This is a genomic window from Halodesulfovibrio spirochaetisodalis (assembly GCF_001672295.1).
GTDB lineage: Bacteria > Desulfobacterota > Desulfovibrionia > Desulfovibrionales > Desulfovibrionaceae > Halodesulfovibrio > Halodesulfovibrio spirochaetisodalis.
In genome coordinates, this window is the sequence record NZ_JXMS01000009.1 from 61,157 (window position 1) to 174,772 (window position 113,616).

At 46.7% G+C, this 113,616-nt stretch carries 112 protein-coding genes and 6 tRNA genes (1 of these 118 running past the window's edge); 68 read left to right on the forward strand and 50 right to left on the reverse strand.

Annotated features, from left to right (window positions below):
* Positions 1–359: 359 nt before the first annotated feature.
* Positions 360–758 (forward strand): MucR family transcriptional regulator, encoded by a 399-nt coding sequence (locus SP90_RS06620; protein WP_066853833.1) that lies wholly within the window; start codon positions 360–362, stop codon positions 756–758.
* 175 nt (positions 759–933) lie between these two features.
* On the opposite strand, the gene SP90_RS06625 is transcribed toward SP90_RS06620, so the two are convergent.
* The 4 genes from SP90_RS06625 to rplM form a co-directional block, all read right to left on the reverse strand.
* Positions 934–1,545 carry a hypothetical protein gene (locus SP90_RS06625; protein WP_066853835.1) on the reverse strand — a complete coding sequence of 204 codons (612 nt, stop codon included), beginning with the start codon at positions 1,543–1,545 and terminating at the stop codon, positions 934–936.
* A gap of 1 nt (position 1,546) precedes the next feature.
* On the reverse strand, positions 1,547–2,065 hold the full coding sequence (thrB, locus tag SP90_RS06630) for a homoserine kinase (RefSeq protein ID WP_066854065.1): 519 nt from the start codon (positions 2,063–2,065) through the stop codon (positions 1,547–1,549).
* Positions 2,066–2,356: 291 nt separating this feature from the next.
* Complete coding sequence (rpsI, locus tag SP90_RS06635; protein WP_066853837.1) at positions 2,357–2,749, reverse strand: 30S ribosomal protein S9; 393 nt, start codon at positions 2,747–2,749, stop codon at positions 2,357–2,359.
* A 20-nt stretch (positions 2,750–2,769) separates the two neighbouring features.
* Entirely contained in the window at positions 2,770–3,204 is a 435-nt protein-coding gene (rplM, locus tag SP90_RS06640; RefSeq protein ID WP_066853839.1) for a 50S ribosomal protein L13, read from the reverse strand.
* 228 nt (positions 3,205–3,432) lie between these two features.
* On the opposite strand from rplM, the gene SP90_RS06645 reads away from it, so the two are divergent.
* The 7 genes from SP90_RS06645 (at position 3,433) to SP90_RS06675 (ending at position 8,045) form a co-directional block, all read left to right on the forward strand.
* Positions 3,433–4,674, forward strand: a complete 1,242-nt coding sequence (locus SP90_RS06645) for an HD domain-containing protein (protein ID WP_066853841.1) — start codon at positions 3,433–3,435, stop codon at positions 4,672–4,674.
* A gap of 196 nt (positions 4,675–4,870) precedes the next feature.
* A complete protein-coding gene (locus SP90_RS06650; protein WP_157471210.1) occupies positions 4,871–5,263 on the forward strand; it encodes a V-type ATP synthase subunit I in 393 nt (130 codons plus the stop codon).
* Positions 5,264–5,275: 12 nt separating this feature from the next.
* The gene (locus tag SP90_RS06655) at positions 5,276–5,863 is read left to right on the forward strand and encodes an RNA polymerase sigma factor (RefSeq protein ID WP_066853845.1); all 588 of its coding nucleotides are present in this window, start codon (positions 5,276–5,278) and stop codon (positions 5,861–5,863) included.
* A 100-nt stretch (positions 5,864–5,963) separates the two neighbouring features.
* Entirely contained in the window at positions 5,964–6,161 is a 198-nt protein-coding gene (locus tag SP90_RS06660) for a hypothetical protein (protein ID WP_157471211.1), read from the forward strand.
* A gap of 9 nt (positions 6,162–6,170) precedes the next feature.
* Complete coding sequence (locus tag SP90_RS06665) at positions 6,171–6,575, forward strand: hypothetical protein (RefSeq protein WP_066853850.1); 405 nt, start codon at positions 6,171–6,173, stop codon at positions 6,573–6,575.
* Between the two features lie 88 nt (positions 6,576–6,663).
* Positions 6,664–7,092, forward strand: a complete 429-nt coding sequence (locus tag SP90_RS06670) for a hypothetical protein (protein ID WP_066853852.1) — start codon at positions 6,664–6,666, stop codon at positions 7,090–7,092.
* Positions 7,093–7,565: 473 nt separating this feature from the next.
* On the forward strand, positions 7,566–8,045 hold the full coding sequence (locus SP90_RS06675) for a CBS domain-containing protein (RefSeq protein ID WP_066853854.1): 480 nt from the start codon (positions 7,566–7,568) through the stop codon (positions 8,043–8,045).
* Between the two features lie 70 nt (positions 8,046–8,115).
* On the opposite strand, the gene SP90_RS06680 is transcribed toward SP90_RS06675, so the two are convergent.
* On the reverse strand, positions 8,116–9,018 hold the full coding sequence (locus tag SP90_RS06680; protein WP_066853856.1) for a hypothetical protein: 903 nt from the start codon (positions 9,016–9,018) through the stop codon (positions 8,116–8,118).
* Positions 9,019–9,409: 391 nt separating this feature from the next.
* Between SP90_RS06680 and SP90_RS06685 the strand changes: the two genes are divergently transcribed.
* Positions 9,410–9,922 (forward strand): hypothetical protein, encoded by a 513-nt coding sequence (locus SP90_RS06685; protein ID WP_066853858.1) that lies wholly within the window; start codon positions 9,410–9,412, stop codon positions 9,920–9,922.
* Between the two features lie 120 nt (positions 9,923–10,042).
* Here the strand turns inward: SP90_RS06685 and SP90_RS16600 are convergent, their stop codons facing one another.
* The 3 genes from SP90_RS16600 to SP90_RS16605 are packed head-to-tail and all read right to left on the reverse strand — an operon-like array spanning position 10,043 to position 11,120.
* Complete coding sequence (locus SP90_RS16600) at positions 10,043–10,342, reverse strand: hypothetical protein (protein WP_157471212.1); 300 nt, start codon at positions 10,340–10,342, stop codon at positions 10,043–10,045.
* Positions 10,343–10,377: 35 nt separating this feature from the next.
* Positions 10,378–10,824 (reverse strand): hypothetical protein, encoded by a 447-nt coding sequence (locus SP90_RS06695; protein ID WP_066853868.1) that lies wholly within the window; start codon positions 10,822–10,824, stop codon positions 10,378–10,380.
* Positions 10,815–11,120 carry a hypothetical protein gene (locus tag SP90_RS16605; protein WP_157471213.1) on the reverse strand — a complete coding sequence of 102 codons (306 nt, stop codon included), beginning with the start codon at positions 11,118–11,120 and terminating at the stop codon, positions 10,815–10,817. The genes SP90_RS06695 and SP90_RS16605 overlap by 10 nt, the downstream gene beginning before the upstream one ends.
* A gap of 181 nt (positions 11,121–11,301) precedes the next feature.
* Between SP90_RS16605 and SP90_RS06700 the strand changes: the two genes are divergently transcribed.
* The 3 genes from SP90_RS06700 to SP90_RS06710 all read left to right on the forward strand — a co-directional run bounded on the left by SP90_RS06700 (position 11,302) and on the right by SP90_RS06710 (position 14,555).
* Positions 11,302–12,084 (forward strand): XRE family transcriptional regulator, encoded by a 783-nt coding sequence (locus SP90_RS06700; RefSeq protein WP_066854067.1) that lies wholly within the window; start codon positions 11,302–11,304, stop codon positions 12,082–12,084.
* A 394-nt stretch (positions 12,085–12,478) separates the two neighbouring features.
* Positions 12,479–12,970, forward strand: a complete 492-nt coding sequence (locus SP90_RS06705) for a hypothetical protein (protein ID WP_066853871.1) — start codon at positions 12,479–12,481, stop codon at positions 12,968–12,970.
* A gap of 82 nt (positions 12,971–13,052) precedes the next feature.
* Entirely contained in the window at positions 13,053–14,555 is a 1,503-nt protein-coding gene (locus SP90_RS06710) for an SH3 domain-containing protein (RefSeq protein WP_066853873.1), read from the forward strand.
* Between the two features lie 168 nt (positions 14,556–14,723).
* On the opposite strand, the gene SP90_RS06715 is transcribed toward SP90_RS06710, so the two are convergent.
* Positions 14,724–15,368, reverse strand: coding sequence for a class I SAM-dependent methyltransferase (locus SP90_RS06715; RefSeq protein WP_157471214.1), 645 nt, complete (start codon positions 15,366–15,368; stop codon positions 14,724–14,726).
* A 581-nt stretch (positions 15,369–15,949) separates the two neighbouring features.
* On the opposite strand from SP90_RS06715, the gene mtaB reads away from it, so the two are divergent.
* From mtaB to recJ, 7 genes are all read left to right on the forward strand, one after another.
* Positions 15,950–17,248: a tRNA (N(6)-L-threonylcarbamoyladenosine(37)-C(2))-methylthiotransferase MtaB gene (mtaB, locus tag SP90_RS06725; protein ID WP_066853879.1), complete on the forward strand. Its 1,299-nt coding sequence runs from the start codon at positions 15,950–15,952 to the stop codon at positions 17,246–17,248.
* 261 nt (positions 17,249–17,509) lie between these two features.
* Positions 17,510–18,391, forward strand: coding sequence for a YicC/YloC family endoribonuclease (locus tag SP90_RS06730; protein ID WP_066853881.1), 882 nt, complete (start codon positions 17,510–17,512; stop codon positions 18,389–18,391).
* Between the two features lie 3 nt (positions 18,392–18,394).
* Positions 18,395–18,649, forward strand: a complete 255-nt coding sequence (locus tag SP90_RS06735; RefSeq protein ID WP_019999788.1) for a DUF370 domain-containing protein — start codon at positions 18,395–18,397, stop codon at positions 18,647–18,649.
* The gene (gene gmk, locus SP90_RS06740; protein ID WP_066853883.1) at positions 18,649–19,308 is read left to right on the forward strand and encodes a guanylate kinase; all 660 of its coding nucleotides are present in this window, start codon (positions 18,649–18,651) and stop codon (positions 19,306–19,308) included. The genes SP90_RS06735 and gmk overlap by 1 nt, the downstream gene beginning before the upstream one ends.
* A gap of 2 nt (positions 19,309–19,310) precedes the next feature.
* Positions 19,311–20,006, forward strand: coding sequence for an orotidine-5'-phosphate decarboxylase (pyrF, locus tag SP90_RS06745; RefSeq protein WP_066853885.1), 696 nt, complete (start codon positions 19,311–19,313; stop codon positions 20,004–20,006).
* Between the two features lie 33 nt (positions 20,007–20,039).
* Positions 20,040–21,011, forward strand: coding sequence for a tetratricopeptide repeat protein (locus SP90_RS06750; protein ID WP_066853887.1), 972 nt, complete (start codon positions 20,040–20,042; stop codon positions 21,009–21,011).
* Between the two features lie 111 nt (positions 21,012–21,122).
* Positions 21,123–22,832, forward strand: a complete 1,710-nt coding sequence (gene recJ, locus SP90_RS06755; RefSeq protein ID WP_066853889.1) for a single-stranded-DNA-specific exonuclease RecJ — start codon at positions 21,123–21,125, stop codon at positions 22,830–22,832.
* Positions 22,833–22,925: 93 nt separating this feature from the next.
* Here the strand turns inward: recJ and SP90_RS06760 are convergent, their stop codons facing one another.
* Positions 22,926–23,225 (reverse strand): TIGR03905 family TSCPD domain-containing protein, encoded by a 300-nt coding sequence (locus tag SP90_RS06760; RefSeq protein WP_066853891.1) that lies wholly within the window; start codon positions 23,223–23,225, stop codon positions 22,926–22,928.
* Between the two features lie 109 nt (positions 23,226–23,334).
* Here SP90_RS06760 and SP90_RS06765 point away from each other — a divergent pair, with 109 nt between their 5' ends.
* On the forward strand, positions 23,335–24,258 hold the full coding sequence (locus SP90_RS06765; RefSeq protein ID WP_231895539.1) for a Smr/MutS family protein: 924 nt from the start codon (positions 23,335–23,337) through the stop codon (positions 24,256–24,258).
* A gap of 278 nt (positions 24,259–24,536) precedes the next feature.
* On the opposite strand, the gene SP90_RS06770 is transcribed toward SP90_RS06765, so the two are convergent.
* Positions 24,537–25,004, reverse strand: coding sequence for a hypothetical protein (locus SP90_RS06770; protein WP_066853895.1), 468 nt, complete (start codon positions 25,002–25,004; stop codon positions 24,537–24,539).
* Between the two features lie 117 nt (positions 25,005–25,121).
* Here SP90_RS06770 and SP90_RS06775 point away from each other — a divergent pair, with 117 nt between their 5' ends.
* From SP90_RS06775 to SP90_RS06815, 9 genes are all read left to right on the forward strand, one after another.
* The gene (locus tag SP90_RS06775; RefSeq protein ID WP_066853896.1) at positions 25,122–25,703 is read left to right on the forward strand and encodes a tetratricopeptide repeat protein; all 582 of its coding nucleotides are present in this window, start codon (positions 25,122–25,124) and stop codon (positions 25,701–25,703) included.
* Positions 25,704–25,897: 194 nt separating this feature from the next.
* On the forward strand, positions 25,898–26,428 hold the full coding sequence (locus tag SP90_RS06780) for a hypothetical protein (RefSeq protein ID WP_066853898.1): 531 nt from the start codon (positions 25,898–25,900) through the stop codon (positions 26,426–26,428).
* The gene (locus SP90_RS06785; protein WP_066853900.1) at positions 26,418–26,702 is read left to right on the forward strand and encodes a hypothetical protein; all 285 of its coding nucleotides are present in this window, start codon (positions 26,418–26,420) and stop codon (positions 26,700–26,702) included. The genes SP90_RS06780 and SP90_RS06785 overlap by 11 nt, the downstream gene beginning before the upstream one ends.
* Before the next feature lie 7 nt (positions 26,703–26,709).
* The gene (locus tag SP90_RS06790; protein WP_197498772.1) at positions 26,710–27,357 is read left to right on the forward strand and encodes a terminase small subunit; all 648 of its coding nucleotides are present in this window, start codon (positions 26,710–26,712) and stop codon (positions 27,355–27,357) included.
* 952 nt (positions 27,358–28,309) lie between these two features.
* Positions 28,310–29,434: a branched-chain amino acid ABC transporter substrate-binding protein gene (locus SP90_RS06795; protein ID WP_066853905.1), complete on the forward strand. Its 1,125-nt coding sequence runs from the start codon at positions 28,310–28,312 to the stop codon at positions 29,432–29,434.
* Positions 29,435–29,519: 85 nt separating this feature from the next.
* Entirely contained in the window at positions 29,520–30,425 is a 906-nt protein-coding gene (locus tag SP90_RS06800; RefSeq protein ID WP_066853907.1) for a branched-chain amino acid ABC transporter permease, read from the forward strand.
* Positions 30,422–31,387 (forward strand): branched-chain amino acid ABC transporter permease, encoded by a 966-nt coding sequence (locus tag SP90_RS06805; protein WP_066853908.1) that lies wholly within the window; start codon positions 30,422–30,424, stop codon positions 31,385–31,387. The genes SP90_RS06800 and SP90_RS06805 overlap by 4 nt, the downstream gene beginning before the upstream one ends.
* On the forward strand, positions 31,384–32,154 hold the full coding sequence (locus SP90_RS06810) for an ABC transporter ATP-binding protein (RefSeq protein ID WP_066853910.1): 771 nt from the start codon (positions 31,384–31,386) through the stop codon (positions 32,152–32,154). Before SP90_RS06805 ends, SP90_RS06810 begins: the two co-directional genes overlap by 4 nt.
* Before the next feature lie 14 nt (positions 32,155–32,168).
* Positions 32,169–32,885 carry an ABC transporter ATP-binding protein gene (locus SP90_RS06815; protein WP_066853911.1) on the forward strand — a complete coding sequence of 239 codons (717 nt, stop codon included), beginning with the start codon at positions 32,169–32,171 and terminating at the stop codon, positions 32,883–32,885.
* Positions 32,886–33,023: 138 nt separating this feature from the next.
* Here SP90_RS06815 and SP90_RS06820 read toward each other — a convergent pair whose 3' ends face one another.
* Together SP90_RS06820 and SP90_RS06825 are read right to left on the reverse strand one after the other, a co-directional pair.
* Positions 33,024–33,248 carry a SlyX family protein gene (locus tag SP90_RS06820; RefSeq protein WP_066853913.1) on the reverse strand — a complete coding sequence of 75 codons (225 nt, stop codon included), beginning with the start codon at positions 33,246–33,248 and terminating at the stop codon, positions 33,024–33,026.
* Entirely contained in the window at positions 33,245–33,715 is a 471-nt protein-coding gene (locus tag SP90_RS06825; protein ID WP_066853915.1) for an EVE domain-containing protein, read from the reverse strand. Before SP90_RS06825 ends, SP90_RS06820 begins: the two co-directional genes overlap by 4 nt.
* A gap of 370 nt (positions 33,716–34,085) precedes the next feature.
* Between SP90_RS06825 and SP90_RS06830 the strand changes: the two genes are divergently transcribed.
* A complete protein-coding gene (locus tag SP90_RS06830) occupies positions 34,086–34,556 on the forward strand; it encodes a DUF3124 domain-containing protein (protein ID WP_066853917.1) in 471 nt (156 codons plus the stop codon).
* Between the two features lie 3 nt (positions 34,557–34,559).
* Here SP90_RS06830 and SP90_RS06835 read toward each other — a convergent pair whose 3' ends face one another.
* Positions 34,560–35,945 carry a DNA integrity scanning protein DisA nucleotide-binding domain protein gene (locus SP90_RS06835; RefSeq protein ID WP_231895540.1) on the reverse strand — a complete coding sequence of 462 codons (1,386 nt, stop codon included), beginning with the start codon at positions 35,943–35,945 and terminating at the stop codon, positions 34,560–34,562.
* Positions 35,946–36,368: 423 nt separating this feature from the next.
* Between SP90_RS06835 and SP90_RS06840 the strand changes: the two genes are divergently transcribed.
* Positions 36,369–38,405, forward strand: a complete 2,037-nt coding sequence (locus tag SP90_RS06840) for a hypothetical protein (RefSeq protein ID WP_066853921.1) — start codon at positions 36,369–36,371, stop codon at positions 38,403–38,405.
* Between the two features lie 163 nt (positions 38,406–38,568).
* Here the strand turns inward: SP90_RS06840 and SP90_RS06845 are convergent, their stop codons facing one another.
* The 10 genes from SP90_RS06845 to SP90_RS06890 form a co-directional block, all read right to left on the reverse strand.
* Positions 38,569–40,542: a YgiQ family radical SAM protein gene (locus tag SP90_RS06845; RefSeq protein WP_066853923.1), complete on the reverse strand. Its 1,974-nt coding sequence runs from the start codon at positions 40,540–40,542 to the stop codon at positions 38,569–38,571.
* A gap of 87 nt (positions 40,543–40,629) precedes the next feature.
* Positions 40,630–41,274, reverse strand: a complete 645-nt coding sequence (locus SP90_RS06850; RefSeq protein ID WP_066853925.1) for a LysE family translocator — start codon at positions 41,272–41,274, stop codon at positions 40,630–40,632.
* Positions 41,275–41,438: 164 nt separating this feature from the next.
* Positions 41,439–41,783 carry an EF-hand domain-containing protein gene (locus SP90_RS06855; RefSeq protein WP_066853927.1) on the reverse strand — a complete coding sequence of 115 codons (345 nt, stop codon included), beginning with the start codon at positions 41,781–41,783 and terminating at the stop codon, positions 41,439–41,441.
* Between the two features lie 290 nt (positions 41,784–42,073).
* Positions 42,074–42,149, reverse strand: a tRNA-Asn gene (locus SP90_RS06860).
* 187 nt (positions 42,150–42,336) lie between these two features.
* Positions 42,337–42,975, reverse strand: a complete 639-nt coding sequence (locus SP90_RS06865; protein ID WP_066853929.1) for a hypothetical protein — start codon at positions 42,973–42,975, stop codon at positions 42,337–42,339.
* A gap of 190 nt (positions 42,976–43,165) precedes the next feature.
* Positions 43,166–43,241 (reverse strand) — tRNA-Asn (locus tag SP90_RS06870).
* Positions 43,242–43,493: 252 nt separating this feature from the next.
* Positions 43,494–43,569, reverse strand: a tRNA-Asn gene (locus SP90_RS06875).
* A gap of 252 nt (positions 43,570–43,821) precedes the next feature.
* Positions 43,822–43,897 (reverse strand) — tRNA-Asn (locus SP90_RS06880).
* Between the two features lie 307 nt (positions 43,898–44,204).
* Positions 44,205–44,280: transfer RNA gene (locus SP90_RS06885), tRNA-Asn, on the reverse strand.
* A gap of 307 nt (positions 44,281–44,587) precedes the next feature.
* Positions 44,588–44,663 (reverse strand) — tRNA-Asn (locus tag SP90_RS06890).
* A gap of 284 nt (positions 44,664–44,947) precedes the next feature.
* On the opposite strand from SP90_RS06890, the gene lysS reads away from it, so the two are divergent.
* The 13 genes from lysS (at position 44,948) to SP90_RS06955 (ending at position 59,008) form a co-directional block, all read left to right on the forward strand.
* Positions 44,948–46,453, forward strand: a complete 1,506-nt coding sequence (gene lysS / locus SP90_RS06895; protein WP_066854069.1) for a lysine--tRNA ligase — start codon at positions 44,948–44,950, stop codon at positions 46,451–46,453.
* A 9-nt stretch (positions 46,454–46,462) separates the two neighbouring features.
* On the forward strand, positions 46,463–47,689 hold the full coding sequence (locus SP90_RS06900) for a lipoprotein-releasing ABC transporter permease subunit (RefSeq protein WP_066853931.1): 1,227 nt from the start codon (positions 46,463–46,465) through the stop codon (positions 47,687–47,689).
* Positions 47,689–48,378 (forward strand): ABC transporter ATP-binding protein, encoded by a 690-nt coding sequence (locus SP90_RS06905; RefSeq protein ID WP_066853933.1) that lies wholly within the window; start codon positions 47,689–47,691, stop codon positions 48,376–48,378. Before SP90_RS06900 ends, SP90_RS06905 begins: the two co-directional genes overlap by 1 nt.
* Positions 48,362–51,049 (forward strand): outer membrane protein assembly factor BamA, encoded by a 2,688-nt coding sequence (gene bamA, locus SP90_RS06910; RefSeq protein ID WP_066853935.1) that lies wholly within the window; start codon positions 48,362–48,364, stop codon positions 51,047–51,049. Before SP90_RS06905 ends, bamA begins: the two co-directional genes overlap by 17 nt.
* Before the next feature lie 274 nt (positions 51,050–51,323).
* Entirely contained in the window at positions 51,324–52,976 is a 1,653-nt protein-coding gene (locus tag SP90_RS06915; protein ID WP_231895541.1) for an N-acetylmuramoyl-L-alanine amidase, read from the forward strand.
* Between the two features lie 298 nt (positions 52,977–53,274).
* Positions 53,275–53,838, forward strand: coding sequence for an OmpH family outer membrane protein (locus SP90_RS06920; protein WP_066853939.1), 564 nt, complete (start codon positions 53,275–53,277; stop codon positions 53,836–53,838).
* Between the two features lie 15 nt (positions 53,839–53,853).
* Complete coding sequence (lpxD, locus tag SP90_RS06925) at positions 53,854–54,864, forward strand: UDP-3-O-(3-hydroxymyristoyl)glucosamine N-acyltransferase (RefSeq protein ID WP_066853941.1); 1,011 nt, start codon at positions 53,854–53,856, stop codon at positions 54,862–54,864.
* Positions 54,865–54,875: 11 nt separating this feature from the next.
* On the forward strand, positions 54,876–55,340 hold the full coding sequence (fabZ, locus tag SP90_RS06930; protein ID WP_066853943.1) for a 3-hydroxyacyl-ACP dehydratase FabZ: 465 nt from the start codon (positions 54,876–54,878) through the stop codon (positions 55,338–55,340).
* Position 55,341: 1 nt separating this feature from the next.
* The gene (lpxA, locus tag SP90_RS06935; protein ID WP_066853952.1) at positions 55,342–56,133 is read left to right on the forward strand and encodes an acyl-ACP--UDP-N-acetylglucosamine O-acyltransferase; all 792 of its coding nucleotides are present in this window, start codon (positions 55,342–55,344) and stop codon (positions 56,131–56,133) included.
* 81 nt (positions 56,134–56,214) lie between these two features.
* The gene (locus SP90_RS06940) at positions 56,215–57,051 is read left to right on the forward strand and encodes an LpxI family protein (RefSeq protein WP_066853953.1); all 837 of its coding nucleotides are present in this window, start codon (positions 56,215–56,217) and stop codon (positions 57,049–57,051) included.
* A gap of 165 nt (positions 57,052–57,216) precedes the next feature.
* Positions 57,217–58,020: a hydroxyethylthiazole kinase gene (gene thiM, locus SP90_RS06945; protein WP_066853955.1), complete on the forward strand. Its 804-nt coding sequence runs from the start codon at positions 57,217–57,219 to the stop codon at positions 58,018–58,020.
* Positions 58,020–58,649 (forward strand): thiamine phosphate synthase, encoded by a 630-nt coding sequence (gene thiE / locus SP90_RS06950; RefSeq protein WP_066853957.1) that lies wholly within the window; start codon positions 58,020–58,022, stop codon positions 58,647–58,649. Before thiM ends, thiE begins: the two co-directional genes overlap by 1 nt.
* A 44-nt stretch (positions 58,650–58,693) precedes the next feature.
* Complete coding sequence (locus SP90_RS06955) at positions 58,694–59,008, forward strand: NifB/NifX family molybdenum-iron cluster-binding protein (RefSeq protein ID WP_066853959.1); 315 nt, start codon at positions 58,694–58,696, stop codon at positions 59,006–59,008.
* Between the two features lie 97 nt (positions 59,009–59,105).
* Here SP90_RS06955 and SP90_RS06960 read toward each other — a convergent pair whose 3' ends face one another.
* Together SP90_RS06960 and SP90_RS06965 are read right to left on the reverse strand one after the other, a co-directional pair.
* Positions 59,106–60,968 (reverse strand): sigma-54 interaction domain-containing protein, encoded by a 1,863-nt coding sequence (locus tag SP90_RS06960; protein ID WP_157471215.1) that lies wholly within the window; start codon positions 60,966–60,968, stop codon positions 59,106–59,108.
* A gap of 300 nt (positions 60,969–61,268) precedes the next feature.
* Entirely contained in the window at positions 61,269–62,393 is a 1,125-nt protein-coding gene (locus SP90_RS06965) for a pyridoxal phosphate-dependent aminotransferase (protein ID WP_066853961.1), read from the reverse strand.
* 202 nt (positions 62,394–62,595) lie between these two features.
* Between SP90_RS06965 and SP90_RS06970 the strand changes: the two genes are divergently transcribed.
* From SP90_RS06970 to SP90_RS06985, 4 genes are all read left to right on the forward strand, one after another.
* On the forward strand, positions 62,596–64,029 hold the full coding sequence (locus tag SP90_RS06970; RefSeq protein WP_066853963.1) for a sigma-54-dependent transcriptional regulator: 1,434 nt from the start codon (positions 62,596–62,598) through the stop codon (positions 64,027–64,029).
* 160 nt (positions 64,030–64,189) lie between these two features.
* Positions 64,190–66,121: an aconitate hydratase gene (locus tag SP90_RS06975; protein WP_066853964.1), complete on the forward strand. Its 1,932-nt coding sequence runs from the start codon at positions 64,190–64,192 to the stop codon at positions 66,119–66,121.
* A 44-nt stretch (positions 66,122–66,165) separates the two neighbouring features.
* A complete protein-coding gene (locus tag SP90_RS06980) occupies positions 66,166–68,052 on the forward strand; it encodes a peptidylprolyl isomerase (protein ID WP_066853965.1) in 1,887 nt (628 codons plus the stop codon).
* 126 nt (positions 68,053–68,178) lie between these two features.
* Entirely contained in the window at positions 68,179–68,445 is a 267-nt protein-coding gene (locus tag SP90_RS06985; protein WP_066853966.1) for a DUF2188 domain-containing protein, read from the forward strand.
* 453 nt (positions 68,446–68,898) lie between these two features.
* Here the strand turns inward: SP90_RS06985 and SP90_RS06995 are convergent, their stop codons facing one another.
* From SP90_RS06995 to SP90_RS07005, 3 genes are all read right to left on the reverse strand, one after another.
* Complete coding sequence (locus SP90_RS06995) at positions 68,899–70,011, reverse strand: NAD(P)/FAD-dependent oxidoreductase (protein ID WP_066853969.1); 1,113 nt, start codon at positions 70,009–70,011, stop codon at positions 68,899–68,901.
* A gap of 12 nt (positions 70,012–70,023) precedes the next feature.
* Complete coding sequence (locus tag SP90_RS07000) at positions 70,024–70,851, reverse strand: rhodanese-like domain-containing protein (RefSeq protein WP_066853971.1); 828 nt, start codon at positions 70,849–70,851, stop codon at positions 70,024–70,026.
* A gap of 278 nt (positions 70,852–71,129) precedes the next feature.
* Positions 71,130–71,780 carry a peroxiredoxin gene (locus tag SP90_RS07005; protein ID WP_066853973.1) on the reverse strand — a complete coding sequence of 217 codons (651 nt, stop codon included), beginning with the start codon at positions 71,778–71,780 and terminating at the stop codon, positions 71,130–71,132.
* Between the two features lie 167 nt (positions 71,781–71,947).
* Here SP90_RS07005 and SP90_RS07010 point away from each other — a divergent pair, with 167 nt between their 5' ends.
* The 3 genes from SP90_RS07010 to SP90_RS07020 all read left to right on the forward strand — a co-directional run bounded on the left by SP90_RS07010 (position 71,948) and on the right by SP90_RS07020 (position 74,021).
* The gene (locus SP90_RS07010) at positions 71,948–72,844 is read left to right on the forward strand and encodes a sensor domain-containing diguanylate cyclase (RefSeq protein WP_066853975.1); all 897 of its coding nucleotides are present in this window, start codon (positions 71,948–71,950) and stop codon (positions 72,842–72,844) included.
* 223 nt (positions 72,845–73,067) lie between these two features.
* Complete coding sequence (locus SP90_RS07015) at positions 73,068–73,631, forward strand: DJ-1/PfpI family protein (RefSeq protein ID WP_066853977.1); 564 nt, start codon at positions 73,068–73,070, stop codon at positions 73,629–73,631.
* A gap of 108 nt (positions 73,632–73,739) precedes the next feature.
* Positions 73,740–74,021, forward strand: a complete 282-nt coding sequence (locus SP90_RS07020) for a ribbon-helix-helix domain-containing protein (protein WP_066853979.1) — start codon at positions 73,740–73,742, stop codon at positions 74,019–74,021.
* A 74-nt stretch (positions 74,022–74,095) separates the two neighbouring features.
* On the opposite strand, the gene phnN is transcribed toward SP90_RS07020, so the two are convergent.
* The 9 genes from phnN to phnG form a co-directional block, all read right to left on the reverse strand.
* Positions 74,096–74,677 carry a phosphonate metabolism protein/1,5-bisphosphokinase (PRPP-forming) PhnN gene (gene phnN / locus SP90_RS07025; RefSeq protein ID WP_066853981.1) on the reverse strand — a complete coding sequence of 194 codons (582 nt, stop codon included), beginning with the start codon at positions 74,675–74,677 and terminating at the stop codon, positions 74,096–74,098.
* A gap of 1 nt (position 74,678) precedes the next feature.
* Positions 74,679–75,383 carry a DUF1045 domain-containing protein gene (locus tag SP90_RS07030; RefSeq protein ID WP_066853984.1) on the reverse strand — a complete coding sequence of 235 codons (705 nt, stop codon included), beginning with the start codon at positions 75,381–75,383 and terminating at the stop codon, positions 74,679–74,681.
* Positions 75,384–75,448: 65 nt separating this feature from the next.
* The gene (locus SP90_RS07035; RefSeq protein ID WP_066853986.1) at positions 75,449–76,615 is read right to left on the reverse strand and encodes an alpha-D-ribose 1-methylphosphonate 5-triphosphate diphosphatase; all 1,167 of its coding nucleotides are present in this window, start codon (positions 76,613–76,615) and stop codon (positions 75,449–75,451) included.
* A complete protein-coding gene (phnL, locus tag SP90_RS07040; RefSeq protein WP_231895542.1) occupies positions 76,612–77,310 on the reverse strand; it encodes a phosphonate C-P lyase system protein PhnL in 699 nt (232 codons plus the stop codon). Before phnL ends, SP90_RS07035 begins: the two co-directional genes overlap by 4 nt.
* A 60-nt stretch (positions 77,311–77,370) precedes the next feature.
* Positions 77,371–78,237: a phosphonate C-P lyase system protein PhnK gene (gene phnK, locus SP90_RS07045; RefSeq protein WP_082936332.1), complete on the reverse strand. Its 867-nt coding sequence runs from the start codon at positions 78,235–78,237 to the stop codon at positions 77,371–77,373.
* Complete coding sequence (locus tag SP90_RS07050) at positions 78,230–79,189, reverse strand: alpha-D-ribose 1-methylphosphonate 5-phosphate C-P-lyase PhnJ (RefSeq protein WP_082936333.1); 960 nt, start codon at positions 79,187–79,189, stop codon at positions 78,230–78,232. The genes phnK and SP90_RS07050 overlap by 8 nt, the downstream gene beginning before the upstream one ends.
* On the reverse strand, positions 79,189–80,358 hold the full coding sequence (locus tag SP90_RS07055) for a carbon-phosphorus lyase complex subunit PhnI (protein ID WP_066853988.1): 1,170 nt from the start codon (positions 80,356–80,358) through the stop codon (positions 79,189–79,191). The genes SP90_RS07050 and SP90_RS07055 overlap by 1 nt, the downstream gene beginning before the upstream one ends.
* A complete protein-coding gene (phnH, locus tag SP90_RS07060) occupies positions 80,349–80,960 on the reverse strand; it encodes a phosphonate C-P lyase system protein PhnH (protein ID WP_066853990.1) in 612 nt (203 codons plus the stop codon). Before phnH ends, SP90_RS07055 begins: the two co-directional genes overlap by 10 nt.
* 1 nt (position 80,961) lies before the next feature.
* Positions 80,962–81,411, reverse strand: coding sequence for a phosphonate C-P lyase system protein PhnG (gene phnG, locus SP90_RS07065; protein WP_066853992.1), 450 nt, complete (start codon positions 81,409–81,411; stop codon positions 80,962–80,964).
* Between the two features lie 128 nt (positions 81,412–81,539).
* Here phnG and phnF point away from each other — a divergent pair, with 128 nt between their 5' ends.
* Complete coding sequence (gene phnF / locus SP90_RS07070; protein WP_231895543.1) at positions 81,540–82,298, forward strand: phosphonate metabolism transcriptional regulator PhnF; 759 nt, start codon at positions 81,540–81,542, stop codon at positions 82,296–82,298.
* Positions 82,299–82,333: 35 nt separating this feature from the next.
* Here phnF and phnE read toward each other — a convergent pair whose 3' ends face one another.
* Genes phnE through phnC form a run of 3 tightly spaced genes read right to left on the reverse strand, consistent with a single transcriptional unit; the run spans position 82,334 to position 85,220 of the window.
* On the reverse strand, positions 82,334–83,431 hold the full coding sequence (phnE, locus tag SP90_RS07075; protein ID WP_066853994.1) for a phosphonate ABC transporter, permease protein PhnE: 1,098 nt from the start codon (positions 83,429–83,431) through the stop codon (positions 82,334–82,336).
* Between the two features lie 25 nt (positions 83,432–83,456).
* Positions 83,457–84,338: a phosphonate ABC transporter substrate-binding protein gene (gene phnD, locus SP90_RS07080; RefSeq protein ID WP_066853996.1), complete on the reverse strand. Its 882-nt coding sequence runs from the start codon at positions 84,336–84,338 to the stop codon at positions 83,457–83,459.
* A 54-nt stretch (positions 84,339–84,392) separates the two neighbouring features.
* The gene (gene phnC, locus SP90_RS07085; protein WP_066853998.1) at positions 84,393–85,220 is read right to left on the reverse strand and encodes a phosphonate ABC transporter ATP-binding protein; all 828 of its coding nucleotides are present in this window, start codon (positions 85,218–85,220) and stop codon (positions 84,393–84,395) included.
* A 390-nt stretch (positions 85,221–85,610) separates the two neighbouring features.
* On the opposite strand from phnC, the gene SP90_RS07090 reads away from it, so the two are divergent.
* Positions 85,611–87,038: an esterase-like activity of phytase family protein gene (locus tag SP90_RS07090; RefSeq protein WP_197498774.1), complete on the forward strand. Its 1,428-nt coding sequence runs from the start codon at positions 85,611–85,613 to the stop codon at positions 87,036–87,038.
* A 203-nt stretch (positions 87,039–87,241) separates the two neighbouring features.
* Here the strand turns inward: SP90_RS07090 and SP90_RS07095 are convergent, their stop codons facing one another.
* The 6 genes from SP90_RS07095 to SP90_RS07120 form a co-directional block, all read right to left on the reverse strand.
* Complete coding sequence (locus tag SP90_RS07095; RefSeq protein ID WP_066854000.1) at positions 87,242–88,954, reverse strand: tetratricopeptide repeat protein; 1,713 nt, start codon at positions 88,952–88,954, stop codon at positions 87,242–87,244.
* Between the two features lie 103 nt (positions 88,955–89,057).
* Positions 89,058–89,288 (reverse strand): hypothetical protein, encoded by a 231-nt coding sequence (locus tag SP90_RS07100; RefSeq protein ID WP_066854002.1) that lies wholly within the window; start codon positions 89,286–89,288, stop codon positions 89,058–89,060.
* Positions 89,289–89,409: 121 nt separating this feature from the next.
* Positions 89,410–90,396: a helix-turn-helix domain-containing protein gene (locus SP90_RS07105; RefSeq protein ID WP_066854004.1), complete on the reverse strand. Its 987-nt coding sequence runs from the start codon at positions 90,394–90,396 to the stop codon at positions 89,410–89,412.
* Positions 90,397–90,650: 254 nt separating this feature from the next.
* A complete protein-coding gene (locus SP90_RS07110) occupies positions 90,651–91,634 on the reverse strand; it encodes a helix-turn-helix domain-containing protein (RefSeq protein ID WP_197498775.1) in 984 nt (327 codons plus the stop codon).
* 281 nt (positions 91,635–91,915) lie between these two features.
* The gene (locus SP90_RS07115) at positions 91,916–93,031 is read right to left on the reverse strand and encodes a twin-arginine translocation signal domain-containing protein (RefSeq protein ID WP_066854009.1); all 1,116 of its coding nucleotides are present in this window, start codon (positions 93,029–93,031) and stop codon (positions 91,916–91,918) included.
* A gap of 163 nt (positions 93,032–93,194) precedes the next feature.
* Positions 93,195–95,843 (reverse strand): cation-translocating P-type ATPase, encoded by a 2,649-nt coding sequence (locus tag SP90_RS07120; RefSeq protein ID WP_066854011.1) that lies wholly within the window; start codon positions 95,841–95,843, stop codon positions 93,195–93,197.
* A 217-nt stretch (positions 95,844–96,060) separates the two neighbouring features.
* Between SP90_RS07120 and SP90_RS07125 the strand changes: the two genes are divergently transcribed.
* From SP90_RS07125 to SP90_RS07135, 3 genes are all read left to right on the forward strand, one after another.
* On the forward strand, positions 96,061–97,587 hold the full coding sequence (locus tag SP90_RS07125; protein WP_066854013.1) for a phage terminase large subunit family protein: 1,527 nt from the start codon (positions 96,061–96,063) through the stop codon (positions 97,585–97,587).
* The gene (locus SP90_RS07130) at positions 97,580–98,146 is read left to right on the forward strand and encodes a hypothetical protein (protein ID WP_066854015.1); all 567 of its coding nucleotides are present in this window, start codon (positions 97,580–97,582) and stop codon (positions 98,144–98,146) included. The genes SP90_RS07125 and SP90_RS07130 overlap by 8 nt, the downstream gene beginning before the upstream one ends.
* Positions 98,147–98,593: 447 nt before the next feature.
* The gene (locus tag SP90_RS07135) at positions 98,594–99,964 is read left to right on the forward strand and encodes an alanine/glycine:cation symporter family protein (RefSeq protein WP_066854020.1); all 1,371 of its coding nucleotides are present in this window, start codon (positions 98,594–98,596) and stop codon (positions 99,962–99,964) included.
* 451 nt (positions 99,965–100,415) lie between these two features.
* Here SP90_RS07135 and SP90_RS07145 read toward each other — a convergent pair whose 3' ends face one another.
* On the reverse strand, positions 100,416–101,780 hold the full coding sequence (locus tag SP90_RS07145; protein ID WP_066854024.1) for a M23 family metallopeptidase: 1,365 nt from the start codon (positions 101,778–101,780) through the stop codon (positions 100,416–100,418).
* Between the two features lie 430 nt (positions 101,781–102,210).
* Between SP90_RS07145 and SP90_RS07150 the strand changes: the two genes are divergently transcribed.
* The 12 genes from SP90_RS07150 to SP90_RS07205 all read left to right on the forward strand — a co-directional run bounded on the left by SP90_RS07150 (position 102,211) and on the right by SP90_RS07205 (position 112,488).
* Positions 102,211–102,438, forward strand: a complete 228-nt coding sequence (locus SP90_RS07150; RefSeq protein WP_066854026.1) for a hypothetical protein — start codon at positions 102,211–102,213, stop codon at positions 102,436–102,438.
* Positions 102,439–102,489: 51 nt separating this feature from the next.
* Complete coding sequence (locus tag SP90_RS07155) at positions 102,490–104,211, forward strand: portal protein (RefSeq protein ID WP_066854028.1); 1,722 nt, start codon at positions 102,490–102,492, stop codon at positions 104,209–104,211.
* A gap of 14 nt (positions 104,212–104,225) precedes the next feature.
* The gene (locus SP90_RS07160; RefSeq protein WP_066854030.1) at positions 104,226–104,591 is read left to right on the forward strand and encodes a hypothetical protein; all 366 of its coding nucleotides are present in this window, start codon (positions 104,226–104,228) and stop codon (positions 104,589–104,591) included.
* Positions 104,592–104,667: 76 nt separating this feature from the next.
* Positions 104,668–105,363 (forward strand): hypothetical protein, encoded by a 696-nt coding sequence (locus SP90_RS07165; protein WP_066854036.1) that lies wholly within the window; start codon positions 104,668–104,670, stop codon positions 105,361–105,363.
* Positions 105,364–105,377: 14 nt separating this feature from the next.
* Positions 105,378–106,292, forward strand: coding sequence for a major capsid protein (locus SP90_RS07170; RefSeq protein WP_066854038.1), 915 nt, complete (start codon positions 105,378–105,380; stop codon positions 106,290–106,292).
* Positions 106,293–106,311: 19 nt separating this feature from the next.
* Positions 106,312–106,713, forward strand: a complete 402-nt coding sequence (locus tag SP90_RS07175; RefSeq protein WP_066854040.1) for a hypothetical protein — start codon at positions 106,312–106,314, stop codon at positions 106,711–106,713.
* Between the two features lie 91 nt (positions 106,714–106,804).
* A complete protein-coding gene (locus tag SP90_RS07180) occupies positions 106,805–107,365 on the forward strand; it encodes a hypothetical protein (RefSeq protein ID WP_066854042.1) in 561 nt (186 codons plus the stop codon).
* Positions 107,366–107,406: 41 nt separating this feature from the next.
* The gene (locus SP90_RS07185) at positions 107,407–109,464 is read left to right on the forward strand and encodes a hypothetical protein (protein WP_066854044.1); all 2,058 of its coding nucleotides are present in this window, start codon (positions 107,407–107,409) and stop codon (positions 109,462–109,464) included.
* Positions 109,465–109,481: 17 nt separating this feature from the next.
* On the forward strand, positions 109,482–109,931 hold the full coding sequence (locus SP90_RS07190) for a hypothetical protein (RefSeq protein WP_082936336.1): 450 nt from the start codon (positions 109,482–109,484) through the stop codon (positions 109,929–109,931).
* Positions 109,919–110,416: a hypothetical protein gene (locus tag SP90_RS07195; RefSeq protein ID WP_066854048.1), complete on the forward strand. Its 498-nt coding sequence runs from the start codon at positions 109,919–109,921 to the stop codon at positions 110,414–110,416. Before SP90_RS07190 ends, SP90_RS07195 begins: the two co-directional genes overlap by 13 nt.
* A 2-nt stretch (positions 110,417–110,418) precedes the next feature.
* The gene (locus SP90_RS07200; protein ID WP_066854050.1) at positions 110,419–111,783 is read left to right on the forward strand and encodes a hypothetical protein; all 1,365 of its coding nucleotides are present in this window, start codon (positions 110,419–110,421) and stop codon (positions 111,781–111,783) included.
* A 276-nt stretch (positions 111,784–112,059) separates the two neighbouring features.
* The gene (locus SP90_RS07205; RefSeq protein WP_066854052.1) at positions 112,060–112,488 is read left to right on the forward strand and encodes an FCD domain-containing protein; all 429 of its coding nucleotides are present in this window, start codon (positions 112,060–112,062) and stop codon (positions 112,486–112,488) included.
* 98 nt (positions 112,489–112,586) lie between these two features.
* On the opposite strand, the gene SP90_RS07210 is transcribed toward SP90_RS07205, so the two are convergent.
* Entirely contained in the window at positions 112,587–113,165 is a 579-nt protein-coding gene (locus SP90_RS07210; RefSeq protein ID WP_066854054.1) for a TetR/AcrR family transcriptional regulator, read from the reverse strand.
* 180 nt (positions 113,166–113,345) lie between these two features.
* Positions 113,346–113,616, reverse strand: partial view of a 7TM-DISM domain-containing protein gene (locus SP90_RS07215; protein ID WP_066854056.1) — the final stretch only. The gene runs 2,486 nt beyond the window's last position; the window shows 271 of its 2,757 coding nt (coding positions 2,487–2,757); the start codon falls outside the window, past its right edge; the stop codon is at positions 113,346–113,348.

A 113,616-nucleotide genomic window follows, 5' to 3' on the forward strand; every position in this document is an offset into this window, starting at 1 on the left:
TTTTGTTAAATTGAAAAGAGTGACGAGAAGAGCTGTAAGCAATGCAATATGATAGATAGTAAATGAAAAATGATTGTACTATTGTGAATACAACATGCAGTGCAAAAAAATAAAAAAAATATATGAAAGAAACATGGTGATTATTTCTTTATTATAAACCGAATATTAATCAATTAAGAATTATCTTTCTCTCCTGTATCAGTATGGGAATGTGTTGTCGTAAAATATGTATTAAAAATAAAAAGTGCTTTATTTGACGAGGGTTAAAAGAACCTGTATTCAGGTCGTGAATAGCATTTACATAACGCAAAAGAGTTGTGCCTGGTCGTTGAGCAATAGTATTTCATGAGGTGCATTAAATGGAAGACTACTTAAAAGAAGCGTTGGAAATTGTTAAGGCGCAAGCTAGTGTGCGGACCATGACAGAGGAAGAAATTACCTCGATGGTGAAAACACTTGCGTCTGGTATCAGAGTTATCAGTGAAGATGACGCGCTTGCTGAAGAAACACAAGAAGCAGCAGTAGATCCTAAAAAGTCTATTAAAGAAAAGACAGTTACTTGTCTTGAATGCGGTAAGACTTTTAAGATTCTTACAAAGCGTCACTTGGCATTACATGATCTCGATGCGATTTCGTACCGTGAGAAATGGGGCTTGAAAAAGAATACGCCGCTGGTTTGTAAAGCATTACAACGTGAGCGTCGTAAAAAGATGAATAACATGAAATTGTGGGAAAGAAGACGTAAGAACGAAGGATAGAGAAGACTTCGTTTTTGTGTAGACGTACCCGTACTGTATTTCTACACGATTAGTTCTTTTCCTATAGTTTTGCAGACGCAGATACTTCGGTTACGCAAAGTATCTAAGAACATAACGGGATAGTTAGTAACACACGAAAAAAAACGCCTCATAGAGGCGTTTTTTTTGTTCTTTGTTATATGAGTTCCGGCGGGCCCTGAACAATCATTTCTGCAAGTGTCAGGTTAACGCGAGGAGCAGTTTTAAGTGCACTGCCAGCGTACTTCATTTCCAGTTGAGCCAGCTCCTGATAAAAAGGAGTACGGTTAAGCATCGGGATCATGAATTCTTCCATATCCTCAACTTGCTCACGGAACCTGTAGCAGCCCTGAAAGTATCGCTGCTCACCGTTTGGCAGTATCATTAAATTCTTAGTGCCGTGCATACGGCAGATCATCAGGCGATGTTCATACAGTCCGCACAGTCCTTCTTCATTTAAAGGGCACATAACGTGCGGGCGTTCGTTTTGAGCGAGAGCGTCGTTGTATTGTTTGACCACATCTTCTGCGCGCTGAATGAAGTATTCACGCTTTTCAGCCGGAAGAGCGTTTAACCCCTTCCACATATATGCCCATTCTATGTAGGTGTGATGCTGAAAGTAGCTGTAGCAACAGTTGTCAGCACAATCAGCACAGGACAGTCCGGCCTGTGCGGCTGTTTTTGAATAGGCGTCCGCCATGTTTTTATAGAGCGTTGCAAGTTTTCCGAAAGTGCCGACCGTTGCGGTGCGTTTAGCTTTCTTTTTCATACTATGCTCCCAGAGCCGCCAATAGGGCTGTGACACATTCTCCGGGAGTTTTGTTGTCACATTCTATACTGACGTCTGCAAATTTTCTGTAAAGTGCTGCGCGCTCATTGTAGAGGTCTTCAATGGTCTCTCCCGGTGCAATGGCAAGGCCGCGGTCAGGTTTTGCGCTGATACGTTTAACGATGGTCGGTAGTTCGACATTCAGGTGGCAGACTGGCCCAAGCGTGCGCAAGTGTTCCATTGCTGCTTCTCTGTACACAACGCTGCCTCCAGTGGCGATGACGCATCGCTTGGCACGTACAGCGCTGACAACAGCACATTCCACATCAAGAAATTCTTCTTTCGTCATGGAGTCTGTTACAGCTTGCAGGTTGGTGCCGTACTGGCCTTCGATGAGATGGTCGGTGTCTATAAATACCCAGCCAAGCTCGTGTGCTAACATTTTGCCAAGCGTGGATTTTCCGGCACTGGCCATGCCGATAAGGGTAATGCAATCAGTTTCGTTCGGGTAATCTGCCATGAATATGTCCTTGCTAATCTGGTTATCGCCCTTTGTTCTGCCTGTAGAGGCTGATGCTGTCAATGCTGCAAGGGGAGGAGGCTTCAGGTTGATAGCAATACAGCGCATTGTGGCGGTAGTGCGGAAAAGTCATTGTATATCTGGGCGTTGCCTCAGGTGTTTTTTCATTCCATGCGCTGCACAGATTTGTCTCGATCTGACACGTAAGGAGTCTCATTTGCACTGGATATAAAAAAAGGCAGGTTCGTAAGAACCTGCCTTGAAGATCGAGCAGTAAACTCGAAGCGAAGATTAACGCTTTGAGTACTGGAAGCGAGCACGAGCGCCACGCTGACCGTATTTTTTACGCTCTTTCTTACGAGCGTCACGAGTCAGGAAGCCTGCTTTTTTGAGTGTTGGGCGCATGTCAGCGTCAACTTCGAGCAGAGCACGGGAGATACCGTGACGTACTGCAAGAGCCTGACCGGACATACCGCCACCAGCTACGTTTACTTTAACGTCAAATTTTTCGAGCATTTTAACGAGCTCGAGAGGCTGACGAATGATCATCTGGAGAGTCTTGCGTGGGAAGTACTCATCGTAAGGACGACCATTAACAGTGATCTGACCGCTACCAGCGTAGAGGCGGGTACGAGCAGTAGCGTTCTTTCTTCTGCCTGTGCCGTAATCAAATTCGTTGGACATAGTAATCTCCTACCTCTAATCTAGTACTTGAGCTCAAGTGGCTGAGGGTTCTGAGCAGCGTGTGGGTGCTCGGTACCAACATAAATTTTGAGCTTCTTCATGATAGCGCGACCAAGACGGTTCTTAGGAAGCATGCCCTGAACAGCTTTACGGATAACGTCTTCAGGCTTCTTCTCAAGCATTGTCTCAAGGTTGGCTTCTTTGAGGCCACCTGGGAAACCGGTGTGACGGTAGTACATTTTGTCTTCCATCTTCTTACCGGTAACTTTGATTTTTTCACAATTCACGACTACGATGAAATCACCGTTGTCAACGTGAGGTGCGAATTCTGGCTTATGTTTGCCACGAAGGCGGTGTGCGATCTGGGTAGCGAGACGACCGAGGATCTGATCCTCTGCATCAACTACAAACCACTCGCGAGTGATATCTTCAGGCTTAGGGCTGAAAGTTTTCATCTATATTACTCCTAGTGTCGAAACACGTTGGCTCTTATGGAGTTCTTGTTTCCATGTCAATAAAACAATAAGATCGGTCAGCCCAAAGCCGGCGGTTGTAAACGGGGGGATCCGGATTCTGTTAGAAATCCTGGAAAATGACCTCCGGCTTCGTGCGGAAACACCGTTCTTATACCATGACCGATTCGTTGCCAAGTGATTTTTGTGAAAATATGAGGATTTTTTGCTATGTCAAGTATTCGTAAGGGATTGTTACAGACGGTTTTCTCAGGTGCGTATATGAAACGCTGGAATGATAAGCTGCGACCGGCAGAGCTCTACGAGGTCGATAAACAGGCGCACAAAATGATTATTGCATGGTTGCTGCTGCAGGAGAATACTCGTGCAATGGAAGCCGATGCACGACGTGTGCTTGGTGATAGAATTGTGGAGTGGGGGATCTTTGATTATTTATTTCGCCTTGTCATTACGGATATAAAACCGCCTGTCTATTACCGCATAAAGGAAAACCCTGAACATCACCGTCAGCTGGTGGAGTGGGTGCAGGGCGAATTGGAGCCTGTATTAAGTACGCTCGGAACAGAATTCTGGGAGCGGTTTATTGCGTATTTTGATCCGCACAGAGAGCCAGAACTTGCGGACACTATTCTCGCAGCAGCGCATTTTTATGCCAGCAGCTGGGAATTCAAGCTCATCGAAGGGTTGAACGCATTTGATGATGAATTGGATGAGATCAGAGAGTCATTCAGAGAGCAGCAGGAATCGTTTCAGGGACTTAAAGGGTTCAGAGAATTGCTGAGTCCTAAAACACATGCCCTTGGTAAACTCGCGAACTTATGTGGACAGCTTCGGTTCCAGAAACGCTGGTCACAGATGCCGAGAATTCCGGAAACATCTGTAATGGGGCATATGTTCCTTGTAGGTTGTTATAGCTACTTTTTCTCTGTGGTTCAGGAAGCCTGCCCAGCCCGCCGCCAGAATAACTTCTTTTGCGGATTGTTCCACGATCTGCCGGAAATGCTGACACGGGATATTATATCTCCGGTGAAAAAGTCTGTTAAGGAACTGGATGCACTTATCAAGGCGTATGAAGATGAAGAACTGGAGCGTCGAGTTTTTCAACCACTACGTGATGAGGGATATACCGACATTGCTGATCGTCTTGGGTATTTTCTTGGAACGGAAACCGGTTCTGAGTTTCATGATTGTATAGAACGTAACGGTGTCGTGGAGCGGGTAACGTTTGAGCAGCTTCAATCACTATATAATGATAACTCGTATAACCCCAAAGATGGCGAGATGCTTAAGGTGTGTGACGAGCTTGCAGCATATATTGAAGCGTATACAGCTGTTAAAAACGGTATATCCATCAACGAACTGAATCAGGCCATGTGGCGGTTGCGAGATAAGTACCGCAAGAAATCTATAGGAAGAATTCACGTGGGTGCATTGATGTCGGATTTTGATTGATATCAAAATATTGGAAAACTCCTCTTGTCTGAAAAGAGGAGTTTTTTTGTCTCTAAAAAATAAAAATAAAAAAAGTTGTAACCGATGGCCGGTGTGAAACGATGTAATATATAGGAGGATGCAGCCTTTTTGTATCCAAAACAGGATATATCTTTAACCATTGATGTATGCGCATCATGCAAACAAGGTTGGTAGTATGAATCGTTTTAAAACTTTTTGTATAGTATCCGGCATTCTCCTGAGCTTTGTTTCACTGTCCTTTGCACAAGGATATTGTCCATGCGGACTGTATGCAACGGTGCAAAAAGAGATCTCAGAACGGTTGAAACTTACAGATACACAACATGCAGAAGTTACGCGAATTTTACGTAAAGCTCGCAAAGACCGCGATGCACTTCTGACGCGGCTCCATGAGCCTTCCAAAACTAAAGAAGAAATTCAGGAAGTTCGTAACGAGATACAAAAACTGGAAGAGGCTGTCCGTGCCGAGATAGCATCTGTTCTGGATGAGCCGCAGATGCAGGAGTTCGATAAAATTGTCAGTGAGGTGCGGGAAAAATTGGATAAAACCATGGAACAAACCAACTAAGCTGGAACGTTCATGACCTCGGTTCTTGACGATTGGATAATTATCAGTGCTGTGCTGGAAGGGGACACAGCTGCGTATGCCCAGATTATTGACCGGCATACACAGCATGTTTCCACCTTGGTGGGAAAGCATGTTCCCTTCCAGCATGTTGCTGAGGTATCACACGAAACTTTTGTGCGGGCATACCGGTCACTCGGTTCGTATACTCCAGAAAAGCCCTTCAAGCGTTGGCTTTCCGCAATAGCAATTCGTAGCAGTACAGATTTTTGGCGTGCTCATTATCGTAAAAAAGAGACTCCGCTCAGTGAGTTTACGGATGATTCAGCACAATGGCTTGATGCGGTCTGTCTGGCGGATTCTGAAAATGAATTCGACCGGCTGAGTAAAGCGCAGGAAGCAAAAGAAGTGCTGGAGATGGTTCTTGGATCGCTGCGTCCTCTGGATAGAATGGCGCTGGTAATGACACAGCTGGAAGGATATTCCGGCAAAGAAACAGCAGAGTTGCTCGGTATCAGCTCTGCCAGTGTTAAGGTTCGTGTTTTCAGAGCTAAGCATGGTTTAAAAACGCTCCTGAAAAAACACGGTATAGAAAGGGCATAGCATGAATAACAATACGCTCAGCAGAATATTTACAGTCTTCAGAAAAACATACGCTATGCCATCAGAAAGATGGCTTCCCCCGGCATGGAAAAACGGGGTTATGCAGGAAATATACGCAATGCCTCCCGTGCGGACAGTTTCATTGTTTGAACGTGTTTCGCCGCAAGTAGCTGCTGTGGCAGGCGTGCTTCTGGTTTTAATTACCATTCCGTGCATTCAGACAGCACAGAATGCGTTGACGCTTTTAGATACTCAACTTGTTGATGCTGCTTTGGATTCAGCACAGTTCTTTTTGTAGGAGCAAATAATGAAAAGCTGGAAAGTCTGGACTGCTTTTATTCTTGTGTTTGTGCTGGGGGTAGCCTGTGGTGTCTTCGGAAGCGGGTATGCAGTTAAGCACCGGCTCAAAACGTTTAAAGGTCTCAAAGGGGGAGCCTTTGGCGGTAAACGTTTTCTTGAACGTATTGAGCGGCAGGTGCAGCCGGATTCACAAACCATGGAGCAAATTACAGTCATCGTGCATCAGCATCAAAAAAAGCTGCGTGCTGTTCGAGATAGAGCGTTACAGGAACGAATGACAATTTTTAATGATACAAAAAAACAAATTATACCGTTGCTGACACCTGATGAAAAAGTCAGGTTTGAGCGGGTGGTGGAACGAATTCATAAGCGCTTTCAGCGGGTAAAGCTGATGCGCTCGCTGCAGCAGTAATGACTTCGGGGGGAGTTTACGCTGTAAAAGTGTAAAGGGAAGGATTCTGTATGGCATGCATGAGCATGCACAGCAAAAAGGATGAGAAATGAACACACTGCAAAAGGTACTGACAGTACTGGTAATGGTATGTGCGCTTGTGACAGTCGCACTGGGGGGCAATGCCGAAGCATCTCACCGCAAAAATGTTTACGAAACCAAAAGGGTAAGTAAGGTATATCCTGATTTACGAACCCTTGAGCGGTATGCCTATGTTGCAGCGTATAAGCCGCATAAGGCTAAGCGTTTTATGCATCGCAACCACATTTATAAGCTGGGAAAAGGAACGCGCGTCGTGAAGTTGCGCTCCATCAAACTTCACGGAGTTGATGCTGTGGCGTATGAGGTGCGTATCCCAAGCAGAAATGAGTATGGATATGTCCTTTCCCACAATGTGAAGAAGGTTAAACATAAACGTCCGCACCATCCTAAGGTTCAAGTTTATTTTCCGTCACCTGTGCTGATTATTGACTTGTAGGGACGGTTCTATGAAATATGCCATCGTAGGATTATTGTTGGCTGGAGTTGTTTTTTCGTCTGCAGGGTGTTGGCATCACCACCATCGTCCTCATTATCGACCGCATAGATACCGTCCAAAAATTGTGATCATTGGTGAATATTCAGCACCGTTGGAACAGGTGCAGATTATATAGATAAAAAGACAAGGAAGCCCGGTTGTACGGGCTTCTTTTGTATTTATAATGAGCAGTAATTTGCCTGCGATATAGCATAAAGTTACTGTTTGTTAATTTTTTCACAAAAACTTGGCAATTAACCTTTACGTCTTGCCCGCAAATGTTTACCGTTACTCTAACGTAATGCAGTCATAACCGCATGAATTGCAGCTGATTAAATGTATACTGTGAGAGCGGCAACAATGTATCGCAGCAGGCCGGAATTATCGGCTGCGTGAGAGACTAACCGTACTCTGAAATATGAGGAGTTTCGATTATGTTATTACGAAGACGTGCGTGGGATATTGTTCGTGACGAGTATCCTGTTGTGAAAATGGACGACCCCCTTGCAGAGGCGATTCGGAAACTGAACGCATGTGCTTTTGAAGGTTGCTTGTGTGCCTTGGTTGAAGACCATAACGGGCGTGTTAAGGGAGCTGTTTCCATCTGGGATACAATGCGTTTTATGGAAGACACGCTGTTGCATGGCGATGGCATGAAGTGTCTTGATGAAAATCGCTATGAACAGATGTTTACGAATGCGTGTAAAGTGTCCGGTTCCATCAGTGTAAAAGATGTGATGGATAAAGATATGACAATTGTCCGACCTGATGAGCCATTACTGCTTGTGCTTGAGGATTTTGTAAAAAAAGGCCGAAGCTACGCTGTGGTAAAGGAAGGCGGGCAGGTTATCGGTGTGATAATGATCAACGATATCTATAGAGAAATCAGCGACCAGATTCTGGCCAGAGGCTGATTGTAATAGGCAAAAAGAAGCCCTCTGTTTCTGACGAGACAGAGGGCTTTTTCTGTATAGTGGAGAAAGCTTAGTCGAGAGGGACAATTTCACACTGCAGAGATTGTGCACCGTCTACAAAACGGATGCCGAAGTTTGCCCAGAATGCTTCCATGATGTCGACGCCGTCTGACAGGTCAGGGCTGCCTTCGTCATATTTGAGACGGAAGTATTCGAGCAGTACTCTTGTGTTATTGTCCAGCATTGGTGCTTCGCTGATAAGCTGTTCTTTTTCACGCAGGTACTCGTAATGATCCATTGTTGCGTACGCAAAGATAATGGAGAACGAGAGCTGGGAGATTTTTCCCTGAATCTGGGACAGGAACTGGGAAATATTTTTATGCGTTGTGAACTCCTGCTGCTGGAATTTAATCCAGTCATGGTATTCTGCCTTATTGTTGATAAGTGACAGGTTACCCATAAGGGAGGTCTCAAGGTCGTTTCGTGCGGTTTCAGAAAGCTCTGTCTCAAGCGCGTTTTTTACAATAGCATCGCGGAATTCAAAAGACTTGCGCGCTGCATCGTACTGGTCAAACAACTGGTACAGGTTCATGAAATAGTTCGCATAGCGATCCAGTTTATGGCGGGTAAGAACAGGGAAACGCCCTTTGTTTACGATAAGGGTGAATTCGTGCCAGTAGATGGAGAAACGAACCTGATTATCGTAGTGCTTTGTGAACAGGTTGGGATGGAAGAGCAGGTAGTAGCCTTTCTCGTGGAAGATGCTTCGTGCAACAGGCTCTGCGCCAGGGATAGATCTAAAGTCGTTTGTACCCTGAAGCTCGTTCACTTTTGCGTCAAAATTTTCAGGAACAATAATTTCCTGAATGCGAAAGGCCATAGTGGCATGCTGTGCCGCTTCGCCGATGATTCCAAGTTCATCAACAATATCTTTACGTTGGTTGCTGTTTCCAATCTCAACAGTAATTTTCATGGATGCTCCGTTATAACAAAATAGTTTGTGCGCACATGCCTACCCTGACAAGCGTTTCCCTGCAAGTATGAATTATAGAGCAGGGGAAATAGAAGTGGATTATTTGTAAAAACAGGTACTGCGTTAACTGGAGCGTGCAGTTTGTGCTAATATATTAGAAAATTGTCTGTGTGTGATATTTTTTTGCGAAGTACTTGGTACTACTGGCTGCGCAGGGAGCAGGGGTGTAAAACTTCATTAAGTTCGGTCTCAGTCCTTGCCATCAGATAGGCAAAGCTGTATGGTGCGCACCTTCCTATGGGCAGAAAACACGCCGCAGGCACAGTCCTGTGGCTTTTTTCTTCCTGAATTATAAGATTAGATATAACGTTGCAATAAATAGAGATTGGATATGAGCAAAACAGGCAGCCTCACTGCAGGTGATCGTATTGATACTAAATGCACGCGCTGTAGCGATATTACAGGGCATGTGATTGTGGCAATGGTTGGTAGCGAAATTATTAAAGTGGAATGTCAGGCTTGCGGTAGTGTGCACAAATACCGCGAAACACGTGCTCCGAAAAGTAAGGCACAGGTTTCCACAGTTAAGAAAGTCCGCAATGGCGATTCCCGTAAGGAAGCAATTTCTGCTGCCCGTTCAGCTGCTGCAAAAAAAGCTGCTCAGACTCGTGCTGCCCAGCGTGCAAAACAGGAAGCTGAAGCTGTTATGATCGCTTGGAAAACCGCCATGGTAGCCAAAGGCTCTGACGGAGCTCGCACATACAACATGAACGAAACATTCACTAAAGGTGATGTTGTACAGCACCCGACCTTCGGAATGGGTGAAGTACAGACCGTTACCAAGCCGAATAAAATGGAAGTGTTGTTTGAAGACGGTGTAAAAGTATTACGCTGTCGCGTATAGGTTGATTTTTCGTAAAAACGGGGATGACTGGTATCAGTCATCCCCGTTTTTTTATGTCTGGAGAGTAGGAGGGAGAAAGCTCAGGAGGTTTTGCAAGCATCATGTCATGTCCGCAACATGCTATTTGCTGTCCGTACGCGGTGCTGCAAACCAGTCCCGAACTGACTCAGGTGATGCTCTGTATATTCCGTCGGAGCATTTGCGTACCGGAAAGTTTTCTTCCTTCATCCATTTCTTTATCGTACCCGGTCCTGCACCTACCGCACGGCAAATGGCTGTGAGGCCGACCAGAATTATCGGGCCGCTAGGAGAAGAAGATCCTGAGTTATTATGGAATCCTGCAACAGGATGAAACCCTTGCGGGTAGTCATTGATAGCCGGGGGATAGCTTGTGCCTTCATCGTATCCGTATCTATTCATGCATTTCCTTCGTAATCACGTCTCAGGATGAAAAGTTAGAATCCAAGCCCGATATCAGGCATACGGAACAGGTCTCTGGCGTATCTGTCCGGCGGAATTTCACCGGTTGCCCACGGATCTTCAAACAGGGAATACCCACCGGCATTATTTCCGTTTCTATGCCGCGCAAGACATGCGTTGCTACAAATTTTACTGCTGACTCCGGTTGTGAATTTCTTTTCGCAGACAATGCAGTGACGTTCGTCAGAGCCATGTCTCTCATGAGCAGCATGGTTTGCTGAAGCTGCACATGAACGGGAGCAATAGATCTGCCCTGCGCGTTTCACAAAATGTCTTCCGCACCACGGGCAGCTTACTGTCTGCTTGATGCGTTTTGCTTCAGCTGCACACTTACGGGAACAATATTTTCCTTTTCCGGCATTGTGACGTGCCGGACGGACATAAAAGTCGGTTCCGCATTGCTTACAAGGTACTACTGGCATAACCGTCCTCCATTGTAGAACGTGTTGCATCGTTCAATTGCCCGCAACACTGCGTGGCCAGAATGATTTGTCGGTGAAGCGTGATGATTGAACTCAGCGTAGTACAATTGCAGTAAACGCTGATGCTCTCCTACTTCAATCTGCACCATTGGCTGGTAACCGCTGCCTGTTCGGGGCTGATTGCACTCAGGGCAGATAGCGATTCCTACGCACGCCATTCTCCAAGGTCGGGAAAAATTTCGACCACACACTGTGCAGCGGGTGCGTTCCGGGGCGTGAAAAGAATAAGTGGACATATAACGTGTTCCTCCGAAGATACCTCAGAAAGCGGTAATAGGGCTTTCTGATTAGAAAAAGTGACCATGAAGTGGCGAAGTGAGCATATTGTTCACAAAATGCACACCAACGTCAACCCTGTTTGTACATTTTGTGCAAAAAGCTGTTTTATTTTTTCAAACAATGTGGTATTTCATACCTATGAACAACGACTACAGCGAAGAAGAATGGCAGCTTCAGGAATTCATTACCGAGACCATCGGACTTGTGGGCAGCGTGGCAAAGCTTGCAGAAATTGCAGGGGTAAGCGCGCGCACTGTGTACGCATGGAAAAAAGGTGAGCGGCATCCGAACAGGCAGAATCTGAGAAGGCTCCGGAGCTATTTAGATACAGTAGCTGAACAGACAGAGTCTTCGACGGAACTGTATTTTCCGCACTATTCGGGTGCTGAACGTCGCGGTACACATGAATTGTCAGGCAGGCATGACACCGTGGAAGTCCAGCTGGACAGCAATGGTTCAACCTTTCTTGCGCCGCCCAGCGGGCCGGAAGGGCATCAGGATGAATTTATTTTTGTGGATAAAGCAGAGGCAAGACCAAGTGCCGGTGGCGGCTCGTTAGCCACCAGTGACTCGTCTGACGGTCGCTATGCGTTTCGTCTGGATTGGATTCTGCACAAAACACAGGATGCAAACAGCCTGAAGATTATGGAAGTTATGGGACGTTCCATGGAAAGCACGTTGCACAACGGTGATCTTTGTCTGGTAAATCAGTCGGATAAAAACCTTGTTGAAGACAGGGTGTACGTAGTGCGACTTGATGATGAGATTTATGTGAAGCGTTTTTCCCGTATTCCGGGGAAATATTTATTCCGAGGTGATAACCGCGAATTGGCGTATCAGGATATTGAAATTGACCCGCGTGATGAGTCCCGAAGCTGGGAAGTCATTGGTCGAGTTATCTGGGCTGGCAAGGATTTATAGTTTGTGCACATAATGTGCAAAACGTAGTGTGTTGTTCATGCACTCCATATTTGAGCTTCAAAGCGTTCTCACGAAACAGGTGAGGACGCTTTTTTTTATGTGCGACTTTGTCTGTATCTAGAAAAAGTAAAGATAAGTATAAGCATAACAGGGTGATAAAATAATTAGGGCGTCTTCCTTTTTTTTCTTCATGTGATATTCTCAAATCAACCTGTTCAGTGTAACCATATAGTAACTGACAAAGAATATACGGTATTACTCCGTACTGTGTGGCAAGAGTCACAGGCATGGGGTGTATCACGAATTCAGCAAGCTTGAATCACGAATGCCAGCGAGAACAACGGCTGCGCTATATTTGTTAGAAATTGATTAGAAGGGAGTACAAGGAGGGGTTATGAATTATCAGAAAGCAGAAAGCATGACAGATTTATTTTGGCGAAAAACGCGTAATCCACTGACCTTTTGGCCTCGCATTATCCTTACCCTACTTATTTTTATTGCGTTCTGGTCTCAGGCGGTGTGGTGGATCATCTTCCTGTTTTTTGTTGAGGCAGGCATTATGTTCTTTTCACCGCCAGCAATGCAGTACGATCATTGGCTGACACGAGCCACGGACGGCTTCAGAATCTGGAGCGTTGTGCGTTCGGTTGCAGAGCGCAACACCATGCTGCTGATGTTTCTCTTCCCTGTTGTTGCATTTTTCTCAGCCATCTGGATGCATGAATGGTTCTGGATTTTCTTTTTTGGCGTACAACTTATTATTGGTAAATTGCTCTTGATTCGGCGTTTTATGGCAATGGCCAACGCTATCGAATACGATGTCCAGACTGGTCTGACGGATGAAGATCTTCAGTTTATTATCAGTCGTTGTAATTTGACGAATTAATACTGACAGTTTGTACCTGCATGAATGGTACTAATCTTTAAGAGGGGTGAATGAGGTTGGCTGAGTGACTGGATATGTGGGGATGACGCAGCGGTTTCCTTTTATAAAACGATTGGTGCTTTGTATTTTACTTCTGGGGATGAGTCTTAGTGTCTGTGCGTGTGGATATCGTGCAAAAGACCCTGTTGCTGCGTATCTGGAGGATCAACGTGTTGCGGATTTAAAACTGATTTCACAGAATCCGGCTAACCATCTTCCTTTGCAGGCTGATTCACCGCAGATGACCTGCGCAGAACAGGCTGTACAGTTTGCAGCGTTTAAAGAATTTCATTTTGCTCCGTGGCAACAGACGGAGACTTCCCACTCTAAAGAAGATGCCTTCTGGGGCACAACAGCATTCCCGCATACAAAAGGCTATGCAGAAAATTTGCTACCGTGGTCGCAGGAAGCGATGGCTCAGCTTGTTGCGCGACAAAATATGGACGCATACCCGAGCATGGCACGGCATGCCATTACTGTCCGTAACTCTTCCTTGCGTGTTCTTCCTACCGTTAAACCATACTTCTTGAGCCCCGTACTCCCCGGGGAAGGTTTTCCCTTTGACTATTTTCAGAACTCCAGCGTGCACGTAGGTACTCCGCTGTTTGTTTCGCACAAATCTGTTTCCGGTAAATGGCTTCATGTTGAAACGGCTTATGCAACCGGATGGATTCCGGCAAGTGATGTAGCCTATGTTACTGATGAACAGAAAGCGTTGTTCATGAGCGGGACATTGTATGCGTTGATGCATGATGATCTGGCATTGAAAACAATGTCTGGCGAGTATCTCTCTACAGGCTTTGTGGGGGCAGTGTTTCCGCTGTCTGCCACTCCGGTGCCGACTGGTGCATTGAAAAAATCCGACTCAAAACATGCTGAGAATCAACAGCCAGCATGTGCTGAATGTATGCAACAGTGCGTAAGTCCATGCGTGGGGCAGCTTGACGTTTCGAACGTGCAATTGTGGGTTCCTGCCCGAACCATAACAGGCGCTGCTGAGTTTTTCTCGGTGCCTCTGGTATACGCAGATGTGGCGCAGATGCCTGTAACCTTCACTCCGCGAGCCTTGGCAAATCTTGCAAAGGATATTGTAGGTCAGCGATACGGTTGGGGCGGGCTTTTTTTGAACAGGGATTGCTCTTCATCTGTACGAGATCTTTTTACGCCTTTCGGGGTCTGGTTACCGAGAAATTCGGGTGCGCAGGCTGCAAAGGGTGAGGAGGCTGTTCCTCTTGAAGGGCTTACAGCGGAGGAAAAGCAGGAGATTATTATTACCAAAGGTATCCCGTTTTTCTCACTCATAGGAATGAAAGGGCATATCGGAATTTATTTGGGATATGAGCCGAAAACAAAGACGCCGCTGATGCTGCACGATATATGGGGAGTCCGTACCGTAGATGGTGATACGGTGGGCAGAGCCATTATCGGGCGGTTAAGCATAACGACTTTGCGTCCCGGTGAAGAACGGCGGGATGTGGAGAAAGGCGATTTTTACAGTAAGGTTTTGAAGTTGCAGATAAAGCCCGGAACATGGGCTTTGGAATAATTGCCCCTCGCACGTAGCGGTGCCTTTTTAATAATGTCAGATTATGTCTGTCTTTTCCCCAGACCGTTTTGCATTTCTTGCACTGTGTGGATTTGATTCAAACTGGCAGTAGAGTTTGGTTAGCAATTTTAAGCCCCTGAGTGAACACAGACTCAGGGGCTTTTTGTATCAACAGTTATATTTCGATCGGTGCGACGAAGGAATTCCTGCTGATTTGACGAAGACTGGAACAGGTTTCCGGCACTGGTAGAGAAAAGCGGGCGGGAAGTTGTTCCAGACAATCCTGGAGGTATCTACAGTACAGAAGGATTCTGTCAGTTGTTTTCGAAAGGCTGCAAAAGAGGGAAGCAGCGCGCCACAGACATATGCATAGGTGATGAATATGCCATCGGGCTTAAGGCTGGCTCTGATTGCATGTGTAATCTGGTGTTGCAGGGTGGTTGAAAATGATGCCCACGGCAGGGAGGAGATAATGACATCTGCCTTTGTGACAGAATGTTGCTGCAATATTGCGGGAAGATTTTCAGCAGCGTCGAGCACGAAGCATGTGTCACTTTGCTGCTCCACGAGTGTTTTGTATAACTGTGGATTTTTTTCAATAGAGATAAATGTCGCTCCATTTTTCAAAGAGCGGGAGACATGTCTCGAGATGCATCCGGTACCTGCGCCAAGTTCTACTACCACATCAGCGTTGGTTAAGCATTCGCTGCTGGCTATTTTTCTGCAGAGACTTGGGCTGCTGGAACAGACTGTGCCTGTTGATAACGGGTCGCGTATGAATTCTCGTAAGATGCTCCAACGGGATAACGCCATTCTTCATCCTTTGCTGTTGTGATCGGGGGATCAGCTGCGCTGCGCAACTGCATAATTACGCAAAAGCCCTCCATATACTCCGAAACGCGGAGTGAAGAAGTATTTAATAAATAAGGAAAGGGCATTGCGCCTGACGGCTGAAAGCGTTTGATGCCATCAGGATATGGCTGCAAAAGCAGCACAGTGCCTGCTATGGTAACAGCAAAAGAAGTACCATTTGAATATAAATACGCGTGGTAATGATTGTGCGTGTGAGATGTGTTGCAGAAACAGTATGTTGCAAGAAAGGATTTTTTTACACAGTACAGTTGTTCATGTTTTATGGACAATGAGTGTGAAGATAGTTGCACTGAAAATGTTTGATTTTTATACGTCGCGTATAAAAGTTATACGAATCTTATCGTTTTCTACGACAAGAAAAGGGTAACGCAGACCTGTTCGCAGTCGAGAGGGCGTCCCTCTCGTGGGGTGCAGGGGCAACGCCCCGCCCGTCGGAGACATAGAGAAGACTCTTCTTGGTTGACACAGTAAATTTTCCGGCTAGTCTGCAGAAGGCGACATTACGCCGGAGCAGAATTTGAATGAGCGAATCATATACATTTTATGCAGCAACGCTTGGCTGCAAGATTAACCAGTACGAAACACAGGCATTACGTGAAGTGTGGCTTGCCCGCGGATTTGTGGAAACAAAATCTGCTGAGGGCGCTGACTTTGTGCTTGTGAACTCCTGTGCGGTTACAGCTAAGGCTGTGAGCGACGTACGTTCTACAGTGCGCCAGCTGCACAGAGCTAATGAAGAAGCACAGATTGTTGTTACCGGCTGTGCTGCGCAGGTTATGGGTGACGAGCTTAAGGAGCTGCCGGGGGTAACCCGTATTGTTCCTCAGGACGCTAAGACTTCGTTGAAGACATGGCCGGAATTGAAAGAAGGCATGAAAGAACCTGAGAATGCGTTCCCTGATTTTGCCGTTACAAACTATAATCGTGCACGTGCTGTTGTAAAAGTGCAGGACGGGTGTTCGCACCGGTGTACTTATTGTATTGTACCGCTTACTCGTGGGCGTTCGCGTTCCCGCAGTCTTGCGGATATTATTACAGAAGCACGCACGTTACTGGAATCCGGTTTCAGAGAGCTTATTCTTTCCGGTGTTAATTTGCGTCAGTTCGGGCGTGACCTTGATGGCACTCCTGACTTCTGGGATTTGATTGACGGGCTGGAAAGCGCACTTGGCAAAAAGTGGGGCGGTAAGGCTCGGTTCAGGATTTCTTCCCTCGAACCGGGGCAGCTTGGCGATAAAGCGCTTGAGGTGCTTGGTCGCAGCACAATGGTTGCTCCTCAGCTGCACATTTCCTTACAGTCCGGCAGTGACTCTGTGCTGAAACGCATGGGGCGCGGCCACTACAAGACAGCTCCTTTGCTGGAGTTCTTGGAAAAACTGCATACTGTCTGGCCTGTGTACGGGCTTGGTGCAGATATTTTAATGGGCTTTCCGGGAGAGACTGAAGAAGAGTTTCAGGAAACATTGGCATATATTACGGCCATGCCACTTACCTATGCCCATGTTTTCCCATATTCAATTCGTCCGGGAACGGCTGCAGCCACTATGACTGACCAGTTACCTAAGCAGGTGAAAAAAGCACGCGCAAAAGCTGTACGTGATCTGATTGCAGAAAAGAAGCAGGCATTTTTGCAAAAGCTTATTGATGCAAAGTTGCCGCTGTATGTTGTGCTGCAATCTGCAGAAGAGAAAAAGGGTATTTCCCAGTATTATACAGAATGCTATTTTGAAACCCTGCCCTTTGGCGCGGGATTGCGTGATATTTGCACAGGTACCGCAGTCGATTTTGCCAAGGATGGATTACGCGTAGTCGCGGAATAAACGTAAGAAACAGTCGGATTATTTCCGGCTGTTTTTTTATTATAGTATTATTTTTCGCATACTCATGCGGTTATTTTCCGAAAAGTGACAACTCTATGTTATAACATGTCTTGAATAAAGAATGGATGTAGAGTACGAAGCGTGGAGCGCCGTAGCAAGCAACTTGTTGCGGCTATTCCCTTATGCAGGAGATGACTCCCGCATACCAAAAAACGTTTGCCCTGCACCTTTAGCAGGGCTTTGACATATAGAGAGGAACGTATGCTTAGAAGCATGACAGGATACGGCCGTTGCACCCATGAAGGTGACGGCTTCACCATGACATGGGAAATCCGCAGCGTTAACAGCCGCCATCTTGATTTAAAATGGCGTCTCCCGATGCAGGCCCGTTCATTGGAAAACCGCTTTGAAAAGACTGTACGCAAGTTTGGTCAGCGCGGTCGTGTAGAACTTACATTGAACCTGCAGATTCAGCGTGCAGAGCTTCAGGCGGTGTCACTTAACACTGCGCAGGCTTCTGCAATGCTTGATGAACTCGGAAAATTTGCACAGGAGCGCGGGGACGCGTTTGTTCCGGACTACACCCGTATGCTCGGCATGTCTTTCCTTTGGGAAGACAGCAATAAAGAACCGGAAAAAGAATTTGCTAACAAGCTTGTTGAAGGCCTTGAGGTTGCACTTGCAGACTGGAACAAAGCGCGCGCAACAGAAGCAACTGCACTTTCAGCAGATATGCTTGAGCGCACAGCACGTATGCGTGACTGGGTTGCGACTATTACTGAACGCGCACCGCAGATTAAAGAAGAGCGCTTTGAAACCTTGCGTGACCGCCTTACCGAAGTTCTTGCCCGCGTAGAAGCTGAACTGGAAGATCAACGTTTCTTACAGGAAATTACAGTTCTGTCCGATAAGCTTGACGTAAGTGAAGAAATCACCCGCCTTAATGCGCATCTTGAACGACTTGATGAGCTGGTTAAAGGCGGCGGTGAAGCTGGTAAACGTCTTGATTTTACATTGCAGGAGTGTTTCCGCGAAGTGAACACCTGCGGCAATAAAATTCAGGATCAGCAAGTTGCACGAATTATCGTTGATTTTAAAAACGAACTCGAGAAATGCCGGGAACAGGTACAGAATCTGGAGTAGCGTATGAAAAGCAGCAAGCTGCTTAACATCGGCTTTGGTAATTATGTTGTGCATCACCGTGTTGTAAGTATTGTGACGCCCACGTCTTCTCCCATGCGTCGTGTACGGGAAGATGCCCGTAACGAAGGGAGACTTGTGGATGCAACACAGGGACGAAAGACACGCTCCATAATTATCACAGATTCCAACCATGTGATTTTATCTGCCATTCAGGCTGAAACTATTAGTCAACGTTTCCTACAGGAGGATAACGACTAATGACTCTTGATACTTCCAGTAACGTCAACACAGATTCCGACATTACTGGCCGACGAGGAATTGTTCTCGTACTGTGCGCTCCTTCCGGCACTGGCAAAACTACTTTGACAAAGCGCTTACTGAAAGAGTTTCCTCGATTTTCGTTTTCAATTTCATACACAACCCGACAGCCGCGAGAAGGCGAAGTTCACGGTAAAGACTACTTCTTTGTAACTGAAGAAGAGTTTTGTGAAAAACGTGATGCTGGTTTCTTTGCAGAATGGGCTGAAGTGCACGGCAAATTCTACGGTACGCCGAAAGAGGCGACATTGAATATGCTGGAGCAGGGGTACGATATTATTTTTGATATTGATGTGCAGGGTGCAAGCCAGCTTTACGGTAACTTGAAACAAGGTTGCTACGTATTTATTTTGCCACCTTCCCGTGAAGAACTGGAAAACCGCCTGCGTGGTCGCGGCACTGATGATGAAGCGACTATTATGCGCCGTATCGCCAATGCACAAAAAGAGCTTGAGCAGGCACACTGGTTTAACGCATGGATAGTAAATGATGATCTGGAGAAAGCGTATGACCAGCTTCGCAGTGCCTACATTGCAGCAACGTTGTCACCGCAGAGCTCCCCTGATCTCGTAGACTCTATTATGGAAGACTGGAGATAGATATGGCGAACCTTGTTGTAGCACTTGATTATCCGGATAAATCCGGAGCGCTCGCAATGGCGAAAATGCTGAAGGGCGCTGATGTCTGGCTCAAAGTAGGTCTGGAACTCTTTACAGCTGCTGGCCCTGAGATTATTAGTGAATTAAAAGACATGGGGTTCAAAGTCTTTCTTGATATGAAGTTCTTTGATATTCCCAATACTGTTCAGGGTGCGGTGCGCTCGAGTGTTCGTCATGGCGTGGATATGGTTAATATCCACCTGATGGGCGGAGAGCGTATGGCTCGTGCTGCTGTCGAAGGACTTGCAGAAGGTTCCGTAGATTCCGGCGTATCACCTGTTTTGCTTGGTGTTACCGTACTTACATCGATGGCTCAGGAAGATTTACCTGAAGGAATGACAACCACACTTGAAGAAACCGTGTTATCGCTTGCAAGCTCCGGTAAGGACTGGGGTATTCACGGGGTTGTGTGTTCCGGTTTTGAGGTTGAGACAATCAAAAAATCTTGCGGGAACGATTTTATCTGTCTGACTCCGGGGATCCGTCCGGTTTCCCTTGGTGATGATCAGAGACGCACTATGACTCCGGCACAGGCTGTGAAAGCCGGATCAGATTATCTTGTGGTCGGACGTCCCGTTACTGGCGCTGATTCTCCATTGCATGCTGCGCAGGAGATTTTGGAGGCCATGAAGATATAACCACTAGTTGCTGCTGGAATTGAGGAGGTTGAAGTGGGTGTACAGGAAGCTGTATCGCAGGAAGAACGCGATCCGATTAAGGGTATTTTTTCTACACAGGAAGTAAAAGAGATCGAAACAGGGACAGGCGTTCGTAAGTCTGTTCAGAAAACGTTCTGGTTTGTAGATGAGCAGGGTGACAGAATTGAAGTTCAGCCGCTTAACGCAAACTACATTCCTGCTGGAAAGAAGCGTTTTATCACGTTGGAAGATCTCATTGCCCGTTTTCAGCCGGAACCTGAGTTTTATGTAACAACAGTGTTCCCTAAAATGCAGGAACTTGCCGAAACTATTGATCGTGCAGACACACACAGAAGTAACGGCGAGAATTTTACTGCTGAGTTTGAATACGGCAATGCTCTTCAGGTTGATGAAGAGAACGTCCGAGCAAACTTTGGTCTTGGCCTTACCTACCTTGACCGTGGCGAAACCAGCAAAGCGAACAATATTTTTGAGCGTCTTGTAAAGCTGGACGCAGCGTTTGAACAGCAGCATAAGCACCTGTTCAACGAGTTTGGCATCAGTCTTCGTAAGAATAAGATGACCAAGCAGTCGCTTGAGTACTATGACAGGGCTCTGGAGTTAGCAGGTGGTGATGAGAACCTCTACTACAACATTGCCCGCGCATACTTTGAAAAGAAAGACTACGCACGTTGTGTAGATTTCTTGATGAAGTCCATCAATACTAATCCTAAGTTTGATGTGGTACTTAAGTTCTTTGACTGGCTTCTTGAAAAGAACCTTGTGCCGAATGAGCGTGTTTCTGAGGTGCGTACAGTTGTTCGCACTGCACAGATTGCTTCTAATAGAACCCAGCAGGTTACTGACGCAGTGGGTGACGGACTGACCCTTGAAGGAAGCCCGTCCGCTGGCGGTGAACCTTCTTTGGAAGAGCCGTCTGCATCACCTTCTGCTGATGATGTGTTCGGCGCTGATGATGACGATGATGGCCTGCTGCTTGAGTAAGCCCACGATCATCATACGTTAGGTACCAGAATTGAATGGCAGGGGATTACAGGTGTAGTCCCCTGCTTTGCTGTTTTTATAGAGAGTTGTAGTTACCGAACTGGAGTTGTTTTGGCTAAAAATTGGGTACAGCGGGAAGGCGAACTTGCGCCTTCGCAATTAACAGACTGGGCAGAACAGTTAGAAATTTCTCAGACACTGATCGATATTCTCTGGCTTCGTGGCCTTCGCACGCCCGAAGAAATGCAGCAGTATCTTTCTCCTGGACTTAAGTACCTTGAGCCGTTTTGCGAATGGCCGGGGCTGGAAGAAAGCGCAGCTGTGCTTGCTGAAGGATTGCTTGCCGGTAAGAAGATGGCTGTATGGGGTGACTACGATGTTGACGGAGTAACTTCCTCAGCTGTGGTAACCCAACTGGTGAAAGAGCAGGGATTTGATATTGTTCAGCATATCCCGAACCGTATGGAAGAAGGGTATGGCCTTAACGAAGAGTGGATAGAGCGCCTTTCTGAAGAAGGCGTGGAGCTGCTCCTTACTGTTGACTGTGGCATTACGGATTTTGCGCCTGTTGCTAAAGCGCGTGAACTGGGAATGACCGTTGTTATCTCTGATCACCATTTGCCTGCTGAAACCTTGCCTGATGCCCGTGCTGTCTGTAATCCGCGTTTAAGTGAATGTCCGTGTCCGCATCTTGCCGGTGTTGGTGTGGCATTCTTTCTTATGTGCGCACTGAATGCACAGCTTGCAGAATCAACAGGTACAAAAGTAGATGTGCGTGAACTGCTTGACCTTGTGGCTCTTGGTACTATCGCGGATGTTGTGAGCCTTTCCGGTCAGAACAGGGTTCTGGTAAAAAACGGTCTTCTGAAAATAAAAGACGCTCGTCGTCCGGGAATTGCAGCGCTTAAAGAAGTTTCCGGTTATGCCTCCGGCGGTACTGTGGAGGCTGGGCAGGTTGCATTTGGCCTTGCTCCACGGATCAATGCAGCGGGACGAATGGGTAAAGCAGATATCGCACTTGAGATGCTGCTTACTGAAGATTACGAACGCGCGCGTCAGCTTGCCAGAGAACTGGATGTGATGAACGAAGAGCGCAAAAACGAAGAAGAGCGTATCCTTGAAGCAGCCATGAAACAGGCTGAATCACAGTCTGATAAAATGGGACTGGTTCTCTATGGAGAAGATTGGCATTCAGGTGTTATCGGTATTGTTGCTTCCCGTGTTGTAGAAAAATTTTACAAGCCGACGTTGATTCTTTGTAAGGATGGCGAGACAATAAAAGGGTCAGGACGTTCCATCAGCGAGTTCCATCTTCATGAAGGGCTGGGGCGCTGTAAGGATTTGTTGCTGGGGTATGGCGGTCATAAACTTGCTGCAGGGATGTCACTTGCAGCTGATAAACTGGATGAACTGCGCACTCGCTTTAATGAAATTGTGATTGATGCAGTAGGAGATACGCCGCTGACAGCCACTTTGAAATTTGATGCTCCGATGGGCTTTAATCTGGCTGCTGACTTTACGTTACTGAAAGAGCTGGAATTATTGCAGCCGTTTGGCATGGGGAACAGTGAGCCTGTGTTTACATCCCCGATACTGCTCTTGAAGTCGCGTCGGATTTTCGCCCGTAAGCACCTAAAGCTTGAGTTGCTTGATTTGGATTCCGGTATTACTTTGCATGCAAAGGCATGGCGAATGGTCGATGAAATCCCGCCGTCCATGGAAGGCAGAAAGCTTAAGCTTGCCTATTCCCCGCGGATTGATCGATACAACGGCAGCGCAAGTGTTGATCTTAAGATAAAAGATTGGGAATTTTTGACATAGCTGTAAAAATCCCCTGACACTGGCGTGTCAGGGGATTTTTTTGCACAAGGGTATGGAACCCGATGCTGGCAGTTTCTTGTAATGAAGAACGCCTTATGCAAACGGGTTAAAGCCGCTAGAAGCCGGTTTGACTTCATATTGGGCTGTGTTGCCGTTTTGAATTTCTTCAAGAGCTTCAGCAAGTCTGTCTGGGCAGGAAGTGTTTTTATTGCCGCAAAGGGTGCCTTTGAGCAAAGAAATTACATCGTCGATTGCTTTTCCTTCGAGCAGTTTGCTCAGAGCGGAAAGAGAGCCAGGACAGCCTTTGACAAATTGAACATCGTGGATGACGCCATCAGTTACGTCGAACAGGATCTGCTTGGCACAGACACCGGTTGGAACAAAAGAATACATTATCACTCCTTATTTTGCTCGACGGTTATAAGAGCACAGATGCGCGCTTGTAAAGTGTGTTCTGCATAGAGTTATTTTTTTATGATATCGCGCATAAAGGATGGTCATTATGGATAATAATCCTTTTAAAGGGCTGAATAAAAAGAATTTCCCAGATTCAAGTGCCCAAAAGAAAAAAAAGCCTGAAAGTAAGAAAAGAACTGTTCAGGATGAAGATCTGTTTTCTGTCCCGTCTGATGACGAGGATTTATTTTCACATGCTATGTCTAATGTTTCTTCCTTGGGGGGAGGACAGGGCAAAGTGAAAAAGCGTACTCATTCCAGCGACAATGCTGTGCGTATGGATGAGGTTAAGGGCTTTGATAAGGTTGCCAAAAAGAAAGATAAAAAGCAGGCAGCTAAAGAGCGCTCTAAAAAAGCGGTGAGCTCTGCTAAGCCGAAAGTTGAATTGTCTGAAGAAGATGCGTTTGCAGCGGCGATGATGGGCGTAAGTGAGTTGAGCAGCAAGGGACGGGAAGTTGTTCCAGATGCTCAGGTTCAGGTTAAGCCACGGACTGCTGCCGATGATCCTGTAAAGGCACTGCAGGACTTGCTGGATGGTGAGGTGGAGTTCAAACTTGAATATACAGACGAGTATATTCAGGGACACGTGGAGGGAGTTGACCCCATAACGCTCGGTAAACTGCGTGCAGGTCAGTACAGTCCTGAAGGACATCTGGATATGCACGGCATGGTTGCCCAAGAAGCCCATGAGGCACTGGTGCAGTTTCTACGTGCGTCCTATAATAAAGGAAAACGAACAGTCCTGCTGATTCCGGGACGGGGAAAAAACTCACCTGAAGGGTATGCTGTCTTACGCGAGCGCATTCAGGAATGGTTGACTCGTGACCCGTTTAAGCGTGTTGTGCTGGCATTTTGCACTGCGCAGAATAAAGACGGCGGTGCCGGTGCGTTGTACGTGATGCTTCGAAAATATAAGAAAAATCGCGGTAAAATCCAGTGGCAGCGCAATGATGTTACAATCGATTATTAGCACTAGAATAGCAGAGCATTGCTTGTAATATCATCCTGTGCACAGGGATGAGGGCATACACCTGCTTACCTTTTGAAACGAAAAGCGAGGTTGCTCCTGACTGTTGTTATGATAGTCTGGAGCAGCCTTTTTTTGTGGATACCCAATTCGTTTTTCAAGGCATCATGAGGTGTGAAGCGCCCCGTTGAATGGCTGCTTGCATCTTAGGTTAAGTGATAGCCGTGTTTTTTTTAAACAGGTTGTTAACTTTTTTACTGTTATCGCAGAGAGTCGTTGGGTTATTGAGTAGGATAGATGCTTTTTTGTTCTGTGCAGTGTAAGTCGTTCGAAATTGCATGAATAAGGCTTAAAGGAACTTTATAGAAAAAAGTTTCAGAAAAAAGTGTTCCATCTTCTTTATCCCAGTGTTCACCATCAAGAACGTGAGTAAGTGCAGCACGTTCAGCATCGTTGGCCTGTGTAAATCCGGCGCGCAGGGTCTTTTCCCGTACCAGAATGAGCAGGTCTTCAAGCAGCGGAAAAATATCGTCTTCGTCTATATTTTGCTTAGACAAAATGTCTTGAAAATGTTGCAAAAAATACTTCTGAGAATAGCAAAGCTGGGAGTATATGGCGTGCTGCTCATCAATGGTTTCAAGCAGCATGGCACACCGTTCCGCATTTTCTTTTTGTTGTAAAAAGGGGTAGGAACGAAGGTGCTGCATAAGAGAATGAATTTTAGTGCGCGTTGCTGCAGACGAAAACATGATGACTCCTGTATAAAATAATTGGTATAGAAAATTCGATAAAACGTGCGCGACAATGAGTCAATCTTTTTCCTAACTTTACCTAACGATTGCGGTACGTACCGTAAGGCATATTACATGATGAAGCTTTTTTTTCTGGTACTGCTTGGAATGGCTGTTTTTATAAGCGGCTGCTCCGGCAAAGCAGTACAACCTGAACCCGAATTAAATCCATCCGGAGTTTCTGGAAAAATAAATAAGGATGCAGAGCTTGCGTATGCAAAAGCGCATGTGCTCTGGAGAAACGGTGTATGTGAGAATCCGGCAAAAGCGGCAGGTTTTTTGCGCGAAGCAGTAAAGCTTGAACCGACGTACGGTGAGGCATGGTTGCGCCGTGGCCGCTTGCTCATCCAGTTTACCGAGTATCAGGCTGCCATTGAAGATCTGGATAAGGCTGTACGCTATTATCCGAAAAGTGCTTCCTATGCGTACCGCGGGTATGCAGAATTTGGACTTGGAAATTATCTGGGTGCCAAAAAGAATTATGAAAAGGCACTTGAGCTGGATTCTGATAACGGCACCGCATGGAATTTCTTAGGTGAGTTGCTTATTGCACAGCTTAAAGTGGATGAAGGGTGCGATGCACTGGAAGAAGGTGCAGACTTAGGCTTTCCTGCACCGTATGATGATGCCGTTACCCGCGGTGTTTGCGTTCAGTAACAGGTGCCCTTTTTAGTACACACAAGCGTCTCTATTGTAGAGGCGCTTTTTTTGTGCCTGAATGGTGGCTGAGTAAACACGGTCAACCGGCTTGGCGTAGGAGCGGGAGAGGGCGGGAACCGCCGTATGATATGGCTTTCATCACTTCCTTGCGTAAGGCAGTGTAGAGTGCTGTAAAAGAATACGGAGGCTCTATGGATTGGAAAGATCTGGGAATGAGCGTGGCAAAGGTTGCACCAGTGCTTGGAGCAGCTCTTGGTGGGCCTGTAGGTGCAATTGCTGGTGCTGCAGGTACACTTATCAGCAGTTTTCTCGGTGTAGAGCCGGAGCCGCAGGCTGTTGCGGCTGCATTGAACGACCCGAAAGTTCTTGTGTCCCTTAAAAAGCTCGAAGTTGAACAGCAGGAGCAGGTAATGGCCTGGCAACGGGTTCAGCTTGAAGTGGAATTACGCAATGTGCAGGATGCACGGGCGCGAGAGGTTGCGTTGGCTAAAGCCGGACACGGTGGTGCGTGGGTAACGGGAATAGTCTCTCTTGTCGTCATTTGCGGTTTTTTCTGGATGCTGCGCGAAGTGGTTTCGGCACCGCAGGTAAGTGAGCCGGCGTTGCTGCTGCTTGGCTCATTGGGAACTGCGTTTGGTGCTGTGGTCAACTACTACCTTGGTTCTTCACTGGGGTCATATCGGAAGGATAAGGCTGGAAGCGGAGGTAATAGTGGGACGTAATAACGAGATGCTGTGGCAGATGGACAGGCGGGTAACGTTGAGCGTTGCCTTTGCGGTCATGACTGCGGTGGCGACGGTGGCAGGTGTTTTTAGCAGTTTTACTGCGCGCCTTGATCATGTTGAGCAGGTTACCGGTTTGTTATCGAAAGAAAATATTGCACAGCAGCAGGTTGTCATAAAAGTCGCTCGAATTGATGAGCGGGTTGCCGCCATGCAGGAAGTGCTTTCTGAGATAAAAGCAGAGTTACGGGGAGTGAAGAGCGATGGCAGGTGAGGAGCACATGGCACCATTGCAAACCGGTTCGATTGAAGAAGAGAGAGAGGGGGTAGATGAAGTAGAGGGACGAAAGCGAAAACAAAAATTAACATCGAGACAACGACGTTTTGTGGATGAATACCTGATTGATTATAACAGTAAAGTTGCTGTTTGCCGTGCCGGATATGCTGAGGCCCGCGCTGGAACTACGGCAAAAAGACTTCTTAGCACGCCAGAAGTGCGCAAAGAAATTGCACAGCGCGAACAACAAAGGGCAGCGCGAACCCGCGTTACGCAGGATGCAATAGTAAAAGAATTGGCTGCGGTAGGGTTTGCCAATTTGAAAGACGTCTGTGTGTGGGATGACGGGTGCCTTACTTTGCGAAATTCGCGTGACCTTAGTGCCGCGCAGGCAGCATCCATTGCAGAAATTACTGAGACTGTGACAACGCGAGGCGGAACAGTGCGTGTGAAACAGCATTCAAAACTTAAGGCTCTGGAAATGTTGGCAAAGCATGTAGGATTGTATGATCAGCAGGAAATCGAAGCATCAGGAAAGGAATTAGAAGAGCTTTCGCCAGTCTTAAAAAAACGGTTGGAGAGTATCTACGGAACATTGGACCTTAATGCAGAGTCGAATATCTGCCCCTCTGATGAACCGGAAGGGGCATAAAAAAGCATTCAGCAGCTTCCCAACACTTTCTCGGGTTATTTTTTATATAAATACATCAGTCGTATTGTGCACGGAGCGAGATGTAATATCGGTCAGTCTATTCTTTTGCAAAGAATGGGCTGACCGTTTTTTCTAGCTGATCTATGCAGGTTTATGTTGAAATATGTTTTAAGTTAAATGTGTTATTGTTTGAACGGTCAATGCGTTGCTGGTGCTTCTGTATAGTGTGTTGGGAGGTGATTTCGTTGCGTTATGCAATATAAATGCCCCGAATAGAATTTTCTATTTACCCCTTTATATTTTTCTCGAAATGTGTATAAGAAAGGGTTCCTGCATTGAACCGAAGCGGTGCTATCCTTGCAGTACGCACTCCGTGTTGCGCAGTAGAGCGCCGCGGTCTGTGTGCTGGCTGCCAAAATCAGATACGAAATTGTTTTATGGTGGAGGTGTGACTGTAATATTTTACATGTGTACACTTCTTTTTTATTGCGCAAATGCAGTTTTTGTATGCGCCATGAAGCTCCACTTTTTTACACGTATTTTATGTCATCTGACCGGCATCAGATAGCAGTCTTTTTTTGTCCAATGCAGCTAAAATTTTTTCATGTTCACACTCTTTCCTTTCTATTTTTTTATCGAGAGCGAGTATATTACTGCGGCATTGATTGATAACTCATTCAGTGCCGTATGGTATGTGAAAAGTTATATATTTCACAAACGTACGCAACGTACATGCAGCAAGTGGTCAATGTTGTCTGAAAGTATGCAATAATACGGGAATATTATTCTATCAGCTTAAAATGTATATTTTTTGACAAATTTGTTGTGGGTTGCTATGTGAGAGAAGTATACCCAAAGCCCTTTGACGTTGGGGTTTGGGGTTGGTTTTCGATAAAGGAGAGGGAATTATTTGTAGGATTTTTATAGAAAGTCATCCATAGGAGGATTTCGAATGAAAAGATTTATGCGCGTTTTAGCCTTAGGGCTGGTTGCTTCCTTGTTGCTCTCTTCTGCTGCGCTTGCAGCAGATACTATTAAGATTGGCTTGCAGGCACCGCTCACAGGTAAATATGCATCTGAAGGTCTCGATATGAAAAATCTTGTTGAGATTCTCGCTGCCAAAGTGAATGCTGACGGTGGTGTGAAAGGCAAGAAGATTGAGATTATCGCAGAAGATGATGCATTTGATCCTAAAACGGCAGCTCTTGCCGCACAGCGCCTCGTTACTTCTGGTGTAGTAGCGGTTATTGGTACCTATGGCTCTTCTATTACTGAAGCAGCACAGGACATTTATGATGAAGAAGACGTTATTCAGATTGCCACCGGGTCCACAATGGTGCGTTTGACTGAAAAAGGTCTTGAAAACTTCTTCCGCACATGTCCTCGTGACGATTCCCAGGGCGCAGCTGCAGCTCAGGTTCTGAAAGACCGTGGATACAAGCGTATTGCTATCCTGCATGATAACTCTTCTTATGCAAAAGGTCTTGCAGATGAGACTCGCAAGCGTCTTGATGATAACAGTGTTGTATTTTTTGATGCACTCAACCCGGGTGAGCAGGATTACAATACCATTCTTACTAAAATCAAAGGCTTCAATCCTGACGTAATCTTCTTTACCGGCTACTTTAACGAAGCAGGTCTGCTTCTTCGCCAGAAAAAAGAAATGAAGTGGGATGTTGCTATGATGGGCGGCGACGCTACTAACAACCTTGATCTGGTCAAGATTGCCGGTAACGATGCAGCTAAAGGTTTCTTCTTCGTGAGCCCTCCGGGCGTGAACGACCTTACTTCTCCTTTTGCAAAAGAAGTTCTGGATACATATAAAGCAAAGTACAACTCACTCCCTGCTTCTATCTGGTCTGTGTTTGCTGGCGATGCGTTCCTCGCAATCGTTGAAGCTCTCCGTCAGACAGATTCAACTGATCCAGAAGTTCTTTCCGAGTACTTACGTAACAAAATGGACAACTACCCGGGGCTTACCGGTTCTATCGCGTTTGATAACAAAGGCGACCGTGCAGGCAAGTTCTACCGCGTCAGCGAAGTTAATGCTGATGGCGAATTCGTAATGTTACCGTAACTTCGGCTTCTCTTTTCCAGAGCACGGCACGGCAAGGGTGCTGTGCTCTGGATTTTACCGTTTTTTTCTCAACGGGATATTCCTTATGGAAGAATTTTTTCAGCAGCTTACAAATGGCTTGGCGGTAGGCGGCATTTATGCCCTCATCGCGCTTGGATACACCATGGTATATGGTGTGTTGAAATTGATTAACTTTGCACACGGTGATCTTTTCACAATCGGTGCCTTTTTAGGACTCACGCTGCTCACGTCGCTGGGTCTTACAGACTCTATCGGACCGGTTGCCGGTTTGCTGGTACTGGCTGTCATGGTGGTGATTCTTGTGGGTGTGGTGGGCTTTTTGCTCGAGCGCATTGCGTACCGACCGCTTCGTTCATCACCGCGACTTTCTGCAGTGGTAAGCGCACTTGGTGCATCCATCTTTTTCCAGAACGCTATCATGCTTATCTGGGGTGCTCGTCCGCTTGTATACCCGCACGGCCTGTTACCTAATGTGACTGTGAACGTTTTCGGTGCAGAGCTTCCTCTTATCCGAATCCTTATGTTTGTCATTTCTGTTCTGCTCATGTGCGGTCTGTACTACCTGACGCATAAGACCCGAATCGGTACCGCTATCCGCGCGGCAGCCATCGATCAGGGAGCTGCAAAGCTCATGGGTATCGATGTTAACCGTGTGATCAGTCTCGTATTTATGATCGGGCCTGCTCTCGGTGGCGCAGCAGGTGTTATGGTTGGCCTTTATTACGGGCAGATCAACTTTACCATGGGCTGGCTGTACGGCCTCAAAGCATTTACAGCAGCAATTCTTGGCGGTATCGGCAACATCCCCGGTGCGATGCTGGGTGGCTTGCTGCTTGGTGTTGTTGAGTCTCTTGGAGCTGCATACATTTCCATTGCATGGAAAGATGCGATCTCCTTCCTTGTTCTCATTCTCATTTTGATCGTCCGTCCTACCGGACTGCTGGGCGAAAGGGTGGCTGACAAGGTATGATTAAAAAACAAGACATATTGTGCCTTGCGGGTGCAGCAGTCTTTGCCTGTGCTCCGCTGGTGCTTGATGCCTACTGGACAGATGTGCTGAACAATATCGGGCTTTACGCAATTCTTGCCTTGAGCTTGAATATTATTCTCGGACAGTGTGGTCTGTTTCAGATGGGGCATGCAGCGTTCTTTGCCGTGGGTGCCTACACCTCTGCAATCTTGAACACCATGTTTGATATTCCGTTGTTATGGACTATGCCGCTTGCGGGTATTCTGGCCGGTCTGTTCGGTCTTATCGTGGCGCGCCCTATCATTCACCTGCGTGGTGACTACCTGCTTATCGTTACTATCGGTATTGTAGAGATTATCCGCATTGCCCTTATCAACGACGTGGGTGGATTGACCGGTGGTGCCAACGGTATCTTCGGTATTGATCGCCCGATGCTGTTCGGTCTTAAAATCAAACGTCCATATCAGTTCTTTTACCTGATCTGGGGCTTCTGTGCTGTGACTATTTTCCTGTTCCACAGACTGGAGAACTCCCGATTCGGCAGGGCGTTGAACTATATTAAAGATGATGACGTAGCCGCTGAAGGCTCCGGTATCGATATCTCCCGTTACAAGCTTATTGCTTTTGTTATCGGTGCTTTTTGGGCAGGTATGGTGGGAACCATCTTTGCCGGTAAAATGAAGATTATTTCTCCTGAATCATTTTCATTCTGGGAGTCTGTCCTTCTGTTTACCATTGTTATTCTCGGCGGCATGGGCTCTATCCGCGGGGTTCTTCTTGGGGCATTTCTTATTATCGGCTTGCCGGAACTGTTCCGTGATTTTGCATCGGCACGAATGCTTGTCTTCGGTGCTGCCATGATCGCTATGATGATTTTCCGTACACAGGGGCTGTTGCCTCCGTTACCGCGAAAATATGATGTATCCCGCTTTTTCAGTAAAGCTGAGGGAGAACAGTCATGAGTCTTGTAGAACTTAAGAACCTTACCAAAACTTTTGGTGGGCTGCTTGCTGTTAATGACGTTTCCTTCAGTGTTGAAGAAGGCTCCATTGTCGGCCTTATCGGTCCGAACGGAGCTGGTAAGACTACAGTATTCAACTTGATTACAGGCAACTACATTCCTGATACCGGCGAAGCCATTTTTGACGGCAAAGATGTGGTGGGCATGCAGACGCACCGCATTGTTAATCTCGGTATTGCCCGTACCTTCCAGACTATTCGTCTTTTTAAGAGTTTGAATGCATTGGAAAACGTGCTTTCCGGCTGTCATTGCCGTATGAAATCAGGTGTTTTTGCTTCCATGTTCCGTACTCCTGCTCAGCGGGCAGAAGAAAAGCGTGTGCTGGAAAAAGCAATGTCTGAGCTTGAGTTCGTCGGGCTGAAAGATCAGTGGGATACACAGGCGGACAGCCTCTCCTACGGTAAGCAGCGTTTGCTGGAAATTGCCCGTGCTCTTGCTACTGAGCCTAAGTTTATCATCCTTGATGAACCTGCAGGCGGCATGAACGATCAGGAAACGCAGGAACTCATTGAGCTTATCAAAGCCATTCGTGAACGCGGTATTACTGTATTGCTGATCGAACACGATATGAGTCTTGTTATGAAGATCTGTGAACACCTTATCGTGCTTGAATACGGTGCAGTGATTGCTGAAGGCGATCCGGAAACTATTAAAAACGATCCCCGGGTTATTGAAGCATATCTCGGTGCTGATGATGATCTGCTGTAAGGGAGACTTGCCATATGCTACTTGAACTTCGTGATCTGCACGTAAACTACGGCAATGTAGAAGCACTGCACGGCATCAATCTTACAGTAAATGAAGGTGAGATTGTAACAATTCTCGGCGCTAACGGTGCGGGAAAATCAACTACGTTGAACTCCATTTGCGGGCTTGTAAAAGCAAGCAAAGGGGAGATTCTGCTGGATGGTAAACCTATCCATACCGTTCCTGCGCATAATATCGTTAAGCTCGGTATCTCTCAGTCTCCTGAAGGACGTCGCGTATTCTCCACACTGACTGTGGAAGAGAATATGGAATTGGGTGCCTTCACGCTGTCAGACAAGGAAAAGATAGCACGGAACAAAGAATGGATTTATGACTTGTTCCCGCGTCTTCTTGAGCGTCGGGGACAGCTTGCAGGTACACTTTCCGGTGGTGAGCAGCAGATGCTTGCAATCGGTCGTGCGCTCATGTCCAATCCGCGTCTGCTGTTGCTTGATGAGCCTTCTCTCGGACTTGCACCGATTCTGGTTAAATCTATTTTCGATACTATCCGTAAAATTAACAAGCGCGGCTTGACCGTGATTCTTGTTGAGCAGAATGCCCGTGCAGCGCTTAAATTGGCTGACCGCGGGTATGTAATGGAAGTAGGCAACATCGTTCTTGCTGATGATGCTGATACGCTGCTTTCGAATCCGGATATTCAGTCTGCATATCTTGGTGGTAAGGGACATTAGTCCTGATAGTAGTTGTAACTTGTCGTTACAGGTACCACCATTGTTACTGAGATGAAAAAAGGCTGTCCCTCATATGAGGGACAGCCTTTTTTAGATTCTTTGCGCGGTAGCTGAATGTTCTACGCAGTATTGCAAACGCTAGACATTGCCGCCGTAGTGCGGTGGCGGGCCATCATCTACGCCTCCATCATCAAGAACAGGGCTGAGTTGACGGATGCGCAGGATAACAGCTTCCATTTTCTTTTCCATTTCATCAAGCTGAAACTGCTGGTTTGTCAGCGCTTCATTCAGTTCGGAAATGGTTTTTTCCTGAAAGTACAGCTGCTCTTCTAACTGTGCGAGACGTTCTTTGGTTTCTTTCATGCCTGCTCCTTTGCAAGGTTGCAGATGATATCAAATTCTTTCTTATCTACGGGCATTACAGAAAGGCGGGAGCCTTTTCGTAACAGTTCCATGCCTTCGAGTCCGGGAATCTGTCGTAATTCTTTCAGCGTAAGGGCTCGTGGGAATTTTTCCACCAGCTTCACATCCACCATAAACCAGCGCGGTTTTTCTTCCGTTGATTTAGGATCAAAATGATCGTCTTCGGGATTCCATGCTGTATGGTCAGGGTAACTTTCACGGACAACTTCACATACACCGACGACTGAAGGATTGGTGACGCTGTGGTAGAACAGCACCTTGTCGCCAAGCTTCATTGCATCACGCATGAAATTGCGTGCCTGATAATTTCGTACTCCATCCCATGATGTGGTCTGGTTCGGCTCCCCCGCCAGTGTGTCAATGGAATAGCATCCGGGTTCAGATTTAACGAGCCAGTAGTTAGCCATAGTACGCTCCGTTTCTATATAGAGACTGGCAAAAGTCCTGATGTTGAAGATAATTCTATATCAAAAGATTATCGCAGAGTGTGTTCGAATACAAGCGGTAGTAGAAAGAGGAGTGTCCGACTGTGTATTGGCTTTGACAGAGCGTAGCACAGTTTGGAGGGAGCAGTAACGGATTAGTTTGTGAAAAATACAGGAGGGGAGTGCCGATGCAACCTATGTATATTCTATGGAAAGGCGTGTAAGTGAAAAAAACTCAGATGATAACATGCCGAAACATTAGTATATTAATGTAAACATTCTTTCGCCACAGGAGTAACTTTGATATTCTGGCAGCCACCTGTGTTATTGAGAATATATCTTGGAGGGTTGTATGAGAATGAATCGCGCTACTGTTTTTATTTGTTTATTGTTTTTTGCTGCCTGTATGCTTCTGCCACCGGACGCTTCTGCACGTACCAGACTGAACGGACAAACCTTGTACGCACCTGCATATTCATACATTTATCACGGTAACAGAGAGGCAACGATAAATCTGACAACGACATTGAGTGTACGGAATACAAGCCGTAAGGAAACCATCAGGATAACCAGTGTGGAGTACTACAATACTGAAGGAAAGCTGCTGCGCAGTTATCTGGATAAACCAGTAGTGATGGCGCCACTCCAGTCTATACGGTATATCGTAAGTCTTAATGACGATGAAGGCGGCTCCGGCGCAAATTTTATTGTGAAATGGGAAGCAGATAAGGCCGTTGATGTACCGATTGTTGAAAGCATTATGCTCGGTACAGGTTCATCATACGGATTTGCGTTTCTTACTCAGGCTGTGCCGATTGAATAGCTGTTATTCCTCAAGCCAGTTTTCCAGCAATGGCGGGGTGGAAATATAGCTTATAGGCTTCCATCGGCACTGTGCGGTGAGTTCTACTCCATGTTGAATAACAGATACCGGCCTGTCAGATGACACAACAATCGCGATGATGTTTTTGTGCATGGCGGTGAAACGCAATGCTGAGTTAAATCGTGCGCCACGAGCTCTGTTTTCTCCAGGTACGGTACGTCCGTCCAGCAAGCAGGCAAAGCCAAGAAGGGTGGACGATTTGCTGATGTGCAGTGCCCCGTCAACTTTTGCCAGAGAACATGCGATGTCGATGTTTTCCGGCATGCTCAAATCCAGTGGAGTTTGCAGGGTTTGTCCTGCAATATTGCGCGGAATGGTGTTCAGGTCGAGTACGAGTGTACAACCGTGTTTGCGCTCGCGAGCCTGAATAACAACCTGCGTTGTATGCTGGAAGATGCTGTGCTGTTGTTTCGGAGTCAGGCTTGATTCCAGCAAGGCTTCTTCCAGTTGCACGAGATTCGGGCGACGATTGGTCGCCAGAAAATTACCGGATGCAAAGCTGCAAATGAGTTCTCCATCAAGCGAAACCATTCCGTGATTCCCTTCAAACGTGGCAATGATAGAGCCCGGAGGGAGTTCTCCTGAAGCAACACCAGCAAGGGTACAGCCGTCAGAAATAAGAAACCGCTCACTGTTTTCAACTGCCTGCAGGGTCTTTCGACAGTGCCGCAGGTTTACAAGCAGAGGTTGCTCCATACGCGGAAAGGATGCCTGAAAATGGACATGTTGCAGCAGGCGGGGTTCCACAAAAGCGATTTTTCCCCGCGGCCATGCTCCTTCTTCCCGTGTGTTCGAAATTCCAAGAATAGCATTTAATGTAGGGTAGATACGTAGATAGGTGTCCATCCCTAGTGCTTCGCTGCGTTTATCGATAATATAATCGCGGATAGCATGCTGTGCATACCCTTGCAGTACATAGCTGGAAGTGTCATTGCGCAATCCTGCGTCCTGACTGAACTCAGCGCATAGCTGGGTTGCTGCGTATTCTAACCAGCGAAGTATAGGCCCTTTAGAGCATATGTCGGGGTATTCTTCTGTGAACCACATCTGGAAAGGCAGAGTTGTACAGGAACCGCCGTAACTGATGAGTCCGGCAAGCTGTGGGTCTTCCACTGGAGCAAATTCAGGGAGCAAGATGTCAGAAACAGCTTCATGAAATGTCTGGAAAAGATCTTTAAGGCGTGGCTGGTGGCCGTCTAGCAGGTTTTGCGGGTCGAGGATGTAGAATGGGCCGTTTTTTTCGAGGCATATAATAAGTGCCACGCGACTCGGACCGGAGAAGTGAGATAGTCCATCACTTAACCCGTCCAGAATATTATAAATGCTCATTCTCCATTGAGCTGTATCTAGCATCGTCACCGTTTCCTCCTCCCGACAATCAATGGTGTTATGTGCAACACCATTCCAAAAAGAAACAAAAAATCTGCAACGGATGTCCAAATTTTGCACAACAAAGAATAGAAGAGAAGTACAACTATTATCTGTTGGTGTGAGCACAAGTCTTTATGATAAAACAGAAAAATATGTGCTGAACTCCGTTTGTGTACTGGTTGGTAGGGTATATGCATGTTGGAAAAGGAGCAAGGCTTAGTGCACATTTTGAAGTGAATGTGCACAATAAAAGAGTATATATAATCATAATGGCAGCATAAAAAGTTTACTCTGTCGTATAGATATACAAAGCATAATCGCTGCGCTTCAAATTTTCGGGGATAACTTGTCACACAGAACTATATGTTCAGGAAAAAGTTCATGACAAAGAAACGAAGAATGGGAAAAGTGCTCCCGCTTTATTTGCACCGCGCTGAGAATGCTCCCCCCGACCAGACAAAAACTCTGAAGAATTCGGTCATCAGGGGAGTAGAAGCAGACCCCGCTGTGTCAAAATCTGCTTCAGTAACTAGTAATGGAAACAGGGTACAGCTTGAGGTGACGCTCGATTTAGACCCGTGGTCTGATGAAGCATGGCAGGCGTCGTTAACAGGTGTTGAAAGTGACCTTGTAAGTGATCTGTTCGGTACGGCAAAACCGGAACCAAAGGCTAATGAGATAACAAAGGAAGAGGTGCAATGGCTGTTGAAACGCCCAGTGGAGCCGGATTCAGAAGCCTCTGAAAATGAATGTGAAGATCTGACCGGTTCTTTGGGACAGACAGGGACAGAAGAAGAGACCGTGTTTGGATTGCCTCCACAGCAACTTGCACAGGCACAAAAAAACGGAACGCTTACAGATCTATTAGCGTATAGATACCGCTCTGCTGCGCAGTTTCCCGTGCTCGATAAAATTATGAGCACCTTTGCTTCAGGTGCCACCAAAAGGCTGCGGAATATTACAGGGCAGGCGTGTACTGTTGTTCCGGTTCGATCAGCCCGCGCGCCGTTTGATGTCTGGCTTCGTATGGATCACCCCATCGCAACAACATTTTCCATGTATCCACTTGAAGGCGTGGGAATGATCGGGATAGAGCGCGAACTTGCAGTAGGGCTCATGCATTCGACATATTCAGCAGGGGGGCAGGAATCTGTCCAATCTATGCTGCGCAGGGTGACAGCACAAAAATCTTCTAAAGGCGGCAGTGGGTGTTCTGTTGCCTACAGTATTATGCGTCATGTGCTGCATCTATTGCTGCTGGATATGGAGTGGGCACTGGCTCCGTTCTACGAAGTAGAATCCACGCATGGCAGAGCAGATGAACAGGCATGGTCCAGCAAGCACTTCTGGTTGGATGAACCATGTATTGTGTGCGAATTTTCAGTCAGCATGGACGCTGAGTCTCATACAGGTGAGAACAAAGAACTCAGTGGCACCATGATGATGGTGTTTCCTGAAAAAATGTTGAAGCTGATCCTGCCGATTCTTTCAGGGGAGCAGGAGATACTTGTTCCAGAATTTTCAGAGCTTGATGCGTCTGCCATTGAGTGTTTTACGCGTCTGGATGATGCGGCATTACGCGACGAGTTGGCGCAGCAGCACCCGCTGTCTTCAGCTGTTATATTGTCCCAGCTCTCAGAGGATAGAAGAAATGGTCTTCTGGAAAAGATGGACAGAGAAAAAAGGGAAGCCATAGAACGCAGGGCAGGCCACAGGGCTGGTATAGAGGTTGTTCTGTCTGAGTCACAGCAATTTGTGGCATCAGTTCTTGCTCTGAGTGAGAGTCATGCAGCGCAGGTGCTCAGAAGCTTTTCACCGGAGGCTGCAGCAGGATTTTTACGTGAAGCAGGGAAACTACCTTCTCTGTATGCAGAGCAGGTGAATGCCCTTTTGAAACAGCGTAATAGTTCTATTGTGAGTGTGGGAGCACTGGTAGTGGACAGCGCACTTGTCCGGCGTTTGATGATACGCGCCATTGCTGCAGAAGATATGGCAAAGGTAGTGGCCTTGTGCCGTAATGACAGAATTCATATGCCGTTTGCTCCTGTTCGCTCAGTGCCTGCACAGACCGTAGCAGCTATGCTGCGTAGTGAGCCCGTGGCTATTCAGCGGGCTGTTGTTGCCTTGTTGTTGAAAACAGATCGTGAATATGCTGCAGAGCTGTTAGGAGCGTTTGAACCTGATGAGCAGCAAGCAATTGTTTGTCAGCTTGAGTATGCCAAACGTATCGAGCCAGAATTCATAACGCTTCTGGAAAACTCGCTTGTACGAGAGCTGGAAACAGGGGCAGACACAGAAACACTGGCAATGCCTGAGCAGGAGCAATGGGCAACATCCGGTACTGTTGAGTGGCTGCTGAATGAGGTCGGCTGTAACGAAAAGATGAGCAGCAGCAGAAAGGATAGTTTGAAAGAATAGTTTGGAAGAATGTTCTTTTTTGCTGAATGAAATATCAATAAAAAAGTCAGGCAGATACAAAATGAAAACTGTATCTGCCTGACTTTTTTACTATCGTATGATCAAGCTAAACACGACGCCTGAAATGTGGCGTTGGTAGATTGCTATCTGAAATGATTGCGGACTAGCGGTTATTGATGGAAAACGGTGAGGTTTTTCCCTGTCCTGATGTGTTGCTGCGACGCTGTGCAGGCTTTTGGCTGCCCCCACGTTTCGTCTGCTGTTTACCTTTGCTTTGCCCGTTGCGGTTCTGGGAACCGCCTTTTTTACCAGATTGTTTTTCTGAGCCTTTTGCAGCGTAGGCCCCGCGATTGCCTCGAGAAGCTTTGCTTCCTTTACGTCCAACACTCGGCATGAGGATGTGATGTTGGCGCAGGCGTTCTGCATCTGTGCGGGCTACAGCAATCTTGTTTCCTTTTTCATCAATACCGGCATAGTAGGCAGCAGTAGCCACCGTTCCCGGAGTAGGGATAAAGCATTGCACCTGCTGCGGCTGCCAGCCTCTGGAACGGAGCCAGTTACCAAGCTCGTGCATGTGGTTGTCAGTACAACCGGGGAATGCACTCATAAGGTATGGGATAACATACTGTTCTTTCCCAGCCTGTTCAGAGTATTTTTTAAATGCCGCGAGGAAATTTTCGAACGATGCGAGACCTGGCTTGCGCATGCTGTGAAGAACGCTGTCACAGATATGTTCAGGTGCAACTTTAAGCTGTCCACCTGTAAATTCCATAGTGTATGCACGCAGAGCGGTTTCTTCTTTTTGTGCAAGGTCGTAGCGCACCCCACTGGCGACACGTACATTTTTAATCCCTTTGATCTTCTGGATGTCCCGCAGCAGGTGGATTCCTTCAGCCTGATTCACGGCAAACTGGGAGCAGACTTTAGGATGCATGCAGCTTTTTCGCTTACACTTTTCCGGATTTGCTTTGCAGTGTGCCTGCCACATATTTGCGGAAGGTCCGCCCACATCACTGATGGAGCCGTTAAAGCGTTGGTTGTGAGTAAGGGATTCAACTTCACGCATGATGGATTCTTTGCTTCGGGAAGCAATTCTTCTGCCCTGATGCAAAGCCAGTGAGCAGAATGAACAACCGCCCCCACAACCTCGGTGGGTCGTGATGCTTGTAGTCATCATAGCGACGCAGGGGATTGTATCTTTATAAGCCGGATGCTGTGTTTTTGCGTACGGCAATCCGTATAATTCATCCATTTCCTCTTCGGAAAGTGGAAGCGCAGGTGGAGCAAGCAGTACAGCACGTTTGCCCACAGGCTGGATTGCCCAGCCGTCAGCTTCCTGAACATGGCGCTCAAGCGTGAGCGTTGCAGTCATGAGCTGCTTTGCATCTGCTTCGATAGCTTCGTGCGACGGAATTTCAACTATTTTTGCCTGCGGCGGTAAGTCCTCACGGCTTCCCATGTAGGCTATACCCCGCACTTCCTGCGCAATGTAGGAAAACGGTGTGCCGGAAGTCTCACCATACTGGTCGAGCACATGGGCAAGGTGCAGCATGGCATATTCGCCCATGCCGTAGACAACACAGTCTGCTTTACTGTCCAGTAGAATGGAGCGACGCAGCTTGTCTGTCCAGAAGTCATAATGGGTAATGCGGCGCAATGATGCTTCAATGCCGCCAATAACAACCGGCAGTTGCGGGAAGGCGCTGCGTACAAGGTTTGAGTAGACAATGGTGGCACGGTTCGGACGGGAACCGGCTTTACCGCCCGGCGTATACGCATCATCATGGCGTTTTTTGCGGAATGCTGTGTAGTGCGCGAGCATGGAATCAATTGCACCTGCACTGACAGAAGCAAAGAGTCTTGGACGTCCCATAACGAGCAGATCGTCTGGCGTGTCCCAGCGTGGCTGGGCAACTATACCTACACGGTATCCGTGCGCTACAAGCCAGCGTCCAAGAAGGGAAGCGGCAAAACTTGGGTGATCAACATATGAGTCACCGGTAACGAAGAGAATATCAAGCTCGTCCCAGCCGAGTTTTTCCATTTCCTTTTTGGACATGGGAAGAAATTCCGGCTGATCAAGCGGGGCGCGTCCTAATACAGGGCGGGCAGAGTTATGATTCCATGTTTTTGTCATGGGCGGAATATAAGGATTGCATAGTGGTCTGGCAATAGACAATACCGGTAAGGTCTAAATAACCGCACGGTATTTGGCAGAGAGAGGTTACATGTCCATGAGAAGGCTGACGAGTGAGGCACAGCCGAAAATAATGATGATAGTGCCTGACACCTTACTGATGAGTCTGCTGTGTTCTTTTACGTAGTTACGCATGGCATTGGCAAAGAAAGAAAGACCGCACCACCAGATGGCAGAACCAAGAAAAACACCAAGTACAAGTGCGACTGCGCCGGGAGCACCTGCGTCACCGTCTATTCCAAATGTGGCAAATATGACTGTAAAAGCGATGATGGTTCCCGGATTCATGGCTGTGAGTATAAAGGTACTGGCGCAGGCAGTGAGAAGGCTCGGTTTGACATATTCTTCAGTAATATTTTCTGCATCTGTCACAAACACAGGGCGCTGGCGTAGCATGTGGACGCCAATAGCGAGAAATAACAAGCCGCCTGCAAGCCTGATTACTGAGCTGGATTCTGTAATTAGATTCGTAATCGCAACAAGCCCGAAGGCTGCGACTGCTCCGTAAAATAGATCAGCAGAAGCAGCACCGAGCCCTGAAATAAACCCGACGAGTTTTCCGTATTTTAGTGTCCTGTGGACACACAAAATACCGACTGGGCCAACCGGAGCTGCAATGGTTAGTCCGATTAACAGACCTTTGAGGAAAAAGAAAATAAGGGCAAGGCTCATTGCTGATGGTCATCCTGTGGGAATACGTATCATGAAAATTGAGTGAAGTAGTTCCACATCATATCGTAAAAAAGCTTTTATAGGAGCTACATATTTATCGTCAGGTGTTGGGATATAAAAAAAGTCGACTGTTACGTCGACTTTTTTGTAAGCATGTGTGCTGGTTATTTTTTCGGTGGGTTGATGAGCTCTGGTGCACCGGAAGGCTTTTTGCCCCCCATCTTGCTACCCATTCCGCCCATTTTTCCACCCATCATACCGCCGCCTTTTTTACCGCCGGTATTGTGGCCGGAAATAAAGCCGTTCCATTCTTCCTGAGAAATGCCTTTAGAATCGTCTTTATCAATAGTCTGGAAGGCAAGCTCTTTCATGGAAGGGTAGGTTTTGGAAAATTCTTCCCAGCTCACTTCAGAGTCATTGTTTGTATCCATTTTCTCAAATTTAGATTGAGCGGATGCTGCTGTGGCAAAAATGCAAACAAGAGCGAGGGCAAACAGAATTTTTTTCATAGTTTCTCCTTGTGCAGCAGGTTGTTATTACAACACAGCGCAGGTTATGCACGCACAGGACGTACTGCAGACAGCATGCAGTACCCATGTGTTATGATTGAGTATGCAGCAGCGGGCAGAAGGATTTCTGCCATGCAGCCTAAGCGGAGGTAGAATACTCAGTAATCAGGGCTGCGTCTACTGTGTAAAAAAACTATACACCTTGTGTGCTATCTGCTGGCTTTTGTTCAGAGACTTGCAGGTATAAAAACAGAAAAGGCCTCTTTCATATGAAAGAGGCCTTTGAAATCTGGCTCCTCGAGTAGGACTTGAACCTACAACCTAGTGATTAACAGTCACCCGCTCTGCCTATTGAGCCATCGAGGAATATTGTGTGCTTCGGTTTCCCTCAGCGCGAAAATGTGTTTACGGATTTGCACCGTGCTCGTCAATAAAAAAATATAATAAAAATGAAAAAAGTGAAAATGTGCCTGCTGATAGACGTGTGCAGAACAGAGCGTGTATGTTGCTGTGACGTTTTGGTGCAGGTGCAACTATTTGATTCTATAACAGATTATTTTTTACTAAGACCATTTGGGGTGTAGGGAGACCACGTCATGTGTGATTCCCCGTCGTTGAGGGTGGTTAAGAACAGTTGTATTTTTTTGCCGTTATCAAGCTCACAAATTAACTTTCCCTCATAAAAGTCATCAAGGTCGGTGAGTCTGATGCATTTGGCTCCCTGATATGGCTCCGGAGTAGATGGATCTTTTAACAGCGTCGTAGCCATAGCAGGAAGGTATTCATTTGCAGAATCGTATTCAGCAATCATCATTGGAATAAGAACACAGGCAAGTGTTATTTGTACACTGAGGACAATGGTGGCAAGCCAGAAAGGTGTTTTGCTTTTTTTCAGAATATTGCAACGCTTCCATAAGTACGGCAGTCCAAGAATGATCCAGCCCCAGTGGGGTGGGGTGATACCTCGGTGCAAAAGCATTCTACGATCTATGCTGAGTAGAACTATTCCAAAAATAAACGTCGTGGTGTCAGGAACATTGTCCAGAAGGGTACTGCTGAAGGCAACACCCATAACGAGCACTGGGTAAAAAATATACATCCAGATGCACCAGTCGCCACTGGCTGCTGTTTGCAATTGTGCATTGTCAGTATTGAGTTCGTTGTCAGCAGGTGAAGGTGAGTTTGATACCACGTGTTTCCTCATTGTTATGTGTTGATGTTGTCCAGAGCAATTTGACGTATTGCTTTGGAACAGGAGTACGTTGATATCTGTCTTGTACTGAGGAAAGTGTTAATGAGGTGTTAAGATCTTGTGAATTAGTAAGTGGTGGGAAGATATAAATAAAAAAAGCCTCTTTCTTACGAAAGAGGCTTTTATAATCTGGCTCCTCGAGTAGGACTTGAACCTACAACCTAGTGATTAACAGTCACCCGCTCTGCCTATTGAGCCATCGAGGAATATGTTTGCTTGAGGTGTTTCCCTCAGTGCGGAAAAGCTTTTATGGAAAAGTGGGTAGAGCGTCAAGCAGAAAAAGTAAAAAAGAGTATTTTTTACTGATCATGATGCAGGAACTGCTTCTCTGAAGCGTTGTAACATTATATGGAGTGTTTTAGGTGCCAGCCAAATGGCTTGAGGGTGGAGATTAAATGTTGCGGCGGGGAGTTGCGCATAAAAAAAGCCTCTTTCTTATGAAAGAGGCTTTTGAAATCTGGCTCCTCGAGTAGGACTTGAACCTACAACCTAGTGATTAACAGTCACCCGCTCTGCCTATTGAGCCATCGAGGAATATGTTTGCTTGAGGTGTTTCCCTCAGTGCGGAAAAGCTTTTATGGAAAAGTGGGTAGAGCGTCAAGCAGAAAAAGTAAAAAAGAGTATTTTTTACTGATCATGATGCAGGAACTGCTTCTCTGAAGCGTTGTAACATTATATGGAGTGTTTTAGGTGCCAGCCAAATGGCTTGAGGGTGGAGATTAAATGTTGCGGCGGGGAGTTGCGCATAAAAAAAGCCTCTTTCTTATGAAAGAGGCTTTTGAAATCTGGCTCCTCGAGTAGGACTTGAACCTACAACCTAGTGATTAACAGTCACCCGCTCTGCCTATTGAGCCATCGAGGAATATGTGCTGATTTGCTCAGCGAGAAATTCTGTATACGGAGTCTGTGGATGAGCGTCAAGTGGAAAAAAGGAAAACATGTGAATTTAGCCAGCTGTGATGTCCCGGTTCATCCTGTGAATGTTGGGAAAACATGCGATGGGTAGCAGCGAGAAATGGCTAGGTTTTGTGAAATTCTCATGATATAAGTGTGTTGTGAAATAGTAGAGAGTGTTCCGCCGCTAGCAGGATTTTGTCCGGCACAAGTCCGGTTGTTTTTGTGTTTGAAAACAAAAAAGCCTCTTTCTTGCGAAAGAGGCTTTTGAAATCTGGCTCCTCGAGTAGGACTTGAACCTACAACCTAGTGATTAACAGTCACCCGCTCTGCCTATTGAGCCATCGAGGAATATGTGCTGATTTGCTCAGCGAGAAATTCTGTATACGGAGTCTGTGGATGAGCGTCAAGTGGAAAAAAGGAAAACATGTGAATTTAGCCAGCTGTGATGTCCCGGTTCATCCTGTGAATGTTGGGAAAACATGCGATGGGTAGCAGCGAGAAATGGCTAGGTTTTGTGAAATTCTCATGATATAAGTGTGTTGTGAAATAGTAGAGAGTGTTCCGCCGCTAGCAGGATTTTGTCCGGCACAAGTCCGGTTGTTTTTGTGTTTGAAAACAAAAAAGCCTCTTTCTTGCGAAAGAGGCTTTTGAAATCTGGCTCCTCGAGTAGGACTTGAACCTACAACCTAGTGATTAACAGTCACCCGCTCTGCCTATTGAGCCATCGAGGAATATGTTGTGCTGCGGTTTCCCTCAGCGCGAAAAAGTGTTTAGAGAAAACATCTGGTGTCGTCAACATTTTTTTCAATTTTAATGAAAAAAAGTCAGAAAATATAATTTTATGCTCAGAGACGAGAGGGTTCCTTGACGATTGCTGGTAATTGGCATAACCCTTCCCAATTCAGCAGTGATCGAATTCATTATACGGAGTGATCCCGTGAGCGAACAGGAACAATCAAAACGTAAAAAAATAAAACTTCCCACAAAATCCGCACAGGCAGAATATTTCATGCCTATGCTGGAGAGCTTTGTTGACCGTGATGAGTTAAACGAAGTGGTGAAGAATAGAGTGGCAAAGTCCTGCGACTTAATGGATGCAGGCATTTCCTTGTACCCTAACGGGTTTAAGAAGGAAGATGATTTTTCTCAAATTCGTGCAGAATATGAGGGGCTTGATGCAGAAGAGCTGGAAACTCTTGATAAAGAGTTTGCCTGTGCTGGCCGTATTGTCGGTCTTCGCTCTTTTGGTAAGGTTACCTTTTTCCACGTTCTTGATAATAGCGGCAAGATGCAGTGTTATGCTGCCCGCGATTCTTTGGGTGCAGAACTGTACCAGAAGTTTAAGAAATTTGACATCGGTGATATTGTCGGTGTTGTGGGAACACTGTTCCGCACTAAAACAGGTGAGCTTACTTTGGAATGTAAGAGCGTGCAGCTTCTTACTAAATCCATTCGTCCGCTCCCGGAAAAATACCACGGCCTTAAAGACGTTGAGATTCGATACCGTCAACGCTACGTTGACCTTATTGTAACGCCTAAGACCCGCGAAATTTTCCGCAAGCGTACTGCGATTGTACGTGAGTTCCGCAGATTTATGGAAGATAACGGCTTCATGGAAGTAGAGACTCCTATGATGCATCCGATTCCAGGTGGTGCGACTGCTCGTCCTTTTGTCACCTACCATAATGCGCAGGAACATGACATGTTCATGCGTATTGCGCCGGAACTGTACTTGAAGCGCCTGCTCGTTGGCGGTTTTGAAAAAGTTTTCGAAATTAACCGCAACTTCCGTAACGAAGGTGTTTCTACCCAGCATAACCCTGAGTTCACCATGTGTGAATTTTACTGGGCGTATGCAACCTTTGAAGATCTTATGGATCTTACAGAAGAACTTTTCGGACATATTGCACAGAAAGTGTGCGGTACTACTGTTATTACCTATCAGGGACAAGAAATTGACCTGACTCCGGGTACTTGGCGTCGTATCGGCTTCCTCGAATCTTTAAAAGTGATTGGCGGACATTCCGAAGAGCTTTACGAAGATTACGACAAGCTTGCTGCGCATTTGAAGAGTCGCGGGGAAAAAGTAATGGAAGGCGAAAAGCTTGCTAAGCTTCAGGCTAAACTGTTTGACCTTGATGTTGAACAGGAGCTTGTACAGCCGACCTTTATTTACAACTACCCGACAGAAATCTCACCGCTTTCCCGTAAAAACGAAGATGATCCTCGTTTTACTGATCGTTATGAATTATTCATGACTGGTCGTGAACTTGGTAACGCATTCTCTGAGCTGAACGATCCTGTTGATCAGCGTCTGCGTTTCCTTGATCAGGTTGCGGAAAAAGAAGCTGGTGATGATGAAGCACATTACATGGATGAAGATTACCTGCGTGCTCTTGAGTACGGTATGCCTCCGGCAGCTGGTCAGGGCATCGGTATCGACCGTCTTGTAATGCTTCTTACAGACTCCCCGTCAATCCGTGAGGTAATTCTCTTCCCACTCCTTAAACCGGAGAGTTAGCCATAGCTTATGAAATTTGAGTCCTTCATCGCGCTGCGATATCTGTTTGCACGTCGTCAACAGTCTTTTATATCGGTTATTTCGATAATTTCTGTTCTCGGAGTTGCCCTCGGAGTCGCTTCGCTTATCGTAGTTCTGGCTGTGATGAACGGTTTCACAGAGGACTTGAGGGATAAAATTCTGGGCGTGAATGCTCACGTAATTACCATGAGTGCAGCCGGAAATATCTCCGGTTATGCTGAGTTGACGAAAGAAATTGAGGGTGTCTCCGGTGTAACCGGAGTCACCCCTTTTATTTACTCGGAACTCATGGCCTCATCGTCCCAAGGTGTTAAAGGCGTAATTTTACGCGGTGTTCAACCCAAGTCAGCAGACAAGGTACTTACCATTCGTAAGTATATGATCGATGGCGGTTTTCCTGAGTTGGAAAGAAAAGGGCTGCCGGGTATCATTATCGGTAATGAACTTGCCAAACGTCTCGGTGTGGGGATCGGCAGGCGTATAAACCTTCTTTCACCTTCCGGTAAAAAAACATCACAGGGTTTTGTCCCGCGTGTTCGCAATTTTAGAGTTGTTGGTATATATAAAACAGGTATGTGGGAGTACGATTCCTCACTTGCTTTTGTAACATTGAATTCTGCCCGTGAATTACTGGGGTGGAATGACAGCAAAGTGACAGGAATTGAAGTCTCTGTCAGCGATGTGAACAACGCGGATAAAGTTGCTAAAAAAATTACTGAAAAATTAGGTGGCTATCCTTTCTATTCCAGAAGTTGGATGGATATGAATGCGAACCTGTTTGCAGCATTGAAGCTGGAAAAGACCGCAATGGGCGTTATTCTTACCTTAATTGTTCTTGTTGGTTCTTTCTCCATTATTACCACGCTGGTGATGCTTGTTATGGAAAAAACCCGTGACATTGCCGTACTTATGTCTATGGGGGCAACCAAAAAGCAGATCCGCAGAATTTTTATGCTGCAGGGCACCATTATTGGTGTAGTGGGTACTGCACTCGGGTTTGCGCTGGGACTTGGCGTTGGCGAACTGCTTAAAAAATATCAGTTTGTAGAATTGCCTAAAGGCGTGTACTCAATGGATAAACTTCCAATTATTCATGACTGGACAGATCTGGTCATTATTGGCGTATCCGCAATGGTGCTGTGTTTTCTTGCCACGCTGTATCCGGCAAAACAGGCTGCAAAGCTGGAACCTGCAGATGCGTTGAGGTATGAATAATGAGTTCTGCACCATTATATGAGTTGCGGGGAGTGGGGAAGGACTATGAAGGTCCGGCCGAACTCCTTACCGTTATAAATAATCTTGATCTTGTGATAGAGCGCGGAGAGGCCTTGGCAATCACCGGTGCTTCCGGATCAGGAAAAAGTACCCTCTTGCATCTGTTGGGAACCCTTGATATCCCATCAAGGGGCGAATTACTTTTCAATGGGCGTAATCTTGCAGAACTGACTGACGACGCTAAAGCTGCAGTGCGAAACCATGAGATTGGTTTTGTATTTCAGTTTCATCACTTGCTACCGGAATTTTCGACCATTGAGAACGTGGCAATGCAGGCTATAATTGGGGGAGTCGCCAAAAAAGAAGCCTTTGAGAGAGCTGCTGAGATGTTAGGGCTAGTAGGTCTCGGAGGGCGACTTGAACACAAGGTGACAACATTATCTGGCGGTGAGAGACAGCGGGCTGCTATTGCCCGTGCTGTACTCATGCAGCCTTCTGTATTGCTTGCAGACGAACCCACAGGAAATCTGGATGAACGCACTGGCGAATCAGTCGGGGAATTACTTCTTAGACTAAATGATGAGCTTGGTATGACGTTGGTTGTTGTTACGCATAACCCTGAGTTATCAGAGCTTATGCGTCGCCGCCTTGAACTGCGAGCTGGAGAACTATATGTCCAAACAGGTTAGACCATGTGTTGCCATGGTCTTCATGTTGCTTACGCTGCTGCTTGCTGTAAGCGCTAATGCTGCGCCGGGGAATGGGATTCGGGTGCTTGTACTTCCATTTTCAGTTAACTCAGGAGAAGACTTGAGTTACCTCGAAGATGGACTGCCTGAATTGATCAGGGAGCGTTTAGCTGCAAAAAACTTTTCAGTCGTTCCCGATAACGAACTGGAACAACTCTTAGCAGAAAACTCCATTACGGAATTGAATATTGCTGTTGTCCGTGACCTCTCTTTGCTGTCCAACGCTGACTATGCGGTGTACGGCAGCTTTACACAGGTCGGTGAACAGCTTTCTATCGATGCGCGTCTGGTTGAAGCTTATGGACTTCAGCCTGCAAAACCTATTTACATTAACAGAACAGGACTGATTAATGTTCTGCCTGCTGTTGATGAACTTGTTGCGCAAGCGTCAAACGAAATGCTGCGCAAACAGTCTATTTCCAACATTGTTGTCCGCGGAACAAAGGTTCTTGATCCGGACGTTGTGCTTATGCGCCTGCGTATCCAAAAGGGTGATGCGCTTGACGGTAGAAAGCTCAACGAAGAAATCAAACGTATTTATGCGCTTGGCTTCTTCAGCGATGTGAAAGTTTCTGTAGATAAAAAACGTGACGGTAATGAACTTGTCATTACTGTTGTTGAAAAACCGAAGATTAATAACATTGTGATTTCAGGCTCTGATGCTGTGGACGAGGACGATATCCTTGCAGCAATTAGTTCAAAAAAAGGTGCCGTTCTTAACGAGAAGCTTCTTTCTGACGATATCGCGCGCGTGCGTGATCTCTATAGAAAAGAAGGCTACTACCTTGCTGAAGTCGATTACAAAATTGAACGTGGCGCCACCGGCGCTACTCTGACGTTTAATGTTAAAGAGGGCGAGAAGCTTTATATTAAAGACATTGCTCTTGAAGGCACTGAAGTACTTGATGCCAATGACGTTAAGAGTGCGCTTGCGTTGTCCGAACGAGGCATCTTCTCATGGATTACCGGAACCGGTGTTCTGCGTGAAGATTTCCTTGAGCGTGACGTGGCAGCTATTGCAGCATACTACTTGAACCGTGGTTTTCTTGATGTCCGTGTAGGTAACCCTCGTGTTGACTACGAAGCGGACGGAATCGTGATTACGTTCCCTGTATCTGAGGGGCCGCGATACAAGTTAGGTACTATTACATTCTCCGGTGATCTTATTGAACCGGATGCAACGTACCTTGAAATCATTGGTCTTGATGAATGGAAAGCTGAAGAAGAGTACTTGAACTACACAGTTCTTCGTGAAGATAGTACTAAAATTGGCGACTGGTACGCTAATTACGGATATGCCTACGCAGAAGTAGATTTTGGTATTCAGCGTCAGCCGGACAATATCGCCAACGTTTCCTACAAAATCGATAAAAAGAATAAAGTATATGTCCGCAGGGTCGTTATGGAAGGTAACACCCGTACTCGTGACAATGTTGTGCGACGTGCTGTGGATTTGACAGACGGTGAGCTTTTTAATGGTGATAAACTGCGCGAAAGTAACCGTAATTTGAATAACCTCGGGTACTTCTCTGAAGCAAACGTGAGCATTGTTCCGACAAACTCACCTGACGAAGTTGATCTTAAAGTTAAGGTTAAAGAGAAAAATACCGGTTCTATTATGGCTGGTGTTGGTTGGTCTTCATATGATGGTGTCGGTTTCTCCGGTTCCCTCAGAGAAGATAACTTGTGGGGTAAAGGCTACAAGGCTGCATTCTCAGCAAGTTTCTCTTCCAAGAAAACTTCCTACGACCTCAGCTTCTTGAACCCGAGTGTGTATGACAGTGATTTGTCTTTCAGCGCTCATTCATACATTACCAAAACTGAATACTCTGACTACGATTACAACAAAGTTGGTGGTAAAGTAAGTTTTGGTTACCCGATTGGTAACTGGTCACGTGTGTATGCTGGGTATCGTTTTGATGAATACAAAATTACCGGCGTAGACGATGATGCAACCAGCCTTATTAAAGAGCAGGCTGATGACGGTACCCGCTACGCAAGCGTAGCGCACGTTTCCCTTTCCCGTAATACGGTGGATAACTTCCAGCGTCCTACTGGCGGTAATATATTTAGCTTTACCGCGAACTACGGTGGTGGAATCCTTCAGGGTACTGACGACTTCATCAAGTTGATCGGTGAAGCACGCCAGTTCTACGCATTGAATAACGATCATGTTCTGATGGGACGCGTTAAAGGCGGCATGTTGTTGCCAAACGGTGGTTCCTATGACGATATTCCGATTGTAGAACGCTTCTGGCTTGGTGGCATTAACAGCGTCCGTGGTTACAACTATGATGACTTTGCAGTACGTCAGGCCGATGGAGATAAAATCGGTGGTACCCGCATGGCATTCGGTAACCTGGAGTACCAATGGTACTTCGAGAACGACCTCGGTATGACTCTGGTTCCGTTCTTTGATATTGGTATTAACTTTGATGACGAGGGTACTGGGCTCACTTCCAACAAAGAGTGGCTCTACAGTACTGGTCTTGAATTACGCTGGCGTTCGCCTATGGGTGACCTGCGTTTTGCATACGGTATTCCGCTTGCTGACGTAAACGGCGAACAACAGAAGCCTCGTTTTGAATTTGCAATGGGGCAGTCCTTCTAGAAACAGTCAAGTATGAACGCGGCCTTCGGGCCGCGTTTTTTTTTATGCTAAAGTATTTGTCGGGGTTGCACCCATTGACAGGTTTACGTATCCTACTAATGATTTGCGACTGGCTGCTTTTTTTAAACTTCCAACTTTTAGGCGCGGAGTATCCAGGGACACTATGCTAATTATCAGGAAAAAAGGCATGTTATGCTTGCCTTTGCTTCTACTACTTCTTTTATTCTCAGCTACCAATTCCTACGCTAGTATTAGTCGGGACTACAACACCGCGTTGAATCAATTCAGATCGCTTGTTAAAAATTCGACTCAGGCACGGTATCGTTCCAACTGGAAACGACTGGAAGACAAGTTTCTTGCCATTTATCAGGCTAATCCTGACGGGGCGTATGCTCCCAAGGTGTTATACTATATGGGGCGGGTGAATGAGGAGCTTGCAAAGCGTTCCTATTTGAGCTCTGATTTTCAGGCAGCTGTCGATTATTACAATCGGTGCGCAAGGCGGTTTACCAGACATTCATGGAGTGATGATGCACTCTATCGGTTAGCCAGAGTGCAGTATTACAACTTGAATCAAGCTACTAACGCCAGGCGCACGTTAAATAAGTTGCTCACCACATATAAAACTGGTGATAAATATCAGGAAGCGGTTGCACTGCACCGGAAAATACTGGGAAGCGGTGATAAGGCGAATAATGCCTCGGCCAGTCGTCCCGTTGCGAAAAAATCCACTCCTGCGGTACCTCGCCGTGTTTCTTCCAGCAGTAGCGCTGCTTCTAAAAACGTATCCCTTAAAGGCGTTCGTTTTACGAGCAGCAACGATTACACCCGTGTTGTGATCGACCTGAGCGGTGATGCAAACTACCGTTATAAATTTCTCAATGCTGACCCGTCCCGCAATCTGCCTTTCAGACTCTATATTGACCTTGAGAAAACACTGCCGGCATCATCCGTTAAAGATGATATGAAAATCTACGACGGTATCTTGAGAATGATTCGAGTAGGTAAACCCGTTCCGACTACCAGCCGCGTAGTTCTCGATTTTGAGGCCGTTCAAAAATACACAGTTTTCGCTTTGGAAAATCCGTACAGAGTTGTTGTGGATGTATCTGCTCCGAAAGGGGGAGTGCAGTCTCACCCGCCTGTGGATTTGTCTAAAAAGGTTGCTGTGCATAAGCCGAAAAAAGCATCCAGAACGATTCCACCTTCTCGCAAGGTTCCTGATCTTGTTGAGCAGCTGGGGCTGACGGTTAAGACCGTTATGATTGACGCCGGACATGGCGGAAAAGACCCGGGTGCTTCACGAAACAGGATTCGTGAAAAAGATTATGTCCTTAAGGTAGCGAAAATGCTCGGTAAAAAACTTAAGGCAAAAGGTTTCAACGTATTGTATACACGTTCGACAGACGTATTCATTCCTTTGGAAGAGCGTACTGCAAAAGCGAACGTGCAAAAGGTGGATTTGTTTGTTTCTCTGCATATCAATGCGAACAAGAAGAGGAATGTACATGGAATTGAAACCTATTACCTTAACCTTGCACGTTCGAAAAGCGCCCGCCGTGTTGCAGCACGAGAGAACGCCATTACTGAAAAGCGTATCAGTGACTTGCAGTTTATCTTAACGGATCTCATGTTGAACTCAAAAATGCAGGAATCCAAAGCTCTTGCAGAGCTGGTGCAGAAAAGCATGGTGAAGACTGTTCGCGCTAGAGGGTGGAAATCCAAGAGTAACGGGGTGCGAAGTGCGCCGTTTTATGTACTTATGGGTGCAAAAATGCCGTCCATCCTCGTTGAACTAGGATATTGTTCAAATGCAACGGAAGCAAAACGCCTTCGCAACAGTTCCTATCTGAACTTGCTTGCAGACGGAATTGCAAATGCATTGAGTACATACAGGCGGAATTTAAAGAACTATGCAGCTATGTAGCTGTGTGAAAAGAAAAACGACAGTGAGTAGATTTCTCACTGACAACGTACGAAGTTTTTGTGTAGTAGTGGCTTTTGATACATTGCTGCTGTTTATGACAGGGTAACAGCTTGATTATGTTTACCAATGCTGTGCCTTATTCGTCAGTTCCGTAGCTGTAGTTTGGGCGGTAGAACCGCACTATTTCTTGACTGCGGAATGCTATGAAGCTATCCACTCTATCGATTTGATAGTTTCTATTTATGGTTAACTGATTAACATATTGTTAAGTAAAGACATTTATTTTTAGGAGCATTCGATGCGTAATATTCTTTTAGCTGTTGTGGCTTGTACATTCCTTTTCGCTTCTTCAGCAATGGCTGCCAAATATGGTGAAGTTGACTTTGGAGTGATTGCTAAAGATTCCGAACCGGCACTGGCCATTTCTAAAGCTATGCAGCAGACCTTCGGTGCTGAAAATAAAAAGCTTAAAGAAGATAAAGTTGCTTTTGATGCAAAAGTAAAAGAATTCCGTGTACAGAGCCAGGCTCTGTCTGAAGATGCAAAAAAAGCAAAAGTTGAAGAGCTTAGCAAAGAAGAAATGGGACTTGCACAGCGTCAGCAGCAGTTTGTTCAGCGTGCACGTGCAGCAGAGCAGTCTGCACTTCGTGACATGAGCGCTCTTATGCTTGAAGCTACCCGTGAGTTTGGTAAAAAGAATGGCTACGATATGATCGTTGCAAAAGCTCAGGGTGCTGTTCTTTACATGAAGAACCCTGTTGATGTTACCAAGCAGGTAATGGTTGTAGTTAACCGTTTATACCGTGCAAAACTTGAAAAAGCAAAAGCTGCACAGAAAAAAGCTAACAAAGCGAAAAAATAAGGGATACGGTTAAGCATGCTGCTTTCTACAATCGCACAACATCTTGGCCTTGAGTTTGCTGGTGAAGATCTTGAAATCACAGGTGTAAACACTCTTGATGATGCTCAGGAAACAGAGCTGACTTTTTTAGCCAATCCCAAGTACGCATCAAAGCTTGCAGAAACTAAAGCCGGTGCTGTTGTATGTACTGCCGATCAGGTGGAGAATGTTCAGCGAGCGCTTATCAGTGAAAATCCGTATTTTGATTTTGCCCGTTGCGTTGCTATTTTTGCTAAGCCGCAAGGGGAGATGAAAGGCGTTTCTGAACTTGCATACATCGATCCGACCGCGAATCTGGCTGATGATGTCACAGTGTACCCACATGCATTTATCGGCCCGCGTGCTACAATCGGTTCCGGAACTGTTATTTTCCCGGGTTGTTACATCGGGGAAGATTCCATTGTAGGTTCAGATTGCATTCTTTACCCTAACGCCGTTCTAATGGCGGAAACTGTTGTGGGTGATGACTGCATCATCCATGCAGGTGTAGTGCTTGGTGGTGACGGTTTTGGCTTTGCTCCTACAGAATATGGAGTACAGAAAATTCCGCAGATCGGTACCGTAACTATCGGTAACGATGTTGAAATTGGTGCAAACACCACCATTGATCGTGCTGTGCTTGGTTCAACAACAGTAGGCGATGCAACAAAAATTGATAATCTTGTTATGCTCGGGCATAATGTAGAGATGGGCAGCAACTGCCTTATTGTCTCTCAGGTGGGTATTTCCGGTTCGACTAAGGTTGGTAACGGCGTTGTTATGGCAGGACAGGCTGGCATTGCCGGTCACCTGAATATTGGCGACGGCGCAACTGTTGGTCCTAAAACCGGTGTTGGGAAAGACATTCCGGCTGGTGTAACAATGGCTGGAATGCCGGCGATGGAAAAGGGGATTTTCATGCGCCACACAACTCTTTCACCTAAAATTCCTGACCTGTTTAAACGAGTAAAACAGCTCGAAAAAGAAATCGAAGCGTTGAAAAAATAGAGGTACACAACATGACCGTCACCGAACAGAATACTCTGGATATCCGTCAGATTCTGAATCTGCTTCCACATAGATACCCTTTCTTACTTGTTGACCGTGTAACGGACTACACTCCGTTCGAGACTATTGAGGCATACAAAAATGTGACCATGAACGAACCTTTCTTTCAGGGACACTTTCCAAACATGCCGGTAATGCCGGGTGTACTCATTATGGAAGCACTTGCTCAGGCTGGTGGTCTTCTTGTTATGAAAAGCACTGATATGCCGCTCGAAGGCAAACTGTTCCTCTTCACTGGTATGGAAAAGGTTCGCTTCCGCAGACCTGTATACCCTGGTGATAAGCTTGAACTGAAATGTCGTCTTCTCCGTCACAAGCTGAAATTGTGGAAAATGGAAGGTAAAGCATACGTTGACGGTGTGCTCGCAGCAGAAGCAGAAATGACAGCCGCTATTATGGACAAGGAGGATATGTAGCGTGGCTACTCAAGTTCATCCTTCTGCCTTTGTTTCGCCTAAAGCGAAACTTGGCGAAGGTGTCATTGTCGGCCCTTGTGCTGTTATCGAAGATGATGTTGTCATCGGTGATGGTACAAAGATCGACGCTTTTGCTTCCATTAAGCAATACACACAAATGGGGAAGAATAACCATGTCCACTCCTATGCGGCAGTGGGTGGTGTTCCGCAGGATCTTAAATTTCACGGTGAAGTCAGCTGGTTGAAAATCGGCGATAATAACACTATCCGTGAATTTGCGACCTTGCATCGCGGTACAGAAGACGGCGGTTCTGAAACCGTTGTCGGTAGTAATAACCTTTTGATGGCGTACACACATGTTGCTCATGACTGCATTGTCGGCAGCAATATTATTATGTCCAACAACGCAACTCTTGCGGGGCATGTTCATGTTGCAGACCATGCTATTATTGCAGGTCTTTCTGCTGTGCATCAGTTTGTTCGCATCGGTAACCATTCTTTTGTGGGCGGAATGACCGGTATCGGTCAGGATTTACCACCGTACATGCTTGCAACAGGTAACCGTGGCGGTGTTCATGGTCCAAACCTTGTTGGACTTCGTCGTCTTAAAGCGTCACGCGAAGTTATCCGCGCGCTTAAAAATGCGTACAAACTTATCTGGCACTCTTCAACACCTCGTAAAGAGGCTTTGGAACAGCTGGAATATGAATTCGGTAACTTTACAGAAGTTCTTGAATTTGTAGATTTTGTTCGCAAAAGCGATCGTGGTATCTTGGCAGCGCATAGCGATTAACCTGCACTGTCTGATCGAAATGTAAAGAAGGAAGGTAGCAGTGCCTTCCTTCTTTTTTAAGTTTATGGAGCAAATATTCTTATGGCAGCATTACAGGAACGAATCGGCATTATAGCAGGAGCCGGACAATTTCCGGAACTTGTGGCAGATGGAGCCCGCAAGGATGGCTATACTGTTGTCATGTGCGGTTTTGTTGGCCACACAGACCCTGCAATCGAGAGCAAAGCCGATATCTTTGAGATGCTCCACCTTGGTGCTCTCTCCAAGCTGATTCAATTTTTCAAAAAAAATGGTGTAACCCGCGTATGTTTTGCAGGTGCCATTAATAAGCCCAAAGCACTGGATGTACGTCCTGATCTGCGAGCAGCAAAGTTACTGTTTAAAATTCGTTCTAAGGGTGATGATGTTCTGCTTCGTGCGGTTCTGGACGAGTTGGAAGTTGATGGTCTTCAGATTGTTCAGGCTGCTGAACTGGTGCCGGATCTTCGAGGCCCTGCCGGACTTCTTACTAAGAAGAAGCTTACCGATAAACTGCGCGAGACTCTTGCATACGGAATTCCAATTGGTGAACAGATTGGACGTATGGACATAGGGCAATGCATTGTTGTTCGCGAAAATATGGTTGTTGCAGTTGAGTGCCTTGAAGGCACGGATGCAACGCTTAAACGCGGTGCTGATCTCGGCGGCAAAGGGTGCGTAGCGATCAAGCTGTTTAAGCCTGATCAGGATGAGCGTATCGACTTGCCTGCACTTGGTTTGAACACCATTAAGAACCTTGTGGATGGCGAATATAGCTGCCTTGTATATTATGCAAATAAGACTCTCTTTTTTGATAGGGAAGAAGCGCTGGCACTCGCCAATGAACATAACATAGCCATTATTGGCGTTGATGAAGAGTTTAAGGCCAGCCTTTCGTAGCTTTGAGACAACTGTGCCTGAACGTTGACGGAACGAGCAGTATATTGCGTCATTTTGACGTAGCGTACTGATTGTTCCGTTTTTTATTTGCAATATGGTAGCTTAGGAGTAAACTATACCCTAACTTAGAAGTAGAGACACATAACGCTATTGAGGAAGGTGCCTATGTTTTCAGCTGCTACCGTGTGGGACAATATAGATAAAGTAAGAGGCAGTGCGCCTGTGGTACATAGTATCACGAACTATGTTGTTATGAATTCAACTGCCAATGCTCTTCTAAGTGCCGGTGCATCGCCAATCATGGCGCATGCAAAAGAAGAGCTTGAAGAGTTGATTAAAATTTCTGGTGCGCTGGTCTTGAATATTGGCACGCTCAGTCCTGAGTGGATTGAAAGTATGCGTATGGGTGCTTCTATTGCTGCTGCTAACTATAAGCCTGTTATTCTTGACCCTGTAGGTGCCGGTGCTTCTATGTTGCGAACCGAAACTGCCCGTTCCCTGCTTGAGGAAGGAGGAATTTCTGTAGTTCGTGGTAATGCCTCAGAGATTATGGCGCTTGCAGGTACAGGGACATCTACCCGCGGGGTGGATTCCTGCCATGACTCCAGTGAAGCAGAAAAAAGTGCGCTGGCACTGGCTCGCAAGTATCGGTGTGTTGTTGCTGTTTCCGGTTGCACAGATGTGGTGACAGACGGTGAAGCTGTGTACACGGTGCGGGGCGGTAGTGAATATATGGCTCTGGTGACGGGTATGGGGTGTATAGCTACAGCTATTTGCGGTGCGCACATGGCTATCAGCGAAGACAGTTTTGCTGCGGCTGTTTCCGGTATGGGATGCATGGCAGCAGCAGGCGGCCTTGCAGAAGTTGCTTCAAACGGACCGGGCACATTTGCGGTTCAGTTTATTGATGCACTTCATAAAATGACCGAAAACGACATTAACAGACTTGTCGAAGTGAGGGTTGTGTAATGAGACAGAGTGCAGATTTCTCACTTTATCTGGTAACAGACAGTAGCAGGTGTACCATGATGCCGCTGGAAGAAACTGTTGCTGCTGCTGTGCGCGGTGGGGTGACAATGGTTCAGCTGCGTGAAAAAACAATGGAAACAAGAACATTTGTTGAAGTTGCCCGCCAGCTTCGTGCGTTACTTTCTCCTCTTGAAATTCCGCTGATCATTAATGACCGTGTGGACATAGCCCTTGCTGTGCGTGCTGATGGTGTGCATGTAGGACAGACGGATATGCGGGTACAGGATGTCCGTGCACTTATCGGTGGTGAGGCAATTGTCGGCATTACTGTGGAAACTCCTGACCAGATCGAAGAAGCCAACGCTCTTGATATTGACTATATTGGTATTTCTCCTGTATTTTCTACACCTTCTATTCCAAGAAATGTGAAGCCATGGCAAATTCCCGGTATTGAAAAAGCCAGAAGCATGACAAACCTGCCGATTGTGGGGTTTGAGGGAATTACTACCGCGAATGCTGCGGATGTCATAGCAGCAGGAGCAGACGGGGTTGCAGTGGTATCTGCTATCTGCGGAGCATTGTCACCAAAAGATGCCGCAGAAGAATTACGCAGTGCAGCCTTTGTTTAGACAGTGCGGCAGTTTTTTTAAGCTGCCGTGGTATGAGAGGGTGTATGAAAATTGCTGTTGCAGCGAGAAAAAAGAATAATACGTATATGGTCGAACCAGTTTTTGGTCGTGCCGATCTGTTTGTTCTTGTAGAGGAAAATGGCAACGACCGCGTGGTGATAGAAAATCCATACAGGGATGATACTGAAGCGGCAGGGCGTAAGGTGGCTCAATGGCTTATTCAGGAAGGTGTCACCACAGTTCTTTGCGGAGATGTGGGGGCAAAAACACGTTTTTATCTGAGTGAAGGCGGGATTTTTTCCGGTATCGGATATGACGGCACTGTAGATGAAGCTCTTGCCAGATTTGCTGCTTCCTGATGACCGGAACGGTTTGAGAAGATAAATTTACACGATAAAAGCGACATACCGCATAGGCGGTGTGTCGCTTTTTTCGTAAAATTTGTTGGCAGTATGTCTACGACTTTTCAATTCCAAGTTTCTGCATGCGGGATCGAAGGGTTGTAGGCTTTATCCCTAGAAGTTCGGCTGCACCGCCATTTCCCTGAACTCGCCAGTTGGTGGATTCTAGTGCCTGCTGGATATTGAGCCGTTGCATGGCAGTCCATTCTACTTCTGTAATAATATCCTGCGGACGAGGAGCCGTTGCAGGCGGAGTAGCTGTTGGTTTAGCTGCAGAGTATGCATGGACATTCATTTCAATTGGTGGAGTAGCATTACTGTTGTCATGAATGTAGAACTCCATACTGCCGCTGTGGGACATGATCACCGCACGTTCAACAACGTTTTGCAGCTCTCGCACGTTTCCCGGCCAGTCATATTCCTGCAGTTTATCCACATGGTGTGGTTTCAGGCGCGGCGGAGTAATATTCATGCGAGTTGCGGCAAGGTTGATGAAATGACGAGCCAGTAGGGGAATATCATTTTTTCGTTCACGGAGCGGCGGAACATGGACGGGGAATACTGATAAACGGAAGTAGAGATCCTGCCTGAACTTGCCTGCTGCAACTTCTTTTGTAAGATCTTTGTTTGTTGCGGCAACAATGCGTACGTCCACTTTTCTGGAACGTTCATCACCAACAGGCTCAAAGGTACCTTCCTGCAGAACACGAAGCAGCTTGCCTTGCAGTTCAAGTGGAATTTCTCCGACTTCATCAAGGAACAATGTGCCGCCATCCGCCATCTGGAAGCGGCCGACGCGGTCGCGGATTGCACCTGTAAATGACCCTTTCACGTGTCCGAAAAATTCACTTTCAAACAGCTCGTGGGGAATGGCAGAACAGTTTACCCGTACAAAGGCTTTCTGACTTCGTGTAGACCGGCTGTGGATTGCGCCAGCAAGAAGTTCCTTACCAGTTCCTGATTCACCGAGCAGCAGTACGCTGGCATCCGTAGGGGATACCACCCCGATTTGCTCCATTACGTGCGCAAGGGAATCAGAGTCGCCAATGAGGTTGTCATCAAGTTGTTTTTCTTGCACCGCACGGCGCAGGAGTTCGTTTTCGAGCTCCAGTTCGCCTCGCAATTTTTGAATTTCTTCAAATGCAACAGCGTTTACAAGGGCGCGGGCAACAGTGTCCGCAAAAATTTTGTGCATTTTTTGATGCATAGAATGGAGTTGGGCAAATGGCCCGACCATCGGGCGATCATAGAAGGTTGAAAGTACGCCGAGAAACTCATCATTGTACATAACGGGGAATGATGAGTACGCGTGATACCCCTCTTTAACAGCCCAGTCAGGACGATCCCAGTCTTCAGGAGAAGACCCTAAGGAAGGAATACCTTTCTGACATGATGCGAAAATCGGCTCTGACACAGGAACAAGGTCATAGGTGCCTGATGCGTGCAGCCATTCAGATGGTGTATTCTTTTTGATACCTGAAAATGCTACTAGTTTGAGCATGGTGTCGGCAGCGGGATGCGGAGCGACAATGTCCGCCATTTTGGGGGTAGGGCGCAGCCAGAAAACCCCCATAGTTACATGGGTTCCTTTGTAGCCGGTGGAGGCTCGCTCAATAATTTTTGCTGGATCACGCTCATGCGCAACCGAAAGCATGAGATCCAGAAAGGGCGTGATGTCGAGAGAATTCAGTTTTGTCTGAAGTCTCCGGTAACTTTTAGCTGTTGTTTTGGGCTGTTCTGACTCGGTATCCTGTGCCGACGGGAGCGGGAAAGATTCTTTTGTGGTAGTATCCGTTACAGGAAAGTCGCTGAGTGTTACATCTCTGCCGGAAAAGGTTGTGCTGAACACTCGCCCTTCAGATGTGTTTTTCTCAGGTGCAGAATTTTCGTTGCGCGAAATGTTATCATTTTTAGCCATTAGTCTCTCTCGCTCCATTATTTCGTTACGAAAAATCGTAAGTAACGAGATTTCGTAGCGTGAGAAATCGGGCACGTCAATGCAAAAGTGTTGGTATTCGGTTTGTTGCAGTGAACACTGTTTTTGGCACGAGATGTGCTTATAGAAAAATAAAGAACGGTAATACCGCTCTTTTCGGTGTCAAATCCGTGTGGTCCCTCGCTTCACGGAAATGATTCAGTCGCTTCATTTTTGACAAAAGCCCAGTGTTCCCCTCACTGGGCTTTTGTCGTTCTAAAACCTCACATGCTGTTGGCAGTGTTAGACTGTAGCAGCCCACTCATGTAGCGCGGCGATTAGCGGTGCCCACTCTGTTGGCGTTTTTACCTGCATGCGGATAAATCCCTTTTCTGTTCCCGGAATATTGTCGCAAAGTCGAACCAGAATATTACGGTTCAAAAGGTACTCGTAAAACTGTGCGCCGAGTTCAGGATTCTTCAGTCGGCAAAAGAGATAATTCACTCCGTTAAAGATTGCATCTGACGCAAAGACGTCAGTTGAGCGAACCGCATCTGTAAACTCTTTTCGATACGCAAACAGTGCAGGTAGGCGTTCTCTGTAGTTCGCAATATTTTCAAGAAATTTGATTCCGGCTTTCTGGGCAGACGCAGTAACTGTCCATGGCATTTTTCCCTGCTGAAGATGGCTGATGGTGTCAGCATCGCTCACGGCATAGCCAAGTCGCACTCCTGTGCAGTAAAAAAACTTTGTGAAGCTGTGGATGGTAATCAGGGATGTGCCGCTGTTGCACCAGCTTTTGTACAAGCTGGATTCGGTTGCAGCATACTCCGGTGTTCCATGCAGGAATTCACGGTAGGTTGAGTCAATCAGTATATATGGGCTGTGAATTGCTTGTAAAAGTTTCTGCATGTCAGGATAGGTGACAGTTGCAGGGTTGTTAGGGCAGCATAGCACTACAAGGTCATATTCGCCGGATTTAGCAAGATCGGCAGGATCAGGGGTAAAGTTGGTATCAGATGTGCATGTAAGCACATCGTGTTCTTGCGCAAAGACCGCACATGCTTTTTCGTACTCCGAGAACATTGGGCCGATAAGAAGCACTTTCTTCGGTTTAATCTGCTGAAATGTAAGAAATATTATTTCAGTAGATCCATGGCCGACAATAATTTCGTCATGCGATACCGCTTCATGTTCTGCTATGGCAGTCGTTAATTCGACAGCCCAGGTGTCAGGATAATGGTTATAGTCACTGTACGCACCTTGGGGGTCTGAAAAGAGTATTTCTTCTGTGAGGTCTTGGCACAATGAGTTCGCATTGCTCGAAAAATCGGCAATAGTATCAGGTGTTGCACCTGCTTCGCGGGCGATACGAAAAATCTCACCCCCGTGAGCACCTTGCTGTTTGTGTGTTGCGGAATCTGTCATTGTTATGAATATGCTCCGGTAGTTGCGGTAGTAGCTTGCTGCTGCAGATGCAGCGAGTGATGCGGGTATACTTTAAGTGTGTTTTTTTTGAAAGAGGCACGCGGGTCTGCCGGCAGAACAACACTTTGCTAATTTGATAAATTTATGGCAAAGTTGGCCGCTGTTTAACTTCAGTTTTTTTGATGTCACCATAGAGGATTGCATGTCATCAAGACGTATACTTTTTCTTGCACCGGCTACTTCGATTACTCGTATTTTTCCTCAGCTTAAAGACGCAGGTTTTGAAGTAGGACTTGCGGAAAATTATAAAGGCGCGCTTGCATTTATTGCAAAGTCACGTCCTGATGTAATTTTTTCTCGTCCTTCCCTATCCGGATATTCCGTGGAAGAACTGCTTTCTGCTGCCGAAGCAGATGCAGACTTCCCGTCTATTGTTGTGTTTTCTGATAAAGGAAATGCGAGTGAAGCTGAAAAATATCTTCAAATGGGTGCACATGATTATTGGCTTGAACCGCTTCTGGTTGAAAAAATATGTGCGGTAGTCCCTGAACAGGGGCAAAAGCCGAAAGCTGTACCGCCAACTTCCACGTTGGGTGGGAATAAACCAGTTATTCCTGTTGCGGAAAAGGGGCCGAAAATCATCGGCTCGAATCGTGCCATGCAACGTGTACTTGCCCTTGCACGGCAGGTTGCGCCTTCAAAAGCAACCGTTTTGATCTCCGGAGAGTCCGGTACCGGTAAAGAAATGTTCTCCCGCTACCTTCATGCTCATTCTGACCGTGCAGATAATCCTTTTATTGCAGTGAACTGCGCAGCTTTGCCGGAACACTTGCTAGAAAGCGAACTTTTCGGGCATGAAAAGGGTTCATTCACCGGTGCTATTTCGCGTAAGCTCGGAAAGTTTGAGTTGGCTAACAACGGCACAATTCTTCTGGACGAGATTTCAGAAATGGATCTGGCGCTGCAGGCGAAACTGCTGCGTGTTCTTCAGGAAGGTGAACTTGACCGTGTCGGTGGAACCGAGACGATCAAAGTGAATGTCAGAGTTTTGGCAACCACAAACCGCCATCTTGAAGACTGGGTCAAGGAAGGTCAGTTCCGTCAGGATTTGTACTTCCGTCTGAATGTTATTCCGTTGAAGCTTCCTGCGCTTTCAGAGCGCGGTGACGACGTTATCGAGCTCGCGAAATTTTTCATCGAAATGTATACAAAGGAATACGCACTTCCGGCTGCGCAGGTCTCTTCTGAAGCGGTTTCCTGGCTTACTACCTATGAGTGGCCGGGTAACGTGCGAGAACTGCAAAACCTTATGGAACGCGCAGTACTGCTTGCAGGCGGCAATGTGATTGAACCATGTCACTTCCTGCTTGATCCTGATAACTGGCCGCTTTTCGAAGACGAGGGTACTGAAGAGTGCGCAGCAACTGGTACGGACGAAGGTTCTGCCAGTGGAGATTGCAGTAACTTCAGCGGCAGTGTTATTCCTATTCATGAGATGGAGCGCATACTTATTTTGAAAGGCTTGGAGCAGACATCGGGCAACCGTACGCAGGCAGCAGACCTGCTCGGGATTTCTGTTCGAACCTTGCGTAATAAGCTGAATGAGTACCGTAGTCAGGGAATGGAAATTCCTTAGACACAGACACACACTCAACCGTACTGACAGGGGATGGATTCGTTGTTCTTCGCAGATAGGTTGGAATCCGGCAGGAAGCTGACGGATGGACTATCTATGTGACTAACAAGATCGTGTTAAACTGAATGGGAAACCATTCGTAGCGAAAGGGGAACAAGGGATGCCACAGAACGTAACGCAAAAAATTATTTCCAGTCATCTGGTCTCTGGGAATATGAGCGCAGGCAGCGAAATTGAGCTGCGTATTGACCAGACTCTCACACAGGATGCCACGGGTACCATGGCATGCCTGCAATTTGAAGCACTTGGTGTAGACCGTGTAAAAACAGACTTGTCTGTAAGCTACGTTGATCACAACACTCTGCAGATGGGGTTCAGAAACCCTGACGATCATCGTTATCTCAAAACGGTTGCAGAAAAGTACGGCATGGTGTTTTCACCTGCTGGAACTGGCATCTGTCACCAGCTTCATTTAGAAAATTTTGGTAAACCGGGTGCAACTCTGGTTGGTTCTGACAGCCACACTCCGACCGCAGGCGGCCTAGGCTCGCTTGCAATGGGAGCAGGTGGACTGTCCGTTGCGTTGGCAATGGCAGGGGAACCATACACCATTACTATGCCGAAAGTTGTTCGCGTCTACCTTGAAGGCGAACTTACCGGCTGGGCATCTGCAAAAGATGTCATTCTGCACCTTTTGGGCAAGCTCACTGTAAAAGGCGGCGTAGGTAAGGTTTTTGAATACGCAGGCCCCGGTGTTGCTTCCCTTTCCGTACCTGAACGAGCTGTAATTACCAATATGGGAGCAGAGCTCGGCGCCACTACTTCTATCTTTCCGAGTGATGAAAACACTCGCGAATTCCTTACCCGCATGGATCGTCCGCAGGACTGGACAGAACTTGTTGCGGACGAAGGCGCAGCGTACGACGAAGAAATTCGCATTACACTCAATGACCTTGAACCGCTTGCGGCAAAACCGCATATGCCGGATCAGGTTGTTACTGTTGCCAGCCTTGCTGGTACAAAAGTTAATCAGGTTGCTATCGGTTCCTGTACAAACTCTTCCTATGCAGACCTTGCCTCAGTGGCGAACTTGTTTGCTGGCAAGCATGTAAAGTTTGAAACCGATACCCTTATCAGCCCCGGCTCCAAGCAGGTGCTGAAAATGCTTACCCGCGAGGGCTTGCTTGAGAATATTATCGATTCTGGAGCACGCCTTTTAGAGTGTTCTTGCGGGCCTTGTATCGGAATGGGCGGTTCTCCTGTTTCAGAAGGTGTGTCAGTGCGCACGTTCAACAGAAACTTTGAAGGACGCTCCGGTACCAAGGATGCACAGGTGTATCTTGTGAGCCCATTGACTGCGGCTATGGCTGCATTACATGGAGAGTTCACAGACCCTGCAACATGGGGCAAAGCCCCGCAGGTTCCGGTACTGCCGGACACAATCCCGTCTATTCGGGATCAGTTTATTTTCCCGCCGGAAGATGGTTCGGCTGTTGAAGTTGTGCGCGGGCCGAATATTGTGCCGCTTGAACAGTTCGCAGCAGTTGACGCTGACATTGAAGCCAATGTACTCATCGTGGCCGAAGATAATATAACTACTGACCATATCATGCCTGCCGGAGCTGTTATCACAGCGTTACGTTCTAATGTACCGGCAATCAGTGAACATGTATTTGAGCGTATGGATGCATCGTTTGCTACACGCGCAAAAAGTATCACTAACGGCATTATCGTTGCCGGTGAAAACTATGGTCAGGGGTCTTCAAGGGAACATGCAGCGCTTGCTCCGCGTCATTTAGGTGTGCGGGCTGTTGTTGCGAAGTCTTTTGCACGCATCCATCGCGCAAACCTTGTAAACTTCGGAATTCTGCCGCTTATGCTGGTAGATAAGGAAGCATATGCAGAGTTTGCGCAGGAGCAATCCGTTACTATTCCGGCGCTTGCGCTTAAGCCCGGAGAGCCGGTCGAGCTTGTTTTGCAGACAGGATCGCGTGTATCTGTGACAAACGATTTGACGCAAAAGGAACTGGACATAATTAGAGCAGGGGGTCTGCTCAATTACGTTCGCTTCTCTAAAAGGCGTGAAGCCTAGGCGTGGGCTTCACCATATCCTCATAGAAAAGAAGGATGTAACGTATGTTGGATTCTATTCGGCAAAATTCCCAATCCTGGGGTGTAAAACTTGCCTTTGCTCTCATAGTTGTTGTGTTTGTGTTCTGGGGTGTAGGCTCCATGAACGGCCCTTCAAACTCAGCTGTGATGGCTACTGTTAACGATACTGCTATTATGATGCCTGAGTTCAAGCGAGCATATGAACTTCAGATGAGTGCCATTAAAGCACGTTTTCCTGGTATTGACGAAGCTCAGTTCAAACAGCTGAGAATCGGTCAGCAGGTTATGCAGGGTCTTATTGCCCGTACTCTCCTGCTTCAGGAAGCTGAGCGTCTTGGTATGACTGTTACTCCTGTGGAGTTGAAAACAGAAATCGCATCTATTCCTCTGTTCCAGAATGCTCAGGGCAAGTTCGATCCTGAAGTGTACAAGCAGATGCTTGCTGCACAGGGAATGTCTGCCGGTACCTTTGAACGTCAGTTCAAAGAGGATCTGCTTACAAAAAAGGTTCGTGAAAATGCAGCACTGTCTGCAAGCGTTTCCGATGAAGAAGCTCGCGATGCGTTTGTGTATGCCAGTGAAAAACGTTCTATGGATTACATTATGTACTCCGCAGTTGATTTCCTTAAAAAGGCAACTGTAACAGACGAAGAAATCAAAGCATTCTACGACAAAAACCTTGGCCGTTACGCTGTACCTGCAAAAGTAACAGTTAAGTACCTTGCTATTACTCCAGCTGGTCTTGCTGCTACTGTTGCTGTAGATGAAGCTGCTGCAGAAGCATACTACGAAGAGAATAAAGAATCTTTCCGTACGAAAGATCAGGCTGATGCCAGCCATATTCTCATCAAGCTTGATGAAAATGCATCTGAAAAAGAAGTGGCTGCAGCAACTGCTAAAATTGAAAAAGTACTCAAGCTTGCCCGCAGTGGTAAAGACTTTGGCAAGCTTGCTAAGAAATACTCTGAAGGTCCTTCCGCCCCTACCGGTGGCGAGCTTGGCACCTTTGGTCGCGGTCAGATGGTTAAGCCGTTTGAAGACGCAGTATTCAGCATGAAAGCGGGCGATATCTCTGAGCCTGTGCGTACCCGTTTTGGTCTGCACATTATCAAGCTCAATAAAGTAGAGAAAGCACGCGTTCCTGCTTTTGCAGAAGTAAAAGCAGACGTTACGAAAAAGCTTGCTGAAAGCGAAGCAGCTGACAAGGTTACTCCAACTCTTGATGCTGTGATGGAATTGATGCTTTCCGGTAAGTCTCTCGAAGATATCGCAAAAGAACAGGATCTGGCTCTTGTCGGTTCTCCTGAATTCTCCCGCGATCAGGCTCAGGTAGTAATCGGCGTAGCTCCTGATGCAGTTGAAGAGCTTTTCGCTGTTCCTGCGGGTACTACAGTTGATACTCCGCTTGAATCTAATGACGGGTACATCATTGCTCGTGTTGAAGACTCCAAGCCTGAGTCTACCATGCCGCTTGCTGACGTATCAGCTTCCATTAAAGAGCAGCTCGTTGCGGAAAAAGCTGTTGAGCTTGCTTTCGAAGCAGCAAAAGCAGCTTCTGCAAAAGTGCTTGCTGGTGATGTTGCTGGACAGCCAAAAGTAAAAACAACTCCATTTGTAGACCGCCAGGGCTTTGTTCCTGGTATCGGTTCTGCCAGCGATGTTGTGAAAGCTGTATTCGATACCACAGAGAAGAAGTGGATGGGACCTTACAAAACAGCTGCTGGCGCGGTATTCGTTCGTCTTGCTAAAACTGACGAGCCTACTGATGAAGCATGGCAGGCTGCAAAAGGTGACGTACACAAAGCACTTCTTGAGCGTAAGAAGCAGCAGATGGAACAGAGCTTTGTAAAGTCTCTTGCGGATAAAGCAGAGATTAAAATCAAGAACAATGAATTGATTGACCAGCTCTAGTTCTCATCGAACGATAGATTCAAAAAGCCCCTCTTTGAGGGGCTTTTTTTATGTCTGAATCCAGGCTGGAACTGTCCCCTTTTCCTGTGATACACTGAAAGCCAGTAGTCGGAAGAAGGAGTGGTCATGAAGAGAACAACATACTTTGTCCGTCCATACGACGGAAAATGGAAAGTAAAAAAAGAAGGAGCAGAAAGGGAGTTCTGCACCTGCGCTACACGAGTTGAGGGATTGCAAATAGCGCGCGAGCTTGCGGGTGATTCAGCACCTGCACAGATTATTATAGAGAAAGAGGATGGAACCATTGTGCAAGAGTGGGTGCATAGTAATCATTCAGTATGGTCAGGGAATAAACTGGAGCACCGTTCTGGGCGGAACCGTTTGAGAAAGTGAATATAAATACTATATTGGTGTGGAAGGTGAAAGCCAAGGTTGAGTGAAGGCGCATTTATAACGGTAAATGCTCCCATTATAGGTAAAGGTGACAGCAAGCATGGCAGAATGCCTGAATCAGAATGGTTTTGAATCCATGCGGCACAGAATCTTACAGATGAGGTGTTTTTTTATAGCATCGGTCTATACGGAGGAGTGTATGCAGTACCATATCCATATAAAAAAAATGGCCAGCGGGGACTATGAGGTGCACAAAGAAAACTGTGAGTGGTGCCCCCCGCAGGATCAGTTACTACCAGTGGGTGAATTCCCAACGGCAGAAGAGGCTTTGAAGTCTGCCAAAAAACAGTTTCCGGAGGCAAACGGCTGCCATCACTGCCTGCCGGATCATTATAAACTGCGATGAAAATTTTTAGGCTCTCCTGAGCAACTTGAGTTCAGGAGAGCCTTTTTTTATTTGTCATAGTCAGGCTTGAATTTCTTGATGAACTGGGAGTCAATGTAGTCCTTAATGAAAAATGCCGGCTTGCCGTTAAAGCTGATGCCGAATTTGTGCAGAACTCCCGTGTTTTCACCAGTATTGTAGATAAGCAAGTAGTCGCCGCCGGGCTGGAATTCCTGAAGCGGTTTGTCGTTAAGGCGGGCAATGACGTTGTCATTAAGTACCTGATTTTGGCGAACCGCGTATACACCTACTTTATCCAACGGTTTAGGCTGGTAGCATATACAATCTCCGCCCCCGAAGATATTGTCGTATTGTGTGTTTTGCAGATACTTGTTTACAAGCAATCCGCCATCATCACCATGCGGTATGCGTGAAGGTTCAAAAAGTGGTCGCGGGCGCACGCCCATTGCTACAAAGATAATATCATCTTCATAGGTAGTGCCGTCGGCAAGAGTAACCTTTCCGGTGGATACATGAGAGACGTATTCCCCTCCAACAAGCTGCACTCCGTGGTTGCGCAAGACTGTCATAGCTTGATTGCGAACCTTGTCCGGAACCCTCTTCATAAAGCTTTTACCGTGGTAGAGGCGCACAGTAGCATCTGCTCCGGCTTCTTTTGCAGCAGCAAGAGCATTACCTGCAACTTCAACACCTGCAGGCCCTCCACCAACAACACCAATAGTAAGATTCTTTTTGCCAGCCAGTTCGAAGATTCGCTTACGGCCTTCAAGTAGCTTTTCAATGGGCTTTACGGTGTAGACATCTTTGGAGTCAGGTTCAATAATATCATCCACAATAGAGCTGCCTGTATTGAACGAAGCTACATCATACGTAAGCTCTTTGCCGGATGCTAGTTTGATGACCTGTTTGTCAGGATCAATTCCAACACACTTGTCCACATGGAACGTAGCTCCTTGCTCCTCGCACATCCGTTGAACAGGGAAACTGATCTCTTCAGGAGAATACGTTCCTCCAAGCATGCCAGGTCCCATTCCTGAATAGTAATGTCGTTCACCCGGCCCGATAACATCCACGGTGTGTCCCTGTTCTATCACGTTGCTGATATTGGTCATCAGCGTCATATGGGCGTGTCCTGCGCCTACGAGTACGAGTTTGGCCATAGCTAGCTCCTTTTATCGCTGCGCTGCGTACAGAGAGTCCATTACTGCTGCCAGACTGTTAAGGTGTGCTTTTTCTTCTGAGGCGATCTGCAACAGGGCTTTTTTTGCTGCTTCAGACGGTGCCTTATCAGCTGCTCGCATGTACAAGTCCATTGCCTGCCCTTCTACGGACATGGCAAATTCAATGATGTCCAGAGGCTTTTCCATATCTGAACCGAGTCTGGCAATATACTCAGCAGTGGTCAGGCCACCTTCAAATGCACCGTCTGCGTCAATATTTTCCGGAAAACTGTTTCCAGTAAGTTCTGTGTATTGTGAGATTACATTGGCTTTGTGTTTGGCTTCGATGGATGCAAGTTTCTGGAACAGTGAAGCTGCTTCCTGATTTGAAACACGGGCTGCCATATCAGTGTAAAACTCTCCCAGTGCCAACTCCATGCGGTAGGCAATAAGCAATACTTCTTCCAGAGATTCAAGGCCGTTGAATAGTTCAAGCCCTTGGTCATATGTGCCTATACTTTCCCAGCCTTCCCAAATATTGAACCCGCCGGTAAGGTTATAGACCTGATGAAATTCCTGACCGGAAAGAAGCTGCGCTGCAACTCTGCTGCGCCCGCCGATTGCACAGTACACCATAACAGGTTTGGCTTTATCCAGCTCTGTGGCTCTGTCCAGAAGTTCACCAAGAGGGATATGCTTTGCACCCGCTATATGCCCGTCGTCATACTCAGCAGGTTGACGTACATCCACAAGCTGGATGGACTCATCAGCAGCAAGCATGTCCAATGCTTTTTCACTCGAGACGGACTCTACAGGGGTAAGAAATTGCTTCCAGCGCATATATTCCTCCATGGTGTTTGCACCCAAGTAACATTTATCAGGATGAATTCTCAATAACTTAGATCAAGAAAGTGGGAAGTGATTGCTAGGTTGGTGTGACGGCAAGAAGGAGCCTGTGATAGATTCAGATTGATGACAAACCTGCGGATGGAGTGTGGCGTAACACCCAGAATGGACGCATGAGGTAGAGTGTTACGAATTTTTCACGCACAGGGCACAGGTTTGCCTCAATCTGCACTATAGTTAGGAAGCTATGCCACTAGCTGCACAGGGCTGAGCTACTTGTCTTCATTAAGATCTTTGTGGCAGAACCACCAATCAAAGCCTTCGTGTGTATCCAACCGGACTTTGGCGTCATCAATAGTCTGCGCAGGCGGGATGATAACACGGTCACCGATAAGTTCGTTAACAGGCCAGTTTGCAGGCATAGCAACCTTGTTACGGTCAGAGGTCTGCAAAGCGCGGATGGTACGGAGAATTTCATCAATGTTGCGTCCGATTTCCTGCGGATAGTAGAAAATTGTGCGGACAAGCCCGTCTGGATCAATGAAAAATACAGCGCGGACAGTGTTAGTGCCTTTACCCGGATGAATCATACCCAGTTTTTCGGCAACTTCACCAAAGTCTGCAATGACTGGGAATGTGATTTCAACACCTGTCTGCTCTTTTATCCACTCCATCCACTTAATGTGTGAGAAAATTTGATCCATTGACAGGCCAACGAGTTTGCAATTCAGCTCGTCAAATTCTTTAATACGTTTTTGCAGCCCTACAAATTCTGTGGTGCACACAGGGGTAAAATCAGCAGGGTGACTGAAAAGGACAAACCAGTTTCCCTTTAAATCATCAGGGAGGGTCATGGTTCCTTTAGTTGTTTTTACAGTAACTTGTGGTAACGGGTCGCCAAGTAAAGGAAATAGTGTATCCATAAAAAACTCCTGTGATAATAGAAATCATTACTAAGAATATTAATTGCACGAATTTCCAGATAATTACCAGCAAAAAAAGCTGCATATTCATTTTTAATGTTATTTTATTGAAATAGCGTGTAACAAAGCACCATAATGACATAAATTCTACGAACGGGGTTTGATATATGAATCTGTCTAAAGATGTTTTGTTCTTCACTGACCAGCTCTCGAACGGCGTAATGATTTTTTCACCTGAGTGTGAAGTCATCTATACAAACCCTGCTGCCCGCAGCATGTGGAATCATGAGTCACACAGTGTACTTGAAGGGTTTGCCACTGGAACAGGCGAAAAAACTATTTCACAGTATGAACACCCGGTTATGCAGGCTATCCAGTCCAATCGTTCCGTATCGCAAACCTTGCTGCGTAAGCGGGCGCAGAATGAAAGCATGCCCCAATGGGTCAAGATGACAGCAAATCCGATTCAGGAGTCCGGACAGCTGAAATATGTGCTGCTTTCGTTGGAGGATGTGACCCAGAGTAAGCATGTTTCGGATATCTTAGCGTCCCGTTCTTATATGCTCGATCAGCTGGACGTAGTGGACTCCACGACCGGATTGTATAATTCACGGTATGTACCTGTATTGCTCGAACGAACTGTGTCAGATGTTAACAAACTGGATATTCCGTTAAGCGTGTGCGTCTTTGATATTGATCACTTTACTCGTCTGAATGAGGCGCAGGGCAGACAATGCGGCGATGAGGTTCTGCGGTATCTTGCTGCGTTGCTTGGCAGCCATATGCATGAAGGCGATGTTATGGCGCGAACCGGTGGCGGTGAGTTTTTAGTGTTGCTGCCTTCCTGCAGTGCCGGAGAAGCTCTGGAGCGAATGGAAGTATTCAGTGCACAGCTTCGTAGTGCAGCCTTACCTTGCGCAATTCGTCCAATCACAGTGAGCGGAGGAATTGCGGAAATGGCAGATAATGAAAAAGGCGCACAAGTTGTGGAACGTGCTGACAGCCTGCTGTACCTTGCAAAGCTGGATGGGCGCGATAAGTTTCTTACAGAGGATGCTGTGTAGGCGTTTGTTGTTCATGCTCTAAAAACTGTCGGTTAATTATGAACAGTCAATTTTGATGCGCTGTATCCTGAGGGATGCAGCGCTTTTTTTATAAAATAGGATGTGTAGTAGTGGAATGTTACCACAGGAGTGTTGAACTGAGATAAATAGGAGGAAGGTTGTCATTTGATGAATATCATTTTTCCCTCCCCCTAGCTATTCTAAACAGATGAGGAACAGAAGTATGTCCGAAAAATTATTAATTATTTGTGGTGATTTTGTTGAAGATTATGAACTGATGGTACCGTTTCAGGCTCTTCAGGCAATGGGATATACTGTGGATGCGGTGTGCCCTGAGAAAAAGCAGGGCGATATGGTAGCAACTGCTATTCACGATTTTGAAGGACATCAGACATATACAGAAAAGCCGGGGCATAACTTTATGTTGAATAAAGATTTCGACAAGGTTGATGTCGGTGACTATGCAGGGCTTGTCGTTCCTGGTGGTCGTGCTCCTGAATATCTTCGTTTGAATGAAGAGGTTCTGGAAATTGTGCGTCAGTTTGAGGCAGAGAAAAAGCCGATTGCTGCTATTTGTCACGGTCCTCAGTTACTTGCTGCTGCCGGTGTTTTGAAAGGAAAAAAAGTTTCTGCCTATCCTGCATGTTCTCCAGAAGTAGCTGCTGTAGGCGGTGAATACTGCGAGATTGCACTTGATAGTGCTGTAACAGACGGAAATCTTGTAACAGCACCTGCATGGCCTGCTCATCCTGCGTGGATTAAGCAGTTTGTTGCGTTACTTGGATAACCACTTGTTGTTATAGCAGCTGCATGAAAGTTTTCTGGATTGGGGTAGAAAAAGTATAGGAAACGCTGTATCTGTTTTCTATCCCAACCTAGAAAAGGAGTATCTTTCGTGTGCCGTATTTACGCTTCCACTCCTAAAGAGGAGTATGTGCAGAAGACCCGTTCAATACGCATTAACGGAGTTGTTACCAGCATCCGGCTTGAGGTGCGTTTCTGGCGTATCCTGGAAAGTATATCTGAACGGGAAGGGGTGACAGTAGGGGCGTTTCTGTCAACGCTCTATAATGAAGCAACAGTGTATGGGTGCGAGGTGAATAACTTTGCATCACTGTTACGGGTTGTTTGTATCACTTCTTTAGAAACAGAGTGTATTGACCGGTCATGTGCATAAGGTGTGCGTGGCATCGGTCTTGTTTCAAAGGTAGATCTGTTACTGACTTTTGTATGAGAAAAATCCCCCGCCTGTTATAAGGTCTGGGGGATTTTTTTATGACAGAGAATGGATTCAAGCTGATCAACTGCCGCGTCAACTGTAGAGTCATTGGTGACCACAGCCGTGGGAAGTCCGACAGTTGTTGATGTGGTGCAGCGGGCATTGAGCCGTGCGTTTTGCTGCAGACGGTGTGTAATTTCTTCTGCGCTTTCCCGTTCCCGTTTGTACAGCCGTTCTGCAATAATTTCTTCAGGGGCGGTTATGAGGATCGGTTGCAGGGCAGGATAGACGTCCCTTGCCTGAGGCAGATATGCGCGTGATCCATTGATAAGTACAGACAGTTCCTGTCCAAGCCAGTTGTTTATTTCAATGCCGATACCGTAGTTGCGGTCATGGCTGTGCCAGTGCAGAGCAAAGCTGTTGGCAAGCAGTCTGTTATGAAATTCTTTTGCAGTAAGGGCGACATGGTTTTCGCCGTGCGCAGTTGCGGGACGGGTTATGTACCTGTGCGCAACTATAACGGGTTTATCTTCCAGCCGCGCTCTCAATGCATTGAGAATGGTGTCTTTTCCTACGCCGGAAGGTCCCATAAGGTAAAAAAGCGTTCCTGCCATATTATTCCTCGTTAGTGCCGGTTAACGGGATACGGGTTACTTCAACAAACGGTGTTTTCCGGTTCGGCTGCATATACACTGTGAGCTCCTGCACCGGAACCTGTTCGTTAAGAAATGGTGAGAGAATGGCTTCAAGCTTATCTTTGTATGAACGTCGTACTCGATCATCAATCTTTCCTGTCAATGTCATGTGGAATCGGTACTCCTCCATAACGAATGGATAACCGAATCTTCGCAGTAGACGCTCCTGCCTTTCAGAAAGCTTTTTTTCCATATGACGTTGTTTGTCAAAATTGGACAGTGGGGCACGGAGGTTATCAAGTTTGCGCATGCAGTCGGAATGGAGTTTGTGCAGCTCTGGATAGCTGGAAGTGGGCGTCAGTGCCAAAAAGCCGCCGAAGCAGCGTACAGAGAAGCTCGGAAACGAAAATGGGGCGTGTGAAGAACAAACTCTATGGACTTTCCGTATGAACATTTCGGGCGTGATGCCATCTGCAAGTTCGAACGGGGCACGTATTGTGCCGTGGAATCCGTACCATCTGGGAGATTCAATAATCTGGTAGTATTCCTGTTTGAAAAAGCCTTCAGGTATCTGTTCTGGAATTTTTCCGAATTGAACTGGAGTGCGCCCCAGCCAGTGTGTTCCTGCAGATTCTAAACGTGAATTACGCGGTGGAGTATAGTAGAGTGCGTAACGGGGAGTCATTGCAATATCCTCGTATGGCTATCCACCTACCGCATAAAGCGGATAGGTGAATAGCGAGCGTGTTTTTATAACAGGCGTCTGCCGCCGCGCCACACCGTGCGGACAACAGGGACAGAGTCAATAGAAGCAACACATACAATATCAGCACGTTTTTCCACAACAAGTTCGCCTCTGTCATCCAGATTAAGAAGACGAGCCGGATTGCTTGTGACAGTTGCAAGTGCGTTATGCAGTGGGATGTCCAGTGTTTCATGCAGCATGAACGCACCGTGCAGCAGGCTTGCCGGAACATAATCTGAGGAAAGAATATCGAGTAGCCCTTCTGAGGCAAGCTCACGTGCAGATACGTTACCGGAATGGGAACCGCCGCGGACGACATTTGGAGCACCCATCACAATTCCCAGTCCTTCTTCACGTGCCTTGCGAGCAGCTTCAAGAGTTGTGGGAAATTCAGATATGGTCAGCCCTTCGCGCACTGCTTCTTCTACATGCTCAAGAGTTGTGTCATCATGACTGGCAATCGGGATATTGCGGCGGTGACACAGTGCAAGAATGAGAGCACGGTTTTTGGCTGCATTGGTTTCTTGTTCATCCTTAAGTTTAGTGACCAGAGTTTTAAACTCTTCATCACTCCAGTCCAGACACTTGTAGTATTCTCGGTACTTGTCGTAATCGCAGAACTGGCGTTGCCCCGGAGTGTGATCCATAAGCGAAACCAGACGTAAGTTTTCTTCGTCTATATATGGTTCCAGCATTTCCATCACATGGGGATCACAAATTTCACAACGTAAATGTAGTTGATGATCTGCTCTGAGCACATTTTTTTTGCGGGCATCACGAATGGCAGAGATAGACATATCAAGAAGGGTATGTCGCATTTTGCCTTCGTTCAATTGTCCGCAGCAAATAGAATCGAGTACGGTTGTGATACCGGAGCCTACAACTTGTGTGTCGTGCGCTACCAGAGCAGCAAGGGGAGAAGGCCATAGTACGCCGGGGCGGGGTTGGAATTGGGTTTCCAGATGATCAGTGTGCATCTCGATCAAACCGGGAATGAGATAATCCCCCTGCACATCGCGGACAAGGCTTCTGCCACATTCGCATGTACGCCCGACGTTGGTTTTTCCTTCATCTATTGCAACAATAGTTTCGTCTTGAACAACGACGGTGCCAAAGATAGTTCCCTGTGGGGTAACCACGTTGGCATTAGTAAAAATCACTTCTTGTGTCATGCAGCGTTCTCCATAGATTGCATGTCAATAACACGGTCCGCTACAGCCTCGCGTACTTCATCGTCGTGGAAAATACCCACCACTGCAGTACCCTTGGCTTTTGCTTCGTGAATTAAGTCTACGACTATTTGTCTGTTTATAGCATCAAGTGATGCAGTAGGTTCATCCAGTAAGAGGACAGGGTAATCCACCGCAAATCCTCGTGCGATGTTTACGCGTTGCTGTTCCCCACCTGAAAAGGTTGCAGGTGCAAGGTTCCATAACCTTTCGGGAATGTTCAGTCTGTGGAGTAAGGTACGCGCTTTTTCCAGTGCTTCTTCTGTATTTCCTGTAAGCTCCTTGCGTGCTTCTGCAACAATATTGAGTGCGGAAACCCTTGGGATTACTTGCAGGAACTGACTTACATATCCGACAGTATGCTTGCGTACTTCCAGTATCTTCCGTGGTGGAGCAGAAACAATATCGATCATATTTTCGCCATGGCGGATAGCAATGGCACCGGCGGTAGGCTTGTAGTTGGCATACAGAGAGCGAAGCAGAGTGGATTTTCCCGCACCGGATTGTCCGTATAACGCTATGCATTCTCCAGCGTGAACTTGAAGAGACAGATTATTGAAAACAGAAATGGTGGTTCCGTTCTGGTTATGTAATATGAAATTTTTACTAACTTTTTGGACGTCTATCATGACATTCATACGTCATTTCCTCGTGTTTTATGTCGAACAGTTCACAACGTATCTACGGTTGTGGACAAATTAAACTTGAAGGATGGAAGAAACCAGAAGCTGTGTGTATTCGTGGTGCGGGTCATCAAGCACCTGATCCGTCAAACCGGACTCCACAACAACGCCGCCTTTCATAACCATGAGTCTGTGAGCGAGAATGCGCGCTACAGCAAGGTCGTGGGTTACAATGACCACTGCAAGACCCATATCCGCGACCAGTTCGCGCAGAAGATCAAGCAAACGTGCCTGTACTGATACATCCAGCCCTCCTGTCGGTTCATCCATAAAGATGAGACGGGGGTTGGACACTAAATTACGGGCTATTTGCAGACGCTGCTGCATTCCGCCGGAAAAGGTACGGGGCAGGTCATCCATTCTCTCCTGCATAATTTCAACACGTTCAAGCCATGAGGACGCCTTGGAGCGGATATTTCCATAGTGGCGCATTCCCACACCCATGAGGCGTTCACCGATGTTGGCTCCCGCACTTACATTATTCCGCAGGCCGTCGCGCGGGTTCTGGTGTACGTATCCCCATTCTGTACGCATGAGCATGCGGCGCAGGTGCTCTGGAGCTGCATGGATATCGCAACGTTCTTTGGATTGCTGCTGGTAGGTAACTGTCCCATATGTGGGGCTGAGTCTTCCAGATATGCAGTTCAGCAACGTGGATTTTCCTGAACCGGATTCGCCGACAATCCCGATGATTTCACCGGGGTAAAGGTCGAATGAAACATTCAGGCAACCGGCTCTGTCACCATAATATTTGCTGAGTCCTGCAACACTGAGTAACGGCTGTTCTTCAGCACTTCCGAATTCCGGATTAACGCTCGTGACAGATGATGGAGAGGCATTGTCAGCAGGTGCTGGCTGTGGAACATCCTGGATATTATGCATTTGCTACCTCTACAGAGTTTACTTCAGGAGTATCTGACTGCTGTTCAGACATTGCTCCTGTATGACCTGCTTCCAGCCGTTTTCGGCAGTAGTCACTGTCAGAGCAGACAAACATTCTGTTTCCTTCGTTATCAAGAATGATTTCATCAAGGTAACTTTCGTCTGAACCGCACAGGCTGCAGACCTCTTCCCATGACTGAACAGTAAACGGGTGATCTTCAAAATCCAGACTATGTACTTTGGTATACGGCGGGATTGCATAGATACGTTGTTCACGTCCTGCTCCGAATACTTGCAGTGCCGGACAATTATCCATTTTGGGGTTATCAAACTTTGGAATCGGCGACGGGCTCATGATGTAGCGGTCAGCAATTTGCACCGGATAATCAAAGCTTGTGGCAATATGACCATGGTGGGCAATATCTTCGTACAGTTTTACATGCATGACACCGTACTCTTCATGCGCGTGCATTTTACGCGTTTCGGTTTCACGAGGTTCCATCCAGCGCAGTGGTTCAGGAATAGGTACTTGATATACCAGAATATGGTCTTTAGACAGTGTCTCCTCAGGAATGCGGTGACGGGTTTGGATAAGCGTTGCTTCCTGCGTATTTTCGGTAGTGCTCACGCCCGTCGTACGTTGAAAGAAACTACGGATAGAAACTGCGTTCGTAGTGTCATCAGCACCTTGGTCAGTTACTTTTAAAATATCCTGCTGACCGATGATAGAAGCTGTAAGCTGGATTCCGCCTGTGCCCCAACCATATGGCATAGGCATTTCTCTGCTGGCAAAAGGCACTTGATACCCAGGAATAGCAATAGCTTTCAGCGTTGCTCTGCGCACCATCCGTTTGGTTTGTTCGTCAAGGAACGCAAAGTTGTATCCGTGCTCAAGCAATGCTTCGTCAGGTTGTCCTTGTCTGGAATCTTGCCCAATTGTTGTATGTGTCATTATGCAAATCCTTTAGGGGCATTATTTGCTACTTCATCAGGAGTGGAGGCTGACTGTTCCATTGCTTCTCTACGTGCTTTGCTTTGTTCCCAGTTGCTGCGCAGTCTGCGAAGAATGTCCAGTTCACTCTGAAAATCAACATGGTGCGGCAGTTTTAAGTGCTCAACAAAACCCGTTGCTTCAATATTATCACTGTGCATAAGAACAAATTCTTCGTCCTGAGCGGGGGCAATAATATCTTCTTTCAACTCTTTGCAGCGTAATGCTCTGTCGACCAACGCAATGGAGATGGCTTTTCGTTCGCCACTGCCGAAGGTGATGCCGTAGCCGCGGGAGAATTGTGGCGGTGTATCTTCTGACCCATCGTAAATGGAAACAATTTCACTTTCGGTAACTGTGATATTGCCGATGCAGATAGGGAATCCCAGCTCTTCTGGAATAATTTCTACTGCGACATCCCCTGTGCGAATTTCTCCCGCAAACGGGTGCCCGCCTGAGTTTTTGAATCCGCGCTGGGTTGAATATCCCATTGCCAGTATGAACCCTTCATCGGCTCTGGTGAGTTTTTGTAAACGAATGTCGCGGCTTGCAGGAAGTTCCAGTGGCTCTCGCGTAATATCTCCCACAGAAGAAGCATTTGGTTCTCCAGCGCCTTCCACCAGACCGTCATTTTGAAGAAAGTCCAGAATACGGGGGAGTTCTTCGTCAGGGGCGCGTTGGAGATCTTCAGCGCTGGGGGCTGGGTAGGTCTTTGTTTCTGTGGTATCCGCAAGGCTGAAATCCAGTAGCCTGTGGGTATAGTCAAAGGTCGGGCCGAGCATTTGTCCGCCCGGCATGTCTTTGAATGCTGCTGAGATTCGGCGTGTAACTGCTATTTTTGAAGTGTTCAGGGGAATAGAATTGCAAAAGCGCGGTAGTGTTGTCCTGTAGGCTCGTAACAGGAATATGGCTTCAATGCTGTCACCGCGGGATTGTTTTAGCGCAAGTGCAGCAAGGTCGGGATCATACAAGGAGCCTTCTGTCATAACTCTGTCTACAGCCAGACGCATTTGTTCTCGTATCTGCGCTACAGAGAGTTCGGGAAAATCTGTGTTCCCGCGTCGTTCAGAAGCAAGATACTGATGGGCGTTGGCAATGGCCTTTTCGCCTCCCTTAACAGCTACATACATGGTTCCTGTCTCCTGATAGTTGTTGTGCGCGGGATACATACAACTCCGTCAGGAGCTGCAAGAATAGTATCAAACCCTTGCGGGAAGAGCGTTGTATTTACAGACTGGGCATCATGAAAAGAAGCATGCAGGCCGGATACATGAATCGTTGCGGTGGAGGCTATGCCCGGGCCGCTAAGCGTGAGTATCTCTCCTTGAGTAACAGAGGCGACCTGAATAATCAGCGTGGTGGATTTGTCGGGATACTCAGATGTTCCAATGGCAAACTCATTCAGATCAGGCAGTCTGGTTCCATCCGCAATAAAAGCAAATGCTGCCTCCGCAGGCTGTTCTGTCACCGGACAGCCGCAATGGAACTTCAGCCATTGTACAAGAGACGGTTCCGGTTGCTGCAACCATGTAGCAGTGTCGTTATCCAGCAGAGTGAGCATGATGGATGCGGTTACTGTGTTACAGAATTCTGGTGTGCAGGGAAAAACTACAGGATCTGAAGCAAGGCAGATGTTGCCCGGACGAGCCATGGCGTTAAGGATAACCCGATACCATTGCTGGCTGTCATTGACGGGATTTTGAAATCCGGAAACAAGTTGCAGGTCAGTCATGTTAGTCCTCCCCGCGAACCATTGTGAAGAAGTCTACCTTGGTGGATGCAACATGTTCTGCTTTTGTCTGCTGCTTTTGCGTAAGAGCTTTTTCCATAGGCTCAATAACGGATTTGGACAGCTGATCGTTATATGCAGGTTGTTGTAACAGCCCGTCAAAGACTGCTGCCAGTTCTGCGTGTTTTTTATCCCTTCCGGCAATGTAGGCATGACCTACTGTTCCATTAATATTTACTGCACATCGTGTAAGGGTGATTTCCCCCATGCTGAACGCGTTACCGCTTCCATTGGTGCGTGCTTGTACCATTACCAGCCCTGTTTCAGGCTGGCGAAGAAATGTGTACTCCGGTTGTTCCGGAAGGGTTGCCCATGCTGTCTCGATAGCAGCAAATGGAGTGCGGGCAAGGATGTTCATCCAGTGTTGCCTGTGTTCTGTGGATATTTGAGTCATGGTAATTCCAAAAGAATTTAAGTTGTCTAGATAACTAAACAAGTTGTTGTAACAAAAATGCCATACATTTTCCTTAGTTGCAGTGTAGTATTGCGACTTTGCGCAACAAAACTGCAAAAGGAGAAGTAGTGGTGAAACAGTCTGTAAAAATGGGGGGAGGCCAAAAACTTGTTAGGGCTAAAGGAGTTACACTCTGGCATCAGATTCAATCTGTGCTCGAAAAGGAGTTGTATGAGGGGGCGTATCCTGCTGGAGAAAAGCTTCCCACCGAAAAACAGTTGGCAGACAGGTTTAATGTAAACCGCCACACCGTCCGTCAGGCTCTGGCTGAACTGGTTCGTAAGGAACTGATCACAGTAGAGCAGGGGCGCGGTGCGTTTGCACGCAGAGATAAGCTTGAGTATTTGCTTGCCCGCCGTGTCCGTTTTCGTGAAAACCTGTTGAGGCAAAGCAAGGTACCCAGCGAAGAGTTGCTGGAGAGCGATGTTGTCTCTGCTGACAGTACCTGTGCCAAAGCGTTGTGCCTCCGTCCGACTGCTGCTGTTGTCCGGCTGCGTTCTTTGGGGCATGCGGATGATCATCCGCTCTGTTGCACGACGCAGTTTTTCCCGCAGGAACGTTTTCCGGACTTTGCACGAATCTATGCGCAAACTCGCTCTGTCACAGCTACTTTTTCTGTCCTCGGGGTTTCCGATTATGTTCGGAAATCCACCAGAATAATGGCTAGAGTAGCTGATTCTGAGGAGGCGCGGCTTCTTAAGCTCGGACGCAACAGCCCTGTTATGGTTGTAGAGTCCGTTAATGTTGATAGTGATGGGACTCCTGTTGAATACGGCAGTTGCGTTTGGGCTGCTGACCGTATCCAATTTGTTGTTGATGCTGAGTAGCATGGCGATCACCGTAGCTTCTGGCTGAAATGTGTTTATACAAACTTCTGGCGGATTGTTCCGCACAGGTAGTCAATGATGGTGACCATAAGAATTACCAGAATCATCATGGTGCAGACTTCTCTGTACAGGTAGCCGTTCAGCTTATCGAAAATTAAGAAGCCCAGACCGCCAGCACCGACAAAGCCGAGAATCGTTGCACTGCGAACATTGGTTTCAAAGCGCAGCAGGCTATAGCTGGCAATAAGGGGCATAATCTGCGGCAGGACTGAAAAGGCAATTGCCTGAACAGAGCTGGCACCGCTTGCTTCTACTGCTTCAACTTGTCCCGGTTCAATGGCCTCGATTCCTTCGCTGAAGACTTTGCCGAGAATACCGAAAGAATGAATGGCAAGTGCCAGTACTCCAGCATATGGGCCAAGGCCGATAACGGCGACAAAAATGAGCGCCATAACAAACTCGTTAAACCCGCGGCAGAAATCCAGTAAACGTCGCATGGAGAATTGGATTGTCCTGCGCAGTTTTTTACGCATGGGTGAGCTGCCGGGAATCATAAGTTTCAGCGTATTGCGGGCTGCAAACATTGAGGCGGGAATGGATGCGACAAACGCAAGCAGAGTCCCCCACACCGCAATGGCAAGTGTTTCAATAAGAGCTTTTGTGTACTGGAGCAGAGGGCCTGTACGCATTTCCGGAGGAAAAAATCCGCCGCGTTTTTCATCAATAACGCGTTCGTATTCCTCGTTGATGATCTGCTGTTTTGTTACAGGATCCATTGTTGCCAGACGTTTTTCCGCCAGTTCATTCCCCTTGCGGGTCATTTCTGTAAAATCCATGTTTCCGGAGGCTTTCATTTGATTGCGGACTTCGGTCATGGCTTCCTGACGAATAATAATGGCTGGCAGGCGTGCAGCCTGTTCAAGAGCTGCCGTCTTATCGCTTTCAGTCACGGAGTGCCCGAAAAGGTACTCAGCAGCATTCTGTCTTTTTTCATACAATTTGATGGGGTCGATTCCGCACCATATGTAGGTGATGACAAGCACTGCCACTGCCAGCATGCTCAGAGTTCCGAGAAGAACCCTCTGACTGAGGGTCCGTCTCGGAGTGAGCTGATCAAGAGTTAAATCTGTCATTCTCATCCTCTATAGAGTGGGTAGGCTATTTCGCTGCAAGTTCTTTTTTAAGACGTTTGAGGTAGCGTACAATGTCGTAGCTGGTGTCGTCAGTGAACTGGTAGCCGCCGTTCTGCAGTTTTTCGATGCCTGCTTTATCTGCGTTGAACATGAGCATAGCGCCTGCAAAAGCAGCTTTGAGGCTCTGAGGAAGGTCACGACGTGCAGCCATTGGTGCACCCGGAATAAGTTCGGAGCGCCAGAGGATGCGGAAGTCATTCATAGAAACCTGACCTTTTTCAATCATGCGGTCGAGGTCGATGTTGTTTGTGGCAGCTACTTCAACACCTTTATTTTTTACAGAAAGAATGGAAGCACCGTGGGAGCCGGAGAATTTAACTTGTTTGAAGAATTTTTCAGGCTTTACGTTCATATCACGTGCAAACAGAACGTTAGGTACAAGGTAACCGGATGTTGAGTTAGGGTCTGTGAAAGCAAAAACACGGCCCTTGATGTCAGCAAGTTTCTGCATGTCAGAATCTTTGCGAACAATGATGATGCCTGTGTACCCTGGCTGTCCTTGCTTGTTCAGCTCCATTACCAGAGCTTGAGCACCTGCTTTTTCCGCAGCTTCTGTGTAGCTTTTAGGGCCGAAGTACGCAAAATCGATATGCTTGTGAGCCATTGCGGTAATGATGCCTGCGTAGTCGGAAGCACTGAATGCTTCAACTTCCACACCAAGCATTTCGTGAAGGTGTTTTGTCAGCGGTGCAAAACGTTTTTTAATATCTGCATTGCCTTCAGTCGGGATAAATCCGATGCGGATTTTAGAAGGCCATGCCTCGTTACCGGAAGCAGCAAAAGCAGGTGCTGCTAATGATACAAACATACAAGCAGCAATGGCGCATACAATTAAACGACGAAACATAGTTATTCTCCAAGTGTTATAGGGATACAAACAATGTCAGGTTTACAATAAGGGCTAGGCGCACTCAGCGAACCCGCCCGAAGCTTCATTTATTCGTGCCCCGTAGATTTCTGTGATCATTTCATCTGTAAGGGCGGACGGGGAAACATCGTGAATCACTTCACCGTGGCGCATACCCACAATGCGTTTGCCGTAGCGGGTGGCAAAATCAATGTGGTGAAGGTTTACAAGTACTGGAATATTACGTGTTTCATGGATTTCCATAAGCGTATCCATGACAACTTCAGCACTGTGTGGATCAAGGCTTGCGATGGGTTCATCAGCAAGAAAAATTTCAGGTTCCTGTGCAAGGGCGCGGGCAATGGCTACACGCTGCTGCTGCCCGCCGGAAAGCGTATCAGCACGCTGGAATGCCAGATGTGCAATGCCCACCTGCTGCAAGCATTCGAATGCAGCCTCTTTTTCATCTTTACTGAAGTGGCGGATGATGGAGCAGCAGTGACTGTAGAATGAGCTGTTGAAACGAAGACGACCAACGAGAACATTCTCAAGAACAGTAAGTCGACGTACGAGGTGAAACTGCTGAAAGATCATCCCTACTTTCTGGCGAACCTGTCTAATCTGTTTTCCAGAGACCGCTGTGATATCTGTACCGAATAATTCAAGCGTACCGGAAGTTGGGCGGATAAGCCTGTTGATGCAGCGCAGTAAGGACGATTTTCCTGCACCGGATGAGCCGATAATGGAGACGAACTCATTGGGGGCAATGGTGAGTGAAACATTGGAAACCGCCCGTGTTCCGTTTGGGTACACTTTGCTGAGTGCTGTTGTACGGATTGCAGGAAGTTGTTTTTGTATGTTTGCCTGAGTCAGTTTTTGCATGGAACATTACCTCGTGAACTGTTCAAAAACGTGTTTCTTGTTTTGATGTGTAAGGTTCTACGGGGGGAATGTGTATGCTCTGTTACGCTGATATTGCAGGGTGTTGACTGTAGATTATAAACTATACAACCAGATGAACTGGTCTAGTTGCTGAGCGTATCTGGCTGGATGGAAAGTGTTTTTGCTGACGCAGAAAAATGCGCTGAAGGCGGAAGGCTGGGGTAACCGAGGGGCTTCATAACATCAGCGTAACAAATGAGGTGTGGAGATTGTTTCCAGCACTTTGTCATGCAAATGATACTGTCATGAAATGCACTGGGTACATCGACTGAGTACTTTATAGCCTGAAATAGTTTGAAATCCGTGATTCAGAGAACCAAAGGAGTTAATATGAAACATGGAGCAATGAGGGCAGGTACAGTTGTTTGTTATTTGATGTTGATTGCCATTCTTGCAGGGAGCGTTTTGGAAGGAGCTGCCGGCGATACTAGCAAAAAGTATTCGTTGCAGCTTGTAGGGAAGGAAGGAGTTCGTCTGGAATATGATGTGCTGCGCAGCGATATTCTAGATGCACAGAACCCTGATGCGACCTTGGAGATTCGCAATGGTGGTTACGGGTCTGCAATGACAGCACACCCTTTTGAGGTAAATCAGTTTTACGCTCTTACAGATCGCGGACCTAATGCTAAATTTACTAAGGGTAACTATGGAAAAGGAAAGGTTTTTCCAACTCCGGATTACACTCCACGCATAGGTCTTTTTGAAGTGAGGCGCGATGGACGTGTCAGTTTGATAAGAGAAATCTTACTTCGTCGTCCTGATGGTAGCCGTATAACTGGTCTCCCAAACTCTTCAGGAATTGGGGGAACTGGTGAAACTCCGTATCATTGTGATGGTAGCCCTATTTTACGGGATGGGAGCAGACCATATAATAATGATGCGATGTCACCGGAGTATAACCCGTTCCGGCTTGATGATTACGGGTTGGATACAGAAGGACTTGTAGCATTATCAGACGGAACGTTCTGGGTGAGTGATGAGTACGGTCCGCACCTTGTTCATTTTGCTGATAACGGCAGAGAGATTGAACGCATTAATCCTTTCAATACTGACTCTCGGGTCGCACACACGTTACCGGCAGAGTTTGCTAACCGGCGACCTAACAGAGGGATGGAAGGGTTGGCAGTAACACCAGATGAAAAAACGCTGGTCGGCATTATGCAATCTACTATGTACAATCCTTCAAAAAGGGTGAAAAAACTTGATGTGACGAGGATTGTGACAATTAACCTTGAGTCAGGGCAGGTGCGGCAATACCTCTACAGGCAAGATAAACCGCAGAATGCGAATTCTGAAATTGTGGCCATGTCGTCCACAAAATTTCTTGTGATTGAGCGCGACGGGAAGTTTCTTTCTAAAGACTCTGCTGCACAAAAAAAGGTTTATCAAATTGATCTGGCAACCGGTACTGACCTTGAATCGCTATATGGTAACGGGCTGACGCAGGATGCGAAGCTCGGGCTTATGGTTCAAGGAAAAACAGTTGAAGAGACTGTGTTGGAAAAAGGATGGAACGGACTTGCTGATGCGGGGATTGTTCCTGTGTCCAAAAAGCTTGCTGTTGATATGGTACAGGCAGTTTCATACCCGCATGATAAGATGGAAGGACTGTGGCTGATTGACGAAAAAACGCTTGGTGTACTGAATGATGATGATTTTGCTGTGTGGTCAACGGGCGGGAAGTTGCATCGCAAGATGCTGAATAGCAGAGAGCGGGATGCAAATACGTTGTATGTGGTAAGAATGGATAATCTGTAAGATACTCCAATAGAAAAAGGCAGGCCCCTAGCGACCTGCCTTTCAGGGGATGGCCGGAGTACAGCGTAGTCAATACTGTACTGCGGAATTATGGTTACCCCCCATATCCCCCCGGACCCCTACATCCAGGAATGTGTTAGGCGTAGAGGCTGATGCTTATAATGAGGCGGGGTAGCTTCCATATCATAAGCATCAGCTCCAAACTATTTTTTGTATATTTTTATGTAGTAGTCGGCTGCAACGGTTGGTGGCTCGTAGCCGGAGCCATTGAATACTCGTTTTACACGAACATTGTAACCACGGTAGAAGTCTTCACCGTCTACATGGTAGACACCGCGTCCGTTTGCGATTTTGTATAACGGAACTCCAAGACCGTTCTTTTGTACGTTCCAGCTATCGTCACGTAACCCGACGTAGATGAGTTCCATTTTACGCTGCTTTGCATTCTTTTCTGCAGCACGTTCCATGGCACTTGTTTGATAAGGGAATACTGATTCGTCAAACTCGCGTTCGTCTTTTGCTGCTTCAAGAGCGTCCTGCTGCTTTTTCTGGAACGCAGCAATTTGTGCAATCATGTCATCTGGGAACGGAATATTGATCCATTTGTACATAGCTTTGCACTGATCAATAACTTCCCACTGTCCTAAGTAATCGGACTTGAACATACTAGCCATGTCACTTTCATGAATTACACCATTTTCACGAAGTTTGGTGTTTGCGTGGGTAAGGTTTTCCAGAATAGCATTAAGTTCAAGAGCAACAGTCGCCTTTACAAGCTCGTTGCGGTATTTCACACGATTTTCTACCAGATCGACAATTTCTTTGACAACCAAGTCATCGAATTTGGTTTCAGGTTTGTTCTGGATAAAATCTTTAAATTTGCCCAGACAATCCTGATGGAACCCGTCAAGAACAGAGAAGCCTTCTTTAAATGGTTTCAACTGATCTATTCTCAGAGAGCTTTTACCGATTTTCGCTTTATGCAGCTGGTTGATGTAGTATTCTAAGCTTCTGAGATCTGTGCTGAAGTTCAGCCTATCCATGGTTAACTTATTGTCGCGCTCAATTGCTGCTTTTCGATCAGCAACTTGTTTGTTTGCTACAGAAAACATTTCATCGAATTCTTTTTTGTTTTCTACAACGGAAGGATGATTGATGTAAGCTGGGTTAATTTTAGCATACAGTTTTTTTGCCTGATCGAGAGGGCGCTGGCATACACGGTAATCTTTCTCTCCAAAGAACCTGCGTGCTTCAGAAACCTTTCCGGCAAAACGCTCTGCATATCTTTTGGCTTTTTTCAAGTCCTTGGAGCTCAACCCATATGTTTCGTTGCTGCCTTGGGCCGACGCGTCAGACCCAGCTTTTTTAGAAACTGTAACTGTTGCGCCTGTTTTTTTGATGAGTTCTTCATACGTAGCGTGAGCAGAGGTAACTTCAGGAGCCGATTTATGGCTTTCAGGAATATCAGCATAGATTGCTGCGGCTTTTTCAAGGAAGCGTTTGCAGTTTTTAGTATCGCGACGTGAAAGGTATTTTTGTGCCTCGTTTACCTTCTTCTCGTAGGTTGCGATAGTTTTTGCGACTACCTGAACTTGTTGTTGTATAACGAGCTGTTTTTTCAACTCGGTGAAGCGTTCCTTATCTTGGATAACTTGAGCAGTTTTCTGGTAAGGACTAATAATTTTTGCGTGAATTTTTTCAGCGTCTTTGAGCCTTTTGTCCGCCATTTTCAGATTGTTCTTTGCTAAAAAATCTTTAGCTTGATCAATTTTGACGGTGTATTTTTTGGCGTATTTTTCTGCTTTGGCGATGTCTGATTTTTTAAGACCGGACAAATCCTGAGCAAAAGCAGATGAGCAGGGGATTGCACTACACAAGAGCATAGCGCAGCAAAGGATGGTAAAAAATCGTTTCATAGTAATTTCTCAACTCATTAGATCAAGGAAAGAGTGGGGGACGTTCCTGCCTTGATATGTTTTCAAAGTTCATCAATGTGAGTGCGGTGATGAAATCTCTGTTCTATTTTTTAAGCTTGGAGAGAGTGGATTTTCCTTTTTTGGCGCTCTTCAAGCTTTTTTTGCCTTGCTTCAGTTTGTTGTTTTTTACCAGCTTGCCGGTTTTACCTGCTTTTAGAGACTTGGATGTCGCAGATTTACCAGATTTAGACAGGTCAAATGCAAAAGCAGATGAACAAGCCATAGCGCTGGTGAGCAGCATGGCGCAAAGCGTAATAGATAGGAGTTTTTTCATAGTAATTTCTCAACTTTGTTAGGGGAATAACGTAAATGCTGGGGCTATGTACCCTGAGCAAAGCGAAAAATACTACCTTGGGAGGGAGAAAAACTATTGTGAGAAGGAGAAATCTAACGTGTTACCGTTTTCGATATTCTGCAGGAGTATGCCCAAACTTCTTTTTGTAGGCTGCAGAAAACGCGCTTGGATTGGAATATCCAACGTGAAGGGCTGCTTCAGTAACGTTCATGGTTCTGAGGGTGAGCATTTTTTGCGCGGTTTCCATGCGGTAGTTTCGAAGGTAGCCATAGACGGTTTCTCCGAAATACTGTTTGAATCCGCGTTTTAGTTTGAATTCGTTGATGCCGGACTTCTTTGCCAGTTCTTGAATGGAAGGAGGAGTTGCCATTTGGGAAATCAAAATATCCCGAGCCATGCCCAATGCAGCGATGTCGGTAACGGATAACTGAGATGAGCCGGCTTTTGAAAAAGGAGTACCAAAGTCTTCTGTGCTTGTGGCAATAAGCTCAAGAAAGTGGGATTCGAGCCGTACCCAGTCCCATTGGTTTCGGGTAGGCAGGCTAAGTAACGAGCGCAGAACATGCAGGTTGGCAGAGGAAGCTTTTTGCGGAGCACTGACCATATCATCCTGCGTGCCTGTCAGTATGTTCATGAGGTTGTTTTCAGATAGTTCTTTGAGGTCAGGAGAGGAGGCAAACATGTCGTTTTTAATAAACATGTAGACCATGTTTGACCATGTGCCCGCACGAAGGCGGGAAGCACAGTTCTCTTCGGGTTTATTTCCCCAGAAAATCTGATTTACATCATGATCAAGTGCAGATTGTGAGTCCAGTAACTCACTTTGGGTCTGACCTTGAAGTGTAAATGCGCCGAATGTGGATTCAGGCGGAAGAGCACTGTCGTACACCACATGCAGGTCTTCATGAGGACAGATACATCTATTAATAATCTTAACTTTGTTTCCCAGATTGATGGAATAGGTCCATCCCTTTCCCAGTGATTCGGGAACTGGAACTTTATTTGTATACGTATCTGAGTGAATCTCTAAATTTAGATTAGCAAGATAGGTCTCAACAAGGTGTTGTGTGCTGGATGTCTGTGTCATCGGTACGTGCTACTATGAAAAAATGATGTCGTTTCCCCCCGACTTATTTGCCCACATAAGCCCCCGTAGCCTCCCTATAAATAGAGGAATAGTAAGTCAATAGATAAAAAGTTTGATATACTAGGTTATTATGCCTAGGAGGAGAGTCGTTTTTTTATGGAAGAAGGGGAGAGTGAAGCTGGCTCAAGTCAGGGGCTTTCTGTGTTGCGGCGGTCTGCAGTGCTGGCAGAAATTTTGAAATATTATTTGAGTAATTATTTATTTTTTCGGTAGATAGCTGGTGATACGCCGAATTTTTTTTTGAACGCTGCCGTAAATGCACTTGGGTTTGAATATCCGACGTGGAGAGCGGCTTCTGTGATATTCATGTGTTTTTTGGCAATTAATGTTGCTGCTGTACTAAGCCGGTAGTCCCGCAAGTACCCATACACTGTTTCACCAAAATACAGTTTGAAGCCCCGCTTCAGTTTGAATTCATTGATTCCTATCTGCCTTGCGAGTTCCTGTATGGATGGCGGTGTTACCATTTGCGCAATAAGAATGTCTCTTGCACAGTCCAATGCACTGATATCTTGTGGAGAAAGTGTTGTAGATGGTTTCTGTAAAACGGTAGCTCCATACTCTTCAGCACTGTTAGCAAGGACACTGAGAAGGGTAGACTCCAGACGTAACCAACTTTCGTGGCTGTCCAGTGTCATATTCAACAGGCCATGAATGAGCCGGGTCGTTGAAAAGGACGTTTTTTGTGAAGGACTGACTATCCCTTTCTTTCCTCCAGTAAAGTAAGCCATGAGACCTTTTTCAGATAACTCATCCTGCTCTGGAGAGTAGGAAAATATATCTTTCTTTACAAACAGGTGTACCATGTTTGTATATATTCCTGCCGGAAAATAGGACGCACAGTATTCTTCCGGTTTGTCTCCCCAAAAAGTAGTGCTCTCTTCGTGGCGAAGATTAGATTTAGAGCTCAATAAGTCACTGCGGTAGGCTCCCTGCAGTGTAAATGCACCTATGGGAGCGTTGCAGGGCAGATGATTGTCATATCTGACATAGAGATCTTCGTTGGGACAAATGCAGCGGTTGAGGATCTTCATTTTTCCGCCCAGGTCAATAGAATATGTCCACCCTTTCCCCAGTGCTTTAGGTAAGAGCAATTTTGTAGTGCGTGATTCAGAAGCAATAGTCAGTTCCAGATTGGAAAGGTATTCTTCAATAAGTTTATATTTGGTTTGGTTCATTTGCATAGTGGTAAACAATGTTCGCTTTATGGATAACCCACTATAAGTACAAAATATGAAAGTCAATACTACATATTTTTGACAGTGAAGAAGATAAGCAGGGCCGCGCATTAGCGAGTGCTGACTTTAGTGGTCAGGATTGTAGGAACTATTTCTTATACTATAATTTGTTCACAAAAAGGCACACAGGGAGGGGAGCCCTGTGTGCCGATGCGAGCTTATAGCTCAGAGGGATAATGGGGTGAGGGTTAATTGTTCATGTACGTTGCCACAATAATTATCTAGCTCGGGGTAACAAGAGAATTAATGGTTCGTACTACAGCATCTTCACCTTTTGTTGCGTAAATTTCGTATACAGACATGATGGTTGCCTGTGAGAAAATATAGTTACGAAACTTGTTAAACGCTGCTGTGTCAGTTTCGTTAATATTGTAGTGCTTCGCTGCAACATGTTTGACAAGAGGGATAGTCCACTTGGCAGCAGGTACGGTGAGCACCCAGTCATGGTCGCCCAAATGACAGACAAATCCTTCCTGCCTGCGAGGCAGAGGCAGGGTTTTGCCGCCTTTTTCAAGCAAGCCGTGTTTAACCGGATCCACTCCGGCAAGGATAGCTGCTGCAGTCAGCCAGCCAACAACTTTGGCTTCATCTTCCGGTGTACGCGGATGGTTATGAGCACATGCTTGTGCAACACATACTTCTGCAGGCAGGCCGCGATGGATTGACTCTGCAACGCCTAGAACGTGGTGTTCGCCTGTTCCAGCAAGTTTGTTCTCGGTTCGTGAGGCACCGTCTTTCTGCCATTGGAAAACCCACGGTTTTTGCATGTCGTGTAGCAGTTGTGAGGCGATGACAGTGTCTTTATCAAGGAGATAGTCATACACTCCGAGATAGCCGTCTGCTACGGACATGGAAACTCGTACATTGAGATCTGTGTGTGTTGCCAGCCCACCTGGATAGGAATGGTGGCTCTGGTAGCCGCTGCCCGGTGCAGAGTAAAATGGCTGAGGGGCACGGAAGGCAGAATGGAGAGGGGGGAGAAAGTCGGTAAGGTTTGTGTTGTTGATATACCCTTTCGCCTTGAGTTCCTGATAAATTTCTTTTCGCTCGTCTGTTTTGATTCTGCTCATGAAACTTGGTGCAGGGTTATCAAGAATCTGCAGAACACTTTTGCGCACAGACGGGTTGCGAATAGTTGCGGCATGATCAAGCAGGTTGTGCCATGCAGTCATGACAGCGCCGGACGCTTCAGCCATTTCCTTTGGAGACATTGCTGTAATGCGTTGAACACTGGCTGGAGTATAGCCAGCTTTTGCAGATCGTGAATTGAACACAACAGCAGCACCTGCAGCCGCCACACCAAGTTTTAAAAAATCTCTACGCTCTACGTTTGCCATTGGGATCTCCTCATGGAATAGCTGGTAAATGAAAGTTGAGGGAAGATACCGTCAGGCAATGTGTATAGTGTTACGAAGTTTTAGTAATTTTTTTAAGATACTATGACAAAAGTGTGCTGCATTTGCTCTCTGTTATGTTTGATCTGCTTTCAGCGGCAGATGTCTATCGTATGCACCTTCGGATGAGTTTTTCAAGTTCCACAACAACGATAACTGTTGAGGCAACCCCCAGACAAAGAATCCAATCATCACTGGTTAATGGTCTGGTTCTGAATATCCATGCCAGAGAGGATGCATAGACCACAGTGATCTGTGCGCTGACGGCAAGAATCATACTTACCAGCAGGAAGTGGTTGGAGAACGGATTGATCGTAAAGATGGATGCCCGCTCTGCTCGGGAGTTAATTGCCTGGAAGAACTGAAAGAAAACCATGGTAGTCATGGCAAGGGTTCGGGCTTTCTCCAGATCAACCCCTTGATCCAGAGCAGTGCTGAAAACAGCATAGACACCAATGGCAATGCAGAAACTGACAATGACTGTGCGTTGGAGCAGTAGAGAGTTTATGATGCCTTCACTTGGAGGACGCGGCGAGCGTTGGGTAACATCTGGCTCTCCGGGTTCAAAGGCGAACGCAACGTCCTGCAGGCCATTTGTTACAAGGTTGATCCACAATAGTTGTGCAGCCACAAACGGAATAGGTAGGCCGGACATCATCGTGAATAGAATCGACCATACAGCTGCAAGTCCTGTCGGAAGGAGGAAAAAGATAGCCTTACGCAGGTTGTCAAAAACAATACGGCCTTCCCGAACTGCATGGAATATACTGGAGAAGTTGTCATCAATCAGAACCATATCCGAGGATTCACGCGCGACATCTGTTCCACCTTTGCCCATGGAGACACCAATGTGAGCAGTCTGCAAGGCAGGAGCATCATTCACGCCGTCTCCTGTTACTGCAACAATCTCTCCCTGTTCTTTTAGCGTGTTAATGATGCGGAATTTATCATCCGGTGCAATTCTGGCAAAAACAGACTCCTGCTGAATAATTTCAGCAAATTCATCATCGTCCATCTTCGCAAGGCGGGTTCCGGTAATAGCTCCGTTTTCCGTGGCTGTGATCCCGAGCATACGGGCGATGGCTGAAGCTGTGTCTGCATGGTCTCCGGTAATCATAACAACACGGATACCTGCAGACTGGCAGTTGGTAACAGCTTCAATGGCTTCCGGTCGTGGCGGATCCATCATCCCTTGTAGGCCGACAAACTTCAAACCGCTCATAACGTCACTGTCAGTGATAGCAGTTGTTTCCGGCGGCATCTCTTTAACCGCAAAAGCAAGAACTCGCAGACCTTCTGCAGCCATATCGTGTGCTTGGGTGTGGAGCAGGCTTATGTCTACACCTTCGCAGTGGGCTTCACTGCAGCTGGCCATCAGTCTGTCATGCCCGCCTTTCACAAACATAATCTTTTTGCCTGCATGTTCATGTAATGTGGCCATATACCCTCTGTCGGATTCAAAGGGCAGAATGGCAATTTCAGGCCATACATGGGCTTCGTTCAGGGTGAGGCCAGCCTTCAGGGCAGAAACAATCAGAGCCCCTTCTGTAGGATCTCCTTCAACTTCCCAGCTTTCGTTTTCGTGCACAAGACGGGATTCGTTGCATAGCAGACCAATGCGTAGCAAATGGCGCAAGGAGTCTGTCAGATGGGCTTCTTCATCCGTTGCTGTTTTGAATTCGCCTTCAGGAATATAGCCTGTGCCGGTAACGGTTACTTCGTCCTTGCCGTCAAACAGCTTTGTGACTGTCATGCGGTTAACGGTCAGGGTACCAGTTTTATCAGAACAAATAACCGTGGTGCTGCCTAATGTTTCAACGGCTGAGAGTTTTCTGATGACAGCATTATATGATGCCATGCGCTTAACCCCTACAGCCATGGCAATGGTTACGACAATAGGCAGGCCTTCTGGGACGGTTGCAACAGAAACAGCAACTGCTGTTAAAAACATGTTTTTAATGCTTTCCCCAAGAATAAGACCAAGCACAAAAAGCATGGAAGCGGCACCAAGCACGAGTACGCCGATTGCTTTTGCCAGTCGCTCAATCTTTTCTTGAATAGGGGCGGCGACTTTGCCGATGGAGCGGATATCCCGTGCGATACCACCGAGCATAGTATGGAGGCCGATATCGGTAACAACACCTTTACCGCGTCCGTTTACAACGATTGTGCCCATGAATGCCATATTACGTTGATCACCGGGGGAAAGGTCGTCTTCTTCGATAAGGTGGGAGCATTTTCCTGAAGGAAGTGATTCCCCAGTGAGCATGGATTCATCAATACGTAGTTCGTTTTCTTCAATAAGGCGGATGTCTGCGGGAACCATCGCACCGGAAAAGAGCATGACAATGTCGCCGGGTTGCAGCGTTCTGCTGTCAACTTCCATTTCTTTTCCGTCACGCATGACCAGTGCTTTGGGGGTCACCATTTTCTGGAGGGAGCGGACGCTTTTTTCAGCTTTGGATTCTTGTATGAACCCTATGAGACCGTTCAGTACAACAACAGCGCCGATAACGCCTGAGTCTATGAATTCACCCAGCATGATCGTTACAGCTGCAGCAATCAGCAGTATGACTACTAAGGGGCTTGTGAGCTGATGGAGAAGGATAGCCAGATAGTTTACGGCGTCTTCATCGCCGACAACGTTGTCGCCGTATTTGGCTTGGCGTTCTGCTACCTGTTCCCGAGATAATCCTGCGCTATTTGTATCAAGTTCAGTGAAAATAGTTTCTTCATTTTTCTGATACCACTGCATTGCAACCCTCCTTCATGGCCATTCTTTGTAATATCAGAAAATAGGGCTTCTGTGAAAAGAACAGGCAGTTTGCGTAAGTATTTTTTAAAGAACAGGCTGCCCATACTTGCCACGTATACCTGTAAGCACGGTGTAATCCTTCCGATACCATGCTTTTATCTTCTCGTATGAATAAGGAATGTACACTCCTTTCTGACGGTTGTTGGAAGGAGAGGATATGGAGTTTGCAAATCGGCATGAGGCTGCTGCTCACTATGCAGAGTTGTTTAAGATAGCCCGCAAGGATTCTGAGAGCGAAGCTGTCCGGCTTATGGCAGAGCTTGGCAGAAGGGATTTATTTTTTCTGCTTACAAGAATTATGGGAAGAAAGGATATGGATCAGGACTGGCATTTTGCGCGATGTCAGGAAGTGCAACAGAGTCCTGATGGAAGACTCGATCTATGGGCACGGGAGCATTATAAATCGACGATTATTACCTTTGGTCTCACCATTCAGAATATTTTGATTAATCCAGAGGTAACCGTGGGGATATTTTCTCATACCCGCCCCATTGCAAAGGGGTTTCTTTCGCAAATTAAATACGAGTTTGAACAGAACGAGGTGCTTAAGCGGTGCTATGCAGATGTTCTCTGGGAGTCACCTAAGCGGCAATCGCCTCGCTGGTCTGTGGATAGCGGCATTGTTGTACGCAGAGAGAAAAACCCGAAAGAGGCCACTGTGGAAGCATGGGGGCTTGTGGATGGCCAGCCCACCGGTAAGCATTTTGAAATTCTGGTCTATGATGACGTGGTTACCCGTGATTCTGTTTCCAGCCCAGAAATGATTAGTAAGGTGACAGAATGCTGGGCACTGTCATTGAACCTTGGGATGCATGGTGGAAGGCAGCGATACATAGGAACTAGGTATCATTTTAATGACACGTATAAGACCATCATGGAGCGGCAGGGGGCTATCCCCAGAATTTATGCAGCAACAGAGAATGGAAAAGCAGATGGTGCTCCGGTTTTTCTTGCTCCGGAAGAGCTTGCAAAAAAGCGCAGACAGATGGGGCCATATGTTTTTGGCTGTCAGATGCTGCAAGACCCGAAGGCGGACAGTGTGCAGGGATTTAGAGAAGAGTGGCTGCGGTATTGGCAACCGACAGAGCCGGAGCACTGGGAGCGCATGAACAGATATATAGTGATTGATCCTGCTGGAGAGAAGAAGGCTGGAAGTGATTATACCGTAATGCTGGTTATTGGTCTGGCAGAGGACGGAAACTATTATCTTATTGGCGGCGTGCGTGATCGCATGAACCTTACGGAACGTGCTGCCTGTCTTTTTTCGTTACACAGGCAGTATCGTCCTGTTGCGGTGGGATATGAGCGATACGGAATGCAGGCAGATATTGAACACCTGCGTTTTGAAATGCAAAATCGGAATTACCGGTTTGATGTGGTTGAGCTTGGCGGTGCAGTACCTAAGAAGGATCGAATCGGGAAGCTTGTTCCGCTATTTGAGCAAGGGCGTATGTATCTTCCGGTACGGGCACCGTTCAGGGATCAGGAAGGCACATGGCGTGATCTTACCAAAGAGTTTGTTTCAGATGAGTATATGGCGTTTCCTGTGAGCACGCATGATGACATGCTCGACTGTATGGCCAGAATTCTTGAACCTGCTCTTGGAGTTGAGTTTCCATCATTGCTTGAGTCAACTCTCGAACAAGGTGCGTTGGGAAATATGGAGTATGAATTGTATGGGTAGTTTTTCAGAAGTTGTTGCAAAAGAGTATCACATCCGTGCACACATCCCTCAATTGGCAGATTGTTTGACCGAAGAAGAGTTACGAACTCTATGGAAAACACTTTGCTCGGAAGGCAAAAAAGAAGTTATTTTTTATGATGGTCAAATTGCTGACAGTGATGATTTTATCCAATTTATGCAAGATGATATGAACTATGTATACGTCGCATATGAGGGGGAGAAGCCTCTGGCATTGGTGTGGGTAAATAACTTCCTTGGAAAGTGTGGAATGATCCATTTTACAATGTTTTACAATTCTAAGGGTAAAGAAGAACTTATCGGTTCGTATTTACTGAATTTTCTTCTGTTTTCGAAGAGCGAGGGTGAATTTTGCTTCGATGCCCTCTACGGCCTTACTCCACGGGCATATCGTCATGCTTTAGCCTTTATTCAAAAGTTAGGTTTTCGATTAGTGACCGAGATGCCTTCGTCAGTTTTTTTTCAAAAAAAAGAAAAAAAGTACCTGAAAAGTGCAGTTTTATCGATTATTCAGCGTGACTATCTTAACGTGCTAAAATAAATGAAAAAAGCATAAAAAAACAAGAGCTTGTGAAAAGCTTCATTTGTTCGTAACTAATTGTAAAATAACACTTTTTATTTGATTGGGTGACCAGTTTGTTATGCGCAATGTGCGGTACCATAAGAAAAATGCAAAAAAACACCTCTTGCTTGACCATTCAGTGTGCAAAGACTGAAAGCCGCCGTGTTGACGAAAAGATAAAACAGCGTAACATGGCTCATGATTCGTTTTAGTCGAATGGGCTTTAGTATTTTGACTTGGTCGGAGTAGCTGTACTGGGACTTGCAGTCTCCTGACTGATGGCTAGACCCATATTCTTGAAGTGTTTCAAGAAGGTATTACGTCATAGCTGCGGGGAACGGATGAATATCTGTTGACCCAGTGCACGTTTTAAGCCGCTCTATATGTTGAGTGCTGAAGCGTGAAAGAAGCAACAGGAGTATGCTGATGGAAAGCTTTATGTCATGGCTGGATATGATCGACGGATGGGTTTGGGGCCCGGTAATGTTGACTCTGTTGGTTGGTACTGGTCTGTTACTGACAATTATGCTTAAAGGCTTGCAGTTCAGAAAGCTCGGGTATTCTTTGTATCTGGCGCTTATCAAGCGTAAGGACGATGATGCAGAAGAAGGCGATATTTCTAACTTCGAAGCGTTGATGACCGCTCTTTCCGCAACAGTTGGAACCGGTAACATTGCCGGTGTAGCAACCGCGATTGCCGTTGGTGGCCCGGGTGCTCTGTTCTGGATGTGGATTACCGGTCTTGTCGGTATGGCAACCAAATTCGGCGAAGCTGTGCTTGCTGTTAAATACCGTGTGAAAGACGAAAACGGTGAAATGTGTGGTGGTCCTATGTACTACATCGCACGCGGTCTTGGCTGGAAAGGCCTTGGCTCTGTGTTCGCATTTTTCGCTGCTGTTGCTGCCTTCGGTATCGGTAACATGGTACAGTCAAACTCTGTGGCACTTGCTGTAAAAGATACCTTTGGTATCGATCCTTTCATCGTAGGTATTGTTCTGGCAGTTCTTTCTGCTCTTGTAGTTCTTGGTGGTATTAAGTCTATTGGTAAAGTTACCTCTATCCTTATTCCTATCATGATCGTTTTCTATGTTGGTGGCGCGCTGTTTATTCTTCTCACTAACATTGAAAAAATTGGACCTGCATTCGGTCTTGTTTTTGAATACGCATTTAACCCGGTTGCTGCTTCCGGCGGTTTTGCAGGGGCAACAGTAGCCGCTGCTATCCGGTTCGGTGTTGCACGTGGTGTATTCTCTAACGAATCCGGTCTTGGTTCTGCCCCGATCGCTGCTGCTGCAGCGCAGACCAAACACCCTGTTGATCAGGCTCTGGTTTCCATGACACAGACCTTTATTGATACAATTGTTATTTGTACAATGACAGGCCTTGTTATCATTATGTTTAACTGGGATTCCGGTCTTACAAGCTCCTCCCTTACTACCGAAGCATTCCGTCTTGGTTTTGAAGGTGGTCAGTACATTGTAACTATCGGTCTTATCCTTTTCGCGTACTCCACTATCCTCGGATGGTGCTACTACGGCGAAAAATCAATTGAATATCTCCTTGGTGCAGGTGCGGTAAAACCTTACCGTGTTGTATACATTGCGGCTATTCTCTTCGGTTCTGTACAGAAAGTAGGTCTTGTTTGGACATTGGCTGATATCTTCAACGGTCTCATGGCTCTTCCAAACTTGCTTGGCCTTATTTTCCTCAGTCCAGTTATTGTTCGTGAAACTCGCGAATACTTTGCAATGAAAGAAGGGGTAGCACCTGAAGCATTGCGCCATGCTGATAAGTAATCTCTAGTCAGCTATTGTGTTGATAAGCCCCTTCTGAGCAATCAGGAGGGGCTTTTATTTGGCGAAGAGAATAAGATGACATCGCAGTTTGAACGTTGTGGTTTCGGTTCGACCATGCATGAGAAATATAGAGGGAAGACTGTGTGCGGTAGTAAGCCCGTTTTGGGGAGGACAATTGTCTCAGATGTGGGATACGGTGCTTAAACGCTTCGCAAGCGGTTATGCAGCGGATATCGGCGAGAGAGAGGATGCGCCTTCACCTGATGAAGATAGGACTGATGTCCGTAATACAGAATATCCACCAGAGTTTTTGCATTGCAGATTCAGGGAGGGGGGGCTAACGTGTCTTAAAGAGACTGACTTTGTGCTGTCTCCCGAATGATAAGTGGATAAGAAAAGCCCCCGTAGAAGGATTTCTACGGGGGCTTTTTGTAAGCAAACTACAGCAAACTTATAAGGCTGCTTTAGCGATGGCTTCTGGTGTCAGGGACGCCAGAGTATTTCTCATGAATTGCTGTTTAGCAACCTGTAAGAACAAACGTACCTGAGAGAGTTTAAACTCAGCAAGCTCAACACCCTCAAGCTTGGTAGGACGAGGCAGTTCTGCATGAAGCGGATTAACTGCTTTGCCATTTTTACGCACTTCAAAATGTAAGTGCGGACCGGTTGAACGACCTGTAGAGCCGACATACCCGATAATTTCGCCAGCTTTTACTGTACTGCCGTTCTTGAGCCCCTTACGGAACTTACGCAAATGGGAGTATGATGTTTGTGTGGATTTATCGTGACGGATGCTGATGTGATTACCATAACCACCCTTACGTCCGATAAAGTCTACCTTACCGTCTGCTGCAGCATGAATCGGAGTTCCGCTCGGTGCTGCATAGTCCACTCCTTTGTGCAAGAGTTTGCGTTTAAGGACTGGGTGCATACGGTAGCCGAACTTGGAGCTCATTCGAGCATTCTTTACAAGTTCGAGTTTTCCCTTGCTGACAATAGTATTGCCGTCTGCGTCGTAGTACGACTGTCCTGCCTCGCTTTCAAAGTAGAAAAGTTGCATTGAAAGCGCACCCTCTAACTTTACGTATTGGAGGCGTGGCTTAAGGCCGGATGCTTTTGGATAGACTTCGTAAATAACCTCGAAGTCACTGTTCTTGGTGTTTTTTGATGTAAGTTTCTTTCTCTTCGAAAGCAGGTTGTATGCTTTGGAAGCGATTGAAGCAGGGAGTCCGGAATCTTGTGCATCTTTGACAAAGGAGTCTTTAATGATGCCCGTCACGTGCTGCAGTTTCCCCTTGTACTGCGTACGTTCAATCGCAGCTTTGTAGCTTCCGTCCGCCTGCAGTCTGATGGCATAACGTTTTTTGTTATCCAGCTGCACGCTGAGTGCCTGTAGCTCCTTTCCTTTTTGTTTAGGAGTTGGTTTCAGCGTCAGGGCTAACTGTAGCCCTGTGTCGAATTGAAAAGCTTTCTGCTTTGATGTGATAGCAACGATTTTACGCTGTTGCTTGAGCGGAACGCCAGCTTTTCTGAGCACCCCGTACAGGGTATCTCCTTTCTTAACCTTAACGGTCTTGGTTGTAAGCTTAGCGTTTTCTGATTCAGAACCTTGCTCGGTAGCGAGCGCGTTCTTCGGATTAATTTGTTCCCAACCATTCATGAGATTGGAAAGATTGTAACGTTCTTCGATAACTGCGGTAACTGCCGCTGAAGCGTGTGCGTACTTTGGTAGTGCAAAAGTTGTGATAATAGTAAGTAACGCGGTGGTAAAGAACAAAAAATCCTTTGTTGGTTTGTTTAAAAAATACCTTTTCATATGTGTTATTCTCATTTCCAAATGCTTGAAGAGAACTACTTGCTTAAAAAACTATTGTCTACCCCTTCTTTTTTTATTGTAATGGTGGACAGTTGAACTTGAATAGCAGCGAATATAATCAAAATAACGTCTTTTTGTTACATCTTTTTACATTTTACAGTGGGCGCAACGTTCTCTAACGCGTCCATCCCCCTCTCGTATGGGCAGAACCATGCCCGTACCCTTATCATACCGTTGTTTCGAAGAATTCAGAAAAAAGATGGAGTAGTTTCTCCGTGCAAGCTGTGCACGAGCGGTATTGCGTTCGCTAGTCTTGCATATGTATCCGCTGCCGGTTGCCATGTTGAATATTGGTCATGCTTGGCGAAGTAGGTTTGACCGTGTGTTTGGTGATCAGGTGCAACCGGCAGTAATAAAAGGGAGGTAACGTATGGGCGGAGGAAAAGGAAAAGTTTCTATTCCGGAACCACCAGTGGCTCCGACACCACCACCTGCTCCCCCTGTGCAGGAAGACTCTACAGTTCCAAAGTCTGATCTGTATTCAAGCGTGGCAAGTAACCAGCGAAGCAGGGACAGCAGGCGGGCGACGATTCTGACAAGTAGCCAGGGAGATGTGTCTGAAGCACGTGTAAAGAAAAGTACACTGTTAGGAAGCTAGCCACGTGCACCTGTTCAGAATGAGATCGCGCTGCAGAGTAAAGGAAGGTCAATGTCACAATCATTATTAAAGACCGTGCGGAACACATCAGCGTTTCTGGAAGCACAAAAGCAGGACTGGGAAAAAGCATGGCAGGATGTGACGCAATATGTAGTCCCTCATAAAGGAACTTTTTCCGGTTCTGGTCGCAAGGCACGGTTCCACAGCAAAATTATTGATGCAACAGCTTCCAGAGCAATCCGCATTCTTGCTGCAGGGATGCAAAGCGGGCTTACTTCACCTGCACAGCCGTGGTTCAGGCTGCGTTTGCTTGAAAAAGAACTGATGGAATACGCTCCGGTCAGACTGTGGCTCGATGCCGTAGAATCCAGAATATACAATGAATTGGCTCATGCAGGTTTCTATCAGGCAGCGCACTCCATGTATTCAGAACTGGCTGCATTTGGCTCTGCGGACATGTATCTGGCTTCGGACGAGACAAAGCCATTCAGTTTTTCCTGTCTTACGTGCGGCGAATTTGCATGGGCATCTGATCGTTACGGAAAAATCGATACGGTTCTGCGGCGAAGTAAAATGACTGTGCGTCAACTGGCAGCACAGTTTGGTGAGGAAACGTTATCTGGCACAGCCAGACGGATGCTTGCTCGTGATCCATATAGCTCCGTCGAGGTCGGGCATCTGGTCTGTCCGCGGGAAGGCAAAAGCCTCGTTGGTTCCGGCAGGAACGTAGTAAAGCTTATTGGCAATAAAAATATGCCATGGGCGTCCATTACATTTGAAATGGGAACAGATGCCACCGGTGTGCTGAATGAAAGCGGGTTTATGGAGTTCCCGCATTTATGTGGTCGCTGGGATGTCACAGGGACAGAGAGCTATGGGCATTCTCCTGCAATGGATGTGATGCCTGATGTAAAAATGCTGCAAGAGATGGCAAAAAGCCAGTTGTTGGCAGTTCACAAGGTCGTGAATCCGCCAATGCGTGTTCCTGCCGGCTATAAGCAGCGATTGAATCTGATTCCCGGTGCGCAGAACTTTGTGAACAGTACCCAGCAGGATGCCGTTTCACCACTTTATCAGATTAATCCAGATATTCAGGCTGTTTCGCATAAAATTGATGATGTGCGGCGTGGCATTCGAGAAGGTTTTTTTAATGATCTGTTCTTAATGTTTACTGGTGAGGGGCGCAGTAACATTACGGCAACAGAGGTGCTTGAGCGCAGTCAGGAAAAAATGATCATGCTGGGGCCTGTTATTGAACGGCACCAGACGGAGATCTTAGACCCTTTGCTAGCACGCATGCTTGGAGTGCTTCAGCGTTCCGGTCGTCTTCCAGAGGCTCCTGAAGAGTTGGAAGGCAGAGCGTTGCAGGTTGAGTATGTCTCTGTGCTTGCTCAAGCGCAGAAATTGGCAGGCTCCAATGCTATTCGTCAGTTGACAGAACAGGTTGGAAGAATGGCCACGGTTGTACCGTCAGTTCTGGATAAGCTGGATTTTGATCAGTGTGTGGATGAATTGGCCGCAACCGCAGGTGTTCCAGCCAGAGTTCTGCGATCTGATGAAGAGGTGGCTGAAAGGCGTACTGCCGCTCAAGAGCAAGCTGCGCAGATGCAGGCTCCTGAGCAGATTGCAAAATTGGCTGGTGCAGTATCGTCTGTCGTGGACACTGCAAAAGGTTCACCTGAGATTGTTGAAGCAGTCTCTGCGATGGCAGGCGAGGGAGATGCTGTTCAGCAAGAGCTTATGAAGCAGGCTATGGCATTAATCGGAAGATAATGTCGGGAGGAAGTATGGAAACTGACAGTGAATTGCGCGGATTGTGCGAACTGAGTGAAGCGGAGCTTTCGTGCTTGCTGACTGAGGATTACGGCATGGAGAGTGCTCGTGCAACTGATGCGGAAACACGAATGCTTTCGTATCTTCACGACTTACGGGAAGTGTTGCGCATAGATACAGGAGCAGGTGTGCGCGTACTGCGAATGTGGCTTGATGAAGCATGTGTAAACCGCAGGCTGGCACGGGATGAAAGCATGCGGGAGAGCGTTGCACTTCAGGAGTATGCTCGTGACCGTATGGCAGATATCGCACTGGCTGACCCGTTGTGTCATGTTCGCTTGCAACTTCAGTTTTCGCAGGAATGGGGCGGTGCGGAGTAGTAATGCGCGTTACGGCAAAAAAAGCAGTAGAGGGCATGAGTAAGGATAATTCTATCCTGCAATCGGGAGGAAAGACATGCATACCGTAAAGGACGCATCTATTGCGTCTGAATTACATACGGAAGGGGTATACGGAAGTGAGACAGGAGCCAGCTCGCAGGCATCGCAAGGTGCTCGGAGTTTGGCAGGGCAGCAAGAGCAGCAGGCTGGACACACAGTACTTGGTGGCGGGGAGATTACGCCCGGTACAGCAAGCGGACAGGGCTCTTCTGCAACAGAACAGACAGGCGCTGCACAAGGTGGAGCCGTACCTCAGGGAGCTCCATCATTTTCAGTAAAATTTCCTGATGATGTTCCAGTAAGTCAGGAGTTGCTTGAAAACTATCAGGCCTTTTGCGCTGACTGCGGCTTAAGTAATGAGCAGGCACAGCAGGCGGTGGACTTTTATCTCAAAGAACAGACGCGCCAGATGGACGCAGAACGCGAGCTTTCTATGCACATTCTGGAGAATGGAGCATGGAAAGGACAGTTTGAAGAGCGCCTCTCTGTCGCAAATAACGCGGTACGTGCTCTTGATGCACAGCTTGGCGGTCGTCTGCAGCCGATGCTTGAGGCGGGGCTTGGTAATAATCATGTCTTTGCAGAGATGATGGCGTGTGTCGGTGACTTATTGCAGGAAGAGAATTTTATTCCTCATGCTGGCGGTGCTGCATCAAATCGCTCCATGTCTACAGAAGACTTTTTACGCAACGAAGTATTTAAAACTCGCTAGGAGGGAGAAGAGTTATGGGTGCAACGCTTAAAGAGCTGGCAACTGTCCATAGTGCCAAGCAGCCGCAGCAGGTGGATAGTTTAACAGAGGAAGCACCGGTTTTGGGTGTTATTCCGTTTGAAGAAGCATCGCATGGTCTGTGGAACATGTATGAAGATGTGACAGATGTAGAGGGGGCAGGTTGGGTTGAAATGAATGCTCCGCTGCCGGGCGTGGATGTAACCAGTGATCTTAAAAAGGTTGATCTGTCTATTCTTGGCGGTGAGATTGAGTGCCCTGAAGATACCGCACGTATGTTCGGCAGCAAGGAAGCATATTTTGCACGTAAGCTTCCAAAGATTATCCGTAAGTCGGGCATGGCAGCAGAGCAGCGTATTATCTACGATAATTTTTTGCGATGGGCTGCTGATAACAAGCGTATGGTGAGTGCAGGAGCGACAACGGATGATTGCTACTCCATGCTCGCAGTACGATTTGTTTCAGGAGAAACAACAGGTCTGTATTCGAGCGAAAGTTTTAAGCAGGGCACCTTACTTGACGTGCAGCCGATTAACGGTGGGCAGCTGTATAAGGCTTCATCCGGCAAACATGAAGGAGTGCTTTGCTACGGCTGTCGTTTGAAAGCATATTTCGGGTTGCAGATTGCGAATGCGCACTCTGTGGCAGCACTGGTGAACATTAATAAGAAGAAAACACCAACTGCTATGATGATCGATGACCTGCTTGCAGACGTCCGTGCCACTTCCGGTACCACCTACCTCTTTATGCACGGTAAAGCGCAGACTCTACTCAATGAGCATAAAGGCAAATCTCTTCAGGTTCTTCCAGGCGGTAAAGACCTTGATCGACAGATTACCCATTGGAATGGTGTAGAGATTGTGACTTCCTATAACTTCCTTGATGGAACTGAAGCAGCACGCACTTTGTAGCAGGTAAGGTGAGAGAGTTATGTACAAACATACATTACGAGTAAATGGCGAGTATCTGGCAAAGGCACAGGCACTTCCTTCCAATACAAATGTTGTGGGAAATGGTGGCTCAGTAAAGGCCGGTTCAACTATGGGAGCCGTGGAAATTGTTATGGCTGCGGCTGATGCCGTAACCATCCCTGCGAATACGCAGCTTGTATTGCAGCTTGAAGGCAGCGACAACAACTCTTCTTTCAGCACTATGCCGGTTAATTATACCGAAGCAATTGGTTCTGAGGGTAAAACCTGCAAAGCAGGTGAGGAGCTTGCCCGTCTTCCGGTTCCCTCAAATGCACCAAAACATGTGCGTTGCCGCATTGTGACCAATAAGAGCGGTGTAACCGGAACTGTTGATGTGTTCTGCGATTTCCTTCCGCGTTAACTGATCAATGCTGTAGCAGGCAGCATGAACGATATAGTCCGGAGGAAGGCTCTCCTCCGGACCTTATAGGAAATTCGAACAGGAGTTGTGAATGAGATCTGCGGTATCCATCTGTAATAAAGGATTACAGTTTGTCGGCGGGAGCCCGATTGTGTCGCTCGAAGAGGACTCACGCGGGGCACAGCTATGTAGTCAGTTATATGAACAGGTTCGGGATGAATTATTGGAGGCGCATCACTGGAGTTTTGCGACCCGTTATGTGCGGTTACCTAGGCTGCCGGAAAAGCCGCCGTTTCATTTTGCGAGTGCATATCAGTTGCCTGCGGACTGCATTGGTGTGCGTCAGTTGCAGGACAGTAAACCCTTTGAGGTAGTGGAAGGGCGTGTGCTGTATACGGATAGTAATCCAGCAAAGGCAATAATTACAGTACGTGTTAGCGATCCGGCACAGTATCCTGCCATGTTTGTTGAAACACTTGCACGTAAGCTGGCTGCGGAGCTTTCCGTGCCGTTGATGAACAGCACAAAACTGGAACAGAGTATGTACAATAAATTTCTTGCCACGTTTGCACGGGCAGCCGCAGCTGATGGTGCAGAGGGAGTCCAGCAGGTGCATGAGTCTGATGGCTGGCTGCATTCTAGAACACTGTAGTTTGCAGCTGGTTGTGAGTAGCCGTGGAACAGGAGAAGCCGATGAGTTCAGTAACAGTCACGCAGAATAATTTTAACGGGGGAGAGTTGTCCCCGCTCATGGGAGCCAGAACAGATCAAACCCGATACGGGAACGGCTGTAAAAAACTGCACAACATGCTGGTGCTGCCGCATGGCCCTGCAACGAGACGACCGGGATTCCAATACTTAGGGGAATGTTACTACAAAGACAGATATGTCCGGCTGATTCCGTTTACCTTCAATGCTGACCAGACTTATATTCTGGAGTTTGGTCACAAATATATGCGGATATGGAAGGATGGGGGGCTTGTCATAAACAAGACAGGAAGGCCTGTAGAGGTACATACTCCGTGGACAAGTGAATTAGTTCCTGCCCTTTCAGTCTGCCAGTCCGCGGATGTAATGTTTGTTGCGTGCAGTGCATATGAACCGTGCAGGATTCTCCGTAAGGCGCATGATGTCTGGCATATTGAATCCGTGAGACTCGGTAGCCGTATGAAAGTTCCGTTTCTCCTTGATGCGAAGGTGAAGGAGAAAGGCACCAGAGACTACTCATATATTGTTACAGCCATAGACCCGTTTACACGTGAAGAAAGTGGTCCTTCAGAATCGTTTACAGTTAAAGGGCCGGAAACTATTTCTGTTGATGATCCTGTTACGCTGACATGGGAGTCAGAGAACAAGGATGCTGTGTATGCTGTGTACAAATGCTGGAATGAATCTGGAAAATACGGGTTTGTGGGGCAGGCTAAAAAGAGACGTTGGATCGATAGAGGGGCAACGCCTGACTTTAAAGAGGGTTTTCCGATATATCGCACTATGTTCCAGCGTGCTGACGCATATCCCAGCGTGGTTCAATTTTATCAGCAGCGGTTATGTTTTGCAGCGACGAACAGTCAGCCGCAGACAGTTTGGATGAGCCGTTCGGGAAGTTATAATAACTTTAACATTTCAGATCCGCTGCGTGACGATGACAGCATTGCAGCCACCATTGCTGCAGAACGGGTAAATAAAATTGAATGGATGCTTCCCGGGCGTAGGCTCATCGTGGGAACCGCAGGTAGTGAGTGGAGCCTTGGCGGGGCGGAGAATAAAGCAATAACTCCATCATCCATCAAATTTGAACGACAGAGTGTTATCGGGGCTGCACCTCTTGCTCCGCTCCTTGTGGGGGAAAACATTTTGTTTGTGCAGCATGGCGGTAAGGTCATTCGGGAACTGCAGTACTCATTACAGAGAGACGGATACATGGGAACCGAGCTGTCCATTCTTTCAGAGCACTTGTTCAGGGATAATCCCGTGGTGTCATGGGCATACCAGCAGGAACCGTATTCGATTATCTGGTGTGTGTTGCAGGATGGTTCACTGGTGGGGGCAACATATGAACGCGGTCATGATGTGATTGGCTGGCATAAACATTCATCACAAGGAAAGTTTGAGTCAGTCTGCTGTATTCAAGGAAAAGACGGGGATGAACTCTGGTGCGTTGTGAGACGTGAGATTAATGGTGAAGAGCGACGCTATATTGAACGTCTCGTTTCCTATGGTGCGCAGGATGTCACAGAGCAAATATTTATGGATTCTGCCATGAGCTACCGTGGAGAAAAAACAGAGGTCTGTTCAGGGTTGGAGCATCTTGAAGGGAAGACTGTACAGATTCTGGCAGACGGGTATGTTTGTCCGCCTCAGGTTGTCCGTAACGGACGGATTCAATTACCTACTCCTGCTTCAGTGGTTCATGCAGGGTTGCAATATACATCGGAGTTAATTCCGGTCGAGCCGGAAATTGTCCTTACAAGTGGAAGCAGTAGCGGAAAGGCCCGTAGAGTGGGACGGGTGTGTGCCAAATTTCATGAGAGCGCAGGCGTGCAGATTGGTGCAGGGGCGAGTGCTCCACGTGATGTAGCGATGCGTGACGAACCCGGGCTTGATTTACCTCCGGCTTTGTTTAGCGGCGAGAAGGTTGTTGATGTCTCCGGTGGATATGCAATGCAATCAGATGTTGTTTTTCGAATGGAGGAACCGCTTCCGGCCACGCTGCTTTCATACACGATGCAGGTAGAAATTGGTGAGCGATGATAGTCAGGAGTGCGAGTGTGGAGGACGCCCTTGCGTTGCAGGGGCGTCTACGCAGGCAGGATTATGAGGAAGTATGGGCAGCTCACGGGCATGATCCTAATGAAGTTCTTGTGGCATGCGCGTTATGTTCAAAAATGCTTTGGTGTGCAGAAATTGGAGGAACAGTTGCGGCGGTGTTCGGTGTTGCGCCTTCACCCGATGTTGCGGAAGAAGGTCAGCCCTGGCTGTTGGGATCTGCTGACATTGTGACTGTTCCCAGAGCGTTTTTTCGCTGGCCTGCCGCGGTTATCCCACTGATGCATACGATGTACCCTGTGTTACGAAATATGGTTGATGCTCGAAATAGCAGGTCTATCAAGTGGCTTGCCCGCATGGGGTTTACATTGGCACAGGATACAGTTCCGTATGGCCCGTTTGGTATGCCTTTTTATGCATTTTATAAGGAGGAAGAACAATGTGCTCAGTAGCAGGTGTAGGAGCAGTCCTCACCGTAGCTGCATCTGCAGTGGCAAGTAATCAGGGGAGTCGTAAGGTTTCAACCGGTAGTACTAAGATTACTACTGCACCTGTGGATGCATATGCATATGGAAAGAAAGCAGAAGAAGCTCGTGCACAAGGTACGCGAAAAGTAAATGCTGTCCGTAATGCGTATTTGCAGTCAGAAGGAAAAACACAAAGCACACTTGCTGCGGGAAATGTTTCGCTGGCATCCGGCAGTGCAGTTGATTTGCTGGTTAATAACAGGGCGGTAGCCCAGCACCAGATGAATACGATTGCACATGAAAGCGAAGTAGCTGCATGGGAATATGATGTGGCAAAGACTAAGGCAGATGCATACAGCGTTGTTCCAACCCGGAAGGTGCATAAGGACTCGTGGGGTGATACGCTCACGAACCCTCTATTTATCATTAATACGGCGCAAACTGGTCTTTCACTGTTCCGGAAGAGGTAGACATGGCGTTACATACTAAAAAGGCAATGCCTCAGGATTCTGTGGAGGCGCTTGCTGCTCTGAAGCAGATTGTTTCCGCAGAAAGTGCGATGCGCGCAGGTGATAACACATCAGGAAAGCAAGTTTCAGATATTTTTGCTCAGGCTCTTTCTGGTGGGAGCGATATAACCAGAGTGGCAGTGGCATCGCAACTGGAGAGTAGTGCACTATTGCATGTGCAGTCAGGCTGGTTTGAAGAGAAAAAACAGTTTGAAGAGCACGCACAGCAACTAAGTACCCAACGTCTAGAGGGGCTTTGCCTGGATGCAGGCAGGCTTGGGCAAGCCTATGCAGCCGCAGCAGAAGTGCAAAGCGAAGAAAAGTCTCGAAAAGATATTCTCACCTCCGTGCAGGAGCTGCAGGGAAAAATGCAGCAGACAGAGGCGTTGGTATGGGCAATTCAAGGTCGTAGTGTGGATGAAAGTCACCAGCTTTCACGGCAGAACTCTTCAGCATTGTTACGTAGCTTTTTGGGTGGTGTCATTGCCTCTAATCATGCTGCAGGTGCACCACTGGTTGAAGAGTGTAAAGGGCAACTCGATCAACTGGATTACGAAGACTTGAATCGTCTTTTGTTACGTAGCTCTTGTGAACAGGCTTACCTCACGCTTGTGGATCAACTTACCTCTGATTCGCCGAAAGGTCAGGTCGAGGAGTTACGGGCTCTTTGCGAGAAAGCAACGCCTTCAACTCTTAGTATAACAGCAGAAAGTTATGCCTTAGTGAAAGAGAGGATAGAGGCAGAGCGAGTCCAGCACTATCAAATGGAAGAAATGCTAAGGGCAGTTACTCAGAGAAAAGTTGTTGGTAATTTTTGTGAATGTTTATCTAACGGTGATAGAAAGCAGGCTGCGGCTGTGTTAGCGCAATCCACTGTTTTTGTGAAAACGGAACGGGCGAAGTTGTCTAGACATCTTTTGCAGAAACAGTGGCGTACCGAGCCTGAGGTGTTTGTCGAGCTCTTTGTGATGGCTGTCGAGAAAGAACGTTCTGCTGAGCCATATTGCATTTTCCCTGAAGAAACATTGTCTCCGTATGATGCACTACTGCTATACAATGTGCTTGGTGAGTATTCCCCGAGTGTACAGTTTGAAAATGAACAGATAGCTTCATTTTTACATGCGCATATACGTTCTATTGTTGAAACAAAGAGGAGCGTTTTTTCTTTTTATGGGAAAAAGAGAAGTACAAAAAAGGTGAAGACGTTACTGAGTGACATGACAGTGCTTCGGTATCTTTTTGATGCTGTAATAGCAGCACGGGAAAATGATGCGGATGTTTTTGAATGTGTACGAAAGATCGGAGAAAAACTTACAACGAATTCATAGATGAATGTACTAAGCAGTGCATTTGATACATGAAATAAATACAGCATATAATGTGGCTAAACGATATCAATATAAAGTCTGGAAGTTGTCTGAAAGAAGTGTAGATATGTTGTAGAAGAATAATCAGCTGATACTGTTTAATAAAACTACATAATATAATGGTGCTAAGAAATTTCTTTGCTATCCTGTTAGTTCGAGGGGATAGGAGTTGACGTGTACCAGCAGGATAAGTGTAGTAGTAAAATTGAAACAGGGTCGTGTGGGCGGAGCGGCAGTGTGTATGAATACAACTGTCGATTGCAGGATATTCTTCAAGTACAGTACAGCATCGAAACCGCGTTACTGGAATCTGTAGTCAGGAATGCTACAGGCGAGGGCGTAGAGCGGTTACGTGAGCTTGTATCCATGCAGAAAGAAGTTTTGCATTCCGATGTGGAAACCAAACTAGTATTACGAAAGTTTTATGAGGAGTTATTTACGCAGGCGTCTAACAGCATGTTGTCAGTACTTGCCGTGCAGCTGATCCCGATGTTTGAAGAAGGAAGAGAGCTGTATGTGGCGGTAGCATTTAACCGTAAGGCTCTGCACGAGCATAATGAAAAGCTGGTGTGTTGTATCGAAGAAGTCGATGAAGTCGGTGCATGCGCAGCGTTACGTGGACAACTGTTGCGGATAGGAACGTATTATTCTGTGTATTTAAACTGACAGGCACAAAAAAAGCCGCATATGCGGCTTTTTTTGTGTCCCGACAGCAGAAATATTCGTGCGGAAGCTACGTATGGCTGACGGGAAAGTAGCTACTGTTAGCAGAGAACTTTTTTAAAGTTTCCGAGAACAGTTTTGAGCATGTTGTCAGATGGTTCAATAAAACCAAAGTGCATGCCGCGTACAAGACCTACCATAGTTGCCATAAGCATGTTGGCTGTTTCCTGAGCATCAACTTCGGCAAGGATAGAACCGTCAAGTTTACCTTCTTCAATAGAATCGCAAAGGTAGCCAGTAACATAGGTGTAGATCTCTTTGATCTGTACAAAAAAGTCTTCACTGTTACCGCAGTAGCGGGTTGGCGCATCACGGAAGATAAGAGAAAATTCCATGTGGTTCTTTTTTACGAAGACGTAAAAAGATTTGATCACAGATTCAACTTTTTCAAGTGCATTTTCCGGCTCACGCACTTCGAGATATTTTTCAATATCGTCAATGAGCTGGTTTTTTACATTTGTGATAAGTGTAAGAAAGATATCATCTTTTGTACGGAAATGGCGAAAGATGGTTCCCTCTGCAACTCCAGCTTCTTTGGCGAGAAGGCTGGTAGGTGTGTTGCTAAATCCACGTTCAGCAAAAAGACGTGCAGCAGTATCAAGAATAATATCGCGTTTCATGGTAGTCTCAGCCCTTTATTTGTCAGTATACAAATCAGTTGCGCCAGTGGGTACTCGCACAGGTGAGAGGGGATAACTCGATACTGTGAGGCTGTCAACGGCTTGGAGTATTTATTCTCAGTCATACGCTATGCATTGTATGCTCTTGGTATGTCTCTCAGGTTCCTTTCATAATAGGGTTTATATAAGCCCTTCATCTTCAGCAGTGCTTTTTTTATAAATATCCCGAAGAGCCTTGCCTGTTTGCACAACTGTAGATTCCAGCTCAGGCATAAGAGTACTTATTGCCTGATGGTCTTGTGCCGTTGCTGCACGCTCTACACAGCTTGCCATCTTTTCAATCTCTCGAAGGGCATATTGGTGAGCCTGCTGCTGTAATTTGGTGGCTGTGGCTAATATTCCACTCGTACTGTTCTTTTCAACCTGTACTGCTATCTCTTCAAACGCTTCC

Excerpts from the sequence above, each read along its gene's own strand:
- SP90_RS06620 (WP_066853833.1), top strand. The coding sequence starts at position 360 with ATGGAAGACTACTTAAAAGAAGCGTTGGAAATTGTTAAGGCGCAAGCT.
- SP90_RS06625 (WP_066853835.1), bottom strand. The coding sequence starts at position 1,545 with ATGAAAAAGAAAGCTAAACGCACCGCAACGGTCGGCACTTTCGGAAAA.
- thrB (WP_066854065.1), bottom strand. The coding sequence starts at position 2,065 with ATGGCAGATTACCCGAACGAAACTGATTGCATTACCCTTATCGGCATG.
- rpsI (WP_066853837.1), bottom strand. The coding sequence starts at position 2,749 with ATGTCCAACGAATTTGATTACGGCACAGGCAGAAGAAAGAACGCTACT.
- rplM (WP_066853839.1), bottom strand. The coding sequence starts at position 3,204 with ATGAAAACTTTCAGCCCTAAGCCTGAAGATATCACTCGCGAGTGGTTT.
- SP90_RS06645 (WP_066853841.1), top strand. The coding sequence starts at position 3,433 with ATGTCAAGTATTCGTAAGGGATTGTTACAGACGGTTTTCTCAGGTGCG.
- SP90_RS06650 (WP_157471210.1), top strand. The coding sequence starts at position 4,871 with ATGAATCGTTTTAAAACTTTTTGTATAGTATCCGGCATTCTCCTGAGC.
- SP90_RS06655 (WP_066853845.1), top strand. The coding sequence starts at position 5,276 with ATGACCTCGGTTCTTGACGATTGGATAATTATCAGTGCTGTGCTGGAA.
- SP90_RS06660 (WP_157471211.1), top strand. The coding sequence starts at position 5,964 with ATGCAGGAAATATACGCAATGCCTCCCGTGCGGACAGTTTCATTGTTT.
- SP90_RS06665 (WP_066853850.1), top strand. The coding sequence starts at position 6,171 with ATGAAAAGCTGGAAAGTCTGGACTGCTTTTATTCTTGTGTTTGTGCTG.
- SP90_RS06670 (WP_066853852.1), top strand. The coding sequence starts at position 6,664 with ATGAACACACTGCAAAAGGTACTGACAGTACTGGTAATGGTATGTGCG.
- SP90_RS06675 (WP_066853854.1), top strand. The coding sequence starts at position 7,566 with ATGTTATTACGAAGACGTGCGTGGGATATTGTTCGTGACGAGTATCCT.
- SP90_RS06680 (WP_066853856.1), bottom strand. The coding sequence starts at position 9,018 with ATGAAAATTACTGTTGAGATTGGAAACAGCAACCAACGTAAAGATATT.
- SP90_RS06685 (WP_066853858.1), top strand. The coding sequence starts at position 9,410 with ATGAGCAAAACAGGCAGCCTCACTGCAGGTGATCGTATTGATACTAAA.
- SP90_RS16600 (WP_157471212.1), bottom strand. The coding sequence starts at position 10,342 with ATGAATAGATACGGATACGATGAAGGCACAAGCTATCCCCCGGCTATC.
- SP90_RS06695 (WP_066853868.1), bottom strand. The coding sequence starts at position 10,824 with ATGCCAGTAGTACCTTGTAAGCAATGCGGAACCGACTTTTATGTCCGT.
- SP90_RS16605 (WP_157471213.1), bottom strand. The coding sequence starts at position 11,120 with ATGTCCACTTATTCTTTTCACGCCCCGGAACGCACCCGCTGCACAGTG.
- SP90_RS06700 (WP_066854067.1), top strand. The coding sequence starts at position 11,302 with ATGAACAACGACTACAGCGAAGAAGAATGGCAGCTTCAGGAATTCATT.
- SP90_RS06705 (WP_066853871.1), top strand. The coding sequence starts at position 12,479 with ATGAATTATCAGAAAGCAGAAAGCATGACAGATTTATTTTGGCGAAAA.
- SP90_RS06710 (WP_066853873.1), top strand. The coding sequence starts at position 13,053 with ATGACGCAGCGGTTTCCTTTTATAAAACGATTGGTGCTTTGTATTTTA.
- SP90_RS06715 (WP_157471214.1), bottom strand. The coding sequence starts at position 15,368 with ATGGCGTTATCCCGTTGGAGCATCTTACGAGAATTCATACGCGACCCG.
- mtaB (WP_066853879.1), top strand. The coding sequence starts at position 15,950 with ATGAGCGAATCATATACATTTTATGCAGCAACGCTTGGCTGCAAGATT.
- SP90_RS06730 (WP_066853881.1), top strand. The coding sequence starts at position 17,510 with ATGCTTAGAAGCATGACAGGATACGGCCGTTGCACCCATGAAGGTGAC.
- SP90_RS06735 (WP_019999788.1), top strand. The coding sequence starts at position 18,395 with ATGAAAAGCAGCAAGCTGCTTAACATCGGCTTTGGTAATTATGTTGTG.
- gmk (WP_066853883.1), top strand. The coding sequence starts at position 18,649 with ATGACTCTTGATACTTCCAGTAACGTCAACACAGATTCCGACATTACT.
- pyrF (WP_066853885.1), top strand. The coding sequence starts at position 19,311 with ATGGCGAACCTTGTTGTAGCACTTGATTATCCGGATAAATCCGGAGCG.
- SP90_RS06760 (WP_066853891.1), bottom strand. The coding sequence starts at position 23,225 with ATGTATTCTTTTGTTCCAACCGGTGTCTGTGCCAAGCAGATCCTGTTC.
- SP90_RS06765 (WP_231895539.1), top strand. The coding sequence starts at position 23,335 with ATGGATAATAATCCTTTTAAAGGGCTGAATAAAAAGAATTTCCCAGAT.
- SP90_RS06770 (WP_066853895.1), bottom strand. The coding sequence starts at position 25,004 with ATGTTTTCGTCTGCAGCAACGCGCACTAAAATTCATTCTCTTATGCAG.
- SP90_RS06775 (WP_066853896.1), top strand. The coding sequence starts at position 25,122 with ATGATGAAGCTTTTTTTTCTGGTACTGCTTGGAATGGCTGTTTTTATA.
- SP90_RS06780 (WP_066853898.1), top strand. The coding sequence starts at position 25,898 with ATGGATTGGAAAGATCTGGGAATGAGCGTGGCAAAGGTTGCACCAGTG.
- SP90_RS06790 (WP_197498772.1), top strand. The coding sequence starts at position 26,710 with ATGGCACCATTGCAAACCGGTTCGATTGAAGAAGAGAGAGAGGGGGTA.
- SP90_RS06795 (WP_066853905.1), top strand. The coding sequence starts at position 28,310 with ATGAAAAGATTTATGCGCGTTTTAGCCTTAGGGCTGGTTGCTTCCTTG.
- SP90_RS06800 (WP_066853907.1), top strand. The coding sequence starts at position 29,520 with ATGGAAGAATTTTTTCAGCAGCTTACAAATGGCTTGGCGGTAGGCGGC.
- SP90_RS06805 (WP_066853908.1), top strand. The coding sequence starts at position 30,422 with ATGATTAAAAAACAAGACATATTGTGCCTTGCGGGTGCAGCAGTCTTT.
- SP90_RS06810 (WP_066853910.1), top strand. The coding sequence starts at position 31,384 with ATGAGTCTTGTAGAACTTAAGAACCTTACCAAAACTTTTGGTGGGCTG.
- SP90_RS06815 (WP_066853911.1), top strand. The coding sequence starts at position 32,169 with ATGCTACTTGAACTTCGTGATCTGCACGTAAACTACGGCAATGTAGAA.
- SP90_RS06820 (WP_066853913.1), bottom strand. The coding sequence starts at position 33,248 with ATGAAAGAAACCAAAGAACGTCTCGCACAGTTAGAAGAGCAGCTGTAC.
- SP90_RS06825 (WP_066853915.1), bottom strand. The coding sequence starts at position 33,715 with ATGGCTAACTACTGGCTCGTTAAATCTGAACCCGGATGCTATTCCATT.
- SP90_RS06830 (WP_066853917.1), top strand. The coding sequence starts at position 34,086 with ATGAGAATGAATCGCGCTACTGTTTTTATTTGTTTATTGTTTTTTGCT.
- SP90_RS06835 (WP_231895540.1), bottom strand. The coding sequence starts at position 35,945 with ATGAGCATTTATAATATTCTGGACGGGTTAAGTGATGGACTATCTCAC.
- SP90_RS06840 (WP_066853921.1), top strand. The coding sequence starts at position 36,369 with ATGACAAAGAAACGAAGAATGGGAAAAGTGCTCCCGCTTTATTTGCAC.
- SP90_RS06845 (WP_066853923.1), bottom strand. The coding sequence starts at position 40,542 with ATGACAAAAACATGGAATCATAACTCTGCCCGCCCTGTATTAGGACGC.
- SP90_RS06850 (WP_066853925.1), bottom strand. The coding sequence starts at position 41,274 with ATGAGCCTTGCCCTTATTTTCTTTTTCCTCAAAGGTCTGTTAATCGGA.
- SP90_RS06855 (WP_066853927.1), bottom strand. The coding sequence starts at position 41,783 with ATGAAAAAAATTCTGTTTGCCCTCGCTCTTGTTTGCATTTTTGCCACA.
- lysS (WP_066854069.1), top strand. The coding sequence starts at position 44,948 with ATGCTGGAGAGCTTTGTTGACCGTGATGAGTTAAACGAAGTGGTGAAG.
- SP90_RS06900 (WP_066853931.1), top strand. The coding sequence starts at position 46,463 with ATGAAATTTGAGTCCTTCATCGCGCTGCGATATCTGTTTGCACGTCGT.
- SP90_RS06905 (WP_066853933.1), top strand. The coding sequence starts at position 47,689 with ATGAGTTCTGCACCATTATATGAGTTGCGGGGAGTGGGGAAGGACTAT.
- bamA (WP_066853935.1), top strand. The coding sequence starts at position 48,362 with ATGTCCAAACAGGTTAGACCATGTGTTGCCATGGTCTTCATGTTGCTT.
- SP90_RS06920 (WP_066853939.1), top strand. The coding sequence starts at position 53,275 with ATGCGTAATATTCTTTTAGCTGTTGTGGCTTGTACATTCCTTTTCGCT.
- lpxD (WP_066853941.1), top strand. The coding sequence starts at position 53,854 with ATGCTGCTTTCTACAATCGCACAACATCTTGGCCTTGAGTTTGCTGGT.
- fabZ (WP_066853943.1), top strand. The coding sequence starts at position 54,876 with ATGACCGTCACCGAACAGAATACTCTGGATATCCGTCAGATTCTGAAT.
- SP90_RS06940 (WP_066853953.1), top strand. The coding sequence starts at position 56,215 with ATGGCAGCATTACAGGAACGAATCGGCATTATAGCAGGAGCCGGACAA.
- thiM (WP_066853955.1), top strand. The coding sequence starts at position 57,217 with ATGTTTTCAGCTGCTACCGTGTGGGACAATATAGATAAAGTAAGAGGC.
- thiE (WP_066853957.1), top strand. The coding sequence starts at position 58,020 with ATGAGACAGAGTGCAGATTTCTCACTTTATCTGGTAACAGACAGTAGC.
- SP90_RS06955 (WP_066853959.1), top strand. The coding sequence starts at position 58,694 with ATGAAAATTGCTGTTGCAGCGAGAAAAAAGAATAATACGTATATGGTC.
- SP90_RS06960 (WP_157471215.1), bottom strand. The coding sequence starts at position 60,968 with ATGGCTAAAAATGATAACATTTCGCGCAACGAAAATTCTGCACCTGAG.
- SP90_RS06965 (WP_066853961.1), bottom strand. The coding sequence starts at position 62,393 with ATGACAGATTCCGCAACACACAAACAGCAAGGTGCTCACGGGGGTGAG.
- SP90_RS06970 (WP_066853963.1), top strand. The coding sequence starts at position 62,596 with ATGTCATCAAGACGTATACTTTTTCTTGCACCGGCTACTTCGATTACT.
- SP90_RS06975 (WP_066853964.1), top strand. The coding sequence starts at position 64,190 with ATGCCACAGAACGTAACGCAAAAAATTATTTCCAGTCATCTGGTCTCT.
- SP90_RS06980 (WP_066853965.1), top strand. The coding sequence starts at position 66,166 with ATGTTGGATTCTATTCGGCAAAATTCCCAATCCTGGGGTGTAAAACTT.
- SP90_RS06985 (WP_066853966.1), top strand. The coding sequence starts at position 68,179 with ATGAAGAGAACAACATACTTTGTCCGTCCATACGACGGAAAATGGAAA.
- SP90_RS06995 (WP_066853969.1), bottom strand. The coding sequence starts at position 70,011 with ATGGCCAAACTCGTACTCGTAGGCGCAGGACACGCCCATATGACGCTG.
- SP90_RS07000 (WP_066853971.1), bottom strand. The coding sequence starts at position 70,851 with ATGCGCTGGAAGCAATTTCTTACCCCTGTAGAGTCCGTCTCGAGTGAA.
- SP90_RS07005 (WP_066853973.1), bottom strand. The coding sequence starts at position 71,780 with ATGGATACACTATTTCCTTTACTTGGCGACCCGTTACCACAAGTTACT.
- SP90_RS07010 (WP_066853975.1), top strand. The coding sequence starts at position 71,948 with ATGAATCTGTCTAAAGATGTTTTGTTCTTCACTGACCAGCTCTCGAAC.
- SP90_RS07015 (WP_066853977.1), top strand. The coding sequence starts at position 73,068 with ATGTCCGAAAAATTATTAATTATTTGTGGTGATTTTGTTGAAGATTAT.
- phnN (WP_066853981.1), bottom strand. The coding sequence starts at position 74,677 with ATGGCAGGAACGCTTTTTTACCTTATGGGACCTTCCGGCGTAGGAAAA.
- SP90_RS07030 (WP_066853984.1), bottom strand. The coding sequence starts at position 75,383 with ATGACTCCCCGTTACGCACTCTACTATACTCCACCGCGTAATTCACGT.
- SP90_RS07035 (WP_066853986.1), bottom strand. The coding sequence starts at position 76,615 with ATGACACAAGAAGTGATTTTTACTAATGCCAACGTGGTTACCCCACAG.
- phnL (WP_231895542.1), bottom strand. The coding sequence starts at position 77,310 with ATGAATGTCATGATAGACGTCCAAAAAGTTAGTAAAAATTTCATATTA.
- phnK (WP_082936332.1), bottom strand. The coding sequence starts at position 78,237 with ATGCATAATATCCAGGATGTTCCACAGCCAGCACCTGCTGACAATGCC.
- SP90_RS07050 (WP_082936333.1), bottom strand. The coding sequence starts at position 79,189 with ATGACACATACAACAATTGGGCAAGATTCCAGACAAGGACAACCTGAC.
- SP90_RS07055 (WP_066853988.1), bottom strand. The coding sequence starts at position 80,358 with ATGTATGTAGCTGTTAAGGGAGGCGAAAAGGCCATTGCCAACGCCCAT.
- phnH (WP_066853990.1), bottom strand. The coding sequence starts at position 80,960 with ATGACTGACCTGCAACTTGTTTCCGGATTTCAAAATCCCGTCAATGAC.
- phnG (WP_066853992.1), bottom strand. The coding sequence starts at position 81,411 with ATGACTCAAATATCCACAGAACACAGGCAACACTGGATGAACATCCTT.
- phnE (WP_066853994.1), bottom strand. The coding sequence starts at position 83,431 with ATGACAGATTTAACTCTTGATCAGCTCACTCCGAGACGGACCCTCAGT.
- phnD (WP_066853996.1), bottom strand. The coding sequence starts at position 84,338 with ATGTTTCGTCGTTTAATTGTATGCGCCATTGCTGCTTGTATGTTTGTA.
- phnC (WP_066853998.1), bottom strand. The coding sequence starts at position 85,220 with ATGCAAAAACTGACTCAGGCAAACATACAAAAACAACTTCCTGCAATC.
- SP90_RS07090 (WP_197498774.1), top strand. The coding sequence starts at position 85,611 with ATGAAACATGGAGCAATGAGGGCAGGTACAGTTGTTTGTTATTTGATG.
- SP90_RS07095 (WP_066854000.1), bottom strand. The coding sequence starts at position 88,954 with ATGAAACGATTTTTTACCATCCTTTGCTGCGCTATGCTCTTGTGTAGT.
- SP90_RS07100 (WP_066854002.1), bottom strand. The coding sequence starts at position 89,288 with ATGAAAAAACTCCTATCTATTACGCTTTGCGCCATGCTGCTCACCAGC.
- SP90_RS07105 (WP_066854004.1), bottom strand. The coding sequence starts at position 90,396 with ATGACACAGACATCCAGCACACAACACCTTGTTGAGACCTATCTTGCT.
- SP90_RS07110 (WP_197498775.1), bottom strand. The coding sequence starts at position 91,634 with ATGAACCAAACCAAATATAAACTTATTGAAGAATACCTTTCCAATCTG.
- SP90_RS07115 (WP_066854009.1), bottom strand. The coding sequence starts at position 93,031 with ATGGCAAACGTAGAGCGTAGAGATTTTTTAAAACTTGGTGTGGCGGCT.
- SP90_RS07120 (WP_066854011.1), bottom strand. The coding sequence starts at position 95,843 with ATGCAGTGGTATCAGAAAAATGAAGAAACTATTTTCACTGAACTTGAT.
- SP90_RS07125 (WP_066854013.1), top strand. The coding sequence starts at position 96,061 with ATGGAGTTTGCAAATCGGCATGAGGCTGCTGCTCACTATGCAGAGTTG.
- SP90_RS07130 (WP_066854015.1), top strand. The coding sequence starts at position 97,580 with ATGGGTAGTTTTTCAGAAGTTGTTGCAAAAGAGTATCACATCCGTGCA.
- SP90_RS07135 (WP_066854020.1), top strand. The coding sequence starts at position 98,594 with ATGGAAAGCTTTATGTCATGGCTGGATATGATCGACGGATGGGTTTGG.
- SP90_RS07145 (WP_066854024.1), bottom strand. The coding sequence starts at position 101,780 with ATGAAAAGGTATTTTTTAAACAAACCAACAAAGGATTTTTTGTTCTTT.
- SP90_RS07150 (WP_066854026.1), top strand. The coding sequence starts at position 102,211 with ATGGGCGGAGGAAAAGGAAAAGTTTCTATTCCGGAACCACCAGTGGCT.
- SP90_RS07155 (WP_066854028.1), top strand. The coding sequence starts at position 102,490 with ATGTCACAATCATTATTAAAGACCGTGCGGAACACATCAGCGTTTCTG.
- SP90_RS07160 (WP_066854030.1), top strand. The coding sequence starts at position 104,226 with ATGGAAACTGACAGTGAATTGCGCGGATTGTGCGAACTGAGTGAAGCG.
- SP90_RS07165 (WP_066854036.1), top strand. The coding sequence starts at position 104,668 with ATGCATACCGTAAAGGACGCATCTATTGCGTCTGAATTACATACGGAA.
- SP90_RS07170 (WP_066854038.1), top strand. The coding sequence starts at position 105,378 with ATGGGTGCAACGCTTAAAGAGCTGGCAACTGTCCATAGTGCCAAGCAG.
- SP90_RS07175 (WP_066854040.1), top strand. The coding sequence starts at position 106,312 with ATGTACAAACATACATTACGAGTAAATGGCGAGTATCTGGCAAAGGCA.
- SP90_RS07180 (WP_066854042.1), top strand. The coding sequence starts at position 106,805 with ATGAGATCTGCGGTATCCATCTGTAATAAAGGATTACAGTTTGTCGGC.
- SP90_RS07185 (WP_066854044.1), top strand. The coding sequence starts at position 107,407 with ATGAGTTCAGTAACAGTCACGCAGAATAATTTTAACGGGGGAGAGTTG.
- SP90_RS07195 (WP_066854048.1), top strand. The coding sequence starts at position 109,919 with ATGTGCTCAGTAGCAGGTGTAGGAGCAGTCCTCACCGTAGCTGCATCT.
- SP90_RS07200 (WP_066854050.1), top strand. The coding sequence starts at position 110,419 with ATGGCGTTACATACTAAAAAGGCAATGCCTCAGGATTCTGTGGAGGCG.
- SP90_RS07210 (WP_066854054.1), bottom strand. The coding sequence starts at position 113,165 with ATGAAACGCGATATTATTCTTGATACTGCTGCACGTCTTTTTGCTGAA.